Consider the following 115,054-nt stretch of genomic DNA (forward strand, 5'->3'; position numbering starts at 1 on the left):
CCCCGCCGACGACGTCGAGGCCGTCCTCGACGACCCCGAGGAGATGCACCTGCGGCTGCTCTACCGCGACGAGCGCCGCTACGCCGCCGGCCGCAACGTCGCCGTGCACGCCGACGCCGCCCCCGGCAGCCGCACCGCGCACCGCCTCACCACCACCTGGCTGCCCGTCCACGAGGTCCCCGCCACCGAAGCGCCCCAGGGCCCCGGCTCGCCCCTCGCCGCCGCCGAACTGTCCATGGACGCCCTCGCCGCCGCCACCCGCGACCAGCTCCGCACCGGCCTGCAACCCCTCGTCGACGGCTACGAGGAATGGCTCGACCTGCGCGCCGCGCAGATATCCGGCCTGCCCGAACCCCTGCGCCCCACCGCCGAGACCGCCATCGCCGAGGCCCGCCGCGCCGCCGCCCGCATCGCCGCCGGCATCGACCTGCTCTGCGACCCCGGCGCCCCCTGGCACGCCGAAGCGCTGACGGCGTTCCGGTTCGCCAACCGGACCATGGCGCTCCAGCGCCGCAATACCCAGCTCGTGCCGCTGCGCGAGCAGGGCGCCGGACACGCCGAGGGCGCCGCGCGGGTCGCCGCCCGCGGCGCCGCCGCGGCGAGCTGGCGGCCGTTCCAGCTCGCGTTCGTCCTGCTGAACCTGCCCGCCCTCACCGACCCCGGCCACCCCGAACGCGCCGCCGACCACGAAGCCCTCGTCGACCTGCTGTTCTTCCCCACCGGCGGCGGCAAGACCGAGGGCTACCTCGGCCTTATCGCCTACACCCTCGGCATCCGGCGCCTCCAGGGCGTCCTCGGCACCGGCGAGGACGCCCGCGACGGCACCGCCGGCACCGCCGTCCTCATGCGGTACACGCTGCGGCTCCTCACCGCCCAGCAGTTGCAGCGCGCCGCCGCCCTCGTCTGCGCCGCCGAGGTCCTGCGCCGCGAGGACCCCGCCACCTGGGGCGGCGAACCGTTCCGCATCGGCCTGTGGGTCGGCGCCGGCGTGTCGCCCAACTGGTTCGAGCAGGCCCGCGAGCAGATCGTCGAGGCCCGCGACTCCGGCCGCGGCCACCGCGCCAACGTCCTGCAGACCCTCGCCTGCCCCTGGTGCGCCGAACCCCTGGACGCCGCCCGCGACCTGCACATCGACGACGACCGGCGGCGCGTCCTGCTGTACTGCCCGCGCGGCGAGGGCACCGGCGCCTGCCCGTTCTCGCGCCGCGCCGCGCCCGGCGAGGGCCTGCCCATCCTCACCGTCGACGAGGAGATCTACCGGTACGCGCCGAGCCTGGTCATCGCCACCGTCGACAAGCTCGCCCAGCTGCCCTGGCAGGGCTTCGCCGGCATCCTGTTCGGCCGCGCCCGCAGCCGCTGCCCCCGCCACGGCCTGCGCCACGACGACCTCGACGAGCGCACCACCTGCGCCGGCCGGCACCACCGCAAGGGCGGCCTGCCCGCCGCCACCGCCGGCCCCGTCACCCGGCTGCGGCCCCCCGACCTGGTCATCCAGGACGAGCTGCACCTCATCTCCGGCGCCCTCGGCACCTCCGTCGCGCTGTTCGAGGCCGCCGTCGCCGAACTGCTGTCCTGGCCCCACGAGGGCACCCGCACCGGACCCAAGATCGTCGCGTCGACCGCGACGACCAAACGCGCCCGCCAGCAGGTCCGCGGCGTCTTCGGCCGCGGCCTGGCCGTCTTCCCGCCCCAGGTCATCGACGCCGGCGACACCTTCTTCTCCCGGCGCACACCCGTCGACGACCGCCACCCCGGCCGCCGCTACCTGGGAGTGTGCGCGCACGGCGTCCGCCTGAAGTCCGCCGAGATCCGCCTCGCCGAGATCCTGCTGCTCGCCGGGCAGACCCTCTTCGACGCCCACGGCGCCGCCGCCGACCCCTACATGACCCTCGTCGGCTACTTCAACGCCACCCGCGAGCTCGCCGGCATGCGCCGCTACCTCGACGACGACGTCACCACCCGCGTGCGCCGCCACGGCCGCGCCAAGGGCCTGTCGGACCGCATCGCCACCGCCGGCGGCATGCTCATCGTCCAGGAACTCACCTCCCGCATCTCCTCCGGCGACATCAGTGACGTCCTCAAGAGCCTGGAACGCTCCTTCGACCCCGACCTCGACACCGCCCGACGCCGTCGCGACGCCCCCGCCGAGCTCGCCCGCCACCGGCAGGCCGTGCGCGCCGCCAAGTCCGGCGAGCGGCCCCCGCCGCTCCACCCGATCGCCGACCGGTTCGGGCACCGCCGCCACGACCAGCGCGAACCCGTCGACGTCGTGCTCGCCACCTCCATGCTCCAGGTCGGCGTCGACGTCTCCCGCTTCGGCCTCATGGCGATGATCGGCCAGCCCAAGAACACCGCCGAGTACATCCAGGCGTCCTCGCGCGTCGGCCGCGACCCCGCCCGCCCCGGCCTCGTCGTCACCCTCTACAACTGGTCGCGCCCCCGCGACCTCGCCCACTACGAGGACTTCGAGCACTACCACGCCACCTTCTACCGGCAGGTCGAGGCCCTCTCGGTCACCCCCTACGCCCGCCGCGCCCTGGACCGCGGCGCCGCCGGCATGCTCGTCGCCGCCGTCCGCCAGTCCGCCGAGGACCGCTCCCGCAACCGCGACGCCTACGACGTCGACCTGTCCGCGCCGCCCGTGCGCGACATCGTCGCCCGGTTGCTGGACCGCGCCGAGGCCGTCGCCCACCGGCGCGGCCGCGACTACCTCCAGGAACGCGTCAAGGTCGTCTTCGACGAGTGGCAGGCCCGCAAGGACGGCGGCACCGCCCGCCTCGGCTACCGCGACGGCACCTGGAACCAGCAGACCCTCACCGGGCTGCTCGCCCCCGCCGGCAACGGGCGCTGGGGCGACCTCACCGTCGGCATGTCCATGCGCGAGACCGAGAACGAGATCAACCTGCTGCTCCCCGCCGGCGACTCCCTCTACCGGCCGCTCCACCACCAGCCCGACTGGTCGTTCGGACCGCCCGCCGACACCGACGACGAGCCCGCCGGCGACGAGCTCGGCGAGTCCGCCCTCGACGGCAAGGGAGCCTGACATGACCGGCACCGCCTTCCACCACCGCCGGGTCGGCAGCGTCCGCCCCAGCCACCTGATGTTCACCGGCGGCGTCGGCGCCCTCGTCGACCTGCCGAACTTCTCCGTCCTCGTCAAGGGCCTGGACGACTGGCGGCCCGACACCGTCCCCGGCGGCGTCGCGCCCATCGCCGAGCCCCGCCTCCTCGCCGCCGTCCAGGCGCGCCTCGGCCCCGGCGTGCAGAAACTGCTGCCCGCCCCCTGGCTGGAGGGCCTGGACGCCGACCCCAAGGGACCCGCCGCCCGCGTCGGCGTCCCCGTCGCGCCGTTCCCCAACTGGTTCCGCTGCACCTACTGCAACGAGCTCGGCGCCCTGGACTCGCGCGTGTTCGCCTTCCAGAACCCGCAGCCGCGCCGCCCCCACGAGGCCAAGTTCGTCCACGACAAATGCCGCAAGCGCGGGCAGCCGCCGCTCGCCGTCGCCGCCCGCTTCGTGCTGGCCTGCACCAACGGCCACCTCGACGAGTTCCCCTACGCGCACTTCGTGCACCGCGGCGGGCCCTGCCCCGAGGCCACCCACCCCCGGCTGCGCATGGACGACCGCGGCGGCAACCTCGGCGCCAACGTCGAGATCGCCTGCGTCAACTGCGGGCAGCACCGCAACATCCGCGACGCCCAGGGCAAGCGCGGCGAGCAGAACCTGCCGCGCTGCCGGGGCCGCCACCCCCACCTCGGCGAGTTCGACGTCAAGGGCTGCGCCCAGGCCCCCAAACTGCTGGTCGTCGGCGCCTCCAACCAGTGGTTCGCCCAGACCCTGTCGGCCCTCGCCGTCCCCAAGACCGACGCCGGCCTGCTCGACACCCTCGTCGAACGCCACTGGAAGGCGCTGTGGAACCTGTCCAGGGACACCTACGCCTGGGCCCGCGACAACGACGTGCCGGCCTTCGTCGACCTCAGACGCTGGAGCGATGAGGAGATCCACGAGGCGGTCGAGCGCCACCGCGCCGAGAACGACGACGGCGACGGCGGCTCCGCCCGCCCCAGCCCCCTGGACCTGCACACCGCCGAATGGCAGGTGTTCTCCGCCGCCCGCCTGCCCGACCCCAGCGAGGACTTCGTCCTCCGCCGCGACCTGGACGGCGTCCCCGCCGCCCTCACCGACGTGTTCACCGACGTCGTCCAGGCCGAACGGCTCCGCGAGGTGCGCGCCCTCACCGGCTTCACCCGCCTGGACGCCCCCGACCCCGAGGACCCCGACCTGGTCACCAACGTCCGCCTCGCCCGCTCCAGTCCCACCTGGGCCCCGGCGAGCGAGGTGCGCGGCGAGGGCATCTTCCTGCGGCTGCCCGAGGACGTCCTGCGGGACTGGGAGGAACGGGTCCACGCCTCCGCCTCCGACGCCCTGCCGCGCCACCGCGGCGCCTACGCCGCCCACCGCGCCAACCGCTTCTCCGACCGGATCGCCACCTCCGCCGACTTCGACGACATGGCGGGCTGGCCCGGCCTCCGCTTCCTCGCCCTGCACACCCTGTCGCACCTGCTCATCCGCACCATCGCCCTGGAGTGCGGCTACAGCTCCGCCAGCCTGTCGGAACGCATCTACAGCCCCACCCCCGAGGACCCCGAACGCGCCGGCATCCTCATCTACACGGCCGTGCCCGACGCCGACGGCACCCTCGGCGGCCTCGTGTCGCTCGCCGAACCCGCCGAGCTCGTCCGCCTCACCCGCCGGGCGCTCACCGGCGCCCTGCATTGCTCCTCCGACCCGCTGTGCGCCGACCGGCTGCCCAACCCCCCCGACGAGGACGTCCTGCACGGCGCCGCCTGCCACGCCTGCCTGTTCGTGTCCGAGACCACCTGCGAGCGCGGCAACAAGTTCCTCGACCGGCGCTTCGTCGTCCCGATCGGCGACCCCGACCTCGCCCTCTACCCGGAACTGCCGTGAGGGCCCCGCTGGAGCGGTTCGCCGCCGCCGCGGAGGGACCGGCCCTGCGGCTCGGCCCGTCCCGGCTGCGGACCCTCGCCGCCCGCATCGCCGGCCAGCGCACCTACGGGCTGCGCGACGCCGTCCCCGGCTTCACCGCCGACGTCGACGCCCTCCTCGCGGCGTCCGACCAGGAGGACCTCGAACCCCAGGCCGTCGCGGCCTACCTGCTCGGCGTCGCGGCCGCCCTCGCCCACCAGGGGGCCGCCGTGCGGGTCGAGTCGGTCTGGAGCGGCCCCACCAGCCACGCCGTGCCCGTCCGCGCCACCGTCCGGGCGCTCACCGAGCTGGTGGACCGCGCCCGCCGCGAACTGCTGCTGATGACCTACTCCGCCAAGCCCTACCCGCCGCTGCGGCAGGCCCTCGCCGCCGCGACCGGGCGCGGCGTCACCGTCCGGGCCGTCGTCGAGACGCTGCAGGGCGCCGGCAGCGCCCTGTCCGGAGACGAGCCCGCCGCCGCGTTCCAGGACACCGGCACCGAGCTGTGGCACTGGCCCGTCGACCGGCGCGCCGCCGCCAAGGACAAGATGCACGCCAAGATCGCGGTGGGGGACCGGCGGGAACTGCTGGTCAGCAGCGCCAACCTGACCCATTCCGGAATCGGCGGCAACCTGGAGGCCGGGCTGCTCGTCCGCGGCGGCAGCGCCCCCGAGCGCGCCGCCGAGCACTTCGACGCGCTGCGCGCCGAAGGCGTCCTGCGGCGCCTCTGATCCACCCGCGGAGGGGTTTCGGGCCGTTCGCGCGTTACGGGAGGAAGGGCGGGCGAACGGTGGTTGAATGCTGGAGGAAATCGGGGCCGGTCGCATTCTGACCGACGGAGGGGCGACGCCGTGACCATCATCGCCGACCGCTACGAGCTGGACCGCTACAAGCTCGGCCCCGGCGGCATGGGCATGGTGTACGGGGCGCTCGACCGCGTCCTCGCCCGCCGGGTGGCGGTCAAGCTCCTGCGGCCCCCCGCTGGCCCCGACGCCGAGACGGCCGTCAAACGGTTCCGGCGCGAGGCGCGGGCGGTCGCCGGCCTGAACCACCCCGGCGTCCCCGCCCTCTACGACATCGGCCGCCAGGACGGCGGGGAGTTCGCCGACTGCCCCTACCTGGTCATGGAGCTGGTCGGCGGCGCGCCCCTGTCCACCCTGCTGGACGAGCACGGGAGGCTGCCGGTCGGCTGGGCGGCGGCGCTCACCGCCCAGGCGTGCGCGGTGCTCGACCACGCGCACGGGAGCGGGCTCGTGCACCGCGACCTCAAACCGCAGAACATGATGGTGACGCCCGACGGGGCGCTGCGCGTCCTGGACTTCGGGCTGGCCGCCATCGTGGCGGGCGACGACTCCGGCCGGCTCACCGGCACCGGCCAGTACCCCGGCACCCTCGCCTACATCGCCCCCGAACGCTTCGACGCCGGCTGCGAACCCGACCCCGCCTGCGACCTGTACGCGCTCGGCGTCATCCTGTACGAGGCGCTGAGCGGCGCCAACCCGTTCGCCGCGAACGACATCCCGGCGGTGATCAGAGCGCAGCTGGAACGGGTCCCCCCGGCGATCGAGGACGTGCCCGGCGAGCTGGACCGCCTCGCGCGGGCGCTCCTGGAGAAGAAACCCGGCGACCGGCCCGGATCGGCCGCCGAGGTCTACCGGCTGCTCGTCCCGCACCTCGGGACGCTGTCGCCGCTCGCCCGCGACATCCGCGCCGGCGCGACACCGCAGCGCATGTACGCGGCGGTGCTCGCCCGGACGCCCGGCGCCGCTGCCGCCGGCGCTCCGGCCGGTGCGCCGCTCGCGGCCGCGGTGCCGCGGCAGGACGGTCCGCCCGCCGTGACCGAGGCCGTCAGCCTGGGCGACCTCGTCCGCGCCCGCCGCCACGCCGACCGGCTCGTGCGCGAGGCGCGCTACGACGAGGCGGCCCGCGCGCTCGGCAACCCCCTGCCCCCCGCCGCCGACACCTTCGGCGCCGACCACACCGCCGTGGTGGAACTGCGTGCGCATTTGGCCGACGCGCAGCTCCGGGCCGGCGAGTACGCCGCCGCGACCGAGACCTACGGGGCGCTGGCCGAGACCACCGCCCGGCGCGACGGGCCCGAGGACCCGCAGGCCCTCGCCCACCGGTTCCAGGAGGCCAACTGCCTCGCCCTGGCGGGCGACCGCGCCGAGGCGCTGGACCTGCTCCGCGGCCTGCTGGCCGACGAGACCCGCTGGTACGGCCGGACCGACGAGCGCGTGCGCGACCTGCGACGCAAGATCTTCCTGCTGGAGGCGGCGGCGACGGATCGCTGACCGCTTCCCTCGGTTGTGAATCTGATTGACACAAGTTCATGGCATTGACTCATGGAATGTCTTTCTTGTGTTACGTTGGCCCTCTTGTCGCGCCAGTACGGGAGGCCGTATGGGAGCAGCGCACCGCTGTGCCGGATGTGGCGAGGGTCCGGCGCCTTACCGAGCAGAGCTCGCCGAGGACCGCGCGGAGGCCGCCTGCGCGGCGGCCCTGGACCTCATCGAAGCCGCCGACCTGCGGAAGGTGCTGCGGCAGGCACCGCCGAAGATCCAGCGCCACTTGCTGTCCTACCTGCACCTGCGGGACTCCAAGAAGGTCACCGACCGGATCGCCGAACAGCTGCTGCGAGCCGTGCGCGGCGGCGACCCCCGGCGCCGCGCCGCGCTGGACGAGATGCTCGCCAGCCCCGTCCGGCACGCCCTGTCCAACGCCGAGGGCCGCACCGCGGCCGACTGCGCTGCCCTGCTGGAAGGACGCGCCCCCGACGTCCCCGCCGGGCAGGTCTCCTGGCTCCTGCACCCGTCCTTCTGGGACCAGCCGCTGCCGATCGTGCGCTGGCGCCTGGCCCGCGGGCTGCGCGACAGCCTCCCGCTGAGCGCGCTCGCGCTCGGCCTGCTCGTCGCCGACGCCGACGTCCTCGGCGACGCCGGCCAGGCCCTGCGCGAGGCATGGACCGCGCTCCGCGCCGACCACCCCGAACTGCCCCGCGACCCCGCCGGCATCGAGCAGGCGCTGGCCGGGCCGCTGGACGCCGTCGTCGTCACCCACGCCCACCTCGACCACTGCGGCTACGTGCCCGCCCTCGTCGCCCGGCGGCCCGGGCTCCGCGTCATCGCCACCCCCGAGACCGTCCGCCTCATGCCGGTGATGTGGGCCGACAGCGTCAAGGTGATGCGCGGCCGCGACCGCGACCGCACCCGCTGGGGCCTCGCCGAAGCCGGCGCGCTCTACGACCACGCCGACCTGGAGGACGCCGCGCGGAGCTGCGAGGAACTGCGCTTCGGCGCGGCCCGCCGGATCGGCGAGCTGACCGTCGAGCTGTTCCCCGCCGGGCACATCCTCGGCGCGGCCGGCGTCGTCGTGCACGCCGGCGGCGACCGCGCCGTCATCACCGGCGACATCTCCGGCTTCCGCCAGGAGAGCGTCGACGGCTACGCGCTGCCGGACGCCGCCCGCGGCGCCGGCCTGCTGGTCATGGAGAGCACCTGCTGCACCGAGGAGCACCGCGGCCGCGACGCGCGCGTCGGCGACCTCGTCCGCGCCGCGCGCGAGGTCTGCGACGGCGGCGGCCGGGTGCTCGTCCCCGCTTTCGCGCTCGGCCGCGCCCAGGAGATCGCCCTCATCCTGCGCCGCCACCTGCCGGGCGTCCCGGTCCGCATCGACGGCATGGCGCGCGAGCTCAGCGAGCTGTTCGAGGCATCGACCGCCGGCACCGACCACCCGCTGGAGATCTTCGGCGGCGGCGTCGCGCCCGCCAACCGGCCCGCCGACCTGGACTCCTTCCGCCGCAGCGTGGTCATCACCACCTCCGGCATGCTGACCGGCGGCCCCGCCGTCCAGTGGGCGCGGCGCATCCTGCCCGACCCCGGTAGCGCCCTGTTCGTCTCCGGCTACCAGGACGAGGAGTCGCCCGGACGCGCGCTGCTGCGGCTCGCCGGCGAAGGCGGCGGCGCCTTCACCCTCCCCGACCACGGCGGCGACGTCACCGTCCCCGTCCGGGCCAGGGTCGAGACCATGCGGCTGTCCGGGCACGCCGACCGGGCCGCCCTGCTGGACATCGCCGACGAGGTCGCCGCCCGCGAGATCATGCTCGTGCACGGCCTGCGCGGCCGGCAGCGGCGCTTCGGCGAGGTCCTGGAGATGCGCGGCCACGACGTCCGCGCGACCGGGGCCTGGCGGGCGGGCTGACGGCCCGCCCGCCAGGCCGCTACTCGGCGTCCTCCTCGCCCTCCAGCGGCAGTACGTACTCCTGCGCCTTGACCGCCAGGTGCAGCGGCAGCGGCAGGTGCAGCGCCTGCCGGTAGTCCGGCGGCTGCCGCAGATGGTGCGCCGCGAACGCCAGCGCCTCGGGGACGTCGCCGGCGTCCTCGTGGCAGCCGAGCACCGCCAGCTCCACCAGGTCGGGGTTCCAGCCGACCTTGTCGGTATCCCGCGTCATCCTGCCCGCGTTGGCGCCCATCGTCAGGGCGCGCGGGGCGAGCTTGTCGCCCTGCACCGCCGAGGACTTGAACTGCTCGGGCTTCGGCGTGGTGCTCCAGAACACCCGGTCGCCGCCACCCCGCCACAGGTGGGCGGCCAGCCCGTTCGGTCCGGCCGCGGAGTTCACCCCCCACCACTCGGCCGTCTCCCGGCCCGCCCTGGTGCGGACGCGGACGAGCCGCAGGTCCGGGTCCAGCCGGCGGGCCGGCGCGTGCCCGGTCTTCACCCGGTCCCGCTCCACCACGCCGTCCTGCAGCCACGTCCAGTGCGACCGGGCGTTCTGCGCCGAGGCCAGCAGAAGCGTCGGCGCGTCGCGCAGCGACCGCTGCATCTTCTGCAGCCAGGACTCGGTGGCGCGGCGCTGCTCGTCCATCGCCGTCCAGTACGACGGGCGCGGGGTGTCGTCCTCGTCGTCGGCGGGCGGCAGCTCGGCCTGCCCGGCCAGCTTCAGCAGCAGCCGCGGGTAGGGGATCCACCGGCCCGCCCCGGCGTCCCAGCCCTCGATCACGGCGGGACCCGCACCGTCCCCGCGCGGAGTCGCCCTGACTCCCACGGGGGCGTAGGCGGCCTGGCGGGTCCGGCTCTTGGCGCTCTTGCACACCATCCACACCGCCGCGTACCGCAGGCCGTCCGGCGCCCCGGCGGTCCGCGCCGGGACCGAGCGCGCGCCGAGCTGGCGCAGGCCGTCGTCCCACGCCATCAGAGCGCGCTCGGCGACGGCCTTCTCCTTGTCGGCGCCCTTGGTGCCCACCGGGACCTGGACGAACTGGGTCAGCAGCCCCGCGCGGGCGAATCCGAGCCGCAGCGCGAACTTGGGGTCGTGGTCGCGGGAGGCGAACCCGTCACGGTGACCGATCTCCACGACGGCCAGCGCCGGAACGCCGTCGGCCGCGATGTCGGGCACCGCCCCGCCGAGGAACTCGGCCGCCTCCTCGCGGCGCGCGCGAACCGCCGTCTGCAGCGCGGCCCGCGCCGCCCGCCCGCCCTCGGGCAGCGCCAGGTCGCCGGCGAGCGGGCCCGGCAGCGGGTACCGGCGCAGCCGCACCCGCACCTCCGGCGTCCGCCACACCAGCTCGTCGCTGCCACGCGCGGCCGGACCGGGGTCGCGCAGGCCGAGCAGTTCCATGAGCGCCGCCGACGCGGCGTCGCGCATCCGCTCGGTCTGCCAGTACAGGCGGACGTCCAACGCCTCGGCCCCGAGTTCGGCGACCGCCACGGCCGCCGCCGCGCGCGCACGCGCGGCACGGTCGGCCTTGGCCGCCTTCCCCGGCGGGCCGCTGTGGCCGAGACGGGTGCGGGCGAGCGGCGGAGCCGGCCGCAGCTCCGCCGGCAGGGCCTGCTCCGCCCAATCCACGAGCTGCGACCGCTGGTGCGACATCAGACCGGGCGCGACCCCGTGCCGCCCCATCGCGGTGCTGTGCACCACCGCGGCGCGCATGCCGTCGACCAGCCACCGCTCCGGCTCGGCGGCGATCTCGGCGGCCACCGGGAACCGGCCCGCCGCGTCGACGTCGTGCAGGATGCGGGCCGGGCCGCCGTCCGCCCAGTCCGGACCCCACCGCCCGGTCAGCGGATCGCGGCGCCGGGCGAGCCGCGCCACCGCGAACCGCTCGGCCTGCGGCGCCCCGGGCAGCCACGGCACGTCCGGCCGCAGCAGGACCGTGGCCTTGCGGCCGAACGGCAGGTGCAGGTGGCCCGACGCCGCACCGACGCGCGTCGCCCACCGGCGGATGCCGCAGTGCAGGTGGAAGCGCGGCAGCGGGTCGAACGGCACGGTGTGCAGGGTGATGTTCAGGTAGACCGAGAACCACCAGGTCCGGTCGCCCGACTCGTACGGAAGCGGCTGCGACACCAGCTCGGCGCCCTTGTCGGCGGTGGTGCGCGGCACTGCGCGGAAGCGCAGCGCGCCGCCGTCGTAGTCGAACGGCGGTAGCTCCAGGACGCGGCGGGCCAGCCAGTCGGGCGACAGCGTGAACTGGTGGTGGTGCGGCGCCGCCGTGCCGCCGGTCGAGCGGGGGCACGCCAGCAGCTCCGGCTCGGCCGGCACCCAGGCGGGCGGTTCGGCGTCCAGCCGCGCTCGGGCCTCCCGCAGGGCGGCACGGTAACCGGGATCGTCCGCCAGACCCGGGCGCAGGTCGCGCAGCCAGGCGTTGCGCAGCACCGCGAAGACCGGCGGCGGCAGCGCTGGCGTGCCCTCGGGGGCGTACAGCCACGCCACGGGTGCGCTCTCCTTGGCGCGCGGGCGCGCCATCACCCGCAGGTCGGGGGCGAAGGTCTGGAGGACCTGGTCCATGCGGCGGGTCGGCGCCGTCCGCCACGGCTCGGCGTCCGCCGGCCGGCCGTGGTTGCACAGGTCCAGGACGGCGTCCCGCCACTCCTCCGGGAACGGCAGCGCGTCGTAGCGCCGCACCACGGAGGCGTCGGGGGAGACCGGCAGCCAGGCGGCGGTCCTGATGGTCGGATAAGCGGCCACGGGGAGCTCCTAGAGTTCGGGGCCGCCGGTGAGGGCGGCCAGGGCGTTGTAGAGCGGCTCGTACAGCAGGCGCGCGACCGCCGGGTCGGCCGGATCGTCGAACGTCCGGCCGCCGGGGGCGGCGAAGTACGGGCCGAGGACGCGGTGCAGGGACTCCAGCAGCCCGTCGGTGACCGGCCCGCCGTCGCCGCGGCGGGCGGTCGCGGGCGCGAAGGCCGCGTCGACGAACACCACGCGGGCCGGCACGCCGCCGCGCACGAGCCGGCCGATGACCTGCCAGAGCGTGACGAGCTGGTCCCAGGCGAAGACGTCCTTCTCCCAGGCCGGCAGCCGCGAGTACACGTAGCGGCGCGACAGCAGCCGCCGCCACTCCTGCCGGGCCTCGCGGCGGAAGTCCAGTCCGGCGCGGTCCAGGCCGCCGGCGCGCGCGACCAGGTCGGTGAACGTGCGCGGTCCGGTGCGGTCGTCGCGCCGGGGACGGTCCCGCACGAAGCGCGCCGCCCAGTCGTTGACGGCGAACACCGCCAGCGACAGGTCGTCGGGCCTCGGGTGCGGGCGGACCAGGAACAGCGCGGTGCCGAACGCGGCCTCGCGCGCGGAGTTGAGGATGTTGTGGCCGCGCTCGACCGCCATCAGCGGCGCCACCAGCACCTCGGCGCTCGCATCCGCGGCGAACGAGGCCAGGTCCCCGCGCCGCAGAGGCGCCGCCCGGCCCGCCTGAGGCATCGGCGGGCGCGCCGCGTCGCCGCGCGCGTCGTCGGGGACGAGCACCCGGACGCGCCCGTGCCAGCGGTCGATGTCGTGCAGCACGCCGGCGGCCAGATCGGCCTCCTTGTAGCTGCCGACGAGCAGCAGGGCGCGCTTGCGCCCGTCGTCCCCGACACCGGCCAGTTCCCTGTCCAGCAGGCTCGCGGCGCCGCCCGGCCCCGGGCTGCCCAGGCGGTGCACCAGGGAGCGGGCCAGGCCGGGACGGACGTTCGGCGCCGCGCCCGACAGGCTGATGGGCCGGCCCTCGCCGTCGCGGACGAACAGCGTCGCGAACGTCGTGCGGGCCACCGCCTCCAGCGACGCGGCGGTCGGCTTGAGGACGGCGCCGACGGGGACGGGCAGGTGCGCGCGCGAAGAGCCGCCAGCCCAGCTCGTGCCCGACATCAGCACGACGTGCGGCCCGGCCCGCCCGGCGCCGGGGTCGGCGCCCAGCCGGTGCAGCGCCAGCAGGAGCTCGCGCCCCACGCCGGCGCACCGGAAGAACCGCAGCGTGCCGCTCTGCCGCCCGTCCTCGTCGCGGTCGCGGTCGTCGGTCAGGTACTGGAAGCCCAGCACGTTGCCCATCGGCGCCTCGGGGATGACCGGCGCGTAGTCCTGCGGCGGGCGCCGGGCCAGCTCGTTGCCCGTCACCTCCAGCCGCAGCGCCGCCTCCACCTGCGGCCACAGGTAGGTGAGGCGCTCCAAGCGGTGGTTCAGCGCCGACAGCACCAGCGTGAACTCCAGGTTGCGGCACGCCTCCTGCGCCCACACCTCGTCGGCGTCGGCGGCCGGGGTGTCCTTCACCAGGTCGCGCAGCAGCGCGCGCGTCCGCTTGCGCGTCGCCGACGACAGCAGCGTGTGCAGCAGGTCGCGGGTGAGGTCGACCAGCGCGCGGGTCAGCTCGTGGCGCGGCTCGCCGCCGCCGAGCGGATCGTCCCGGAAGTCGTCGAAGACCTGGGTCAGCTCGGCGCGCCGCCCGGTCGGCGGCGCGGCGGCGGACGGCGGCGCGGGCGCACCGTCGGGCACGTCGGGCACGTCGGGGTAGGTCTCGAACAGCGCCCGCTCGTCGGGGACGTGGTGCGGGTCGGGCCGGTCGGCGTCGGCGAACCACTCCGCCAGCAGCCTCTCCTGGAGCGTCCACGGGCTGAAGTAGTCCAGGTCGATCCAGCCGCGCAGCCCGCCGTCGGAGATCAGGATCCGGTACAGCTTGTCGGTGGCGGTGTTCACCGCGTTCAGGCAGGAGTTCCAGCGCTCGATCTCGGTGTCGGCCAGCGGCAGCCGCCCCGCCTGCGACAACTCCTCGATCTTGTGGGTGGCCAGTTCGTCCAGCCAGGAGTCCGGACCGGGCTGCACGAGCGTCGCCTTCGGCGCGAACACGTCGTCCAACCGCATCTGCACGGCGTCGGCCTCGTCCACGAAAACGATGTCGCTGCGGCGGCAGGCCAGCTCCAGGTACCGCACCCGCTCGTCGTTCAGGTGCGCGGGCACACCCGACTGGACCAGGCTGGCGGGATTGGCGACCCACACCAGCGCGTCCACCGCCGACCGCGCCGTGTGGTGCCGCGGGCACCGCTCCCACACCGGGCAGCCGTGCGCGGCCCCGGACGGCGCCGCGGGCACCGCCTCGTCGGGAACCGCCGGGCCCGGCGGCAGCAGCGACGCCGCGGCCGGGCGCGGCCGCTCGGGATACAGGGACACGCAGGGCGCGTCGGCGAACCGCAGCGGTCGCGCCGCCTCGGTCCCGCGCAGCGCGTCGAGGACGCAGACGGTGCCGAGCTCGTCGAAACCGGCGTCGTCGTGGTCGAGCAGGTTCTCCCGCCCGCGCGCGGCCAGCCTGCGGTGCAGCCGCTGAACGTGCGTCTCCCGCGTCGAGGCTCCGAGGACGGGGGCGACCGGGACGCCGAGCACCTTCAGCAGCGCGGTGAGCCGCAGTTGCTCGGCGACGTCGCCGACCACCAGCGTGGTCCTCAGCGGCTCGGGCCGGCGCGCGGCCCAGACCGCGACCAGCACCATCAGGGTGCTCTTGCCCGCACCGACCATGCCGACCATGTGCAGCAGGCCGTCCAGGGTGAGGGAGTCCCGGTCGGTGAACCCGGTGCCGGCGGCATCGCGAGGGGCGATGCGCAGCTCCGCCAGCCGGTCCTCCCAGAAACCGGGCGGGGCGCCCGGAACCGCGCGCTCGCGCGCGTCCATCCAGGCCGCCGTCTCGCGCAGCTCCGCCCGGGAGACGGTGAGCGGCACGCCGCGCGACGGCCCGCCCACCGCCAGGTCGTGGCCCTGCGGGCGGTCGAAGACCAGCTCGTCCGGAATCGACACCGACGTGGCGCGGCGCCGGTCCAGGAACGTGCTGCGGCCCGCCGGAGCGAGCTTCAGCCCGCGGGTGACGAACGGTGGCGGCGCGGCCAGCGCGTCGTCGTAGACGCCGAAGCGCCCGGCGGCCACGGCGGGGTCCAGCCGGACGGGCGCCCCGCCCGGCGGCACCGCGAAACCGCGCAGCCGCTCGGGGACCGCCCGGTAGGACTCCAGGTCCTCGTGCCAGGTGCGGCGTCGACGCTTGGTCCACAGCAGGTGCCGGGCGGCGGCCAGCGCCGTCTCGTCGGCCGCCGTCCGCGCGCCGCCCGCCGCCCGCGCGAACGGGAAACCGCTGAGCAGGGTGTAGGCGCCCTCGGCGGGCTCGCTCGGCAGCAGCCGGTGCAGCAGGTGCAGGGCCAGCTCCACCTGGCAGACGTCCACCGCCGCGAGGGCCGCGAGGTCGTCCGGCGTGTCCCGGCACGCCTTGCGCAGCGCGCCGCTCACCCGCCGGTGCCAGCTCTCCCGTTCACGCACGTCCGTCCCCTTCCGCCTTCGCCGCGCGCAGCCGGCGGGCCGCGCGCTCGCGGATCCGCACATCGGTCAGCAGGGGCGCCGCGCCCGCCCGCCGGTGGGCGTCGTACACCCGCAGGTAGTCGGGGCGGTCCGCGACGCGGTGCGCAGGCACCACCCAGAACGCCTCGTCGTAGGGCGGTTCGGGCGGCACCGGGCGCGCCGCGAGGCCCAGGAAGCGCGGGCTGGCCCAGTCCTTGACGTCCAGCGCCCACACCGCGCCGTCGGGGAAGGAGACATGCAGGTCGTAGCTGTCGAAGCCGGGCCACATCCGCACCGCCAGCCCGAGTGCCGTCAGCTCGCGGGCCAGCGCCGTCTCCGCGCGCCCCGGCCCGGTCACGAACTGGCGCAGCGGGCGGGCCAGCTGCACGGCCCCGCCGTCGTCGCCGGTCAGGACCCGGCCCTCGGGCGGCGGCCCGATCCGGCGGCAGTGGTCGCGCTCGCACCACCACTCGCCGTCCCGGACGGGCACCAGCAGCGTGCGGCAGCGCCCGCACGCCACCAGCGCGCCCTCGCGCCGCAGGCCGGCGGGGACCGGCAGGTAGATCTCCCTGATGAGCTCGCGGACCGGTTCCAGGGCGATGTCGTTGCCCACCTCGAAGAACTCGGCGGAGGTCAGGACGGGGCGGTCGACGAGCAGGGCGCGGAACGCGGTGTAGGCGTCCTCCTCGCCGTGCTCGCGGCACAGCCGGATCGCGGTCCCGACCACCTGGCGGTCGTACAGCTCGCCGGCGGCGTCGGCGGCGCGCATCGCCCACTCGTGGCACAGCTCAGTGGGCCGGCGGGAGTAGAAGTCCAGCAGGCGGTCGCCGGGGCCGGCGGCGTCCGGCGGCAGGTCGAGCAGCAGGTCCGACAGCGGCCGCTCCCAGCACCACCGCACGAGGTCGGCCATGCTGCGCGGCGGCCGCGCGCCGTGCAGCAGGTACAGCAGCGCCGTCCGGTCGAGGGCGCGCTGCGCCTCGGCGGGGTAGGGGAGGGAGAACGACTCCAGCGGTTCCAGGGCGGCCGCGCGGTCGAGGGCGATGAGGCCGTTGGCGAGCGTGTGCAGAAGGGCGGTGCCGTCGTGGGCCGGCGCGATGCGGGTCACGCGCCGGCCTCCGCACCGGCCCGCGCGGCCTGCCCGGACGGGCACCAGCGCAGTGTCTCGCAGCCCGCGCAGTGCCGGCCGGGCTCGGGGGCGAAGGCCGTGTCGGACGCCCAGCCGGCGGTGAGGCGGCCGACGACGTCCCGCGCCTCGTCCCGCGTCCGCTCGTCGAAGGGGTCGATGATCTCGCAGGCGGCGTCGTTCTCGTACAGGACCTCCAGCTCGACGCGCGAGCGGCGCGGGTCGCCGCCGGGCACCCCCGCGGCCATCAGCACCACGGCGAGGGCCAGCTGCGGGTACTGCTCCAGCAGTGACCGGCCCTCCCACAGGGGCCGCCCGGCGGTCTTGGTCTCCCGCCATACCCAGCCGCCCGCGTCGCTGTAGAGCAGGTCGGGGTCGGCGATGACGACGGCGTCCAAGTCCGCGTCGTAGGCGGTGAGCCGCGGCTGCACCCGCACCCGCTCGCCGGGGGCGAGACCGTCCAGCGGGCAGACGTCCCGGTGCCGGGCCAGCATGCGGGCGACCGCTCCGTCCGGCGCGTCCCCGTCCGGGACGTCCCCGCCCGCGCCGAACGCGTCCCGGCACGGGCCCCGGCCGGCGGCGTGCCGGCGGTTGAGCTCCTCGTCGACGGCCCGGCCCCGCCGGATCGCCTCACTCTCGGGCGCGATGTCCTTCAGGTGCAGGACGCGGGTCAGCCAGAAGCGGGCGCCGCACTGGGCGTGCACCCGCAGATCCGTGGCGGAGACGCTGCGGCGCCGGCGCGCCGGCGGCACGGAGGACGGCGCCGCGCCCGCGACGGCGAGCAGCCCGGGGCGCGGCGCGGGACCCTCGCAGCCGGGCAGGGCCTTGCAGGACACGCAGTCGGAGCCCGGCGCGAGCGCCTCGCCGGCCAGCAGCCCGGCGAGCGCCGGACGGACCTCCGCGGCGAAGCGCCGGGCGACCTCGCCCGAATCCCAGTCGGCCAGCACCTCGGCCCTGCCCTCGGTGCAGCCGAAGGCCACCACCCGCACCCGCTCGACCGGCGGCCGCGGCCCGCCGACCGGTTCGTAGCGGCCGTACCGCCGCTCGGACGCGACGCCGCGGGCGGCGACCGTGGCCACTGCGGCGATCTTGGCGGGGGGCAGGTCGTCGCGCACCGCGGTGAACGCCGGGAGCCACACCTCGCGGACGGTGCCGTCCGGTGAGGCGTACCGGCGCCCCCAGGCGGTCCGCTCGTAGCGCTCCGCGCCGCGCGCGTCCAGGGGGTTGGTGTTCACGACGACCCACTCGTCCCGCACCGGGAGCAGGCCGGGCAGGCCGACGGCCTCGCGGGCGCGCAGGAAGGCGGGCACGGCCTCCGCCGCCCACGCCAGGTGTCCCGGGTGGCAGCGGCCGGTGACCCGGGGATCGGCGAGCGCCCCGGCCGCGTCCATGAAGACGCCGTCCTCGATCAGGTCCAGGGCGCGCATCACCGGCTGGAGGGTGAAGTCCTCGAAGGGCGCGCGCGGAGAACGGCCGCGCGGCCACCGCAGCAGCGGGCGGGCGCGCAGCACCGAACCGCGCGGGCAGGCGCGGTCGTCCTGCCCGAGCATCGACGCGCTGACGCGGACGAGCGTGGGATCGCCGCCGACGTCGGGCGGGAGGGAAAGAGCCGGCACGGCCGCTCCTCGGGTCTCGGTGGAACTCCAGTGAAGCACACTGTGTACTGAGCAAACAGGTCTTATCCGCGATCTATCCGTGGGATGATGGTGCAGACGATAGCTCAGATACGCCAAAGAGTTGGGATGAACCGGTGAAGCAGGGCGAAAGGGTCGACGGGCGGTTCCGGCTGGTGGAGTGCCTGGGAAGCGGTGGCATGGGCAGCGCCTGGAAGGCCGACGACGCCGTGGCGGGGGGCCTCGTCGTGGTCAAGCTCAAGCACCCCGCGTACAGCACCGCCGGCGGCACCGAACGGCGCGAGCAAGAGTCACTGCGTCGGCGGTTCGAACGCGAAGTGCGGCTGCTGCGCGGCTTGGAGCACCCCCACATCCCGCGCTACGTCCACCACGGCGAGCACGCGGGCGAGCCCTACCTCGCCATGGAGTACGTCGAGGGCCGCACTCTGAGAAGGATGCAGGGCACGGTGAAGCTCGCCGAGGCCGCCGCCCTGCTGGTGCCGCTGGCCGAGGCCCTGCTGTGCCTGCACACCAGGGGCATCGTGCACCGCGACGTCAAGCCCTCCAACATCGTGGTGCGCGGCGACGGTCGGACCTTCCTCATCGACCTCGGCATCGCCTACCTGCTCGACCCGGAGGCGACCCGCTACACCGAGGACGGCCAGACCCCCGGCAGCCACGGCTACATGGCGCCCGAAGCGCTGCGCGGCGACCGCGCGGCCACGTCACCGGCCACCGACTGCTACGCCCTCGGCTGCGTCGCTTTCCTGCTGCTCACCGGGCGCCGCCCCTACGAGGGCGAGCCCGGCGGCCTGGAGTACCACCACCTGAACAGCCCGCCGCCGCGCCCGAGCTCCCTGCGGCCGACGCTGCCCGCCGACATCGACGGCGTCGTCCACCGGCTCCTCGCCAAGGCGCCAGAGGACCGCGCCGGCCTGGCCGAACTCCGCGCCGTCCTCGCCGCCTACCTCCCGCGGGCGGGCGACGACGCCCCGAGCCCGGCGCTGAACCCCGACCCGACGCTGTTCTACCGCGGCGGGAGCGCGGACGCCCCCGCCGGCGGCCGGACCGCCGGCCCCGGCCCGGCGGACGGCGGCCCCGACCTCGCGGAGCTGGCCGAACTGGCCCGCGGCGGCGACCTCATCGCGCTGGACGCGGCCCTGGACGCCGCCCGCGATTACCACGGCCTGCGGCCGCCGGAGATCGCGCGCGCCCAGCTCGCCGCCGCCGACCGGCACCACGCCGCCGCCGGGCACACCCGCACGGGATGCGGCTACCGGCACGCCGTCGAGCGGGCCCTGCGGTCCGCCGGCGGGAGCCTGCACCTGGAGGCCCTGATCGGCTCGGCCGAATGCCTGCTGGCCGCCGGGAGGCCCGGGGAGGCGCACGCCCTCCGGGAAGCGGCGGACCGCGCCCTGGGCGCCCGCCGCCCCGGTCGCGGCGAGCCGCTCGCCGAGCGCCTCCAGGCGCTCGCGGTGCTCCTGCGCGACCACGGCCCCCGGGCCTGAGGGGTCAGCGGACGCGCAGGAGCCCCTCGGCCAGGACGTCGCTCAGGGAGTCCCGCAGGGAGCGCCCCGTCGACCGCAGCCCGCGCAGCGCCGCCTCGAACTCCCGCAGATCGCGGAACGCCTCGCCGTAGCGGCGCTGCTGCTCCAGCGGCAGCCGCGGCACCTGCATGCGCCGCACGTCGATCCGCGACGACGACGAGGCGTGCCCGCCGGCGCGCCGCATGTTCGCCGGCGAGCGCAGGCAGCCGGCCAGGAACCAGGCGTCGAACCGGTCGGGATCGAAGCGGATCGCCAGGAGCTGCGGGCCGAGCAGGACGTCCTCGCCCTCCAGCACCCAGACGTCGAACGCACGCATCGCGGTGGCGACGACGACATCGCCGGCGGCGGCGATCGTTCCCTCCCCGCGCGGAGCGGTGGCGGCCGGACCGTCTTCGCCCCGGCCGGCGGCCGCCAGCACCCGCAGCGCGTCGCCGCCCGCCGGCGCGCCCCCCGTCCCGCCCGGCGTCCGGCCCGGCTCCAGGCCCACCAGGCCGGCGCGCTCCAGGTCGGCGAGCGGCACCGAGGCCGCGGCGCGGCCCGTCAGATCGAGGTCGGCGAGCCGGCGGCGGACCCGCGCCGCCTCGGCCAGCAGCGCGTCCACGCGCTGCCACTGGGCGGCCATCCCGGTGAAGTCGACCGTCGGCGCGCAGCGGGCCGGCGACAGATCCACATGCTCGTCCAGCAGGTCGATGACGGGGACCTCGACGCCGCCCGCCAGCGCCTGCTCGCGCAGCCCGTCCCAGTCGACCGCCGACCTGCCGCCCGACGCGCTCGTCCGGCAGCCGGCGGCGTCGACCAGCCGGACGTGCTCGGCCGGCCCGTCCTTGCCGAGCACCCACAGGTGCAGGCCCACACCGTGCGGCGGCGCCGCGCCCGGTGGCAGCGCGATGACCGCGCGCAGCGCGCCGGCGCGCAGCAGACCGGCCCGGATGCGGCGGCCGGCCCGTCGCGACGCGGCCGCCGGCGGCAGGACGAGGACGGCGGTGCCGCCCGGCGCGAGCGAGGCGTGCGCGTGCTGCACCCAGGCCAGCTCGGACTCGGTGCGCGGCGGCAGCCCGAACGTCCAGCGCGGGTCGGTCACCAGCTCGGCGTACCCCCAGTCGCGCTCGTTGGCGGGCAGGCTGCACAGCACCGCGTCGGCCTGCACGGTGACGCCGGACCGGAGCGAGTCGCCCGCCCGCACGTCCGCCGCGTACCCCGCCAGCGCCAGCCGCGCCGCGGCCAGCTCCGCCGGCACCGGGTCGATCTCCCGGCCGGCGAGCCGCGCCGCCGGCCACCGGCGGCCCGCGGCCAGGAGCAGCGTGCCGCTGCCGCAGGCCGGGTCCAGCACGCTCCGCACCGGCCCGGGCCCCACGAGCGCGGCCATGAGATCGGCCAGCGGCGCGGGCGTGGTGGCCACCTGCCGGACGTGCGCGGCGAGCCAGCGCTCCAGCAGGAAGGCGAACAGCTCGGGCGACCCCTCGCGCGCGCCGAGCGCCTCGGCCTCGCCGAGCAGGGCGCGCTCGCCCGGCGCCAGCTCCGGCGCCGGCCGGCCCGCGGCCCGCGCGCCGACGGCGGCGATCACCCGGCCCATCGCGTCCCGGTCGCCGAGCGCCTCGAACCTCGGCCACAGCCTTCCGCGCTCACCGGCCGCCGACGCCTGGAACTTGCCGTGCCGGACCAGCCACTCCTCGGCGTCGGCGAGGGAGAACTGGGGACTGGTGTCGGTGCCCCCGGTGGGGGAGGGGAAGTCGTCGAAACGGCGGCGCCAGTTGCTCACCGCCGCCCGGCCGACACCGGCGATACGGGCGATCTCGGCGAGCGTGACGGGCACGGCGCCACCGTCCATGCGAGCCTCCGACCTCTGCGGGGTCACGCCGCGCGACCGCGTGCATGCCCGTGTCCGATCCTGCCTGTTGACTCAGTTTACTCACGGGTAGTGGCGCTGCGGAGGCGAACCGCCGACGCGCCGCCGGACGCCCGGCGCACCGGGCGGTGTACCGTCGCCGGACGGGTGCGGGGCGGTGCGGGGCGGAAGGGGACACGGATGCGCGCGGGACTGCTGCTCGCCGGACGCTACGAGCTGGACGAGCCGGTAGGCCGGGGCGGGATGGGGCAGGTCTGGCGGGCCTACGACCAGTTCCTCGACCGCCGCGTGGCCGTCAAGTTCGTCTCCTTCCCCGGTGGCCGGTCCGACGAGGAGCTCATCAGGCGCTTCGAGCAGGAGGCGCGCAACACCGCCCGGCTGGAGCATCCGGGCGTGCCCGCCGTGCACGACCGCGGCGAGCACGACGACGAGCGGCTGGGGACCTGCTTCTACCTGGTCATGCAGTACGTCGACGGCACCACCGTCGAGCTGCTCCTCGACCAGGGGCCGCTGCCGGTCGGATGGGCCGCGCTCATCGCGGCGCAGGTGTGCGCCGTCCTCGCCGTCGCCCACGAGCGCTCCCTCGTGCACCGCGACCTGAAGCCCGCCAACCTGATCCTCGCGCCGGACGGATCGGTGAAGGTGCTGGACTTCGGCCTCGCCGTCGGCCTGCTGCCCACCGACGTGCGGCTCACCGCCACCGGCGTCGCCGGCCCCGGCACGCCCGGCTACACCGCCCCCGAGCAGCTCTACGGCAACCCCAGCCCGCAGAGCGACATGTACTCCCTCGGCTGCGTGCTGTACACCATGCTCACCGGCGAGCCGGTCTTCGGCGGCGACAACACCTACAGCGTCTACCGCGCGCACGAGGAGCAGGACCCCGAGCCGCCGTCGCACCGCAACCCCGAAGTACCGCCCGGCCTCGACGACCTGGTCCTGCGGCTGCTGGCCAAGGCCCCCGCCGACCGGCCCGCCGGGGCCGCCGCGGTACAGGAGCGGCTGGCGCCGTTCATCACGGGCCTGCACCCGCTCTACGACGTGGTCACGCAGGCGCCCGCGCCGTCCAGCCTGTACGGGGCCCTGGTCGGCGCCATCCGCCTGGACGGCCCGCCCGCGGCGGAGCCGGCTCCGGCGGCCGCGCACGCACGACCGGACGCCCCGCCCGCGGCGCCGGTGGCGCTGCCCACCGCACCGGAGATCCGGCGGGGCCGGACCGAGGCCGGCGCGCTGATGGAGGCGGGCCGCTACGGGCAGGCCGCCGACCTGCTGTCCAGGCTGGCCGGACCCGCCGCGCTCGCGCTCGGCGAGCTCGACGAGGAGGTCGTCGAGCTGCGTGCCGCGCTCGCCGAGGCGCTGTACCTCGGCGGCGACCACCGGCGCGCCGCACCGGCCCTGCGCACCGCCGTCGCCACGCTCGCCGAATGGCACGGCCCCGACGACGAGCTCGTCCTCCGCTACCGCGAGTGGGAGGCCGACTGCCTCGCCCTGCTGGGCGAGCCCGACCGCGCCCTGCGCCGGCTGGAGCCGCTCGCCCGGCACTACGCCGAGCGGGACCGCGCCGCCGACCGGCTCCGCCTGCTCGGCAAGATCGGCAGGTTGCGGATGGCCACCGGCCGCACCGCCGCGGGACGGGCGGCGCTCGCCGAGGCCGCCGCCGGCCTCGCCGCCCTGCACGGCGACGACCACCCGGCCGTCCAGGAGCTCCGCCCGCTGCTCTAGACGGCGGGCAGCAGTGTGCTCGGCGCTCCGTGGTAGGAGACGTACAGGTGGTCGCGCGCCCGCGTGCAGGCGACGAACAGCAGGCACCGCTCGCGCTGAAGGTCCTGCAGGTACGCGCGGGCGTCCTCGTCCTCGGGCGTGAGGACGTCACGCAGCGGCACCGTCCCGTCCATGGCGCCGATCACCGCGACGCAGCGGAACTCCATGCCCTTCATCGTGTGCATCGACCCGACCTGCACGCCCGCCGCGGCGCCGACCGATCCGGCCGGGACGCCGGCGTCGCGGAGCGCCTTGACCGCCTTGCGGGCCAGCCAGGTGTAGCGGGCGGCGACGCCGATCGCCCCCGGCTCCACGCCGGCGTCCACCCACCGCCGTACCTGCTCCACGAGCTCGTCCAGCTCCGCCCGTTCGTCGGCGCAGGCCCGCACCGCCGGGCGGCGGCCGTGCATGGGGGAGCGGTAGCCGTCGAGGGTGTCGGCCGAGTCGTCCATGCCCTGCGCGGGGTCGCGGCCGAGGATCGGCACCGCCCAGTTCAGGATCTCCTGCGTGGTCCGATAGTTGATCTTCAGTTTGCGGCTGCGGCCCCGCACCCCGATGCCGAGGCTGGTCAGCGACACGTGGCTGTCGTAGATCCGCTGGTGCGGGTCGCCGACGATGAACAGGTCGTCGGGGCCGTCGGGGACGATGCGCCGCAGCAGCCGCCACTGCGCGGTGTGCAGGTCCTGCGCCTCGTCCACGACCACATGGTCGTATTCGGGGCCGGCGAGCAGGTCCGCGGCCTCGTTGGCCAGCTGGTGGAAGGTGCGCTCGCCCCGCTCGCGCAGGCTCGCCTCCACCGCCGCGACCGCCTTCCACACCACCGACCGCTGCGCGGTGTTCAGCGGCACGCCCCGGCCCTGGCGGGTGCAGGCGAGGTACTCGGCCTCGCCGGCCAGGTGCTGGGCGAGCACGATCTGCTCCCACTCGCGGCGCAGGAACGCCGGCGAGAACGGCGTCCCCGCGGCGGCGTCGTCCCACAGCACGGTCAGCACGTCCGGCGAGACGATCTCCGGCTTGCGGTGCCGTCCGACGACGGCGTAGGCGAGGCTGTCCACCGTCCGCACGTCGATCCGCCCGCGCACGTCCGGATCGTCCACCAGCAGGTCGATCTGCTGCTGCAGAGCCCTGGCCAGGCTCTTGGTGAACGTCGTGAACAGCACCCGGGAACCGGGGCGGGAGGCCGCGAGGTGCCGGGCGCGGTGCAGCGCCGTCACCGTCTTGCCGGTGCCCGCGCCGCCGGTCACCTGCGCCGGGCCCGAATAGGACGGGCGGAGCGCCATCCGGCGCTGCACCGGGTGCAGGAACACCCGCCAGGTGGCGAAGGGGTGGGCGAGGACGTCGCGCAGCTCCTCGGGACCGTCGACGAACACGACCTTGTCGGGGGACCGCCGCATCGCGGCGACCAGGTCGCCCGGATCGATCTCGGCGGGCGCCGCCCGCTCGTCCTGGCAGGCCGCGACCTCGTTCCACGCCTGCTCGACCGGCAGGCCCTGCGCGAGGGCGAGCAGCGCGATGTACTGGGGTTCGGGCAGCAGCGACTCCAGCGCCTGCAAGTGCTCGTCGCTGGTCAGTAGCCGGACCAGCGGCACGATCTCGGCGTCGACGCCGAGCTGCCGCAGGTGCTTGTCGGGGACGTGCGCGAACAGCCGCTGCTCGACGTCCCGCGACATCTCGCGGAGCGCCGGCTCCAGCGTCTCCAGCGCCTCTTGGTCGCGGACCTCCAGCACGCCGATCGCCTGGTTGACGGTGAACCGGCGGCTGCGGGCGTAGTCGATCGCCGCGTCGTGGGAGAGCACCGCGAGCAGGCAGTACACGTCACCGCGCTCGGGGGCCAGGACGACGCCGCGCCGGTCCAGGTCGATCCGGATCGTGCGCACGTTCGGATCCCTGGCTCCGGCGATCTTCTCCAGGTGCAGCCCGGCGTGGGTCGCCTGCGCGAACTTGGCGAACGCCTCCTCCACGCCCCGGCGGACGCGGGGGTCGAGCCTGGCGTATTGCGGCATGAAGGAGCTGGCGATCGCCAATTGCGCCACAGCGGACCCTTTCCCTGCGTCCGGCCGTCGAGTGGATTCCATTCTAGGAGCGTTCACCGGCGGGGCCGGGCCGCTCCGCCCGGTGCGCCGCTCAGTAGGCGGCGCCCTCGTCGGCGAGCCGCTGCCGGGCGGTCCAGATCTCCGCCTCGGTGAACAGCGGCGCGAACCGCGGCTCCAGGACGTGGGCCTCCACCGTGAGGTCCAGCCGGCCCCGCTCCCGCAGCACCGCGAAGTCCGCGGAGACGCGCGGCGCGGCCAGCGCCCGCCGGGCCTCCGCGACGCTCGCCGGGCCGCTGGACATCTTCAGCAGCGCCACGGCGTTGTGCCCCGTCTCGGCCTTGACGCGGCTGTAGAGCAGGAACATGGCGTTGTGGAACTCGGCGGCGAGCGCCTCGTCGAACACGGCGCCGTCCGGCTCCGGCCGTGCGGCGTCCGCGGCCGGAACGGCCCCGTCCTCCGGCACCGCCCCGTCGCCGCCCTCCGGAGGTACGGCGGTGCCCACGCGCTCCATGAACCAGTCGAGGGTGCGCAGCAGCTCGGCCTCCCCGCCCCCGGCGAGGGCGGCGACCGGGAATCTCGGCCGCAGCACCAGCTTCGCCTCGGGGATGTCGACGCCGTCGATGCGGTTGAGGCGCTGCCGCAGTTCCTCGCGGAGCGCCGCCTCGTCGAACGGCGGCCGGACGCTGAGGTGCTGGAAGACCACCTCGACGACGGCGCTGCGCGGGTAGAACACGACCGGCCAGATCCAGCCCGGCTTGTCGGGGCGGTCCAGCCAGAGGAAGCAGCTCGTCTCGGACTTGGCGGTGCCGAAGTCGACGGAGCCGCCGCGCGCCGTCCAGTGCTCCAGGACGCGTTCGACGGTCTCGCCGATCAGCTCGCCGTGCGGTTCGAGCTGGTCGGCGAAGCGCTGGAGGAGCCGCTCGAACTCGCCGTCCGGGCCGTCCTCGCCGTCGCCGGAGCCGTCCTGGCCGGTGCCGAGGCCGATGAGGGCGGCGAGGCCGGCGGCGGACAGCCGCTGCTCGGGAGCGGCCCGGCCCGCCGCCGAGAACGCGACGCCCTCCTCCTCCAGCACCTCGCGCGCCGAGGCGATGCGCCCGTCGGGCCAGCGGAACGACGAGGAGATCTGCCCCTCGGAGGTCAGCACCCGGTGCGCGTTCTCCAGCTCGGGGCGGCCGGCCAGGTGGGTGCCGATGGCGGCCGCGTGCGAGCCGATCACCGCGGCCAGGTCCCCGTACGTCGTCCAGCGCCCGGCGGGCAGCTCGGCGAGCAGGCGGCGCAGCGTCTTCCACTCCTGGCGGTCGTCGGCCAGGTCCGCGCCGCCGGGCAGCGGCGCCGGCCAGAGCTCGACGCACCGGTCGGCGAGGGCCCGCCCGCGCGCCTGGATCTCGGCCTTGCCCCACGTGGGGGCGTCGGCGATCTCCCGGTTCAGGCGCAGCGCGCTCGCGTCGAAGATCTCCTGCTTGCGCTCGAAGGGGCGGTTGGACAGCGTGGAGTTGTCGGCGGTGAGCGTCAGGTTGCCGAGGACGTGCAGCACCGCGCGGTGCAGCTCGGCCGGACCGCCCTCGTCGGTCACCTCGGGGGCCAGCAGGTCCAGCCACTCCTGCGTCGGCGTCTGGGGCATGACGTGCTCGATGGTGAACTTGCCGGTGCCGAAGTCGACCGGCTCGCTCGCGCCCATGCCGCGTTCGAGCCGCTTGAGGACGAACACCCGCTGCGCCGCCCGGCCCGACCAGTAGAAGGGCTTGGTCGCGATCGCGGCGCGCAGCTGCTCGTCGGTGGCCCAGTAGCGGCGCGGCGCCGACAGGTAGCGGCGGACGGCCTCGTCGGCGGGGCGGTCCTCCTCCAGCTCGCGCGGCGCGCTGTTGAGGATGCGGTTGAGGTTGTTGGTGGGGATCTGGCAGATCATCCGCCGGACCAGGAAGCTCTCCACGTAGGTCAGGGCACGGGTGACCTGCCCGGCGTCGGCGCGGCCGTGGTCGAGCAGGTCGAACAGGTGCAGCGCGAGCGGGTAGGCGGTCTGCCCGCCCCACTCCTTGAGGCGTTCCAGCACCGCCCGCAGGGCGGGGTCGGGCTCGCGGGCGGGGTCGAGGATGCGCATCAGGAGCGAGCCGCGGCGGCGCAGCTCGGCGATCTCGGTCTCCAGAGCCTCCTCGCCCTGGCCGACCACCTCGTCCAGCCGCTGCTGCTGGGCCCGGTAGACCTCGCTCTGCTTGGCGCGGTGGTCACCGCGGATCACCAGGTCCAGCCAGGCGAGCAGCTCCAGGTTGGCCGGGCCGAGCTCGTCCTGCATCGGCAGCCAGATCTTCTCGTAGACCCGCTCGCCGCGCGTCGGCAGCAGCATGAAGACGTAGTTGCGCAGCAAATCGGTCTGGCTGAGGGAGACGCCGGTGTTGTTCAGCGACTCGAAGATCCGGTACACGTTGTCGGTCGCGTCGGCGGTGATCCCGACGACCGACAGCCGGCCGCGCAGCACCGCCTCGACGCGCTTGAGGACCTCGACGTCGCCCTTGGGGTCGGTGTCGAGCAGCGCGTTCTTGAAGTAGCGGTAGGCGGTCCCGATGGTGTCGTCGCCGCCGGCCCTGGCGTCGCCGTCGACGACCGCGGTGAAGGAGGAACGGTCCACCTGCGTGGGCAGCAGGCGGTAGTGCTCCGGGCCCTCCTTGTACTCGTTGACCAGGTACTGCTTGTGGATGCGCTCGGCCTCGCGTGGGGCGATCCCGCGCAACCGGTCGCGCAGCGCGCAGCAGGCCAGCATCAGGGTGGTCATCCGCTGCTGGCCGTCCACCACCAGCCAGCGCTGCATGTCGGCCGCCGACACCGTTCCGGGGGCGAGGACGACCGAGCCGATGAAGTGCGGCGTGCGCGTCTCGCCCGAGGCCAGGATGTCGGCCTGCTCCGTCACGTCCTCCCAGAGGCGGGCGCACTCCTTCTGCCCCCAGCTGTACGTGCGCTGGTAGAGCGGCACCTGGAACTGCTTCTCGCCCTCGATGAGCTTGAAGAACGTGACCTCGCTGGCTTGCATCCGACGCCTTTCGGAAACCCGGGGGCGGAGACCTTGATCGATTCTATGCGCAAGTCAGACGCCCCGGCATCGCTGTGGGTTGCGCGGCGATAGCGATTCGTTATCCACCGTGGCGGCGACCCTGCCGGCCGCAGGATGCGTTGGGAGCGCTCCCACGACGATCCCGCCGGTCAGCGGCTCGACAACGGCCTCCACATCGATCGCGGGGTTGTGCTGCTCTCGCGAGCGTCCTAGCCTCCTGCTGCACCGGGGCGGCGACCGCTCGTCCATGGCCGCCACGCTGGGAGGACAGGAATGGGAACGTTCCCGGAGGGGTTCGTTTGGGGGGCCGCCACGGCGGCGTACCAGATCGAGGGGGCTGCTGCCGAGGACGGGCGGACGCCGTCGATCTGGGACACCTACAGCCATACGCCGGGGCGGGTGCTGGACGGGGACACCGGGGACGTCGCGGCCGACCACTACCACCGGTGGCGCGAGGACGTCGCGACGATGGCGGAGCTCGGGCTCGGGGCCTACCGGTTCTCGCTGTCGTGGTCGCGGTTGCTGCCGGGCGGGCGGCCTAACCCGCGCGGGCTGGACTTCTACTCGCGGCTGGTCGATGCGCTGCTGGAGCGCGGCATCGCGCCCGTCGCGACGCTCTACCACTGGGATCTGCCGCAGGAGATCGAGGACGCGGGCGGGTGGCCCGTCCGGGAGACGGCCGAGCGGTTCGCCGAGTACGCGGCTTATGCGGGGCGGGTGCTGGGCGATCGGGTGCACACCTGGACGACGCTGAACGAGCCCTGGTGCAGCGCGTTCCTCGGGTACGGGTCGGGCGTGCACGCGCCGGGCCGCACCGATCCGGCGGACGCGCTCGCGGCGGCCCACCACCTGAACCTCGCGCACGGGCTCGGGGTGCGGGCGCTGCGCGCCGAGGCGCCCGGCGCGCGCTGCTCGATCACGCTCAACATGCACCACACGCGCGGCGACGCCGAGGCCGTGCGGAAGGTCGACGGCGTCGCCAACCGGATCTTCCTCGATCCGGTGCTCGGCCGCGGCTACCCCGAGGACGTGCGGGCCGACACCGCCGCGATCACCGGCTGGGGGTTCGTGCGGGACGGCGACGAGGCGGCGATCGCGGCGCCCCTCGACGTGCTCGGCGTCAACTACTACAGCCCGACGCTCGTGAAGCTCTGGGACGGGACGGGCCCGCGCGCGTCCGCCCACGGGCACGCCGGCAGCGCCGCGTCGCCGTTCCCCGGCTGCGAGGACGTGGACTTCCCGCCGCAGCCCGGCCCCTACACCGCCATGGGCTGGCCGGTGGACGCCACCGGCCTCACCGAGGTGCTCGTCCGCCTGCACCGCGACTACCCGGGCGTCCCGCTCATGGTCACCGAGAACGGCGCCGCCTACCCCGACCGGGTGGACGCCGGCGGGGCCGTCCACGACGCCGACCGCGTCGCCTACCTGCGCGACCACATCGAGGCGGTGGGCGCGGCGCTCGCGGCGGGCGCGGACGTCCGGGGCTACTTCGCCTGGTCGCTGATGGACAACTTCGAGTGGTCCTACGGCTACTCCAAGCGCTTCGGCCTCCTGCACGTCGACTACCCGACCGGCACGCGGACGTGGAAGGACAGCGCGCACTGGTACCGGGAGCGGATCGCCGCCGCCCGGCGGGGCTGACGGCCGGTCAGTCCAGGCGGAAGCCGAGGCGGCGGCCCTCGTCGCGCAGGCCGTCGCGGGCGCTCGGGTGGGCGGCGCGGTCGATGATCTGCTGGGCCTGGCCGGAGGCGTCATGGCCCCAGATCTCGGCGGCGCCCTGCTCGGTGACGATGTAGCTGTGCTGGAACGACGTCACCGGGCCGGCGAGGCGCGGGATCACCGTGGACACGTCGGCGCGCGGGTGCCAGGACGGCAGCGCGATGATGGCGTGGCCGCCGGGGGAGTGCAGGGCGCCGACGACGAAGTCGGTCTGGCCGCCGAACCCCGAGTAGATCGCCCCGCGCACCCGGCCGGCGTTGGCTTGCGCGAACAGGTCGACCTGGAGCGCGGAGTTGATCGACACCAGGCGGGGGCGGCGGGCGATCAGGCCCGGGTCGTTGGTCTTCTCGGTGCGCAGCATCCGGACGCGCTCGTTGCGGTCCATCCACGCGTACAGCTCCGCGCCGCCGAACGCGAACGACGCGGTGACGGGGACGGCGGGGTCGAGCGCCCCCGCCTTGTCCAGGGCGAGGACGCCGTCGCTGAACATCTCCGACCAGATCGCGAGGCCGCGCCGGTCCAGCAGCGCGGCGAGGACGGCGTCGGGGACCGCGCCGATGCCCATCTGCAGCGTCGCGCGCTCGGGGACGAGGCGCGCGACCCGCTCGCCGATCTCCCGCGACACCGCGCTCGCGGGACGGCGCGCGGGCTCGGGCAGCGGGTCGTCGGACTCGATCGCGTAGTCGACGTCCTCCAGCGCGAGGACGGCGTCGCCGTGGGTGTAGGGCATCCGCGGGTTGAGCTGGGCGATCACCAGGCCGCCGCGGGCGCGGGCCGCCTCGATCGCGGCGGGCAGGATGTTCACCTCGACGCCGAGCGACACGGTGCCCTGCGCGGGCATCGAGGTCTGCACGACGACGACGTCCGGCGGCAGCGTCTCCTTCAGCAGCAGCGGCACCAGCGACAGGCGGCACGGGAAGTAGCGCAGGTTCGACTTGCCGCGCATGCCCGCCCCGACGAACGGCGTCTCCAGGGCCACCCCGTCCCGGTCGGGCAGCTCCCCTTGGGCGTTCAGCATGAACAGCCGGTACTCGGTGACCGCCCCGTCCAGGATCCGCAGCAGCCGGGCGGGGGTGGCGAAGTTGCCGCCCGCCACCACCCGCGGGCGGCCGGGCAGCCCCGACAGGACGGCGGCCAGCTGCGACTCCGGGATCACGCGCATGAGGATCATGCTCTCATCGCGCCCGCCCGGATCAGCCGACGGCCGCCTCCTCGCGGCTCGCCCGCCACTCCAGGGCCTCCGGCCGCCGGAGCCGGTCAGTCCGGGTAAGGGTGCGGGCGCAGGGTCATGGACAGGAAGGTGCCGAAGGTGCCGCGGACGCGCCGCGCGGCGGCGGCGTCGAGGGCGGGGCGCTCGGTGAGGACGCGGTCGACCAGGCCGTCCAGGTTGCGGTCGGCGATCATGACCGAGCAGGTGTCGCAGGCGAGCCAGTCGTGCCGGGTCAGCTCGTCCAGCAGCGGGAACTCCTCCTCGGCCGGCAGGTCCGCGTGGACGCCGATGGCCGAGACGCCCGGCGGGTACACCCAGGCGGGCTCGGGCGCGTCGCAGAAGTCGCAGGCGGGCGGCAGCGGCGCCGGGACGCCGAGCGCGGGCTCCAGCAGGTGGTCCCACGGCTCGACGCGCAGATCGTGCCGGAGGCGCAGCTCCTCGGGGCGGCCCGCCTCGGCCGCCTTGATGGTGATCCCGCAGTGCGCGCAGAGCGGGCCGGTGTCGTCGGGCACGCGCCTCCGTCCGTCGTGTCGGGCCGGCCGGCGGCCGTCAGAACGCCATGTTGCCACCGGCCTCCTCCTCCCCGTCCCCGGTGCGTTCCATTTCGAGGTACTCGTCCTCCGGCCACAGGTCGGCGGCCAGGCCGGCGAGGTACTCCTCGTCCTCCTGGTCGAGCTCGGCGGTCATCGACTCGGGATGGCCGGCGGGTTCCGGCGGAGGTTCGGCCGGCGCCGCCGCGGCGGGCGCGGCGGCGCCGGCGGGCGCGGCGGGCATGGAGCGGCCCAGCCGGTGCAGGCAGGCGCTGAGCAGCGCGGTGAATGAAGCGAAGACCAGGATCGTGATCACACAACCCGTCCTTCCGCGGTCCGTGTCCGGGCGCAGGTGATCCCTTGCGTAAGGAGCAAAACGCTAGAACGCTACTAGACCGGATGATCACCGGGGAGGGCGACATGCCGCACGCTAGGGGGACTGATTTCGTGGAGTTTTACCGGACTTGGCATACGCGGTGATCGGCCGCCGCGAACGTGAACTCGCCGCCGCCCTCTGGGCACACCTGGTGATCGACGCGCCGCTCCGGCCGGCCGGCGCGATCGTCGCGCTCGGCAGCCACGACACCCGCGTCGCCGAGCGGGCGGCGCGGGTGTTCCTGGACGGGCTCGCGCCCCTGCTGGTGCTGACGGGCGGCCGCGGCAAGGTCACCGAGGACTGGCCCGAGACCGAGGCGCGCGTCTTCGCGCGCGTCGCCGCCGGGCTCGGCGTGCCGGAGTCGGCGATGGTGCTGGAGGAGACGGCGCGCAACACCGGGGAGAACATCACCGCGACGCGCCGCCTGCTCGGCGGCCGGATCCGCGGCGGCATCCTCGTCGCCAAGCCGTACATGACGCGCCGCGGCCTCGCGACGGCGCGCCGCCAGTGGCCGGAGGCGGAGTGGCAGGCGACCGGCCCGCCCATGGGGTTCGCCGAGTACCTGGACGGCTCGGCCGACCCGCGCGCCGCGATCGAGCTCATGGTCGGCGACCTGCAGCGCATGCGCGTCTACGCCGACCGCGGCTTCCAGGTCCCCGACCCCGTGCCGGACGAGGTCTGGGACGCGCACCTGGAGCTCGCGGCGCGCGGCTTCGACCGGCACGTGATCAGGGAGGAGGGCTAGGCGGGGACGGTCTCCTCGATCTCCTGCTCGGCCTCGGCCGCCGCCCCGCCCCCAGTCTCGGGGGCGGCGGGCTCGACGACGGTGCGCGAGCGCTCGGCCGTCCAGGCCAGGACGAGCGCCGCCGCGCCGGCGACCGCCCAGAGCGCGAGCACCGCCACGTTGCGGCCGAGGCCGTCCGAGCCGAAGTAGACCAGGCCGCGCGCGCCCTCGACGAACCCCGCGCCGTTCCAGAAGGAGTGCAGCGCCGCGAAGAAGCCCGGCTGCAGCTCGGGCTTGAAGATGCCGCCCGAGCTGGTGAAGTTCAGCATCACGAACAGCACCATCATGGCGAGCGTGGTGAAGCGCTTGAGGAAGGTGTGCAGCCCGATGCCGATCCACAGGATGCCGGTGCTGTAGAGCCAGGACATGGCCCACACGCCCGCCAGGCCGCGGTCGACCAGGTGGAACACCGGGCCGGCGAAGGCGGCGCCGAGCAGGCTGACGACGAGGCCGGTGCCGAGGCCGAGCAGCGCGCGCAGCCACATCGGCAGGACGGCGCCGAGCCCCCCGAGGACCGCGACCGAGGCGTAGGAGCCGATGCTGAGCGCGACCAGCAGGAAGAAGATGCCCTGCCCGGTCGGGTCGCCCTTCGACAGCGGCGCCACGTCGGTGACCTTCAGCGGGGCGTGCTGCGCGGACGCCGCCTCGGTGAACACCCGCTCGACGGCGGTCGCGGTGGTGTCCGAGCCGGCCTTGGCGACCATCAGCTCCGGCGCCGCGCCCGGCAGGTAGGCGCCGTAGACGCGCTGGTGCGCCAGGGCGTCGCGGGCGGCGTCGCGGGACGCCAGCGTCCGCACGTCGAGGGCGTCGCCGGCGCGGTCCTTCAGCGTCTGGGCGAGCACCCGCGTCTCGGGGCCGGTGCCGACGACGGCGACCTTGAGGCCGTGCGGGGCGGGGGCGTGGAAGGCCCCGAGGTAGGCCAGGCCCATGCCGAGGCACATGAGCAGCGGCATGGCCAGGTGGGCGAGCAGGTGGCGCAGGGCGCCGGGCGGGACGCTGCGGTGCTGCGGCGCGGCGGCGGACATCGGCCCTCCATTGTTGTAAAGTGCAACTGTCTGACGAAGTTGTACTATACAACCTTTCGGGAGAGGGGCGGGCATGCGCGACGAGGACGTCGAGACGATCAGGTGGGAGCTCACCGCGTTCTCGCGGCGGGCGCGGGCCCTCGCCGAGCGCCTGCACCCGGGCCTCTCGCTGGTCTCCTACAGCCTGCTCGGGCACCTGGCCGAGGAGGGCGGGTGCCGCGCGACCGACCTCGCGGCCTACTTCCTGCTGGACAAGTCGACGGTCAGCCGCCAGGTCGGGGACCTGGAGCGGATGGGATTGGTCGAGCGCCTGCCCGACCCGGCCAGCCAGCGCAACAAGATCCTGCGGCCGACCGAGGCCGGGCTGGCGACGCTGCGCACGGCCGGGGAGCGCCAGCGGGCCGCCTTCCGGGCCCGGCTGGACGACTGGTCGGACGCCGACCTCGCGGCCTTCGCGCGCTACCTGGTCCGCTACAACGTGGCGGACTGAGGCGGGCGGTACCGAGGCGGGCGGGCCGGGCGCCGGAACTCAGGCGGCCGGGCGGTGCGGCGGCACGGCGCGGCCGTCGGGCAGGATCTCGCCGGTGTCCTCGAACAGCACGACGCCGTTGCAGAGCAGGCTCCAGCCCTGCTCGGGGTGGGCCGCGACGCTGCGGGCGGCCTCGCGGTCGCCGCCGTCGGCGGCGGGGCAGGGCGGGACGTGGGTGCAGGACGGGGCCTGCGGGGCGGTGAGCACGGTGACCTCCAGGTGTCCCGTGATTTAGGACATAGGAAAGGGTGCACCGCGATGTCCGGAAACGGCAAGCCGATGGGGAATTCTTTACCTTGCTGACCTGCGGAAACGATCAGCCGGGGGGCCCGTCCCCGTCCGGGTCGACGTCCAGGCGGACCAGCTCGGTGCAGCCCGTGCAGCGCCACTCGCCCACCACCGCCTCCGGACCCGCCCCGTGGGTCCGGTAGGGCCGCTCCAGCGGGCTGCGCCGCATCCCGTGCCCGCAGGAGGAGTGCAGCAGCCGCCCGCAGCGCGGGCAGGGCCACACGTCCTCGCGGCGCAAGCGGCAGCGAGGGCAGAGCGGGGTGTCGCGCGGGTGCGGGCCGCCCTCCTCCAGCAGCCAGTCCCGTTCGAGGTCCAGGTACTCGTCGGCGGGCCAGTGATGGTCGGCCAGCCAGGCGAGGTACTCCTCCTCGCCCGGGGCGAGGACGGCGCTCAGGGACTCGGGGTGGGCGGGCGCGGCCGCGGCGGTGGCGGCGGCCGGCGCGGGGCCGGGCGGGCGGCGCCGGGCGGCGGCCAGCAGGGGGAGCAGGAGGCCGAGCAGCGCGATCGCGGCCACGCTCGTCGCCGGGGCCATCGCGGGTCCTCTCATGATCTGGTGGCGGGACGGGCGGATCATGAATGTGCTTCACAAAGCGCTGCGAACGCTACAAGAAAGGCTCTTAACGGAAAAGTCGATCACAGGGCGTCCGCCCTGCGGGAACGGCGGTGCCCGGGGACCGAAAACCGGGCCGGCCTGGACCGGATCACCCTCGAGCCGCCACAATCGGGACACGTTCCGTTCCGGGAGGTGACCATGGCCGGCACGGCGCCCGCCTCGCCGCTCGCCCTGCTCGGCGGCGGCCTGCGCGCCACGATCGGCGGCACCGTCCGCGCGGCCGCCACGGTGGGCGACGCGATCGTCGCGCTCCCGCGCCTCGCGGCGTCCCTGGAGCGCCTCGCGGGCGCCGCCGAGGCGCTGCCGCGCGTGGCCGCCGACCTGGAGCGCCTCGCCGCCGTCGCGCACAGCCTGGAGGAGCTCGCCGAAGCGCTCGGCGACCTGCGCGAGCTGAGCCGCGTCGTCCCGGTCCTGGAGGAGCTCGGGCAGACCGTCGGCCCGCTCCAGGAGACGGTGGACGGCCTGCGCCCCCTCGCCGACAGCGTCGTGCAGATGCGCGGCGCGATCGAGACGCTGAACGCGACCGTCAGCCCCTTGCAGGGCACCGCCGAGCGCCTCGGCCGGTTCGTGGACCGGCTCCCGCAGGGCCGCCGTCCCGCCCGCCGCCAGAGCGACGCGTAGCGGCGCCGGACCCGGCGCGTTGGGCGATCCTTCACACGCGCGCAACGGCCCCGCCACACGGGGATGGCGCAATGGTGGGCATGCCGCTGCGCGAGGAGACCCTGCCCTACGAGGAGTTCGTGGCCGCCTGCCGCGGCGCCCGCCTGTTCGAGGTGGCCGAGCGCCGCGTCGTCTACCTCGCCGAGCGCGCCGGCCGCCCGTGCGTCGCGGTCGGCACCGGCGACGGGTCGATCGCGCTGACGGTCTACGCCGACGAGCGCGAGCGCGCCGCCGCCCTCGCCGCCGGCGTCAGTCCTTCCGCCCCAGCACCGCCACCATCTGGGTGTGCAGCGGGTGCTCCAGCGGACCGCGCGGACCGTCCGGCCGCCACTCGGTCACGTGGGCCGCTCCCGGTTCCAGGACCGTGAGGCCCGCGCCCGTCAGGAAGCCCTCGATCTCGGCGGCCGGGCGGAAGTAGGAGCCGCCGAGCCCCGACTGCAGGATCTGCTTGGCCTCCTCCACCCGGGGGTCGTTGCCCGCGTCGTGCAGGTGCGTCAGCATCACGTAGGAGCCGGGGGCGAGGCGCTCCACCAGCCGCGCGACGACGCCCGCGGGGTCGCGGTCGTCGGGCACGTGGTGGATGATCGCCGCCAGCACCACGCCGAGCGGCCGGGCGGGGTCGATCAGCCGGTTCAGCGCCGGATCGTCGAAGATCTTCTCCGGCTCGTACAGGTCGCCCTGGATGAACGCGGCGACGCCGGTCTCGGTGAGCAGCGCCCGGCCGTGCGCGAGCACGATCGGGTCGTTGTCGACGTAGACGACGCGGGCGTCCTCGGCGGCGTCGCGCGCGTACTGGTGGACGTTGCTGGAGGTCGGCAGCCCCGACCCGATGTCCAGGAACTGGGTGATGCCGGCCTCGGCCGCGAGCCACGTCACCGCGCGCCCGATGGCGACCCGGTTGCCCTGGGCGACCACCGGCGCCTCGGGGACGAGCTGCATGACCATGTCGGCCACCTCGCGGTCGGCGGCGAAGTTGTCCTTGCCGCCGAGGAAGTAGTCGTAGACGCGGGCGAAGGTCGGGGTCGACGGGTCGACGCCGGGCGGCGCGGCTTCCGGGGTGTCCATAACGGGCAAAATAGTGCCTCGGGGCCTTGCGCGAAGGCGTTTCGCGTTGCTCGGCGGGGTGCGGTTCTCCGCAGGGCCGGCCTGCGGCGCGCGCCCGCCGCGGACGGCCGCGCGCACCATGTCGGCCCGGCGTCCCGGTTCCTAGCGTGGAACCCATGATCACAGCGATGACCGGGGCCGCCGAGTGGGCGACCGACCTGATGGACCGGCTCGGCGCCCCCGGCGCGGGCCTCGCCATCGCCCTGGAGAACCTGTTCCCGCCGCTGCCGAGCGAGCTGATCCTGCCGCTCGCCGGCTTCACCGCCGCGCAGGGGCGGATGAGCCTGGCCGCCGCCCTGGCCTGCACCACCCTCGGGTCGGTGCTCGGCGCCCTCGCCCTGTACGGGATCGGGGCGGCGGTCGGCCGCGACCGGGTGCGCCGCTGGGCGGACCGGCTGCCGCTGGTCAAGGTCGCCGACCTGGACCGCACCGAGGCGTGGTTCGCCCGCCACGGCGGCAAGGCGGTGTTCCTCGGCCGGATGGTGCCGATCTTCCGCAGCCTCGTGTCGGTCCCGGCCGGCGTGGAGCGGATGGCGATGGGCCGGTTCCTGCTCTATACCGCCGCGGGCAGCCTGATCTGGAACACCGCCTTCGTCGTCGCCGGGTACGTCCTCGGCGACAGCTGGCGGGCCGTGGAGGGCGTCGTCGGCGCGTACGCCAAGGTCGTCCTGGCGGTCGCGGGACTCGCCGCGGCGGCCTTCGTGGCGGTCCGGATCCTGCGGGCGAGAGAATTGCGGCGTGACCGCGTCGGCTAGATGGACCCGCCCGCTGCGCGCGGTGGCGGGCCTCGCGCTCGGGGCCGCCACCGCCGCGGCCGAGCTCGCGCTGCTCGCCGTCGCCGCGCCGCTGCTGGTCTACGCCCTCGCCTTCGCCCGCGGCGGCCACCGCGTCCCGGCGGCGCTCGCGCGCGCCGCCGGCCGGCTCACCGAGCTGGAGCGGCGCCGCCTCGCCGCGTTCCTGGACTACCGCGACACCACCCCCTACGGGCCGCTGAAGGCGATCGCCTACCTGACGCTGCGCGTCCCCGTCGGCCTCCTCGGCGGCGCCATCCTCGTCCTCGTCGGCTACGGCGCCGAGCTCGCGGTGCGGCTCGCGGCCGGCTGGTGGATCACCGGCGACCACCTGGACGGCATCCCGCCCGCCTGGTGGATCGTCGGCTACCTCACCGTGCTCGGCGCCGTCCTGCTGTTCCTGGCGGTGCAGGGCCTGCTCGGCGTCGCGCTGCTGGAGCGCCGCGTCGCCCGCGCCGTCCTCGGGCCGAGCCCGCTCGCCGAGTACGAGGCGCGCATCGCCCACCTCGCGACCAGCCGCGCCGAGGTCGTCGACGCCGTCGACGACGAGCGCCGCCGCATCGAGCGCGACCTGCACGACGGCGTCCAGCAGCGCCTCGTCGCCCTCGGCATGCTGATCGGCCGCGCCCGCCGCGCCGGCGACGGGGACCGCCGCCGCGACCTGCTCGCCCAGGCGCACGAGGAGTCCCAGCGCGCCCTCGCCGACCTCCGCGAGGTCGCCTGGCGCGTCTACCCCGCCGCGCTCGACGGCGAGGGCCTCCGCACCGCCCTGGAGACCGTCGCCGAGCGCTCCCCGCTGCCCGTCGAGATCGACTACGCCGTGCCGGGGCGGCCCCCGCACGCCGTCGAGACCGCCGCCTACTTCGTCGTCACCGAGGCCGTCACCAACGCCGCCAAGCACTCGGGGGCGACCCGGGTGCGCGTCGCCGTCGGCGGGGACGCCAGGATGGTGCGGGTGCGCATCGAGGACGACGGCGGCGGCGGGGCCGACCCCGCGGGCGGCGGCCTGGCCGGCCTGGCCCGGCGGGCGGCCGCGCTGGACGGCGTCCTCACCGTGGCGAGCCCGCCCGGCGGGCCGACCGTGATCGAGGCGGAGCTGCCGTGCGGGTGACGCTCGCCGAGGACTCCACCCTGCTGCGCGAGGGCCTCGTCCGGCTGCTCGCCGAGGAGGGCCACCGGGTCCTGGACGCGGTCGGCGACGGCGCGGCGCTGCTCGCCGCCGTCGAGCGCGAGCGGCCCGACGTCGCGGTGGTCGACGTGCGGATGCCGCCCACCCACACCGACGAGGGGCTGCGCGCGGCGCTGGAGGTCCGCCGCCGCTGGCCGGGCGTCGGCGTCCTGGTGCTGTCGCAGTACGTCGAGCGCCGCTACGCCACCGAGCTGATCACCGGCGCGGCGGGCGGCGTCGGCTACCTGCTGAAGGACCGCGTCGCGCAGGTCGACGAGTTCCTGGACGCGCTGGAGCGGGTCGGCGCGGGCGGCGCCGCGTTCGACCCCGAGGTCGTCCGGCGGCTCCTCGCCCGCGGCGCGCACGCCGACCCGCTCGCCCGCCTCACCCCGCGCGAGCGCGAGGTCCTCGACCAGATGGCGCAGGGACGCACCAACGACGCCGCCGCCGCGCAGCTGCACATCTCGCGGAGCGCGGTGGAGAAGCACGTCAACGCGATCTTCGACAAGCTCGACCTGTCGCACGCCGAGGGCTACAGCCGCCGCGTGCTCGCGGTGCTGCGCTACCTCGGCACCTGACGGGGGGCGCGGCGTGGCATCGTGGTCCCCGCAACGATCGGCGAGACGAGGGGGCACGGACATGGTGGGCAGCCTGGACTGGACGGCGGCGGGCGGCGCGGGGGACCTCCTCGCCCCGCCCGTGGCGGCGGCGGTCGGCGCCGTGGCGGACGCGCGCGCCGCCGAGATCGACCCGGGGCTGGCCGACACCGCCGCGTTCTGCGAGCACTACGGCGTGCCGATGGAGGCGAGCGCCAACTGCGTCGTCGTCGCGGCCAAGCGCGGCGGCGAGACCACCTACGCGGCCTGCATGGTCCTGGCGACCGATCGCGCCGACGTCAACGGCGTCGTCCGCAAGCACCTCGGCGCCCGCAAGGTCTCGTTCGCGCCCATGGACGACGCGACGAGCCGCACCGGCATGGAGTACGGCGGCATCACCCCGGTCGGGCTGCCCGCCGGCTGGCCGATCCTGGTGGACGAGGCCGTCGCGGCGGCGCCCGAGGTCGTCATCGGCAGCGGCCTGCGCCGGTCCAAGCTCCTCGTCCCCGGGAAGGCCCTCGCCGCCCTCCCCGGCGCCCAGGTCATCGCCCTCGCCCAACGCTGACCGCCCCGCCACCGCCCGCCCGTGACGCCCGGCCGGCTCGCCCGCGCGGCGTGGGGGGCGGGCGATCAGGGCCGGCGTGGCTGTTTCGGGAAGGGGTGCGGGATGGGTGAGGGCGGCGGGGCGGACGTGGCGGGGCTCATCGCGCGGGCGCTCGCCGGGGAGGACGGGCTGCGCGTCCGGCAGGACGGGGACGCCGTCGAGCTGCGTGACGGCGGGCTGCGCGTCCTGGCCGGGGCGCCCCTGCCGCAGGAGCGCGGGGCGGGCGTGCGGGTGCCGATCGGGGTCGGGCACGCGGCGTGGGCGGGCGCCCTGGCCTGGGACCAGGCGGTGGGGATCGCCGAGGGGGACCGGAGCCCCGTCGAGCGGGCCGTCGACGGGTGGCTGCGCCACGTGCTCCCGGTGTTCGCCGCCATGGCGCTGCCGGGCAGCGCGCCGGCCGCGGCGGTCCGGACCGAGCGGATCAGCGGCGGCGGCCGGGCCGTCGACGTTCATTACGGCCCGGTCGCGATACGGGATTTCGGTGGGATCGCGGCGGAGATGGGGAGGGCGGCCGCGGAACGTCCCCCGGCGGGGGAGGTCGTGCGCGAGCTTTTCACCGGTTACGCCCTGCCGGAACGTCCGGTCTGGCTGTCGTCCTTCCACGCGCGCGGCGGATCCGCGCCGGTCGCCGAGGTCGTCCTGCTCAACCGGGACACCGGTGCCGCCTTCGCGCACGCCGCCGACCACCTGCCCTGGGGCGGGCGGGGCTCGGTGCGGTCGTGGGCGCTGGTAGTGCCCACCGGCTGACCGGCGCGTTTTTTCGGCCGTTCTGTTATGAGAGATTCGGTTATGTCGTTGATCGCGGTCGCCGCGCCTGCGTGGAGCCGCCCGCTGCGGGTAGGAGCACCCCGTGATCGCCGCACCGGTGGCGCCTTGACGTCGCGGTGTCAAGCGGTGCGGAACCCACGGCGGGCCGCCCCGGCGGGCGCGGCGGCCGTCCAGGCAGGTCGGAGGAGACGGAACAGTGGTGTCGCGCGGGAGTGAGTTCGTGGTGGTGGCCAACCGGCTGCCGGTGGACCGGGTGGCCGGCGAGGACGGCGTCCCCTCGTGGCGGCGCAGCCCCGGCGGGCTGGTGAGCGCCATCGCGCCCGTCATGCGCCGCCGCGAGGGCACCTGGGTCGGCTGGTCGGGCGCCGCCGACGAGGAGCTGGAGCCCTTCGACGAGGACGGCATGCACCTGGTGCCGGTCCGCCAGAGCGCCGAGGACGTCCAGCTCTACTACGAGGGCTTCTCCAACGCCACGCTCTGGCCGCTCTACCACGACGTCATCGCGCCGCCGGTCTACGACCGCGCCATGTGGGACGCCTACGTGCGCGTCAACCAGCGCTTCGCCGACGCCGTCGCCAAGGTCGCCGGCAAGGGCGCCATCGTGTGGGTGCAGGACTACCAGCTCCAGCTCGTCCCGCAGATGCTGCGCGAGCTGCGCCCGGACCTGCGCATCGGGTTCTTCCTGCACATCCCGTTCCCGCCGACCGAGCTGTTCATGCAGCTCCCGTGGCGGCGCCGCATCCTGGAGGGGCTGCTCGGCGCCGACCTCGTCGGGTTCCAGCTCCCGGGCGCGGCCGCCAACTTCGTGCGGCTCTGCCGCCAGCTGCTCGACGCCAAGACCGTCAAGCAGGACGTCGTGCTGGACGACCGGACGGTCCGCGCCCGCGCGTTCCCGATCTCGGTGGACGTCGACGAGCTGCGCGAGCTCATCGCCCGGCCCGAGGTGCGGCGCCGGGCCGAGGAGATCCGCGAGGACCTCGGCGGCGGCACCGTCCTGCTCGGCGTGGACCGGCTCGACTACACCAAGGGCATCACCCAGCGCCTCCAGGCGTTCGGCGAGCTGTTCAGCGACGGCGGCCTGAAGCCGGGCGAGGCGGTGTTCGCCCAGATCGCGACGCCGAGCCGCGAGCGCGTCGAGCAGTACCAGATCCTGCGCGACCAGATCGAGCAGCAGGTGGGGCGGATCAACGGCGAGTACGGCGAGCTCGGCGCGCCGGTGATCCACTACCTGCACACCTCCTACGACCGCGAGGAACTCGCCGCGCTCTACCTCGCCGCGGACGTCATGGTGGTGACGCCGCTCCGGGACGGCATGAACCTGGTCGCCAAGGAGTACGTCGCCTGCCGCGAGGACCTGCACGGCGCCCTCGTCCTCAGCGAGTTCGCCGGCGCCGCGCCCGAGCTGCGGCGCGGCGCGTTCATGGTGAACCCCTACGACATCGACGGGCTGAAGGAGACCATGCTCGGCGCGATCCACGCCGACCGGGCCGACCAGGCCCGCCGGATGCGGGTCATGCGGAAGCGCGTCATCGAGCACGACGTGGACCGCTGGGCGCAGGAGTTCCTGTCGGCGCTGGAGCACACCCCCGAGCACGTGCCCGCCTGACCCCGGACGCGACGACGCCCCGGCCGCACGCGGCCGGGGCGTCGTCGCGTCCCGCGGTACCGCTCCCGGTCAGGCGAGGTCGAAGCTCGCCCAGACGGCCTTGCCGCCGCTGCCGAGCGGCGCGAAGCCCCAGGCGGCGGCGAGCGCGCCGATGACGAGCAGGCCGCGGCCGCCCTCGTCGAACTCCTCGGCCGCGGGGGAGACGGGCTCGGGCGTGCGGGCGCTCGGGTCGCTGACGGTCACCACCAGGCGGCGCGGGTGGGCGAGCAGCACCAGCTGGATCGGGCCGGACGCCGCGCCCTGCTGATCGCGCAGGCCGTGCCGGAGGGCGTTGGTGACGAGCTCGGAGACGACGGTGACGACGTCGTCGGCCGGGCCGTCGGCGTCCCAGCCGGCGAGCGTCGCGCGCGCGAAGTCGCGGGCGGACGCCGGCGCGGACCGGTCGGCGCGGAGGACCAGCCGCGCGGTGCGCGGCGCGCCCTGATGCGGCGCCGGCCAGAGCCCGCGGAGCCCCGCGTCGGGCGCGGGCTCCGCCGTCCGCTGCGCGTGCACGGGCAGGTCGAGATGCCGGTGCGGGCGCCCGCGGTCGGCGGTGACGACGTATGCCTGGTCAACGATCATTGTCAAACCCCAAGCGAGCGGGTGGGTCGTGCGCGGGCGTTCGCTATCTTGCTCTTCACGCCGTGCAGATGCAAGGCCGTCTGCAAGAACGAATGCACGTGCATCTCGTACCATGGCCCTGGGGGCGGGGCGAGATCGCGGCCTCCCGCGAGGGGGGCGTACACGCCTGGAGGGGGCAATGATGGACGGCGAAGAGCTGTCGTACGGCGGGCCCCGGGACACCGGCCCGCACGACCTGGTCTGGCAGAAGAGCCGCCGCAGCAACCCGAGCGGCAACTGCGTGGAGATGGCGGCGCTCCCGAGCGGGGACATCGCGGTCCGCAACTCGCGCTACCCGCAGGGCCCGATCCTCGTCTACACGCGGGCGGAGGTGGAGGCCTTCGTGGGCGGCGCGAAGGACGGTGACTTCGATCACATGCTGGTCTGAGCGACTTTTCAAAGATCGTTCCAACGCTGTCAACCCGCCCCGCCGGCGGCCCCCGCGGCACCGCCCGCAGCACGCGGGGCACCCGCGAACGCCGGGCCGCCCGGCGCGACCCGGAACGGAACGGCCGGCACCCCGTTCGCCCGCCGTCCCCGCCCCTCGCGCAGAGCGACCCGGCACCCGCCCGCTCGCCCGCCCCGCACCCCGGCCCCTGCCCCCGGTCCTCCTCCGAGCCCCGCGTCGTCCTCACCCGCCATGACCACCCGGTCGCCCAAAGTTGACTTGCGGCGTGTTGGGCACTTTCGATCTTCAAAGTGCCCAACACGCCGCATCTCAACGGTTGGTGACCGGATGGTCGCGGGAAAGGGGGAGGCCCCGGACACGGGGTGTCCGGGGCCTCGGTGGGGTGCTGGTGCAGGTCAGTGCATCATGACGGGGACGGAGTCCTCGCTGGCCGGGGTGGCGGTCTTGCGGCGGGGGAGCAGCAGGGCCGGCACGAAGGCGAAGGCCAGCAGGACCAGCGACCACCAGTAGGTGCTCTGGAACGCGTCGGCCATCTTGTCCATCACCTGCGCGAGGACGTTCGGCGGGATCGAGCCGGGGGCCGGGGCCTCCGAGCTCGCCGACGAGCCGAGGCCGCGGTTGGACAGCTCGGTGGCGAGCAGCACCGCGATGAAGGCGGTGCCGATCGAGCCGGCGACCTGCTGGATGATGTTCAGCGCGGTCGAGGCGCGCGGCACCTCGTCGTGCTGCAGGGTGGCCATCGCGGCCGACATCGTCGGCATCATGGTCATGCCCATGCCGAGGCCCATCACGAACAGCGCGCCGCCGAGCGCCCAGTAGGACGAGTCCGCGGTGATCTGCGTGGCGAACCCGGCGACGCCGAGCACCACCAGGGCGAGGCCGACGAGGACGACCTTGCCGGCGCCGATGCGGTCGGTGAGCTTGCCGCCGACCGGCATGGTCAGCATCGCGCCGAAGCCCTGCGGCGCGAGCAGCAGGCCGGAGGTGAACGCCGACTCGCCGCGCACCGTCTGGTAGTAGAGCGGCAGGACGAGCATCGCGCCGAAGAAGGCGCAGGCGAACAGCGCCAGGGTGCCGGACGCGGCGGCGACCGAGCGGCGGCGGAACAGCCGCAGGTCGATCAGCGGGTTGCGGTTGCCCTTGCGCAGCGCGTGCACGGCGAAGCCGATGACCAGCACCGCGCCGAGCACCGTGGTGACCAGCACGTTCGGGCGGCCGAAGTCCTGCTTCTCGGCGCCGGTGGCCAGGCCGTAGATGAGGCAGGCGAGGCCGGGCGACAGCAGCAGCAGGCCGAGCACGTCGAGGCGCTCGGCGGCGCGCGGCGCGTCCTTCTTCAGGATGCGCGCGGAGAGCACCAGCGCGAGGGCGCCGATCGGCACGTTGATGTAGAAGATCCAGCGCCAGGACACGTCGTCGACGAGCCAGCCGCCGAGGATCGGGCCCGCGATCGGGCCGAGCAGCATCGGGATGCCGACGATGCTCATCACCTGGCCGACCCGCTGCGGGCCGGCCGCCTGGGTCAGGATCGTCATGCCGGCCGGCATGATCATGCCGCCGCCGAGGCCCTGCAGCACCCGGAAGGCGATGAGCGACTTGTCGTCCCAGGCCATGCCGGCGAGCGCCGAGCCGAGCACGAACAGCGCGATCGACAGCATGTAGAGGCGCTTGGTGCCGAACCGGGCCGAGGCCCAGCCGGTGACCGGGATGACGGTGGCGAGCGCCAGGGTGTAGCCGGTGGCGACCCACTGGATGGTGGCGATCGGCGCGTCGAAGTCCTGGGAGAGGTGCTTCAGCGCGACGTTGACGACGGTCACGTCCAGGATGGACATGATCGCGCCGAGCACGACGACCATGGCCACCGCGATCACGCCGCGATCGAGCCCTTGGCCGGCCGGTGGCTCTGCGGGGCCGTCCGCGGTCGAGGGGGACGCGGGTGAGGTCACGAATCTGATCCAATCGTCGGGCCCGCGAGGTGCGCAGGCTGATGGCCTTTGGGGGGATGTGGGAGCACCGCTGCAAAATACTGCAGCGACTGACACTTTCGCGAACGGATTAACCCGCCCTGGATTCTCAGTATTCCGGGCGGGTCTGACATTTCTGCATCGGGGCGGGTGGCCCACCTGGGACGCCCCCCGCCCGAACGCGCCGCGGGGGCAAAGTGCTATGACGGATCTGACAGGCGATCCGGTCCGCCGGGTGAGGCTCCGCCCGGCCCGGGACGCGCGAAGGCCCCGGGGCGGCGGGAGGAGGATCCGCCGCCCCGGGGCCTGGTCCGGGGGTCGTGCGCGAGGACGTCAGGCGTCCACGAGCACCGGGGTGTAGTGCGCGGCGCCGTCGCCCTCGACGGCGTAGCTGGTCTCGCCGGTGACGCCGGCCGGCAGGTCGCCGGCGACGGTGACGCGGCGCAGCTCGCGGGGCAGGTCGCCGTAGTCGTCGGGCGCGTAGTGCTGGGTGATGCGGTTGTCGAACAGCACCAGGTCGCCGACGTTCCACTCCACCCGCAGGACGTTCTCCGGCCGGGTGACGTACGCCTGGAGCAGCCGCAGGATGTCGCGGGACTCGGTCCCCGACAGCCCGACGAGCTTCTGCGCGAACCCGCCGATGAACAGGCCGCGCTCGCCGGTGACCGGGTGGACCCGCACGACCGGGTGCGCGCTCTGGTAGCGCCGGGAGGTGAAGGTCTCGCGGTACTCGGCGGCCTTGCCGGTGTTGGTGCGCGGCAGCGCGTAGTCGTAGTCGTTGGTGTGCACCGCCCAGAGCCGGTCGGCGAGCTCGCGGAGCGGCTCGGGCAGGTCGGTGTAGGCGGTCGCGGCGTTGGAGATCAGGGTGTGGCCGCCGCGCGGCGGGACGGTGAGGGCGCGCAGCGTGCTGAGCGCGGGCGGCGTCACCACGAACGTGACGTCGGTGTGCCAGACGTTGGAGCGGATGCCCTCCTCGCCGGACACCGGCAGGATGTCGGGCTGGCCGTCGACCGACGGGACGGTCGGGTGCGCGCGCGTCAGCTCGCCGAACCGGCGGGCGAAGCGGAGCTGGCCCGCGTCGTCGAGGTGGGCGCCGCGGAACACCAGGGCCTTGTGGCGGTGCAGGGCGTCCAGGAGGGACTCGGTGGGGATCGCGTCCAGGTCGGCGCCGGACAGCTCGGCGCCGATGCGGCCGCCGATGCGGCGGATCTCGGTCATGGTCGGTCCTTCCTAGCGGCGGGTGGAGGGGTCGGCGAGCCGCAGCAGGAGCCGCAGCAGGCCGTCGAAGGCGAAGCCGAGCACCGCGATCTCGGCGATGCCGCTGAAGATCAGCGGGGTCTGCAGGTAGTTGCCGGCCTGCAGGATGAGGAACCCGACGCCGCCGGTCGCGGCGATCATCTCGGCGGCGATGATGCTGGTCCACGCGCCGCCCATGGCGATCCGCATGCCGGTGATGACGCCGGGCGCCGCGGCGCGCAGCCGCACCCGCAGCATGGTGCGGACGGGGGACGCGCCGAGGCTGCGGCTCGCGTTCAGCAGGTCGGCGGGGACGGCGTCCAGTGCGCCGAGGGTGGCGATGGTGACGACCGGCAGCACGCCGAACAGGATCAGCACGACCTTGGAGGTCTCGCCGATGCCGAACCAGACCACCAGCAGCGGGATGAACGCGATGGGCGGCAGCGGCCGGACCACGCCGATCAGCGGGTCGGCGAGCTCGCGGACGACCCGCGACCCGGCCATCGCCGAGCCGAGCAGGATCCCGCCGGCGCTGCCGATCGCGAACCCGGCGAGGATGCGCCCGGTGCTGATCAGCGCGTCCTCCACCAGCGTCTTGCCCTGCACCTCCGGGTAGGTGGTGGTGAGGTACTTGACGAGGGTGCGGGCGGTCTCGGTGACCGTCGGCAGCGTCACCGAGTCGCCGATGGCGCGCGCGGCGAGCTCCCAGATGACCAGGACGCCGGCGAGCGCGGCGGCGCCCATGCCGGCGCGCCGCCACGAGCGGGTCTTGCGGCGGCGCCGGGCCGGGACGGCCGCCGGGGCCTCCGCCTCGATCGTCGTCACGATTCCAGCACCTCCCGGATGCGCCGCTTGGCCTGCACGAACGCCAGCGTCTCGGTGTCGTCGTAGCTGCGCGGCCGGGGCAGGTCGATGTCGATGACGGCCTTGGTGCCGCCGGGCGGCCCCGACAGCACCGCGACGCGGTCGCCGAGCAGCGTCGCCTCCTCCACGTCGTGGGTGACGAACACGATGGTGGTGCGGTGCTCCTGCCAGAGCTCCAGCAGGAACCGCTGCATCGTCGCGCGGGTGATGGCGTCGAGCGCGCCGAACGGCTCGTCCATGAGCAGCACGCGCGGCCGGTTGATCAGGACGCGGGCGAACGCGGCGCGGTGCCGCATGCCGCCCGACAGCTCGTGCGGGTAGGCGTCGCGGGCGTCGGCGAGGCCGACGGTCTCCAGCAGCGCCGCCGCCTCCCGCTCGACCTCGGGGGTGTGCGCGCCGCGCGCCTTCGGCCCGTACAGCACGTTCTGCCAGGTCGTCAGCCAGGGGAACAGCGTCGGCGTCTGGAACAGCACGCCCCGGTCGGGGCCGGGCCCGCGGACGGGCTCGCCGCCGACGAGCACCTCGCCGGAGTCGGCGGGGGTGAACCCGGCCAGGATGTTCAGCAGCGTGGACTTGCCGCAGCCCGACGGGCCGAGCAGGCAGAGGAACTCGCCGGGCGCCACGTCCAGGCTGACGCCGTCGAGGGCGGTGCGCCCGGCGCGGCGCCGGCGGCGGAACGTCTTGGTGACGTCCCGCAGCCGGACGCCGGTCGGCTGCGCGGTGGCGGGGAGGGCGGTCACGGTGCTCACTTGCAGGCGCCCTTCTGCGCCTTGGCCCAGAACGACGGGTCGATCCGCGCGGCGATGTCGGCGTCGGACGGGACGGCCTTCGCGCGGCCCTGCGTGACCAGGAAGTCGGCGGTCAGCTTGAAGGTCTTGGCGAGCTGCCCGGTGCCGGACTTGCCGTCGGCGCCCTGCAGCCAGGAGGTCTCCTCGGCGGCGGGGATGTAGGGGTAGCCCTTGGTCGCCGGGATCGCGTCGGCGGGCTTCACGCCGAGGAACCGGGTCGCGTTGGTGATGTAGGTGTCGGCCTGCGCGCCCTTGGCGAGCGTCTGCGCCTTGGAGACCCGGCAGACGAGCTTCTGCACGGTGTCGGCGTTGTCGCGGGCGTAGGCGGAGGTGACGGCGAGCAGGTTCACCGCCGCGTACCCGAGCTTGGCGATCTCGGCGGCGCTCACCAGCACCTTCGCGTCGTGCTTCTTCAGGTCCAGCAGGAACGCCTGGCTGATGTAGACCGCGTCGATCTTCCCGGCCTTCCAGGCGGCGGCCTCGGCGGCCTCGCTGGCGAAGCTGGCGACCTGCACCTTGCCGGTGAGGTTCTGCGACTTCAGCCAGCCGCGGAGCTGGAAGTCCAGGGTGGAGCCGACGAGCACGCCGACCTTCTTCAGGTCGCCGGGGCCGGAGATCTTGCCGTTGACCGCGAGGCCGGACTCGTCCAGGCTCTCGGCGAACACCACCTTGACGTCGGTGCCGCTGGTGAAGGCGCCGACGAACGGCGGGTTGCCGACGCCGGACACGACGGGGAAGGCGCCGGCCCGCAGCTGGGCCATGCCGGCGACGCCGCTGTCGATCGGCCGCAGCTCGATCTTCGGCAGGCCGGCGTTCAGGTCGCCGTTGCCGGCGACGATGGCCTCGGGGCCGGCCACCGCGCCCTGGAAGTAGCCGATCTTCAGCGGGCCCGAGGCGGCGGCCCCGGAGGAGTGGTCGGCGCACCCGGCGAGCAGCAGCGGCAGGGCGGTGGCGGCGGCGAGGGCTCTCTTGAGCATGGGGGTTCGCTCCTTGGCGAGGGCACGGTGGGCCCTCGTGATCGTGCGGGGGTGGGGATGGACGCGCGGACGGGCGGGTGGACGGCGGGCGTCGCCGGGGCGGACGCCGGGGGTGCGTCAGCCGGAACAGCCGGTGCTGGTGACGCGGGCGAGGTCCACGTGGCGCCGGCGTACGAGCAGGTGTCGAACGCGCATGCCGGTATGACACCACGCCGGCCGCCTCAAATCAACTATTCCTACCGATTTGGTTCACTTTGTGAGCGGCGGCACCCCGGCCCGGTGGCCTGGAGGTCCTCGACTTACTATGTAAAGACCGGCGGCCCGGCGTGCGGGCCGCCGGCCGGGGCCGAGCGGGAGGGCGGGGGAGCGGGCGTCAGGAGGCGGGCAGGCCGAGGGCGCGGGCGATGAGCATCCGCTGCACCTCCGAGGTGCCCTCGCCGACCTCCAGGATCTTGGCGTCGCGGTAGAAGCGGCCGACGGCGTACTCGTTCATGAAGCCGTAGCCGCCGAAGATCTGGGTGGCGTCGCGGGCGTTGTCCATGGCGGCGTTGGAGGCGACGAGCTTGGCGATGGACGCCTCCTTCTTGAAGGGCTCGCCCGCCAGCATCCGCGCGGCGGCGGCGTAGTAGGCGACGCGGGCGGTGTGCGCGCGCACCTCCATGTCGGCGATCTTGAACTGGATCGCCTGGTAGCGGCCGATCTCGCGGCCGAAGGCGACGCGCTCGCGGACGTGGCGCAGGCACTCGTCGACGCAGCCCTGGGCGAGGCCGACCGAGAGGGCGGCGATGGCGATGCGGCCCTCGTCGAGGATGCGCAGGAACTGGGCGTAGCCGCGGCCGCGCTCGCCGAGCAGGTTGGCGGCGGGGACGCGCACGTCGTCGAAGGACAGCTCGCGGGTGTCGGAGGCCGACCAGCCGACCTTGGAGTACTTCTTCCCGACGGTGAAGCCGGGGGTGCCGTTGGGGACGACGATGGTGGAGATCTCGCGGTCGCCGGTGAGGGCGGTGACGGTGACGAAGCGGGTGATGTCGGTGCCGGAGTTGGTGATGAAGGACTTGGATCCGTTGAGGATCCAGGTGTCGCCGTCGAGGCGGGCGGTGGTGCGCATGCCGCCGGGGACGTCGGAGCCGCCGCCGGGCTCGGTGAGGCCGAACGCGGCGAGGCGCTCGCCGGCGACCAGGGACGGCAGCAGCTCGGCCTTCTGCGCGTCGGTGCCGAAGCGGAAGACGGGCATGGCGCCGAGGGAGACGCCGGCCTCCAGGGTGATGGCGACCGAGGAGTCGACGCGGGCGAGCTCCTCCAGGGCGAGGCAGAGGGTGAAGTAGTCGCCGCCCATGCCGCCGTGCTCCTCGGGGAAGGGCAGGCCGAACAGGCCCATCTTGCCCATCGCCGCGACGATCTCGTAGGGGAACTCGCCGCGCTCGTACAGGTCGCCGATGACGGGGGCGACGCTCTCGCGGGCGAACCGCTCGACGGTGGAGCGCAGCTCCTCCTGCTCCTCGGTGAGGCTGAAGTCGATCATGAGTTCTCCTTGGGAGACAGGGCCTGGACGACGCGGGAGGGGCTGGGGCGGCCGAGGCGGGCGGCCATCCACCGGCTGGTGGCGACGAGGGCGGGCAGGTCGGCGCCGGTCTCGACGCCGAGGCCGTCGAGCATCCAGACGAGGTCCTCGGTGGCGAGGTTGCCGGTGGCCGATTCGGCGTAGGGGCAGCCGCCGATGCCGCCGGTGGAGGCGTCGACGGTGGTGACGCCGGCGCGGAGGGCGGCGAGGGTGTTGGCGAGGGCCTGGCCGTAGGTGTCGTGGAAGTGCACGGCGAGGCTGCCGGCGTCGATGCCGGCGGCGGTGTGCGCCTCGATGAGGGCGGTGACCTGGCCGGGGGTGCCGACGCCGATGGTGTCGCCGATGGACAGCTGGGAGCAGCCGAGGTCCATGAGGCGGCGGGAGACCGACACGACCTGGTCGATGGGGACGTCGCCCTCCCAGGGGTCGCCGCAGGCCATCGACACGTAGGCGCGGACGGTGAGGCCCTCGGCGCGGGCGCGGGCGACGACGGGCGCGAACATGGCGATCGACTCGTCGACGGTGCGGTTGAGGTTGCGGCGGGCGAAGGTCTCGGTGGCGCTGCCGAAGATGGCGATGTCGGTGACGCCGTCGGCGAGGGCGCGGTCCAGGCCGCGCTCGTTGGGGACGAGGACGGGGTAGCGGACGCCGGGGACGCGGTCGACGGCGGCCAGCAGTTCGGAGGCGTCGGCGAGCTGCGGCACCCATTTCGGGTGGACGTAGCTGGTGGTCTCGATGGTGCGCAGGCCCGCGGCGGCGAGGCGGGCGACGAACTCGGCCTTGACCTCGACGGGGACGATCGCGTCCTCGTTCTGCAGGCCGTCGCGCGGCCCGACCTCGTAGATCTCGACCCGCGGCGGCAGGCCGTCCAGCGGTACCCGCATCACGCCTCCTCGATCACGGCCAGCACGGCGTCGAGCGCGACCTGCGCGCCGGCGCGTGCGGGCAGCCGGGTCACCACGCCCGCGACGGGCGCGGTGACGGTGTGCTCCATCTTCATGGCCTCGACGACGACGAGCGGCTGGCCCGCGGCGACCGCGTCGCCCTCGGCGGCCTTGACGGCGAGGACGGTGCCGGGCATCGGGGAGCGCAGGACGCCGTCGCCGGTCGCGGCGGCGCCGGCCTCGGCGGTGGCGCGGACGTGGTCGGTGAGCGCCCAGGTGGCGCCGTCGCGGCCGATCCACAGGGTGGCGCCGTCGCGGATCATGGCGAGGGGCAGGGTGCGGTCGCCGTAGGTGAGGGCGTCGCCGTGCAGGGCGGCGGGGACGGGCTCGGCGTCGCCGACGCGGACGCGGGCGCCGCCGGCGCGGCCCTGGACGCGGACCTCGACGGGCTCGCCGCCGGCCGGGGTGATGATCCAGGGCGTCCAGGCGGGGGCGCCGGGGCGCCAGCCGTCGGGGATCGCCCACGGGTCGGGGTCGCCGGTCTCCAGGGACCGCATGCGCTCCAGGGCGGCGGCGGCCAGGACGTGCTCGGGGACGGCGGCGCCGGCGGTGAGGGCTTTCAGGGACCGCTCGACGAGGCCGGTGTCCAGGCGCCCGGCGGCGACCTCGGGGTGCTTGAGCAGCGACCGCAGGAACGCCACGTTGGTGGGGACGCCGAGCAGGGTGTAGGAGGCGAGGGCGCGGTCGAGGCGGGCGAGGGCGGTGGCGCGGTCGCCGCCCCAGGCGATGACCTTGGCGAGCATCGGGTCGTAGGAGCCGCCGACGTCGGTGCCGGTCTCCAGGCCCGAGTCGACGCGGACGCCGTCGCCGGCGGGTTCGGTGAGGGCGAGGACGCGGCCGCCGGTGGGCAGGAACCCGCGGGCGGGGTCCTCGGCGTAGACGCGGGCCTCGACGGCGTGGCCGTGGAAGGCGACCGCGTCCTGGTCGAAGGGCAGCGGCTCGCCGCCGGCGACGCGGAGCTGGAGCTCGACCAGGTCCAGGTCGGGGCGGATGGCCATCTCGGTGACGGGGTGCTCGACCTGGAGGCGGGTGTTCATCTCCATGAAGAAGTACTCGCCGGGCCGGTCGGCGGAGACGATGTACTCGACCGTCCCGGCGCCGACGTAGCCGACGGCGCGGGCGGCGGCGACGGCGCTGGCGCCCATGCGGGCGCGGGCGGCGGCGTCCAGCAGCGGCGACGGCGCCTCCTCGACGATCTTCTGGTGGCGGCGCTGGAGGCTGCACTCGCGCTCGCCGAGGTGGACGGCGCCGCCGTGGGCGTCGGCGAACACCTGGATCTCGATGTGCCGGGGGTTCTCCACGAACCGCTCGGCGAGGAGGGTGTCGTCGCCGAAGGACGTGCGGGCCTCGCGGCGGGCCGAGGCGATGGCCTCGGGCAGCTCGGCGGCGTCGCGGACCAGGCGCATGCCCTTGCCGCCGCCGCCCGCCGAGGGCTTCAGCAGCACCGGCAGGCCGACCTCCAGGGCGGCGACGGCGAGCTGCTCGTCGGTGAGGCCCGGCTCGTCGCGGCCGGGGACGACGGGCACGCCGGCGGCGGCGACCGTCCGCTTGGCGCGGATCTTGTCGCCCATCGCGTCGATGGCGGCGGCGGGCGGGCCGACGAAGACGACGCCGGCGTCGGCGCAGGCGCGCGCGAAGGCGGTGTTCTCGGCCAGGAACCCGTAGCCGGGGTGGACGGCTCTCGCGCCGGTGGCGCGGGCGGCCGCGACGACGGCGCCGATGTCGAGGTAGGAGGGGACGCGGACGGCCTCGTCGGCGAGGCGGACGTGCAGGGCGCCGGCGTCGGCGTCGGTGTGCACGGCGATCGCGCGGACGCCGAGGCGGCGCAGGGTGCGGAACACCCGGACCGCGATCTCGCCGCGGTTGGCGACCAGGACGCTGTCGAACATTGCCACCCTCACATCCGGAAGACGCCGTAGCCGACCGGCTCCAGCGGTGCGTTCGCGGCGGCCGCCAGGCCGAGGCCGAGGACCCGGCGGGTGTCGCGCGGGTCGATGACGCCGTCGTCCCACAGGCGCGCGGTCGAGTAGTAGGGGTTGCCCTGCTCCTCGTACTGCTCGCGGATCGGCGCCTTGAACGCCTCCTCGTCCTCGGCGGACCAGGCGTCGCCGAGCTGGTCGCGGCGCACGGTGGCGAGGACGCTGGCGGCCTGCTCGCCGCCCATGACCGAGATGCGGGCGTTCGGCCACATCCACAGGAAGCGGGGCGCGTAGGCGCGGCCGCACATGGCGTAGTTGCCGGCGCCGAAGGAGCCGCCGATGACGACGGTGAACTTGGGGACGCGCGCGCACGACACGGCCGTCACCATCTTGGCGCCGTGCTTGGCGATGCCGCCGGCCTCGTACTCGCGGCCGACCATGAAGCCGGTGATGTTCTGCAGGAACACCAGCGGCACCGAGCGGCGGTCGCACAGCTCGATGAAGTGGGCGCCCTTCTGCGCCGACTCCCCGAACAGGATGCCGTTGTTGGCGACGATGCCGACGGGGTGGCCGTGGATGCGGGCGAAGCCGGTGACCAGCGTCGTCCCGTACTCCTTCTTGAACTCGCTGAACAGGCTGCCGTCGACGATGCGGGCGATGACCTCGCGCACGTCGTAGGGGGTGCGGGCGTCGGCCGGCACGACGCCGTACAGCTCGGCGGGGTCGGCGGCGGGCTCGGCGGGCGGGGCGAGGTCCCAGGGGCGTGGCTCGCGGGGGCCGAGGGTGGCGACGATGTCGCGGACGATCGCCAGGGCGTGGGCGTCGTTCTCGGCGAGGTGGTCGGTGACGCCGGAGGTCCGCGAGTGCAGCTCGCCGCCGCCGAGCTCCTCGGCGGTGACGACCTCGCCGGTGGCGGCCTTCACCAGCGGCGGGCCGCCGAGGAAGATGGTGCCCTGGCCGCGCACGATGACGGCCTCGTCGCTCATCGCCGGGACGTAGGCGCCGCCGGCGGTGCACGAGCCGAGGACGGCGGCGATCTGGGCGATGCCGCGGCCCGACAGGGTGGCCTGGTTGTAGAAGATGCGGCCGAAGTGCTCGCGGTCGGGGAACACCTCGTCCTGGCGGGGCAGGAACGCGCCGCCGGAGTCGACCAGGTACACGCACGGCAGCCGGTTCTGCAGGGCCACCTCCTGCGCGCGCAGGTGCTTCTTGACCGTCATCGGGTAGTAGGTGCCGCCCTTGACGGTGGCGTCGTTGGCGACGACGACGCACTCGCGGCCGGCGACGCGGCCGACGCCGGTGATGATGCCGGCGCCGGGGGCCTCGTCGCCGTACAGGCCGGTGGCGGCGAGGGGGGACAGCTCCAGGAACGGCGATCCGGGGTCGAGGAGGGTGTCCACGCGGTCGCGGGGGAGCAGCTTGCCGCGCGCCACGTGCCGCTCGCGGGACCTGGGCGGCCCGCCCTCGCCGGCCCGGTCGAGGCGTTCGCGCAGGTCGGCGGCGAGTTCCTCGTTGCGGGCGGCGTTGGCCTTGTAGGCCGCCGCGCCGGGGTCGGCGCGGGTGCCGAGTTCGACTCCGGTCATGGTCCCTTCCCCGTTAACGGTCGTTAACAACGCCGATGTTAACGCTCGTTAACAACGGGCGTCTACACTTCGGGCATGACCGACGTGGCGAGCGTGTCCCCCCGGCGCGCCGAGATCCTGCGCGCCGCCGCCGAGCTGTTCGCCCGGCACGGCTACCACGGGGTGTCGATCGGCGACCTCGGCCGCGCCGTCGGGCTGACCGGCCCGGCCCTCTACCGGCACTTCCGCGGCAAGGACGCCGTCCTCGCCGAGATGCTCGTCGACATCAGCGAGCGGCTGCGCGCCGAGGGCGTCCGCCGCGCCGCCGCCGACGACCCGCACGAGGCGCTGGACGCCCTGCTGGCCTGGCAGGTCGCTTTCGCGCTGGACCACCCCGCCCTCATCACCGTGCACGAGCGGGAGCTCGACAACGTCCCCGAGCCGCAGCGCCACCAGATCCGCCGCGTGCAGCGCGCCTACGTCGAGGAGTGGGTGCGGGTGCTGCGGCGCCTGCGCCCCTACGACTCCGACGCCCGTGTCCGCGCGGCCGTGCACGCCTGCTTCGGGCTGCTGAACTCCACCCCGCACAGCGCCGCCGAGCTGGACCGCGCCGCCATGGCCGCCCTGCTGCACGCCATGGGCCGCGCCGCCCTGACCTGCCCCTGACGGCGGCGGAACTCAGCAGGAGGCGGTGCGGCCGTCCAGGGACCGGTCGACGGCCTCGGCGAAGGACGCCGCGTCCACCCGGCCGCCGCCCGCCATCTTCGCCACGCAGCCCCGGAACGTCGCGCTGAAAGAGGCGTAGTGCACCGACTGGGGGCGCGGCTGGGCGCGGGCGAGCGCCTGCACGATCACCTGCCCGAGCCGGGTGAGCTGCGCCCGGTCGGGCAGGACCGTCTCCTCCTGCGCCGGCGTCCCGCCGCCGGACGGCCGGCACGCCTCCACCCGCACGTCGCCGGGGGAGACCCGGTCCGGCGGCCGCAGCCCGAGCGCGGAGTAGCGGGACGGCGCGAACCCGCCGCAGGCGAACAGGTCACGCTCGGCGCCCGCGCTCGTCAGGAAGTCGATGAGGGCGCGCGCCTCCGCCGGGTGCGGGGAGTCCTTGGCGATCGCCAGGTTCTGCCCGCCGAGCACGGTGCGCCCCGGCAGCGCCGACACCTGGAACGCCAGCCCCGCGCCGTCGCGCAGGCTCGGCGTGGCCGCCAGGGAGAAGAAGGCGTAGGGCCAGTTGCGCATCAGCCGCGGCGCGCCCGGCGCGCCGTTCTCGAACGCTTCGATGGACGCCTGCTCGTCGTCGCTCAGGGAACCGCGCAGCGTGGGCGAGGACCGTACACGCTCCGCGAGGCGCCGCACGGCGGGGAACACCGACGTGCGCAGCTCCCCGACGCTCGGCCGGCGGGATCCGGCGAAGCGCGGGTCGCCGTCGTTCCACACCGCCTCCAGGGCGTTGACGGTGAGGCCCTCGCGGTCGGCGAGCTGGGTGACCGTCGGCCCCGCCAGCAGCGCCGGCCAGTCCGCCGGCGCCGCCTGCCCCCGCTTGGCGTACAGCAGGCCCACGTCGAGGTTGAACGGCAGCGCGTACTGCGTGCCGTCGCGGCGGCCGGTCGCCAGGCCCGCGGGGATGAAGTCGGCGTCGGCGGCCTTCCCGAGGGGCCGCAGGTAGCCGAGCTCGGCGAACTGGGCCGTCCAGGTGTTGTCGGTGATCAGGACGTCGTAGGCGCAGCCGCGCGCCTCCAGCGCCGCCTTCATCTCGCTGTACTGCTCGTCGGCCGACGGCGAGACCTCCACCAGGCGGGCCTTCAGCCGCCCCGGGCGGTCGGCCGCCCCGCTGTTCCACTCGCTGATCAGCTGGAGCCGCCGGTCGTTCAGGCTGACGTCGGTGCCGCCGGCCACCAGCAGCTCGCCCCGGCCGCACAGGTCGGGGGCCGCGTCGCGGCCGCCGGGCAGCAGCCGCGGCACGAGGACGGCCAGCAGCATCGCCGCCGCGCCGACCGTCAGGAAGATCCAGTCGCGGCCGACCGGGTGCAGGCGCACGTTCACGATCCTCCACCGCCCGCCCGCAGCTGCTGCAGGAGCTGGGTGGCGTACTCCTGCGCGGTGGACCGCCGCTGCGGCGCGACCCCCGCGCGCGGCGGCGGCGCGGCCAGCGACCAGCACGCCGGCGCGCCGCCCCGTTTCAGGGCGGCGGCGAGCCGCCGCACCGGCGGGTCGCCGCACCCCGACGGCCCCGTCACCACGAACGTCACCCGCAGGTCGGGGTGGGCGGGCAGGAACGAGCGGCGCAGCCAGCCGATCTGGCCGTCCAGATCGGGGTTGCCGGCGGCGCTCTGTCCGTCGGTGACCACCAGCAGCTCCTGGCGGCCCGCCGCGACGTAGGTCTGCGCGATCGCCCTGGTGAGCGCCAGGTCGGCGCCGGTCGGCGTCACGCCCTGGAGCGCGTCGGCGACCCGCTTCTTCTGCTCGGGGGTGGTGTCGCCGGGCGGCACGCTCGTCAGGACCTTCGCGGGGTCGGCGCCGGCGCCGCTGAAGAACGTCAGCGCGATCCGGTCGGTGCCCTGGGTCTGGGCGGCCAGCTCCTGGAGGAACGACGTCGCCGCGGCCAGCCGGCTGCTCCCGCCCCCCGAGGCGTCGCCCATCGACTGCGACTGGTCGAGCGCCACCGTCAGCGACACCGGGCGGCGGGCCTGCCCGACGCGGTCCAGCGTCGCCCCCACCGCGGGCGCCTTCCCGCCGGCGACGGTGAGCGGCAGCGCGTCCTCGCCCGTGCCGAGCGCGGCGCGCAGCCGCGTCACCTCATGCCCGCCCTGGGTGTCGCCGGGCGCGACGCCGCTGCCGTCGCGCAGCCCTTGCGACAGCAGCGGATGCCCGTCCAGCCAGTCGCGCAGCGCCTTGACCGCCTCCTCGCGCGCCCCGTCGTCCTGGCCGGGCCAGCGGACCTGCACGAACGGGAAGTCCAGCACGGGCAGGTCGGCCGAGTACACCGGATACAGCACCCACGGGTCGTCCTGCGCGCGCGCGGCCCCGGCGGCGGGCGCGGCGCCGCACGGGGTGTCGCCGAGAGCGCGGCCGGTGTCGTAGTCGTACAGCGCCTGCTCGGGCACCGCGACCGCGATGCTCGGCGGGCTCTGCCCGCCGCCCGCCGCCGCCGTGCGCAGCCGGCAGAGCAGCGACGGCACGTCCGGTTCGGTGAAGGTGGGGTCGAACAGCTTCTCCTCGGCGCCCGCGTCCGACCGCTGCGAGGGCTTGGACGGGCCCGCCGCGACGTCGTAGACCGCCGCCGTCGCCGCCAGCGCCGCCGTCGAGGTCTCGGGCACCGGACGGGCGATGCGGGTGCGCACGCCCGCCAGCCCCGCCAGCACCTGCGGCAGCGGCTGCTGGTTCGGCAGCTTGACCGCGCTCGGCAGGCCGTCGTACTGCGGCTTGAACACCCCCAGCACCATCGGGGAGGTGCCGAGGGACACCGGCGCCGACCCCGGCGCGGACGCCGGCCCGAACCGCGGGGCGTCGCCGCCCGACCCGCCCTTGCCCGCGGCCGCGACATAGGCGTACTCGGCCGTGGAGGAGGGGATCCACACGTCCGGCTGCGGGCCGAACAGCTGCCGGTCCGACGCGGTCTCGGCGCTGCGCCACTGGGTGGTGAACCCGGTGTAGGCGGCGATCGGGCCCTTATCGGCGGAGATGTCCAGGGCGTAGCGGGCGCACCCGTGGCGCGCGCTGTCGCGGACGAACCCCCCGGCGGCCTCGCGCAGCCCGGTGAGCAGCTCGGGCGCCGCCAGCACGCGCAGCTGCAACGGCGGCGAGCACGGGCGGTGCGCCGTCCACACCGCCGCGACCCCCTGCACGGCCAGCAGCACGAGCGCGACGGCGCCCGCCCCGACCCCGCCCCACACCAGGGCCCCGCCGACGCGCTTGAGCGAGGCGACGACCGACCGCGCGGACACGCTGGTGGCCGGAAGGACCGCGCCGACCATCGTGACCAGCAGGAAGACCGCCGCGGCGACACCGGCCGCGATCCGCCAGGGGCCGCTGCTGAAGGGCGACAGCACGAGCGCGCCGAGCGCGCTGATGCAGAGCTCGACGACGAGCGTCCGCGACAGGCGCCGAGGGTCCTCCCCGGTCCGCCGGCCCCGCCCGCCGTCCTCCCGACCCTGCCCCTGACTCATCCAGGCCCTCACGTCGCGCCGGCGCCGACCGAACCCCCCTAGAAGTGATCTCCATCATACGGAGATCGCCTTGCCGTAACACCGGGGAAACCCGAACGCGGTCTTGACCCGGCGGTGGTGCGCGCGTCCCCTGGAGGGACGGTGGCAACCGGGAGGCGGGCATGGGCGTCCAGGGCAACGGGTTCTACGAGATCGCCGCGCGCGAGCCGGACCGGCCCGCGCTGCTCGGCGCGGGCGCGGGCGGCGGCGCGGTGTCCTACGGGACGCTGCACGCCGAGGTGAACCGGCTCTCCCACGCGCTGCGCGAGACGTTCGGGCTGCGGCCCGGCGACGCCGTCGCGACCCTCCTCGGCAACCGGCCCGAGTTCCTCACCGTGCTGTTCGCCGCCCTGCAGACCGGCCTGTACCTGGTGCCGGTGAGCCGCCACCTCGCCCCGCCCGAGATCGCCTACATCCTGGCCGACAGCGGCGCCCGCGCCGTCGTCACCGAGCGCGCCCACGCCGCGGTCACGGCCGCGTCGGTGCCCGGCCCGCACGTCCCGGTCCTGCACGTGGAGGACGGCTGGCCGGACGGTCCCGCGACCCCGCCCGCCGACCGCCGGGTGGGGTCGGTGATGCTCTACACCTCCGGCACGACCGGGCGGCCGAAGGGCGTGCGGCGGCCACTCCCGGCCATCCCGCCGGAGGTCCTCGCCGACGTGCTGCGCCGCGGCCTGGCCCGCGACCTCGACCTGGAACCCGGCGACGGCGTCCACCTGGCCGTCGGGCCGCTCTACCACTCGGCGCCGTGCGTGCACGCGATGACGGCGCTGAACCTCGGCCACGCGGTGGTCGTCGCGCCGCGCTTCGACGCCGCCGGGACGCTGGAGCTGATCGACCGCCACCGGGTCACCAACGCCTTCCTGGTCCCGACGATGTTCCACCGGATGCTGGCGCTGCCCGAGGACGTCCGCCGCTCCTTCGACGGCTCCTCGCTGGCGCGGGTGTACCACAGCGCCGCGCCCGTCCCGGTCGCCACCAAGCAGCGGATGATGGACTGGTGGGGGCCGGTCCTCTACGAGTACTACGGCTCCACCGAGAGCGGCGCCGTCGTCGTCGCCCGCCCGCACGAGTGGCTGGCGCGGCCCGGGACGGTCGGGCGCGCCGTCGACGGCGTCGAGATCAAGATCCTGGATCCGGAGGGCCGCGAGCTGCCGCCCGGCGAGACCGGCCTGATCTACGCGCGCGGGCAGGGCGGCTTCGAGTACCACCGCGACCCGGCCAAGACCGCCGCCGCCATGCGCGGCGACCTCTACACCCCCGGCGACCTCGGGCACCTGGACGCCGACGGCTGGCTCTACCTCAGCGACCGGCGCACCGACCTCATCATCTCCGGCGGCGTCAACGTCTACCCCGCCGAGATCGAGGCGGTGCTGCTCCAGCATCCGGCGGTCGCCGACGCCGTCGTCATCGGCGTCCCCGACGCCGAGTGGGGACAGCGGCCGATCGCGCTCGTGCAGCCGTCGCCGCAGGCCGCGCCCGGCGACGGCCTCGCCGGGGAGCTGCTGGCCTACTGCGCGCCGCGCCTGGCCCGGCTCAAGCACCCGCGCCGCGTGGAGTTCCGCGACGCGCTGCCGCGCACCCCGGCGGGCAAGCTGAGCCGCCACCGCGTCCGCGCCGAATACCTCGGCGAGAGCGTCTGACACTGGCCGGTACGGGATCGAACGCATCGCGGGCGCGCCGCGTACTACGGCGCATGACCGACGATGACGGTGAGGCCGCGGTGTGGCCGTGCGTCACCTGCGGGCGGCCAGTGGCGCAGCCCGTGCCCGGCTCGCGGACCGTGCGCTACTGCCAGGACGACGGCGGCGCCTGTGAGTCAGCGGGCCGCGAGCGCCTGGCCCGCGACCGCGATTCGCCCGGCCTCACCGGCCAGGTGGCGTGGGCCTGGGAGATGGTCGAGCGCCTGGAGCAGGCCGCGGGCCTGCTCGCCGGATCGCTGTCGGGGGAGCTCAGCGTCGCGGGCGTGGAGCGCCGCGTCGCCGAGACGCGCGCCGAGGCCGCCGCACAGGTCGCCGCCGCCCAGCAAGACCGCGAGGCCGTCCGCCGCGAGGCCGAGGCGGCGTGGGCCGAGGCGTCGTCGGCGCGCGCCCGCGTCACCGCCGCCGAGCACGACGCCTTCGCCTCCCGCCGGGAGGCCGAGGAGGCGGCCGCCGACCGCGACGCGCTGCGCGCCGAGTGCCAGGACGCCCGCCGCGCGCTGGAGGCCGAGTCGGCGTCCCGGCTCGCCGCCGAGAGCGACCGCGACCGCGTCGCCGGCCGCGAGCAGGAGCTGCTGTCGGCGCTGGAGGCCGCGCGCGGCGAGCTCGTCGCCCTGCACAGCCGCCTGTCGGAGGCCGAGACCCTGGTGGAGGGCCAGCGCGTCGAGGCCGCCGCCGCGCAGCGCACCGCCGAGGACCTGCGCGAGGCGGTCCGCGACGCCGAGTCGGCGCGCGGCCGCGCCGTCGCCGACCGCGACCAGATCCAGGCCCGCCTGCACGAGTGCGAGCAGCAGACCTGGACGCTCGGCCGCACCGTCGAGGAGCTGCGCGCCGCCGTCACCGCCCTCACCGCCGAGCGCGACGCCGCGCGCGGCGAGGCCGACCGGGCGCGCCGCCGCGTGGACGCCCTGACCCGCCCCTCGGCGACGATCTCCGACCGCGCGGTCGCCGCCGAGGAACCGCCGACCGGCCTGCACTCCCTGAACGGCGTGCGGCTCCCGCAGGCCGGCTGACCCCCGCGCTGCTCACCGCCCGGCACGGCGGGCGGCGAGCAGCGCGGTGTAGTCGCGGGCCCCGGCCAGCACCGCCGCGTGCACGGCGCGGGCGATCCGCGCGCCCCACACCGAGCGCGGCCCGGCGAACGCCTCGGCCGGGCCGGCGTCGGGCGCGGCGACGCAGATGGCGTCCGAGGCCGTCCCGGTCGCGGCGTATCCGGCCTCCAGCAGCGCCTGCGCCTTGGCCTCGGTGGCGGTGACGACGGCGTTGACCAGCGCGGCGTCGGCCAGCGCGACCGGCACCGCCACCGTGATGTTGATCGTGCCGGGCCGGTAGGGGGCGTCCAGCAGCATCGGCGCGAGCTCGGGATCGGCCGCACCCTCGGGCGCGGCGGCCCACGTCGGCACGCGCAGCCCGACGGTCGCGCTGACGTGGACGCCGCCGTCCGCGCCGCGGAAGGTCCGCTCGACCGCGGCGGCCGTCAGCATCCCGACGCCGGGGCCGCGCAGCCCGAGCGGCGCGGCGATCTCGCCGAGGTGGGCGAGCGGGTCGGTGCGCGCGTAGCCGCCGGGGACCTGGGCGTTCAGCACCCACCCGGCGGCGCCGATACCGCCGCCGAGCAGCGCCGAGGAGATCGTCCGCAGGCCGTCGCCGGCCCGCCACAGCGTCGCCGGCAGCCGGACGCCGTCCTCCTCGCGCCAGTGCGTCTCCAGGATCACGGGCGCTCCAGGGCCAGCACGGGACGGCCGTCGCGGCCGGGCACGACCGAGACCGTCGCGGTGAAGTGCGCGGCGACGGTCTCGCGGGTGAGGACCCGAGCGGGCGTCCCGGCGGCGGCGACGCGGCCCCCCGACAGCAGGACGAGCGCGTCGGCGTACTGCCCGGCCAGGGTGAGGTCGTGGATGGTGGTGAGGACCGTCAGGCCGTCGTCGACGCGCAGCCGGTCGATGAGCTCCATCACCTGCTGCTGGTGGCCGATGTCGAGCGCGGTCGTCGGCTCGTCCAGCAGCAGGACGGGCGCCTGCTGCGCCAGCGCGCGCGCGAGGACGACCCGCTGGCGCTCCCCGCCTGACAGACGGTCCAGGGCGCGCGCGGCGAAGGACGTCAGATCCAGCCGTTCCAGCACCTCGCGGGCGATCGCGCGGTCGGCAGCGCTCTCTCTGCCGAGATGGGGGATGTAGGGGGAGCGGCCGAGGAGCGTGTAGTCCAGGACCGTCATCCCCGGCGGAAGGCTGGGGGACTGCGGCGCGTAGGCGACCAGGCGCGCGCGCTGGCGCGGCTTGAGCGACCGCAGGTCCGCGCCCGCGACCCGCACCGTCCCGTTCCCGGGGCGCAGGCCGAGGACGGCGCGCAGCAGCGTGGACTTGCCCGCCCCGTTGGGGCCGATCACCGCCGTCCATGACCCGGCCGGCACCGCCAGCGACACCCCGTGCAGCACCCGGCGGCCGTCCAGCTCCACGTCCAGGCCCTCGACGGCGACGCTCACGTCCCCACCTCCCGCCGGAACGCGCGCAGCACCACCACGAAGAACGGGCCGCCGACGAACGCGGTGACGACGCCGAGCGGCAGCTCGCCGGGCGCCACGACCGTGCGCGCCGCGAGGTCGGCCAGCACCAGGAACGCCGCGCCGCCGAGCAGCGACAGCGGCAGCACGACCCGGTAGGAGCCGCCCGCCACGCGCCGCACCACGTGCGGCACCACGATCCCGACGAACCCGATCAGGCCGCTGATCGCGACGGCGCAGGCGGTCGCCAGCGACGCCGCGGCCAGCACCACCAGCCGCACCCGCGCCGCCGACAGGCCGAGCGCGCCCGCCTCCTCGTCACCGACCGCCAGCACGTCCAGCAGCCGCCCGTGCAGCAGCAGCACGACCGTGGACACCAGCGCGTAGGGGGCGACCATGGCGAGCTGCGTCCACCCGGCGGACGCGACGCCGCCGAGGATCCAGGCGTAGATGCGCTGCAACTCCTGCGTCTTGAGCTGCTGCACGAGCGTCTGCACGGCGCTGAGGAAGCTGGCGACGGCGACGCCCGCCAGCAGCAGCGTCGCCGACCCCGACGCGCCGCGCCCCGCGACGCTGCCGAGCAGGTACGCCAGCAGCACCCCGCCGACCGCGCCCGCGAACGCCGCGAGCGGCACCGCGTACGTCGCGCCGCCGGGCAGCACCACGATCGTGACGGTCGCCCCGACCCCGGCGCCGGCGGCCGCGCCGAGCAGGTACGGGTCGGCGAGCGGGTTGCGGAACACGCCCTGGTAGCCGGCGCCCGCCAGCGCCAGCAGGCCGCCGACGAGCGCGCCCGCCAGCACGCGCGGCAGCCGCAGCTCCCACAGCACGTTGCGGTCGACGGGCGCGAGACCCGAGTCCAGGTGCACGAACGGGATCCGGTCCGCCAGCTCTTTCAGCACCCCGCCCACCGGCACGTCGGCGGCGCCGACCAGCAGGCCGGCGAGGAGCGCGGCGGCCAGCACCGCCAGCGCCGCGGCCAGCGGGCCCGGACGCAGCCGGGCCCGCGCGGCGTCGCGGTCCTTGTTCATCGGCAGGGGGTCACCGCGCGTTCGCGGCCTTGGCGACGCCCGCGCCGATGGCCTGGACGAGCTGCGGCAGGCGCGGGCCCCAGCGCGAGGCGACGTCGTCGTCCAGCGCGACGACCTGGCCCTTCCTCACCGCCGTCAGCGACGACCAGCCGGGCCGCTCGGCCGCGGCCGCCGCGCTCTGCCCGCAGCACTTGGTGTCGGCGAGGAACACCAGGTCGGGGTCGGCCTTCAGCAGCGCCTCGCCCGACAGCTTCGGGTAGCCGCCGCCGGTCTTGTCGGCGGCGTCGGCGACGTTGCCGAGCCCGAACAGCCCGTAGACCTGCCCGATGAAGGTCTTGGAGGTGACGGTGTCCAGCTGCTCGTCCAGCTCGTGGAAGTAGGTGAGCCGCTCGCCGGCGGCGGGCTTGGCGGCGCCCGCGACGGCTTTCTGGATCGCGGTGCGCATGCCGGCGGTGACCTTGGCGGCGGCGTCCTCGTGCCCGGTGGCCTTGCCGAGGTCCAGGATCTCGTCGTACGCCTCGTCCAGCGTGGCGGCGGCCGGCTCCAGCAGCACCGGGATCCTCACCTTGCCGAGCGCGGCCACGATGCCGGACTGGTCGTTGGACAGCACCACCAGGTCCGGCTTGTACTTGATGATCGCCTCGGCGTTCGGGGTGAAGCCCGACAGCTTGGTGCGCGGCGCGTTCGCCGGGTAGGTCGAGTACTCGTCGGCGGCGACGACCTGCGCGCCGGCGCCGATCGCGAACAGCGACTCGGTGTGGGTGGGGGCGAGCGACACGATCCGCTTGGGGACGGCGGGCAGCGTCACCGTCCCGTTGGACGCCTGGACGCTGATCGGCTTCGCGCCGCCGTCCTTGCCGTCCTTGCCGTCGCCGGAATCGCCGCAGCCGGCGGCGAGGGCGAGGACGCCCGCCATCAGCGCCGCGCCGAGGGTGCGCACGGATCTCACCAGAATCCTCCAGGGCCGGGGAGGTCGCGATCCGTGGGAGACGGGTCGGCCTTCCGCGAGGTCGAAAGTCGTCGGCGCGGCGGGAGGCGACCTGGCTCGCCCTCCGGGGGAGGGCATCACAGTTGCGGGACAGCACCGGGATCTCACCGGATTTCGCTCCGTGGCGCGATGAACTGCAACGTTAGCAGCCGAACCGGGACGGTCCGGGCGCAGGTCAGGGCGGCGGGGTCAGGTCACGGCGCCGTCAGGTCACAGCAGCGTCTTCAGGAACGCCCGGGTGCGGGCGGCGTCCTCGCCGTTGCCGAACTCCGCGGCCGCGAAGTCGGTGACGCCGGCCTCCGCCAGATCGGCGATCCGCGCCCCGACGGCGTCCTCGTCCCCGACGATCGCGAGGTCGGCGGGCCCGTCGACGCCCTCGCGGTCCATCATCGCCCGGTAGGACGGGAGCTGCCCGTAGACGGCGAACAGCTCGGCGGCCCGCTCGCGCGCGGCGCCCGGGTCGCCGGTGACGCAGACCGGCAGCGCGCACACCACGCGCGGCGCCGGACGGCCCGCGTCCTGCGCCGCCCGCGTGATCGTCGGGACGATGTGGTCGCGGACCGTCACCGGGCCCGTCATCCACAGCACGGTCCCGTCGGCGCGCTCGGCGGCGAGCCGCAGCATCCGCGGTCCGAGCGCGGCGAGCAGCACCGGCACCCGCCCCTCGTTCGGCACCGACAGCCCGATCTGCGCCTTCACCGTCTCCCCGGCGAAGGTGACCGGGTCGCCGTCCAGCAGCGGCAGCAGCACCGACAGGTACTCGTCCAGGTGGCGGACCGGCCGGTCGAAGTCGTAGCCGAACATGTCCTCGATGACCACGCGGTGCGACAGGCCGACGCCGAGCGTCAGCCGGCCGGGCCCGGCGGCGAGCGCCACCGTCCGGGCCTGCTGCGCGAGCGCCGCCGGATGGCGCGGGAAGGTGGGGACGACGCCGGTGCCGATCTCGATGCCCGGCACCTGGGCGGCCGCGACGGCGAGGGCGGTGAGGGCGTCCATGCCGAAGATGTGCGACAGCCATGCCGACGTCAGGCCGTCGTCCGCGGCCGCCCGCAGGTCGCCGGTCAGCTTCAGGAGGGCGTCCTTGCCGCCGCGCTCGCTGAGGAACACTCCGATGCGCACTGCCGATCCTCTCGTCGGGCCCGTCGCCGCCACCCCGATCGTGTCACGACCGCTTCGGGCGCCGATGCGGCGGGTCATCCGGAATTCACCCAGGCGGCCTTGTCCGTTCCCGGAAGCGCCCGGCACCGTCGATCCGTGCCCGTCCCGCCGCCCTCCGCCGTCCGGCCCTACCGGGCCCGGCACCGCCCGTGGACGGTCCTCGCCGGGCATCTGGTGCTGGCGGCCTGGTCCGGCCTGCTCGCGCTGCTGCTGGTCGCGGCGGGGGAGCGGCGCGCGGGCGCGGCGTGCCTGCCGGTGCCGGCCGCCATCGTCCTGTCGGGCCTGGCGCGGTTCGCCCGGGGCTGGATCGCGCGCGGCCCCGCCTACCTGACGGTCTCCGGGGACGGCGTGACCGTCGGCGGCGCCCGCCTCGCCTGGGACGAGATCGGCGAGGTCGCGGTGTTCCGCTACGCCGTCCCCGCCGGGGACGGCCGCACCTGGCGGCCCGGCATGGCCGTCGTCCGGACCCGCCGGGCACCGCTCTGGCCGCTCGACGACCGGCCCTGCGACCCGCTGCAGTGGGGCCCGTCGCGTCCCGGCGTCCGGCCCCGCCCGCTGCTGCGGGCGCTGCGCCGGCACGCGCCCGCCCGCGTCGGCGTCATCGACTACGGGCGGCTGCCCCCTTGCTGACCTGCGGCGGTGGGATCATGGAGGGGTGACGACTCCGGAACCCCTCACCCTCTTCACCGCCGACGGCGTCCGGATCGACGCCGGCCACCTGCCTGGCGACCGCGCCCGCTGCTTCGTCGTCGTCCACGGCTTCACCTGCTCCTGGCGCCAGGACCGGCTCCGCGACATCGCCGCCGGGCTGCACCGCCACGGCGGCGTCATCGCCTTCGACCTGCGCGGCCACGGCCGCTCGTCGGGGCGCTCCACCGTCGGCGACCGCGAGGTGCTGGACGTCGCCGCCGCCGTCGCGGCCGCCCGGCGCCGCGGCTACGCCCGCGTCGTGGTGATCGGCTTCTCGCTCGGCGGCGCCGTCGCCGTCCGCCACGCCGCGCTGCACGGCGGCGCCGACGCCGTCGTGGCCGTCAGCGCCCCGGCCCGCTGGTACTACCGCGACACCGTGCCGATGCGCCGCGTCCACTGGGTCATCGAGCGCCGCGCCGGACGCCTCGCCGTCCGCCTGGCCCGCGGCACCCGCGTCGCCCCGCAGGGCTGGAACCCGGTGCCCGAGGCGCCGCACGAGGTCGTCGGCCGCATCGCCCCGGCGCCCCTGCTCATCGTGCACGGCGACGCCGACGCGTTCTTCCCCCTGGAGCACGCCGAGCAGCTCTACGGCGCGGCGTCCGAACCGCGCGAGCTGTGGGTGGAGAAGGACTTCGGGCACGCCGAGGTCGCCGTCACCCCCGACCTGCTGGCCCGCATCGGCACCTGGGCCGCCACCCACTGACCCACCGCCCCGAACCCCGCCCCGCCCGCCGACGAACGAGGGCGTCGCGATGAAGCCCCACCGCGCCGCTCGGTGACGTGGCTCGCCGGGCTCGGTGACGGCGCGCTGGGTGGACGGCGTGCTCGCCCCGTCCGGGCACCCCGAGCTGAACCCGCGCCCGCGACGCGAGGTCGCCGCCCGGCTCGCCGCGGTTCAGTCCTCGGGATCGATCCCCAGGTGGAAATCGCCGTCCTCGACCCGGGTGAAGTCCTCCTCCTCGTAGAAGCGCGCGTGGCAGAGCAGGCGGCCGGCCCGTCCCTCCAGCCAGCGCAGGAACTCGCCCACCTCGTCCAGATCCTCGGCGTGCACCTCCTGGCGGGCCGCGAGCGCCCACCCGGAACCGGGCCCCTCACCGTCCTCGACCAGCACCCGGTAGAGCGCCCCGCCGATCCGGTGAGCCGCCCCGTCGGCGCCCAGGACCGCCTCATCACCGCCGCCGCCCCCGCCGTCCAGCCCGAGACGCCGCCGCAGCTCCGCCAGATCCTCACCGGACAGGCTCGAAGGAAGGTTCGCCGAGACGAGGACCTCGTACACATCCGCCACGCTCGCACCCTAGCCAAGCCCGACGATCGGTTATCCACAGTTAACCGACCTCCTTCCGATCACCACTCCCGCCGGCCCACCATCGACTCATGACCACACCCACCTCGCCCGCCACGTCCCCGTCTCCCGAAGCCGCCGCCTCCCTCGTCGAGCGGGCCGCCGCGCTGGCCGGGCCGGGCCGTTCCGAGAACGTCGTCATCGGCCGTACCGCCGCCTGGATCTGGGGCCTCGACGTGCTGCCGTCCGGAGCGCGGCCCGAGACCTGCGACGTGGACCTGTTCGTGCCGGGCCCGGCGCCGCCGGCCGGCGACCTCCGCCCGGCCCGCGTCCCCGCGGAGCACATCACCGAGCGGTCGGGCGTCCGCGTCACCACCCTCGACCGGACGGCCCTCGACTGCGCCCGCTGGCTGCCCCGGCTGGAGGCGGTGGCCGCCCTCGACCAGTTCCTCCGCCGCGGCGTCCGGCTCGACGCCCTCAAGGCCATGGCCCGCACCCTCCCGGACTACCGCGACAGCAAGCGCCTGCGCGCCGCCCTGCGCGCCGCCGACCCCCGCGCCGAATCCCCCGGCGAGAGCTGGACCCGCACCCTGATCATCGACGCGGGCCTGCCCCGCCCCACCCCGCAGATCCCCGTCATGGGCCCGCTCGGCGAGCCCTTCTACATCGACCTGGGCTACGAGCCCTACCTCGTCGGCATCGAGTACGACGGCGAACGCCACCACGCCGGCCGCCGGGCCAGATCCCGCGACGAGGCCAGGCGCCGCTGGCTGAAGAAGGAGATGGAATGGGACGTCATCCCCGTCACCAAAGACCTGCTCACCCGCCCCGCCCCCTACCTGGAGGCCCTGCTGACCGCCCTCCTGCACCGCGGCTGGAATCCCACCGGCCGCGACATGGACCGCATCGCCACCAACCTCACCCGCCTCCACCGCCGCCGCCCCAACCCCACCCGCCGCCGCCCCCACCACTGACCGGCACTCCCCGCCCTGAGACGCCTCGCTGGTGTTCATCAAGACCCTGCTGGTGCAGTCCGCCCGGAAGGATCCCGCCTGGCGGCAGCGGCTCACCGATGCCGACCGGCGCGGCCTGTCGCCGCTGTTCCGGTCCGACGCCAGCCTCCACGGCACCATCGACATGGGCCGCCGCCTCGCCCTCGGGCGGGTGGCCTGACCAGGAGCGGAACACCGGGACGGCCGGTGGCCTCACGCATTGAGGCGGCGTTCCAAGGGTGTGCGGATGCTGGGTCTGCTTCGGGTGGGGCCGAGGAAGGCGGTGAGCCGCTGCACGGCGTCGTCGATGGCGTGCTGGGCGTCGCGGCCGGGGTCGGGGGCGAGGAGGCGGGTGGTGATGCGGCCGTCGGGGCGCTGGGCCCAGCCGCCGATGATGCGGCCGTTCCACCACAGGGTGGGGCCGATGTTGCCGTTGCGGTCGAACAGGTCGCCGGTGTGAGCGTGGTCGAGGTACCAGTCGCGGTGCCGCCAGCCCATGGCGGTGGGGTCGAGAGAGGGCAGCAGAGCGGCCCACGGCTCGAATTCGGGGGCCGGGTCGAGATGCTGTGGGAGGGCGTGGCCGGGCCCGTGGTCGAGGTCGACGTCCATGGCGCCGGTGGCGGCGATGGCGGTGCGGGTGTCGGTGAGGTTCCAGCCGGTCCACCACTGCACGTCGCGGGTGGTGGCGGGCCCGAAAGCGGCCAGGTAGCGGCCGGCGAGGGCGGCTCTGGCGTCCGCTTCGGGGAGTTCGGGACGGGGTTCGGCGAGAGTCCACCGGAACCGGCTGGACGTCCACGACCCCAGCGGCCGTCCGCGGCGGATACGGCCTTCGGCGGCCAGGAGGGTCAGGACCCGGTTGGTGATCCGTGCCCGGGTCTCGTAGCTCTTGCCGGGCGATCGGACGAGCCGGGTGCGCAGGGCGGGGACGAGACCGGCCAGCTGCGCGGCGGTCGCCTCGCCGAGGTCGGCCAGGACGGCGAGCACCTGCTGTTCGACGGCGGCCAGCCAGTCCTGGCCGTGGCCGAGCTGGGCGGAAAGGTCGCGGAGCAGCATGCGGCGCTCGCGGGCGGCGACGGGCCGTCCGATCGAGGCGTCCACGATCGGCGCCAGCCCTGCGGGGACCACGAACAGGGTGCGCCGCATGCACAGCATCCGCACCAGCGTGCGCTCGTCGTACAGGGCCCGCTCCAGATCCGCCGCCGACGGGTTCCGCTGACGGGCGGCAGCCGACAGGTAGACGGTCGCGGGGTCGGTGGCGTGCAGCCCGAGAACCCGCTCGGCGACCTGCTCGGGGCCGTCGACACGGGCCGAGGCCGCCAGGAGATGGGCGCGGCCGAGACGGGCCCGCCGCTGCACGTCGGTGATCTTCGGTCGTGCCGGACTCAAGGATCCCCGCCTCCCGAACGGTGGGCCGCCCCGCGGATGCTCGATCCGCGGGGCCGTGCCGGTGCCGGTGACAGGTGCCGCGCGGCCCTCATCCAGCCCGGCCGAGGCCGGTGAGGAAGGCGCGGATGTCGTCGGCGATCAGGTCGGGGACCTCCCATTCGGGGAAGTGGCCGCCCCGGGCGAGCTCGGTCCAGCGCGCGATCGGGCCTTGGCGTTCGGCCCACTCCCGCGGGGTGTGGAACAGGTCGGCGGGCGGCATCGCCATCGCGATCGGGGCCCGCATCGCCCCCCACTCACCGGGGGTGTGGGCGTTCTCGTAGTACAGCCGCATCGACGACCCGATCGTCTGGGTCACCCAGTACAAGGTGATGGTGGTGAGGAGCTCGTCCTTGGTGAACGCCTTCTCCACCTGTCCGCCGCAGTCGCTCCACGCCTGGTACTTCTCGGTGATCCAGGCCGCCAGCCCGGCCGGCGAGTCGTTCAACCCGACCGCCAGTGACTGGGGCTTGGTCGACTGGAGCTTGGCGTAGGCGTACTCGTTGTCCTGGAACGCCTTGGCGTCCTCCACCATCTTCTGCTCGGCCGCCGACAGATCCTCCGGCAGGTGGTCGAACGGGATGGAGGGGTTGGAGCCGCCCATGTGCAGGCCGATCACACCGTCGGGGTCCTTCATCGCCATCGCCATCGCCACTCCCAGACCGAGGTCGCTCGCGCGGACGGCGTAGGCGTCGTAGCCGAGGACGTCGTGCAGGAGCGTCACCAGCAGGCCGCCGATCTTCGACACGTTCATGCCCGGCTCGGTCGGCCGGTCGGAGAAGCCGAACCCGGGCAGCGACGGCACCACCACGTGGAAATCGGTGAGCAGCGGCAGGATCTTCAGCATCTGCACGAACGAGCCCGGCCAGCCGTGCAGCAGCACCAGCACGGTCGCGTCCGGACGGTCCGACCGCTGATGGATGAAGTGAATCCCGAGACCGTCGACATCGGCGCGGTAGTGATCGAGCTCGTTCAGCTCGCGTTCGCGGGCCCGCCAGTCGAACCGCTCCCCCCAGTAGGAGCACAACTCCTTCACGTACGCGGTGTCGGCCCCGTAACCCCAGCCGTCCGCCACAGCGTCGGTCCACCGCGTTCGCGCCAGGCGGGCCCGAAGATCCGCCAGCACTTCATCGCTCACCTCGACGGTGAACGGCACCCCGCCCTGCCCGGTCATGAGTCCCCCGATCGATCTCTGCGCCGCGCATGCCTTCGCCGGCCCCCGCGCCCGGCACGCAGCGACCCCGGCGAGGACACGGTCCCGACGAACCGCAGGTCAGTCCACACCGCAGGTCAGTCCACAGAGAGCATCCCCACGTGATCGACCGGGAAGCCCGCCTTGACCCGGTCCGGCAAGGACCGTTACCCGCCGATGTACGCCTGGCGAGCCGCCAGGCCCCTAGGGCTCCGGTTCACCCAGCCGTCACACGAGAACGCCAAGGGGTGCCGGAATCGGATGGCGGGTTCAGGTGAGGGTGCCGCTGGTCGGGGAACTGCGGGCAGAGCGACACCGTGTGGTGCTCGTCGGTATCCGCACATCGTGCAGGTCGGATGCGGCGATCGGCGTGGAGCGTGTCGCGGACGACCGCCTCCGGGTGTGCCTGCGTCGCGCGGACGGCGTCGCGGCCCGGACGGCGGGGCTCGCGGCGGCCGAAGCGGCGTGCTGCTCGTTCTTCGAGTTCACGTTGCGGATCGGCGGGGCGCTGGTACTGGAGGTGACGGTGCCGCGCCGGCACGCGGACGTCCTGGCGGCGCTCGCCGCCCGCGCCGAGGCGGCCGCCCGGTGAGCGGGCCGGTGCGCAGCGGGCAGGTCGCCGCGGCGGCCGGGGTGAACCCGCAGGCGCTGCGCTACTACGAGCGGCGCGGGCTGCTGCCCGAACCCGACCGCGGCCCCGGCGGGCACCGCCTGCACCCGCCCGGGACGGTCGCGGTGCTGCGGGCGGTCAAGACCGCGCAGCGCCTCGGGTTCACCCTGGACGAGATCGCCGGGCTGCTCGCCGCCGGCCACCGCGACGCCGGGCTGGCCCGGATGAAGCTGGCCGAGGTCGAGCGGCGCATCGACGGGCCGTTCGCGGCGAGGTGGTCGGTGACCCGGTCGAGGAGCTCGCGGCGCCGCGCCTCGCCGCGCGGCGATCCCGCCGAACGCCGGTAGGCGGGGCCGGGACGGGCGCGGGACCGTCCGCCGGGGCCGTCACGACGGCGGCCCGGCCGGGAGGACGTCGCGGGCCTCGCCGTCGGGGTCGAGGGAGGACAGCACGCTCTCCAGGCAGCCGCGCAGCTGGCGGACCTGCTCGCGGGTCAGCGGGTCGAACAGGTGCTCGCGGACCGCCTCGACGTGCCCCGGGGCGGCCTCGGCGAGGACGGCGAAGCCGGCGTCGGTGAGGACGGCGAGGGTGGTGCGGCGGTCGCCGGGGTGCTTGGCGCGCCGGACCCAGCCGGCCTCCTCCAGGCGGGCGACGGCGTGGGACAGGCGGCTCGCCGACGAGCGCACGACGCGGGCGAGGTCGCTCATCGTCAGGGTCCGGTCCGGGGCCTCCGACAGCATCGCCAGGATCATGTAGTACGCGTGCGGCAGGCCCGCCTCCTGCTGCAACCGGCGTTCCAGGGCCTCGGTCAGCAGCCGCGAGGTCCACAGGAACGCCCGCCAGGTCTGCTGCTCCTCGGCGTCCAGCCAGCGGGTCTCGTCCACGCCCGCAGCGTACCCGCGGCCCTTGAGCGTTCAAAACTTGAGCTTTCAAGTTCCGCCGCCTACAGTGACGATTGAACGTTCAATCGAAGGGGAGGCGGGCCATGTCCGCGATGCCGGTGCTCTACCTCAGCCACGGTGCGCCGCCGCTGGCCGACGACGAGGTCTGGACGGGCGAGCTCGCCGCCTGGTCGGCCGGGCTGCCGCGCCCGGCCTCGATCCTCATGGTCTCCGCGCACTGGGAGGAGGCGCCCGCCAGCATCGGCGCGACCGCCCCGGCGCCGCTGGTCTACGACTTCTGGGGCTTCCCGCAGCACTACTACCAGGTCCGCTACGACGCGCCCGGCGCACCGGAGCTGGCCGCGCAGATGCGCGGGCTCGTGCCCGGCCTGCACCAGGACGAGACGCGCGGCCTCGACCACGGCGCCTACGTCCCGCTCGTCGAGATGTACCCCGGCGCCGACGTCCCGGTGCTGCAGATGTCGCTGCCCACCCTGGACCCCGCGCGGTTGTTCGACCTCGGCCGCAGCCTCGCGCCGCTGCGCGACCAGGGCGTCCTCATCGTCGGCAGCGGCTTCACCACCCACAACCTGCGCGGCATGGCCGCCGGCCCCGACGCGCCGCCGCCCGCCTGGTCGGCCGAGTTCGACGACTGGGCCGACCGCGCGGTCCTTGGCCACGACGTGGACGCGCTGCTGGACTTCCGCGACAAGGCGCCCGCCGCGCGCCTCGCCCACCCGCGCACCGAGCACTTCGCGCCGCTGTTCGTCGCGCTCGGCGCGGCGGGCGAGGCCGACCGCCGGTCGGTCATCGACGGCTTCTGGTTCGGCCTGGCCAAGCGGTCCTTCCAGTTCGGCTGACCGGCACCGGCGCCGGCGTCAGGGCCGCAGCCGCCGCCGCAGCTCGGCCGACAGGTCGGCGGCCGCGTCGAGGAGCATCTCGGTGAACGCCCGGCCGCGCGGATCCTCGGGGGCGTCCGCGCGGCGGGCGGCGGCGAGCGGCCGCACCGCGAGCGGGTCGTCGATGCGGACCACCGCGACCGTCGGCGGCAGCGCCGGCACCGCGAGGCCCGGGACGACGGTGACGCCGAGCCCGGCCGCGGCGAGGCCGAGCTTGGCGACCCAGTCCCGGGCGGTGAACGCCACGCGCGGCTCCCACTCCCCGCCCGTCCAGGCGCCGAGCAGCGTCGTGCCCGGGTCGGTGCTGCCGGTGATCCACCGCTCGGCGCGCAGCTCGGCGGGGCGCACGGCGCCCGCGCCCGCCAGCGGGTGGTCCAGGGCGACGGCGACGAGCAGCGGGTCGTCCAGCAGCGGCGCGAGGGAGACGCCGGCGGGCGGGCGCGCCGGCGGCGGCACCACCGCGAGGTCCAGGCGGCCGCCGGCGAGGGCGGCCAGCAGCCGGATGGTCGGCCCCTCCCGCAGCGGCACCTCGGTGCCCGGCTCCCGCTCGGCGAGCGTCGCGATCGCGCGCGGGACGAGCGCCGCCATCGCCGTCGCGACCGCGCCGACGCGCAGCCGCCCCGGCGGCCGGCCGTCGAGGTCGGCGAGGCCCTGCCGGGCCGTCCGCAGCTCGCCGAGGACGGCCTCGGCGTGCCGGACGACCAGCCGCCCGGCCTCGGTGGCCCGCACGCCCCGCGCCTGCCGCTCGAACAGGGGACGCCCCGCCGCCTGCTCCATCAGCGCGATCTGCCGCGACACCGCCGACTGGGTGTAGCCGAGATGCTCGGCCGCCAGCGAGAACGACCCGAGCCGCGCCGCCTCCCGCACGACCCGCAGGCCGAGCACGGTGAACTCACTCATGGGCAACAGGGATAGCACCTCGGGGAGGGTGCGCTAGGGTCGGCGCCATGTTCCTTCCCCGTGCGTAGACACCGGAGCGACTCCGGCGTCCCCCCACGGCCTTCCCCCGAAGGAACCTCCCCATGTCCTATGCCGTCGTGCTGCGCGCGCCCGGCGCGCCCCGGCTCCTCTGCGCCGCCCTGATCGGGCGGCTGTCCTACGGCGTCGTCCCGCTCTCCCTCACCCTGGCGATCACCCGCAACGGCGGTTACGCGCTCGCGGGCGCCGCGCTGGCGGCGTTCGGGGCCGCGAGCTGCGCCCTCGCGCCCGCCCGCGGCCGGCTCATCGAGACGTTCGGCGCGCGGCGGGCGCTCGCGCCCATGGCCGCGCTCTACGCGGTCCTGCTGCTCGCGCTCGCCGCCCTCACCTGGCGGCCCGGCGCGCCGGTCGTCGTCGCGGCCGTGGCGGCGGGGGCCTGCACGCCGCCGCTCGGCCCCGTCACCCGGACGCTGTGGGGCCGGATGTTCGACGACCCCGTCCTGGTGCAGCGCGCCTACAGCCTCGACGGCGTCGCCGAGGAGCTGCTGCTCGTCACCGGGCCGCTGATCGCGGGCCTCCTCGCCGCCGTCACCGAGCCCGCCGCCGGCGTGGCGCTGAGCGCGGCGCTCGTCCTCGCCGGCACGCTCGGCATGGTCGCCGGGATGGACGCCCGGCCCGCCCCTGCGGCCGCGAGCGAGGACGCCGGTCCGATCGCGACGCCCGTCGCGCTCACGGCCGCGACGGGGCTCTGCCTCGGCGCGCTCGGCCTGCTGTTCGTGGCGTTCGCGGCCGCGCACGGGCGCCCCGCCGCGGCCGCCTGGATCGAGGCGGCGCTCGCCGCCGGCAGCGGCCTCGGCGGCCTCGCCTACGGCGCGGTCCGCTGGCGGTCCGGCCTCCGCTCGCGGCTGGCCGTCCTGACCGGCGCGCTCGGGCTGCTCGCGGCGGCCGCCGGGGCGTCGCCCGGCCTGCCCGTCCTCGCCGCCGTCGCCGCCGCGACCGGCGTCGTCATCGCGCCCGCGCTCACCACCGCGTACCTGATGGCGCCCGGCGTGCGCGCCGCGACGTGGGTGAACACCGCGTTCAACGCCGGGTCGGCGCTCGGCGCGGCGGGCGCCGGGGCGCTCATCGGGCGAGCGCCCCTGCCGGCGTGCTTCGCGCTGGCGGCGCTTCCGGCGCTCGCGGCGGGCGCCGCCGCAGCGTCCTGGCGGCGAGCAGCCCGACCGGCACCGGCGCCCAGAAGGTGACCAGCCGGAACAGCAGGACGGCCTGCAGCGCCGGGCCCGCCGCGACGCCGAGGCCGGCGAGGGCGGCGGTGAGGGCGGCCTCGGTGGAGCCGACGCCGCCCGGCACCGGCACCGCCGTGCCGGCCGCCGCGCCGATCAGGTAGGCGATGAGCAGCGCGCCGGGCGCGGCGCCCGCGCCCGGCACGGCGAGCGCGCTGAGCGCGAACGCGGTGCCCATGACGAGGGTCGTGGCCGCCGACGCCGCCATCATCAGCGCGAAGTCGCGGGGCCGCCGGCACAGGTCGCGCAGCCCCGCGACGGCCTGCCGCGCCGCCGCCGACCGGAGCGCCCGCCGCCCCCACACCGCCGCCGCCGCGAGCGCCAGGCCCGCGGCGGCGAGGACGGCCTCGACGGGGACGGCGCGGGCGGCGTCGCCCGCGTGGTCGCCGAGGACGCCGAGCAGCCGCCCGTCGCGGGACGCGGCGAGGACGGCGGCGGCGAGCAGCAGGTCGGCGGGCAGCCCCGCCACGTGCGCGGCGGCGACCGCGACGGCGGCGCGGGGGAGGGGCAGGCCCCGGCACACCAGGTAGCGGGTGTTGACGGCGGCGGCGCCGAGGCCGCCGGGCGTCACCCGGTTGGCGGCCGCGGCGGTGAACTGCGCGAGCGTCGCCTCGCGCAGCGGGAGCGGATGGCCGCTCGCGGCGCGCAGCGTCACCGCCGCGCAGAGGTAGTGCAGGACGGCGAGGAGGGCGAGGAGGGGGACCAGCTCCCAGCGGACGCGGCCGAGGGACGGCAGCGGGACGAAGACCAGGGCGGCGAGGGGCGCGAGCGCGAGCAGGGGCCACCACGCGGCGCGGCGCCGGGGCGGCCGGGCGGCGATCGTTTCCACACCCTTGTTGTCGGCCAGTCCGCTGAAGGTTATGCGACCTGCGGCTTTTCCTTGGGGAAACGGTGGCCTGCGATCGGGCGGCGGCCCGGCCGGACCGGCCCGCCGCCCGATCGCCCGGTCTCAGCGCTCCGGCTTGGTGTACACCGCGACGGCGCAGGCGCTGCCGAGGCCGATGTTGTGCTGGAGCGCGACGCGCGCGCCGTCCACCTGCCGCGCGCCGGCCTTGCCGCGCAGCTGCCAGGTCAGCTCGGCGCACTGCGCGATGCCGGTCGCGCCGAGCGGGTGGCCCTTGGAGATGAGACCGCCGGAGGGGTTCACGACCCACTTCCCGCCGTAGGTGGTGGCCTGGTCGTCGACGAGCTTGTGGCCCTCGCCGACGCCGGCCATGCCGAGCGCCTCGTAGGTGATGAGCTCGTTGGCGCTGAAGCAGTCGTGCAGCTCGATGACGTCGACGTCGTCGATGGCGACGCCCGCCTCGTCCATGGCCTTGGCGGCGGCGCGCTGCGAGCAGCCGAACCCGACGACCTGGATGGAGGAATGGCCCGCGAAGCTGTCGGGGGTGTCGGTCGCGATGTGGTGCCCGGCGATCTCCACGGCCTGGTCCCACAGGTCGTGCTCGTCGAGGAACCGCTCGCTCACCACCAGCGCGGCGGCGGCGCCGTCGCTGGTCGGCGAGCACTGCAGCTTGGTCAGCGGGTCGAAGATCATGGTGGCGTTGCGGACGTCGTCCAGCGAGTACTCGTCCTGGAACTGGGCGTAGGGGTTGTGCACCGAGTGCTTGTGGTTCTTCCACCCGATCCAGGCGAAGTGGTCCGGCGTCGAGCCGTACCTCTCCATGTGCTCGCGGCCCGCGTTGCCGAACATCTGCGGCATCGGCGCCTTGTCCATCTCCCACTCGCGGCCCGCGACCATCGAGTTCAGGTGGTGGTCGATGATGGTGACCTTGGACTTGCCGACGCCCGCGCCGAGCGAGCCCTTCTGCATCTTCTCCATGCCGAGCGCGAGCGCGCAGTCGGCGAGGCCGCCGCGCACCGCCTGGCGGGCCAGGAACAGTGCGCTGGACCCGGTCGCGCAGGCGTTGGCGACGGTCATCACCGGGATGCCGGTCATGCCGGTCTCGTAGAGGGCGCGCTGGCCCATCGACCCGTACATGGAGCCGGCGTAGGCCGCCTCGACCCTGTCGTAGGCGACGCCCGCGTCCTCCAGGGCCTTGCCGACGGCCTCCTTGGCCATGTCGGGGTACTCCCAGTCGCGGGAGCCGGGCTTCTCGAACTTGGTCATGCCCACGCCGACGACGAACGTGCGGTTGGCCATCAGGCTCGCCTCCTGTGCCGAATACGGTTCGGCACCACGATAGCCCGACGGCCAACCGAGCGCTCGCTTGGCTACCCGTCGAGTGCGGCCGCCAGCGCGGCGGCGAAGCCCGCCACGTGCTCCTCGGCGGTGTCGAACGCGCACATCCAGCGCACCTCGCCGGTCGCGGCGTCCCAGGTGGAGAAGGCGTAGCGCTCGCGCAGCCGCGCGGCGGCGCCCGGCGGGACGAGCGCGAACACCGCGTTGGACTCCACCGGGCGGCTCACCTTCACCCCCGGCAGGTCGCCGACCGCCTCGGCGAGGAGGCGCGCCATCGCGTTGGCGTGCCGGGCGTTGCGCAGCCACAGGTCGCCGTCGAGCAGCGCGGACAGCTGCGCCGACACGAACCGCATCTTGGACGCCAGCTGCGTGGTCGCCTTGCGCAGGTAGGGGACGCCGCGCGCGGCGCCGGGCGTCAGCACGACGACGGCCTCGCCCATCATCGCGCCGTTCTTGGTGCCGCCGAACGACAGCACGTCCACGCCGACGTCGGTGGTGACCGCCCGCAGCGGCACGTCGAGCGCCGCGGCGGCGTTGGCGAGCCGCGCGCCGTCCATGTGCAGCAGCATCCCGTGCCCGTGCGCCAGCTCGGCGAGCGCGGCCAGCTCGTCCGGCGTGTAGACGGTGCCGAGCTCGGTGACCTGGCTGATCGACACGATGCGCGGCTGGGCGAAGTGCGGGTCGCCGAAGCGGACCAGGTGCGGCGCGACGAGCTCGGGCGTCAGCTTGCCGTCCGGGGTGGCGACCGGCACCAGCTTCAGGCCCGCGCTCGCCTCGGGCGCGCCGGTCTCGTCCACGTTGATGTGCGCGGTCGCCGCGCACACTACCGAGCTCCACGGGTCGGCCATCGCGCGCAGCCCGAGGACGTTGGCGCCGGTGCCGTTGAACACCGGGTACGCCTCGGCGTCCGCCCCGAAGTGCCGCCGGACGGCGCCGGCGAGCCGCGCGGTGTACGGGTCGTCGCCGTAGGCGGGCACGTGGCCGGCGTTCGCGGCGGCGAGCGCCGCCATGATCTCGGGGTGGACGCCCGCGCAGTTGTCGCTGGCGAAGCTGGGGAGCCCGGTGTCGTGCGAGGTCAAGGCCGTGATCCTGTCCGTTGAGCCGATACGGTCCCGAGCGTAGCGAGAACCGGACGCAACGGACGGGGCGCCCGCGCCTACGGGGCCGAGGCGGGCTCCTGCGCGGCCTCGGCGAGCGGCTCGGCGGGCCGTGCCGGAACCCCGCGCAGCCCGGCGCGCAGCGCGTCGACGTCCTCGCCGAGGCGGGCCAGGTTGGCCTGCAGATCGCGCCAGAGCCCGGCCCGCTGCTCGATCTGGGCGAGCTGGGTGCGCAGGGAGCCGATCCGCCGCTCGGCCTCGTCCAGCCGCCCGGCGGTCTCGGCCGCGTCCTTGCCGTTGCGGATCACCCCGGCGGCGAGCGCCGCGACGTCGCGCTCGGCGTCGTCCATCCGCTCGTCCAGGCGCGGCAGCAGCCGCTCGTTCAGCTCCCGGACGAGCGCCTCGACGTTCTGCCGGACGCGGCGCAGCCCCGCGTCCTGCCCGTGCAGCGCCTCCTCCAGGCGCCGCACCCGCTCCCCGTAGGCGCCGAGCAGCCGTTCGAGCTCGGCCACGCGTTCGCGGTCCCCGCCCAGCCCCACCAGGAGGTCGACGCCGCCGCGCACCTGGCGCTCGGCTTCGGCGACGATCCGGCGGACCAGGGCTGCGAACGGGACCATGACGCTCCTCGGGGGGACGGTGCGGCGGAAGTGCCTCCCTGAATTTTAGGCGAACGGCATCAAAACGGGTCAGGTTCCGCGCGTGACGTTCGCCGGGACGGGCGGCGCGCAGAGGCACAGCCCGTGCCGGGTGATGAGGCGGGCGCGCGCGGCGGTGTAGTCGGCGACGCTCAGCGCCGGACGGACACGTCGGCAGGTCAGGCACAGCATGGCGGTCACTCCCCCTGGTCTTCCGCCCCGGCCCCCGCCGGGCGCGCCCCCTCCCCGCGGCGCGCGGATCGGCGGCGACCGCCAGGCTAGCCGCCGCAGGGTTGCATGCACGTTGCCGCCGGGCCACGGCCGCGCGCCGTCCCGGTGCGACGGCAGACCGGATCCCCCGAATCGGTTGCGCGCCCCGGCGGCCCGCCTGATGCTCGGAACGCGGCCGCGCCGGCCGGCGACGCCGAGGAGGAGGCCCATGCCCGAGCAGGCCCCGGTGCAGCCCCACACCTGCGCCGACCCCGTACGGCTGCGGGGCGCGCTCGCCGGCGCGCACGAGCGCGGGTACCCCGCGCCCGAGCGGGACGGCACCGTGCGCGGCGCGATCCGCGACTCCTGGCACCGCAGCCGGCGGGGCGGCGACCTGGACGCGCTGGCGGCGGCGCCGCTCGTCCTCGGCGCCGACGCCCTCGCCGCCGCCCGCCGCGCCCACCCGCTGGCGGGCGAGCTGCCCGTGCTGCGCGGCCTGCTCGGCGACGTCGCCGGCGACGGCGCCACGGTGATGGTCGTGACCGACGGCGCCGGCCACGTCCTGTGGAGCGAGGGCTCCGCGCGGGCCCGCGGCGCCGCCGAGGGCATCGGCCTCGCCGAGGGCACCTGCTGGTCGGAGACCGTCGTCGGCACCAACGGCATCGGCACCCCGCTCGCCGCGCGCCGCCCCGAGTACGTCTACGCCGCCGAGCACGCCGCCGGGTTCCTGCACCGCTGGTCCTGCGCGGGCGCCCCCGTCACCGACCCCGACACCGGGACCGTCGTCGGCTGCCTGGACGTCAGCGGCGTCTCCGAAAAGCTCCACCCGGCCGCCGTCCGGCTCGTCCAGGCCGCGGCCCGGCTCGCCGAGGCGCGCCTGGAGGTGCGCCTGCAGCGCGAGGACGAGCGGCTGCGCGAGCGCTACGCCCGGCACCTGGCGGGCGGCACCGGGCTGCTGGTCACCCCGACCGGCCGCGTCGTGCTCGCCGAGCCCGCCCGCTGGCGCGGCCACCGGCTGAGCGCGCCCGCGCCGGGCCGCCGCATCACCCTGCCGGGCGGCCTCACCGCCGTCGCCGAGCCGCTCGGCGAGGTGTTCCTGCTGCGCCCCGGCACCGCCCCCGGCGTGCCCCGGCACCGGCTCACCCTCCGCCTGCTCGGGGACGGCCCGCCCGCCGCGCTGCTGGACGGGCGGCGCGTCCCGCTGTCGGGCCGGCGCGCGGAGATCCTCACCCTGCTCGCCCTGCACCCCGAGGGCCTGAGCGCCGGACGCCTGGCCTCGCACCTGTACGGCGACGAGGGCAGCCCGATCACCGTCCGCGCCGAGATCCACCGGCTGCGCGCCCACCTCGGCGAGCTGCTGCGCGCCCGGCCCTACCGGCTGGACTGCGACGTCGACGCCGACCTGCTCGCGGTCCGGCGCCGCCTCGACGACGGCGACGTCCGCGGCGCCGCCGCGCTCTGCGCCGGCGAGCTGCTGCCCCTGTCGGACGCCCCCGGCATCCGCGCCGAGCGCGACGAGCTGAACGTGCGGCTGCGCCGCCGCGTCCTGGACGACGGCGGCACCGAGACGCTGTGGGCGTTCGCGCAGAACGGGATCGGCGACGCCGACGCCGAGGTGCTGGCCCGCCTCGCGGGCGGCCTGCCCGCCGGCGACCCGCGCCGCGCCGCCGTCGCGGCCCGCGCGGCGCGCCTGGACGACCCCGGGGACGCGCTCTAGGGTCAGCGCGCGGACGCGCCGGTGAGGAACGAGGTGTCGTTGTAGGCGACCGGCTGGAGCCGCCCGTCGGCGCGGCGCCACCGGCTGAGCGAGCAGTTGGCGACCGGCGTCTTCTCGACCGCCATGACCTGCTCCTCGGTGAGCTCCTCGACCAGGTAGCGGGTCATCACCACGATCGCGTCGTGCGTCACGACGAGGACGCGCCCGGACTGCTCGTGGTAGAGGCTGCGCAGGCGGAGCGCGAGGTCGGCCCACGACTCCCCGCCCGGCGCCCGGTAGTAGAACTTGCCGAGCCGCCGCTTGCGCTCGGCCTCCTCGGGGAACCGGCGCCGGATACCGTGCCAGGTCAGTCCCTCCAGCACCCCCTGATCGCGGTCGCGGAGCCGCTCGTCCACCCGCACCCGCGGCGCGTAGGGGAGCTGGTCGAGGGCGATGCGGGCGGTGTCGCGGGTGCGCACGTACGGCGAGACGAGGACGAGGGCCGGCCGCTCGTCCTCCGGCAGCGCGGCGAGGCGGCGGCCGAGCAGCGCGGCCTGCTCGCGCCCGGCGTCCGACAGCGGGATGTCGGCGTCGCGCTGGGCGATGCCGTTCTCCTCGCGCTCGGCCTCGTGGGCCGCGATCGAGGCGACGTTGCCGGTGCTCTCACCGTGCCGGGTCAGGTTCAGCCATTCGAGCGCGTTCACGGCGTACATGCTGCCACGGCCGGGCCGTCGCGCCGCGACCGCGGGTCCGTCCTCTACGCGGCGTAGTAGTACCCTCGGAGCCCTATGACGAACGTGCTGGCCACCGCGATCATCGTGGTGGCGCTGCTGGCCGCGGCCTTCAGCGGGATCACCGCGCTGCGCGACCGCCCGATGGGCTGGGGCGACATCGCCGGCGCCGGCGCCGTCGAGGCGCTGCTCGCCGTCCAGCTCGCCGTCGGGTCGGTGAAGCTCGCCCACGGCGAGGGCCCCGCGCACCCCGCGACGTTCGTCGGGTACCTGGTCGCGATCCTGCTGATCCCGCCGGCCGGCGTGCTGTGGGGGCTGCTGGAGCGCAGCCGGTGGGGCCCGACGGTGATCGTGGTCGCCGGCCTGGCCGTCGCCGTCATGATCGTGCGGATGAACCAGTTGTGGAGCGGGAGTGCCTGAGTCCAGCGAGACCGAGCGGGCCGGGGAGCCGGCCGGAGCGCGCGGCGGTGCCACCGGCGGCGGGCCGGGGCGGCTGCTCGTCGCCGTCTACGGGATCTTCGCGCTGGCGGCGACGGCGCGCGCCGGCGTCCAGATCGCCACGAAGTTCGCCGACGCGCCCCTCGCCTACACCCTGTCGGCGATCGCGGCGCTGATCTACATCCTGGCGACGGTGGCGCTCGCCCGCGGCGGCCGCACCTCGCGGCGGGTCGCGGTGGCGGCCTGCTCGGTCGAGCTGGCCGGCGTCCTGATCGTCGGCACCTACAGCCTGCTGGACCCCGGCGCCTTCCCCGAGCCGACGGTCTGGTCGGGCTACGGCGCCGGGTACGGGTGCGTGCCGCTGGTGCTGCCCGTCATCGGCCTCTGGTGGCTGCGCCGCACCGCCCGGCGAGAGGTCCGGGCGGCGGGCGGTGCGGCGCGCGTCTGATCCGCGCGGGACGCGGCGGCCGGCTCAGGCGGCCTCCATGGTGCGCCCGCTGATCGGCAGCATGTGCACGCCGGCGCGGGCGATCTCCTCGACCTGCTCGGCGGTGAGCTCGGCCGTCGGGTGCGCGCCGATCCAGCGGACCAGCCGGAGCGGCGTGGCGAACACGATGCCGTCGGCGAGGAACGGCGAGCGGGCGAGCCGGCCGCCGTGCACGGCGAGCACCGGCGTGACCTCGACCTCCCGGCCGGTGCGCTCCGACAGCAGCCGGGCGGTGGTCCCGGCCGCCTCGCGCAGGCCCTTCACCAGAGCGGTCTTGGTGCGGCCGTCGATGAACAGGCGGCCGCCGTGCGGGGCGATCTCGGCCTCGGGGTGCCACGCCTCGTTGTGCACCAGCCAGACGCCGCCGGGCCCGACGAGGATCTGGTCGGCGACGCCGTGGCCGGGGACGGTACGGGCGTGCAGCGTGCGGAAGCCGCGCCGCTCCAGGGTCCAGCGGAGCAGCTTGTTCATGCGCTGGTCGCCGCGCAGCCCGAGCCGCCAGGTGCGCGACAGGTTCCAGCCGTGCCAGTGGAAGTAGGTGTCGAGAGCGGCCACGACAACGGCGCCCACGATGCCGAATACCGGACCGGCCAGCAGCCAGAGCAGAATAAGAGAACTTACAGTGAAAATTGCACGGCGACGGAGCCGGGTCTGCCGACCGCGCTGCCAGAGTTCGGCGTAGACGGCCTGCTCGGTGCCGCCCGTGAACGCCGCCCTGTCCCTGAGATAGATGGATCCGCCGATCATCTCCCGACCTCCTGCACCTGCGGTGACGAGCCGAATGTGGTCCTACCCGCGCCATTGCGGTGCACATCTACCGGTGAGTGAAGTGAAACGCAAAAGCAAGCCATGGCGCAAGACGCGACGTTATGCCGGGGATATGCTGGGACATCTTTCGAGTGTCGTTGACCTGCCCTTGAACAGCATTCGGTCGTCTTTCGTGAAATGACCGATGCAACTATCGCCGCAAGGGTCGGAGACTTCTGGCGGTGGCGGGCGCCACATTACCGGCGCCCGCTGGGCCGGCCGCGGCCGGGTGCCGGTCACCGCGGGCCGGCACGGGCGGCAGACTGGGGCGGTGCACCCCGACGACACCGGCCCCGGCGCGTCCCGCGCCGAGGCGGCCGCCGCCCTGCCCGTCCGGCGCGCCGTCCCGGCCCTCGCGGCCGCGCTGGAGGCGCGCGGCGCCGCCGTCCTCGCGGCGCCGCCCGGCACCGGCAAGACCACCTACGTGCCGCTCGCGCTCGCCGGCCTCGCCCCCGACCGCCCGCCCGCAGGGGGCGACGACGGCGGCCGGGTGGTCGTGCTGGAGCCGCGCCGCCTCGCCGCCCGCGCCGCCGCCCGCCGGATGGCGTGGCTGCTCGGCGAGCGCGTGGGCGGCCGCGTCGGGGTGACGGTGCGCGGCGAGCACCGGCCCGGATCGCGGGTCGAGGTCGTCACGACCGGGGTACTGCTCCAGCGCCTCCAGGACGAGCCGGAGCTGCCCGGCGTCGGCACCGTCGTCCTGGACGAGTGCCACGAGCGGCACCTGGACGCCGACACCGCCCTCGCCTTCCTGCTGGACGTGCGCGCCGCGCTCCGCCCCGACCTGCGCCTCGTCGCCGCCTCCGCCACCGCCGACACCGCCCCTTGGGCGCGGCTGCTGGACGCCGACGTCGTCGAGACCGAGGCGGCCCTGCACCCCGTCGACGTCGTCTGGGCGCCGCCGGAGCGGCCCCTGCCGCCCCCGCACGGCACGCGCGCCGACCCCGCCCTGCTCGACCACGTCGCCGCGACCGTCCGCCGCGCCCTCACCGAGCACGCCGGCGACGTGCTCTGCTTCCTGCCGGGCGTCGGCGAGATCGCGCGCGTCGCCGGGCGCCTGGCGGGGCCGTTCGACGTCCTCCAGGTGCACGGGCAGGCGCCCGCCGCCGTCCAGGACGCGGTGCTGGCGCCGGGGGAGCGGCGCCGCGTCGTGCTGGCGACCTCGGTCGCCGAGTCCAGCCTCACCGTCCCGGGCGTGCGGATCGTGGTGGACTCCGGCCTGGCCCGCGAGCCCCGCACCGACCACGCGCGCGGGCTCGGCGCGCTCACCACCGTCCGCGCCTCCCGCGCCGCCGCCGACCAGCGCGCCGGCCGCGCCGGCCGCGAGGCGCCCGGCATCGTCTACCGCTGCTGGAGCGCCGCCGAGCACGACCGCCTGCCCGCCCGGCCCCGCCCGGAGATCGAGCTGGCCGACCTGACCGGCTTCGCGCTCCAGGCGGCCTGCTGGGGCGACCCGTCGGCCGCCTCGCTCGCGCTGCCCGACCCGCCGCCGCCCGCCGCGCTCCAGGCCGCGCGGGCGACGCTGCGGGCGCTCGGCGCGACCGACGCCGAGGGCCGCGCCACCGACCGCGGCCGCAGGCTCGGCGGCATCGGCGTCCACCCGCGCCTCGCCCGCGCGCTGCTGGACGGCGCGCGGGAGGTCGGCGCCCGCCCGGCCGCCGAGGTCGTCGCGCTGCTGTCGGAGCCGCCGCCGCGCGGCGCGGGCGACGACCTGACGGCCGTCTGGCGGGCGCTGCGCCGCGGCGGCCGTCCCGCCGGCGCGCACGCCGCGCGCTGGCGCGACGAGGCCCGCCGCCTGGAGAGGGCCGTCCCCGCCGGCCGCGCGGCGGGCGGCGCGGACGACCACGTCGCGGGCCTGGTCGTCGCGCTCGCCTTCCCCGAGCGCGTCGCGCGCGCCCGCCGCGGCGCCTACCTGATGGCGTCGGGCACCGGCGCAGCCCTCGCCGATGGCTCGGCGCTCGCCGCCGCCCGCCCCGAGTGGATCGCGGTCGCGGTCGCCGACCGGCCGTCCGGCGCGGCGTCGGCACGGGCCGCGCTCGCCGTCGTCATCGACGAGGAGGTCGCCCGCCGCGCCGCCGCGCCCCTGCTGGCGGCGGGGGAGGAGGTCGCCTGGCGGGACGGCGACGTCGTCGCGCGCCGCGTCGAGCGGCTCGGCGCGATCGAGCTGGACGCCCGCCCGCTGCGCGACCCCGGCCCCGCCCGCGTCGCGGCCGCCCTCGCCGACGGGCTGCGCGCCGAGGGCCTCGCCCTGCTCGACTGGACCCCCGCCGCCGTCGCCCTGCGTGAGCGGCTCGCGTTCTGCCGCGCCGCGCTCGGCGACCCCTGGCCCGCCGTGGACGACGCCGCCCTGCTGGGCCGCGCCGCCGAATGGATCGCCGCCGCCCCGAAGGCCCGCCGCCGCGCCGACCTGCGGCGCATCGACGTGACCGCCGCGCTGCGCGGGCTGCTGCCCTGGGAGTGCGCGGCCCGCCTGGACGAGCTGGCACCCGAGCGGATCACCGTCCCGTCCGGCTCGTCGATCAGGGTCGACTACTCCGGCGAGCGGCCCGTCCTCGCCGTCAAGCTCCAGGAGCTGTTCGGCTGGGACGCGGCCCCACGCCTCGCCGGCGGCCGCGTCCCGCTCGTCGTGCACCTGCTGTCACCGGCCGGGCGGCCCGCCGCCGTCACCGCCGACCTCGCCTCGTTCTGGCGGGAGGGCTACCGCTCGGTCCGCGCCGAGCTGCGCGGCCGCTACCCCCGCCACCCCTGGCCCGAGGACCCCGCCCAGGCGACCCCCACCCGCCGCGTCAAACCCCGCGGCTAAGGGAGGGCGGCGGCGCGGTGGCGGGCGATCGCCAGGGCCGGGTGGACGGCGTCGGGGAAGGTGCGGCCGGGGGCGAGGGCGGTGCGGAGGCGGGGGCCGACGGCCTTCGGGTCGTAGGGCTGCACGACGCACAGCTCGGCCTGCATGGCCTGCCGGGCGGCGCTCATCAGGGCCGGGACGTCGCCGACGACGACGAGCTCGGTCGGCTCGTCGCCGTAGCCGAGCCGGGCGGCGAGGGCGTGCGGGGAGCGGCCGTCCGGATAGCGGAACTCGCAGATCAGGCGGTCGCCGTCGAGCGGGCCCTCCTGGATCAGCCAGACGAGGCCGGCGGTGACGGCGCCGAGGTCGCCCGCCCAGGCGGGCAGCGCGGCGTCCATCTCGTCGGCGGCGCCGGCCGCGACGCGGCGCACCTCGTCCGGGCCGATCGCGGCGAGGCCCCTCAGGAACAGGCGCGCGCCGGGCGTCCCGGCGGCGCGCAGCGTGGAGACCAGGTCGCCGAGCGCCGCCCGGTGGCCCTCGGCGTGCGGCGCCGACGCCTCCAGGGTGCCGAGCTGCGCCGACAGCCACACCTCGGCCTGCAGGGCGCCGGGCAGGCCCGGCAGTTCCCCGGCGGCCCGCGCGTAGGCGTCGTAGACCTCCCGCAGGGCGGGGAGCAGCAGGCGCGGGGCCGGGGAACGGGTGCTCATCGGCCCAGCGTATCGGGCGGCCGCCGCCCGGCGATCAGGTGCGCAGGGTGAGCAGCGTCCGGTCGCTCGTCGCCGACCGCACCTCGAACCGGGTGATCTCGGCGGGCTTCAGCGCCGTCCCGCCCTGGAGCGTCAGCGGGGCGGGCGCGCCCGGCTGCCCGTACCCGGCGGCGGGCACCGACCACCCGGCGACCGGGTGCGCGCGGCCCTGGGTGTCCACGGCGACCAGGCGGCACTCCTGCGGCCCGCGGACGCGGCTCAGCCGCAGGCCGATCTGGCTGCCCCACGCCTTGCCCTGCACCGCGACGGTGCCGGTCACGCCCGTCCCCGCGTCGGTGGCCGTCATCGCGGCGCCCGAGGCGAGCAGCGCGGCCGTCCCGTCGCTCGGGCTGCTCGCGGCGGGCGGCGGCGCGCCCTCGTGGCGGGCGCCGAGGGTGAGGCCCGTGACGGCGGCGCCCGCCAGCAGCGCGACGCCGGCGGCGGCTCCGGCCAGGACGTACGGCAGCCGCGCCCGCCGGGCGCGGGCGGCGCGCCGGTGCAGCCCGCCGGCCAGCACGGCCGGGTCGGGCGGCGGCGGGCCGGGGTCCTCGACCGGCGCCATGCCCCGGCGCGCCATCCCCTCCAGCGCCCCGGCGAGGCCGCGCAGCCCGGCCAGCTCGCCGCGGCAGGGCGGGCAGGACGCCAGGTGGCGGTCGAAGGCGCGCCGGTCGGCGTCCTCCAGCAGGCCGAGCGCGTAGGCGGCGACGTCGGTGTGCAGGACGGCGGCCGTCACGGCGTCACCCCCCGCTCCTCCAGGGCGACGCGGAGCGCGCGCAGCGCGTAGTACACCCGCGACTTGACGGTGCCGACGGGGATGCCGAGCTCGCGGGCCGCCTCGTTGACCGAGCGGTCGCGGAAGAACGTCGCGTCCAGGATCTGGCGGTGCGCGGGCGTCAGGGCGAGCAGCGCCTCCGACACCACCACCGAGCGCAGCATGTCCTCCATCCCGTCGGGCGCCCGCAGGTTCTCCAGCGGGCCCTCGCCCGCCTCCTGCGGGCGGGCGCTCTTGCGCCGCTGGTCGTCGATGACGATGCGGCGCGCGACGGTGGCGAGCCAGGGGAGCAGCGAGGCGGCGTTCTCGTCGAGCCGGTGCGCGCTCCGCCAGGCCCGGATCATGGTCTCCTGCACCACGTCCTCGGCCCAGTGCCGGTCGCCGCCGGTGAGGCGGAGCACGAACGACAGCAGCGGCCGGCCGTACACCCGGTACAGCTCCGTCACGATCACCTGGTCGTCGACGGCGTCGGTCGCGCCGCGGAACCAGCTCCACGGCCCGGCGACCGGGCGGGGGGCGGGCGCGGTGGGGGATCTGTGGGCCATCGTGGACTCCCGGACAGGTGTCATGTCGGGAGGTGGTACGCGGCTCCCGCGCCGGGGGGTTCAGGCCGGCGCGCGATCCGAAATCGAGGTGACTAGTTCGCTAGGAACTCCTTACCTTTGGGTCTGTCGAGCCTGGTGTCGCGTCTCACAGTGAACCGGGCACGATGGAAGGTGAGGAGGTCATGAAGGGTTTCCGATCCGCACGACCGGCATCGAAGGGCAACACTCACTCCGGCGGTGGAGCGAATGAGGGCAGCGGGCCCGACTTGCTCACGGATGCGAGAGGCGATCGGGGATGAACGGGACCCACCTGGTCTACCGGCTTCTCATGGCGGTGGACATCCAGGCGTACAGCAGGCGCGACCTGCGGGAGCAACTGCTGGCCCAGAGCCAGCTGCACGAGGCGCTGAACCGGGCCGCGGCGGCGATCGGTCTCGACCGCGCCCGCTGGTCCAGCCAGGTCGGCGGCGACGGCGAGCTCGCCACGCTGCCCGAGGAGGTCGACCCGGCGGACGTCGCCGGCGACTTCGTCATCGCGCTCGCCGGAGCGCTGCACACGGCCAACGGCGAGCGCGGCGGCGAGCCCCGGCTCCGCGTCCGCGCCGCGCTGCACCACGGCACCATGACCGCCGGCCCGTTCGGCCCGGCGGGCGACGCGCCGATCGTCGTCCAGCGGCTGGTCGACGCGCAGGCGGTGCGCCGCACCCTCGGCCCGAAGGACGAGCGCGACCTCGCCTACGTCGTGTCGGACTCGCTGTTCGACGACGTCATCCGCACCGGGCTCTGCTCGCTGCCGCCCGAGGCGTTCCAGCCCGTCCGGGTGCACGCCAAGGGCAAGGACTTCCACGGCTACGTCCATGTCGGCACCGGTCCGGCGGGCGGCTTCCCCGCCCCCGCGCTGCGCCAGGAGGCGTGACGGAAGAACGCGGGCGGGGCGGGGGTTGTCCCCTGGCGACGGCACGACCGACGGAGAGGGACGCGATGACCGACGCGCGACTGGCGGAGCTGGTGGGAAGCCGCGACCTCGGGGTGCTCGCCACCCTGAAACGGGACGGCAGGCCGCAGCTGTCCACCATCAACTACCACTACGCCGACGGCCTGGTCCGGGTGTCGATCACCGCGGACCGCGCCAAGTACCGCAACCTGCTGCGCGACCCGCGCGCGAGCCTGCACGTCCAGGCGCCCGACGGCTGGTCCTGGGCCGTCGCCGAGGGCGTCGCCGACCTGACGCCGCCCGCCGCCGACCCGCACGACCCGACCGTCGAGGAGCTCGTCGCCGTCTACCGCGCGATCCGCGGCGAGCACCCCGACTGGGACGACTACCGGCGCGCCATGGTCGCCGACCGCCGCGTCGTCCTCCGCCTCCCCGTGGACCGGCTCTACGGGCAGCCGCCGCGCGACTGAACCGTCCCCCCACCACGGCGGACGATCCTTCACCCCGGGTGCAGGACTCGTATCCGCGCGGGTATCGGCGGCCTTTGTCGGCCCCGCGTTCCGTGCCACGCTGGCAGCGGCCCCGGCACGGTGCGCGGGGCCGCCGGGAGGTCGCCTGATGTGCGAAGTCTGCGAACCGCCGCCCGCCGTGGCGGACGCCCTGGACCGGTACCGGCGCCTCCTCGCCGAGCACGGCACCGCCTGGGGCGAGGACCCGATCCCGCTGGTCCGGCAGATCGAGACCAGCGCCTACCTGATGGACGAGCACGCGTTCTGGATCACCTGCCTCCGCCAGGTGGCGGAGCGCCGTCCCGGCATCGGCGCGGACGAGATCGACGCGCGGATCGCCGGCCTCGACCTCGACGAGGTGATCCGCGACGCGCTCGCCGGGGAGGTCCACGACAACCTCGCCGCGCTCCGCGTCGGCCCCGGCGGCGCGCGGCTGGAGGCCCGGCGCCTCGCCGTCACCGGCGACGCCCCGCTCCGCACCATGCTGCTGCTGGACTCCGCCCGCGACCACCCGGTCACCGTCGAGGTGGACGGCACCGCCCACGCCCTCGGGCCGCGCGGCGCCCGCATCGTCCCGGTCACCCAGGGCAGCCGCGTCGTCCTCGACGGCATCGCCATCGACCTCGGCGGCCTCGCCCGCCGCGTCCCGGCCGCCCGCATCCGCGTGCGCGCGGGCGTCCCGTGCCGGTGGAGCGTCACCGGCAGGGAGGGCCAGGGCTGGTACCCCGACGGCGCCCCGCACCGCGTCGACGCGTACCGCCGCCCCTACTTCCACGGCGACGACCTGGTGCTGGAGGTGCCCGCCGAGCCCCTCACCGTCCGGGTCACCCGCGGCATGGAGCACACCGTCGCGTCCTGCCAGATCATGCCGCGCGAGGGCGGCGAGACCCTCGTCGAGCTCGCGCCCGAACGGCTCTACGACGCCGCCGCCGAGGGCTGGTACGGCGGCGACATGCACGTCCACATGAACTGGACGGGCGACTCGGTCGGCACGCCCGCGCAGGCCGCCGCCGTCCAGCACGGCGAGGACCTGCACGTGCTGAACCTGGTCGCCGGCAACGTCGCCTCCGACCTGGTCTACGACCGCGAGGCCCTCGCGCACTGGGCGGGCCGCGACCTGCCCTGGTCCGACGAGACGCACCTCGCCCGCGTCGGCGTCGAGTACCGCAACGACCTGCTCGGCCACTTCTACGCCTTCGGCGTCGAGGCGCCGCCCGCCCGCTTCCACACCGGCTTCCTCGGCGCGGCCGACTGGCCCCCGAACGCCGAGGGCGCCCGCGAGCTGCGCGCGCTCGGCGGCCTCCTCGGCTACAGCCACCCCTTCCACCTGCCGATGGCCGAGGACGACCCGCCGGGCGCCGCGCTCACCGCGGGCCGCAACTGCTCGGCCCGCGAGATCGTCGCCGATGCCGCGCTCGGCCTGGTCGACACCCTGGACGTGCTGAACCACTCCTCGATCGAGGCGACCGCCGCCGTCTACCGGCGCCTCCTCGGCGCCGGCGTCCGCCTCGCCGCGACCGCCGGCACCGACGCGATGCTGTCGTTCCAGCGGCGCGGCAACCAGTCGAGCCCGCCCGGCTGGGAGCGCGTCTACGCCAAGGTCGACGGCCCGCTCACCGCCGCGTCCTTCGCCGGCGCGGTCCGCGCCGGCCGCACCTTCGCCACCACGGGCCCCTGGCTGGAGCTGGCGGTCGACGGCCGGGGCCCCGGCGCGACCCTCGACCTCGCCCCCGGCGACACGATCACCGCCACCGCCCGCACGACCGGCACCGGCCCCCTCACCCTCCAGATCCGCACAGCGGACGGCGTCGTAGCCGAAACCAGGTCAGGCGAGGCGACAGCCGAACTGACCATCACCGACCCCACCTACCTGGTGGCCGTGGCCTCCGGCCCGCCCGACGCCCACTCCATGCACCGCACCGGCGCCTACGCCCACACCAGCCCCGTCTACGCCGACGTCCAGGGCCGCCACGTGGCCCGCGAGCAGGACGTCCGCTGGTGCCTGGACTACCTCGACGGCCTGGAGGACCTGATCCGCCGCCACGCCCGCCTGGACTCCGACGCCCAGCTCCAAGACCACCTGACCCTCCTCGCCCAGGCCCGCGCCGTCTACCGCACCCGCCTATGACCCCCGGGTCACCCCTCGTTGAGTTGCGGCGTGTTGGCCTCTTGAAACGTTTCAAGAGGCCAACACGCCGCAACTCAACGAACGGCGACCGCCTGGTCACCCGGCGGCCGCACCCCGCGCGGGGACCGTCCGACGCACGGGGACCGCGCCACGCGCGCGAATGCGCTACCTGACCGGTGGGGGGCTCGCCTCCGGCGTCGCCCCCCACCGGTCAGATCGCGAAGCGATGTCGCATTCGCCCCAGGCCAGGTCAGGTGCGAGCCGCTAGGCGAGTGCCTGGGCCTGGAATGAAATAAGTAAGTCCAGCCCGAGAGCACCCCGCAGTTCCCTCGGGCTGGACGTTCGTGGGGCCCTCATTCGAGGTCGGGGCCGTAGACCTCCCAGAGTTCGCCGGCGAAGAACCGGCCGAACCGGATGATCGCCCGGGCGCCGCGCGGTCCGGTGGTGCGGAACGTGGTGAGCTGGCGGGCGAAGTCGTTGAGCTGGATGTGGAGGGCGCCCGCGCCGGTGACGGTGGCACCGGCGGCCTCCTGGCCGGCGGTGACGTGGCCGTCGAGGACGCGGGCGTGCAGGGTCGAGGTGTCGGGCCAGATCCGGGTGGGCGGGCCGTGGCGGACGTCCTTCTCGCCGGCGAGGGTGCGGGGGCGGCCGTCGGCGCCGGTGAAGAAGAGGCGGTAGCGCATGGCGCGGCGGTCGTCGCCGCCGTCGGGGACGAACAGGTTGAACCAGCCCTGCTCGACCATCCGGCGGCCGCCGAACGCGGCGGCCTCGATCCAGCCTTCGGCGGTGGCGGTGTGGCCGGGGTCGTCCAGGAAGCGGTCGATGTCGTCGGCGGTGATGGTGAGCTCGAACGCGACGTCCTCGGCGCCGGCGCCGCGCGCGCCCGCGCGGGGGTCGGTGGCGCCGGGGGTGAGGCTGCCCGACATGCGCTCGGTGAACGCCAGCGAGGTCGGGCGCGCGCCGGGGGCGGGCGCCGGGGCGGGCGGCGGGCCCTTGGCGGCGGCCTCCAGCAGGCGATCGGCCTGCCGGTCGGCGAACGCGGCGATGGTGAGGGAGGGGTTGGCGCCGACGGGGCCCGGCATCACCGATCCGTCGGCGATGTAGAGGCCGGGGTAGCCGAAGACCTCGCCGTAGGCGTCGCAGACGCCGCGTTCGGCGCGGTCGGCCATCGGGGCGCCGCCGAGGGGGTGGACGGTGACGACGCGCTTGCGGAACCAGATGGGGTTGTCGGCGTACTGGGCGCCGAGCACGTCGGCCATCCGCTTCATCGTGGCGCGGAGCCGCTCGAAGTGGGCGCGGCTCGTCTCGGGGGTCCACGCGGCCTGGAGCCGGCCCCTGCGCAGCTCCAGGCGCCCGTCGGCGGTGTCGCGGCCCATGCCGAGCAGCGGCAGCGAGCTGAGGGTGAACGAGCCGTCGCCGATCAGCTCGGCGAGTTCGGCCGACAGGTTGGTGTCGGGCGCGAGGGTGAAGAAGTCGCGGGCGCGGTCGAGCATGAACCGCGCGAGGTTGGTGACGGTGTCGCGGACGTCGAGCATCTGCACGGGCCATTCGGCGAACGCCGGGTAGCCCCCGTCCTGGATGTAGGCGCCGCGCGTGCCGGGCGGGCCGCCGGGGGCGCCGTCGAGCTCGTCGGGGAGGCGGATGGTGCTGGTGATGACGGGTCCGCGCCCGGCGTCGAGCGGGCGGACGCCGCCGCTGTCGGTGGCCTTGAGCAGGAACGTCAGCAGGTCGCCGTTGCCGCAGAAGCGGGTGCCGAGCGCTTTGGACAGGCCCGGGAACGCCGCGGCCGAGCGCAGCAGCAGGAACGTGGTGCCGTAGGTGCCGGCGCCGAGGACGAGCCGGTCGCAGGAGATGGTGCGCCGCGCGGGCGGCGGGGCGTCCTCGGCGGTGGCGTGGTGGACGTAGTCGACCTCGTAGCCGCCGCCGGGGCGCGGCCGGATCGCCTTCACCTCGTGCAGGGTCCGCAGGTCGGCGCCGTAGGCGGCGGCGGCCGACAGGTAGGTGTGGTCCAGGCTGTTCTTGGAGCCGTCGTTGCAGCCGATGTCGCACTGGCCGCACATCGCGCAGGTGCGGCGCTCGACGCCGTGCAGGCTCGGGTGGCGGGTCTCCACGATCGGCAGGCCGACGGCGGGCGCGGCGCCCGGCCGCGGCGCGAAGGAGACGGCGAGGTTCGGCAGCTTCCAGTCGAGGCCGAGTTCGGCGGCCGCGTCCTGCATGGCGTGCGTCTTCGGGGTGTTGTCGAAGGGCGCCTGATCGAAGGGGTAGGGGGTGGCGCCGAGCATCCGCTCGACGGCGTCGTAGTGCGGGTCGAGGTCGGCGCGGCCGACGGGCCAGCACTCGAAGCCGCCGCCGGGCATCTCCTGCTCCTGCACGAACCAGTGCTCGTCCTTGCGCAGCAGCACGTTGGCGTAGATCAGCGAACCGCCGCCGAGGCCGCTCGACACGATCGAGTCGCAGCCCTGGAAGCGCCACACGTCGAACATGCCGTACAGCTTCTCGTCGGGATCCCAGAAAGCGCGGCCCATCTGGGCGGGCGTGCGGGGGAAGGACCCGGGCGGGTAGGGCTGCCCGCGTTCCAGGAGCACCACCGACTTCCCGGCCTCGGCGAGCCGGAACGCGGCGACCGATCCGCCGAATCCCGAGCCGATGACCACGGCGTCGACGTGTTCCATGTGCGGTGCTGCTCCTTGCGTGCGTGCGTGCGTGCGTGCGGACGGTGCGTGCGTGCGGACGGTGGGTGGAAGGCGGGGGCGGGTCAGCCGCCGTGCCGCTTGAGGAAGTCGACGATGTGCGGGAAGACGTCCAGGTGGGCGTCCTTGCCGATCAGCGGGTCCAGGTGGCCGTAGCCGGGCAGGGTCCGCAGCTCGTGCCGGCCGGGCGCCGCCCGCTCCAGGATCCCGTGCAGGTAGATGTTGGAGTCGGTGAAGACCTTGTTGTTCTCGGGGGCGAGCAGCAGCAGGGGCGTCTCGACCTCGGCGGCCCGCTCCAGGTAGTCGCGCGGCAGGGCGGCGTACCGCTCGTCGCCCGGCGCGAACTTCACCGCGCGCCCGGCCTGCACCATCTTGCGGACGTGCCGGTAGTAGTGCAGCCCCGAGGCGCCGCAGATGTCGGCGACGCGCTCGTGGGTGACGGGCAGCAGGTTGCGGTGCTCGTACATGGCGGGCTTGCCCGCGCCCCACTGGAAGCTCTGCAGGTGGCAGGCGGGCACGTCGCACTCGCGGTGGAACAGCGAGACGGCCTTGGACAGCATCCAGCCGCGGGTGAAGGCGGGCGCGTCGGCGAAGCGCGGGTCGATGTAGGGCAGGCCGACCACGTACTCCAGGAACGCGGTGCCGAGGCCGAGCTTCAGCTTGGCGAACGACGGCACCCGCGGCGTCAGCGAGACGCTGTTGCAGGTGAGGCTGGTGATGCCGGCGACCTGCCCGGCGAACAGGCTCATGGAGAACGACACCGCGCCGAGGCAGTGGGCGATGACGTGCAGCCGGCGGTCGCCGATGTGGGAGCGCAGCGTGCGGATCGCGGCGGGGAAGTCGTAGAGCGCGATGTCGTCGAGGCTGTAGCGGTGGCTCTCGGTGTCGTAGGGGAACCGGCCGCTCATCCGGAAGTCCAGCGCCCACACGTCGGTGTGGCCGCTGTCCAGCAGGTGGGTGGCGAGGTTGCGGTGCTCGGGCATGATGAACACGTCGCTGGCGGACGTGAGGCCGTGCACGAGCAGGACCACGTCGTCGCTCTCGCCCCGGGTGAAGCGGGTGAGCTCCAGCCCGAGCCCGTCCTCGGTGGCGAACGGGTGCACCGTGATGTCGGCGTCGGGCACACCCGCGTGGGTGAACCGTGCGATCTTGTTTCCCATACCCAGCCCCGTGTCGGTGATGGCCCCGCAACGATGATGCCGCCCCGACTTACGGGAGGCATCGTGGTAAACCCTGACATGTACCGCCGGGTGGGGGAAGGCCGCCGGATCGTGCGCGCGCCGCCCGGCCGGGGCGCGTTCCGCTCAGTCGCGGCCGTTGCGGTTGAGCGCTCCGACCACGCCGACGCGCGAGGTGACGCCGAGCTTGGCGAAGATGTGCGACAGGTGCGTCTCGACCGTCCGGACGCTGACGAACAGCCGCTCGGCGATCTGCGCGTTGGTGCAGCCCTCGGCGACGAGCGCGGCGACCTCGTTCTCGCGCTTGGACAGGCCGTTCGGGCCGCTGCCGCGCCCGCCGGCGGCCGGGACGCGGACGCCGAGCCGGCGCTGCTCGCGGACCGCCTGGCCGTGCAGGGCGCGGGCGCCGCACGCCTCGAACAGCTCGACGGCGTCGCGCAGCCGGGCGAGGCCGGCCGGCTTGTCGCCGGCCTCGGCGTGCGCGGTGCCGGCGCGCAGCAGCGCCCGCCCGGCGTTGACGCGCTGCCCGGCGGCGGTGAACGCCGCCGCGGCCTCGTCGGCGGCCGCCGCGGCGGCGGCCGGGTCGGTGACGCTGAGCGCGTGCGCGCGGGCGAGCGGCGCGAGGGCGTTGTTGGCGGGCAGCTCGGGCAGCACCATCGCGGCGGCCCGGTCGGCCCAGGCGGCGGCCTCGCCGGGGCGGCCGCGCCCGGCCTCGACGGCGGCGAGCGCCTCGCACGCGGCGAGCAGGGTGTTCTGGTCCAGGACGGGCGCCTCGAAGCGGCCGCAGGCGACCATCATCGCCTCGTGCCCCTCGTCGGTGCGGCCGAGCGCGAGGAGCGCGACGGCCTGCGCGTAGCGGGCCATCGACCCCCACCACTCGCCGACGCCGGCGCCGGTGCGGACGGCCTCGTCGGCGGCCTTCAGCGCGGTCTCCTCGTCGCCGGACCAGCAGGCGACGAGGCTCTGCTGGGTGAGGGCGAACACCAGCTGCTGGTGGGAGGTGAGCAGCCGGGCCTCGCCGACGGCCTCCTCGGCGGCGGCGGTCGCCTCGGCGAGCCGGCCGAGGGTGCCGAGCGCGCGGGTGAGGCCGGCCATCAGGTTGGTGACGATGTACTGCTGGCCGGTGTCGCGGGCGACCCGCGCCGCCCGCTCGAACCGCTCGGCGGCGCCGTCGTAGCGGCCCATGAAGGTGTCGGCCCAGCAGAGCCAGGAGATGGCGTCCATCCAGTCGGCGAGGTGCCCGTCGGGCGCGGCGTCCACCAGCCGGTCGGCGACGTCGGCGTAGGCGACGGCGTCGGCGATGCGGCCGGCGGCGTAGGCGGGCATCGGGCGCAGCGCGGCGACGGCGACCTCCAGGCTCGGCTCCCAGCCCTCGGAGGTGTCGGGCATGAGGTCCAGGACGGCCTGCGCGGCGCGGAACTCGATCCGCATCATGCGCTCGGCGATGAGCCGCATCCGCAGCGGGATCGCCGACGGCGACCGCGGGTCGGGGAAGCGGCGCAGCTCGCCGAGCAGCAGCGCGCGGGCCTCGGCGGGCCGGTCGAGCTGGCGTTCCATCAGGGCGGCGAAGCGCGCGGCGCGGCCGCGCCGGTAGTAGTCGTCGGGCGGCAGCAGCCGCAGCAGGCGGCGCGCGGTCTCGCGGCCCTCGACGAGGTGGCCGCCGACGGACTGGACCTGGGCGAGCTCCAGCATCAGGTCGAGGCGGGACGGCACCTCCGCGCCGCCGGTGTCGCCGGCGCCCGCCGGGGCGTTCTCGGGCATGAGGCCGAGCGCGACCTCCAGCCAGTGCGCGGCGGTCGTCGGCGCCTGCCCGGCGTAGGCGCGGGCGGCCGCGACGAGCGTGGCGACCGCGTCGCGGTCGCCGACCCGGGCCGAGCGCTCGACGTGGCGGGCGCGGGTCGCGGCGGGCGCGCCGACCTCGGCGAGGTGGGCGGCGATCCGGGCGTGGGCGCCGAACCGCCAGCCCGCGGCGGCCGAGGCGTAGACGGCGTGCCGGACCAGCGGGTGGCGGAACCGGAACCGGCTGCCGTCGGGGCGCACCAGGTCGCGGGCGACCAGCTCGTCCAGCGCGCGCAGGGTCTCGGCCTCGCCGACCTCGGCGGCGACCGAGGCGGGCAGCGGCGCGAACTCGTCGGCGGTGACGGCGGCGCCCTGCGCGACGAGCAGCGCCCGCGGCGACAGGCCGCTCAGCTCGACCTGCAGCGCGGCGTGCACCGCGGGCGGCAGGTCGCCGGCCGCGTCGCCGCCGGTGACGGGCTCGGAGGTGCGCGCGAGCGCCTCCAGGTAGAAGGGGTTGCCGCCGCTCGCCTCGTACAGCTCGCGGCAGCGGGCGTCGCCGACGCCGGGGCCGAGCAGCTCCGCGACGTCGTCGCGGCTGAGCGGGCCGACGTCGACCCGCCGCCCGCAGCCGCCGTGCACCGACGACTCGACGAGGGCGGCGAGGCGCGGGGACGCCTGCGCGGGCCGGTAGCCGACGGCGATCAGCACGCGGGCGCGCGGCGGGTGCCGGACCAGGTGGTCGAGCAGTTCCAGGGTGGCGTCGTCGGCCCAGTGCAGGTCGTCCAGGATCAGGACGAGGCCGGACGCGGCCGCCAGCTCCTCCAGCAGGTGCCGGACGGTGCGGAACAGCCGGTAGCGCGCGACCGGGGTGCCCGGCCCGGCGGGGTCGGCGGCGGCCGGGGCGCCGGTGGACAGGGCGGGGAACACGCTGGCGAGCAGGGCGGCGGACGCCGCGCTCAGCTCCGGCGGGTCCACCTCCAGGTGGTAGTCCAGCGCCTCCACCACGGCGCCGAACGGCATCTCCTGCTCGAACTCGGCGGCGCGGCCGGTCAGGGCGGTGAGCTTGCGCGCCGCGGCGCCGGCGGCCAGCTCGGCGAGCAGCCGCGACTTGCCGGCGCCCGGCTCGCCCACCAGGGCGAGGAAGCGGAAGGCCCCGGCGGCGGTGTCGTCGAGGGCGGCGTCGAGCGCGGGCAGGACGTCGCGCCGTCCGACGAGCGGCGGGACGCCGGGCGGGCCGCCGTACGCCGCCGCCCCGGCGTGCCGCTGGTCCGCACGACCCTGCATGTCCGCACCCCAACTGTGACAGGCGGTCGATACGCCATAGACGGCTCTTTTCCGCCGCGATCGGTGAGAATCGCGGGGGATCCACCATAGCGAGCCCGCCGCCGCCACCGCGGGCGACGCGCCCATTTTTGGATGGTTCGTCCAACGCGGGGCAGGGCGTCCCTTCCGGTCGTCCCCCTAGCCATCAACCGTCCGGCGGCGCCGGGTGTCAACCGCTGGAGGGCAACCGTGCCGGTGCCGACACCTTTCCGTCCGTGTCCGGCGCGTCGCCCCGCGTCCGCGGCACCGCCACGACCAGCGCCGACGCCGCCGGGACCAGGGTGACGTTGCGCAGGCGCCGCCGCTCGTCCGCCGGGTGCGCGGCGCGGAGGTCGACGGCGCGCAGGATCTCGGCGATGACGACGCGCAGCTCCAGCATCGCGAGCTGCGCGCCGGCGCAGTAGCGGCGGCCGCCGCCGAACGGGATCCAGGACCGCCGGGCCAGGTCGGAGCCCGCGCCGAGGAAGCGCTCGGGGCGGAGGACATCGGGGTCGGGGAACGCCTCGGGATCGCTCAGCACCAGCGGCAGGGACGCCGACAGGTACCAGCCCGCGGGGACGTCGTAGCCGCCGATGCGGGCGGGCGCGTCGAGCAGCCGCGGCGCGCCGAGCACGATCGGGCGGGCGCGCAGCGCCTCCTTGACGGTGGCCTCCAGGTACGCGCCGCCGCTCCCGTTCCCGTCGACGTCGGCGCGGAGCAGCGCCAGCGTTTCGGGGTGGCGGACCAGCCGCTCGAACGCCCAGGCCAGCGCCGTCGCGGTCGTCTCGTGCCCGGCCTGCAGCAGCCCCATCAGCTCGTCGCGCAGCTCCTCGTCGTCCAGCGGCTCGCCGCGCTCGTCGCGGGCGGCGACGATCGCGGACAGGACGTCGCCGGCGCCGGGGTCGGGCGCGGCGCGGCGGCGGGCGATCTCGTCGTACAGGATCGCGTCCACCGCGTCGCGGACGCGCGCGAACCGGGTGGTCGGCAGCGCCGGGACGCGCAGCAGGGCGGGGGAGGACAGGGCCCGGTCGCGCAGGCGGGGCGGCATCCGCAGCAGCGCCGCCGACCCGCCGAGCGCGACCAGCTCCGGCAGCAGGGCGCGCAGGCGGCGGAGGCGCCCGGCGTCGCGCACCCCGAACACCAGCCGCACGATCACCTCCAGGGTGACGCGCTCGACCCGGTCGCGCAGCGCGAACGGCTCGCCGGCCGGCCACGTCGCGATCTCGGCGGCGGCGATCCCGGCGATCCGCTCGCCCCAGGCCCGCACGGCGTTGCCGTGCAGCGCCGGGTTGACGAGGCGGCGGTGCCGCCACCAGGGCTCGCGGTCCAGGGTGAGCAGCGAGCGCTCGCCGACGAGCGGCCCGAGGAACGCGCGCCGGATCTCCCCGGCGCGCGCGGCGGCCCCGTCGGTGGCGAACACCTCCTCGGCGAGGGCGGCGGTCGCGACGACGACCTCGGGCGGCAGCCCGGGGTAGCGGACCTGGAAGACCGGCCCGTACCGGCGGCGGCCCGCCTCGTAGAACCCGACCGGGTCGCGGACGAGCCGGGCCACCTGGAGGGCGGCGGGCAGGCGGACGGCGGGCGGGAGGGGCATGGCGGCTGGGCTCCTCGGTGCGGGGTTCGGCGCGGGGTCTCCCGCGCCTCCAGGTTCGCCGCCGATCGGCCCGGCCCGCATCGTGGCAAACACCGACCCCCTGCGTCCGCGGGTCGGTGACCTCGGGTTCTTTGCCGCGTCCGGGAGGTTTCGGGGGCCGGGCCAGGGCATGATCGGTCTGTTCGCCAACGCACGAAGTCCACTAACGCATCAAGGAGGAACGGTGGGCACTCCCGACGTCACGCTCAACAATGGGATCACCATGCCGCAGCTCGGCTTCGGGGTCTGGCAGGTCGAGGACGACGAGGCCGAGCGCGCGGTCACCACCGCTTTGCAGGCCGGGTACCGCAGCATCGACACCGCGGCCATCTACGGCAACGAGGAGGGCGTCGGCCGCGCCATCGCCGCCTCGGACCTGGCCCGCGACGAGCTGTTCGTCACGACCAAGCTGTGGAACACCGACCAGGGCTACGACGCGACGCTGCGCGCCTTCGACACCAGCATGGACAAGCTCGGCCTGGAGCGGCTCGACCTGTACCTGATCCACTGGTCGATGCCGGAGCGCGGCCTGTACAAGGACACCTGGAAGGCGTTCGAGAAGCTCTACGCCGACGGCCGCGTCCGCGCGATCGGCGTCTCCAACTTCACCCTGGAGGCGCTGACCGAGGTGCTGGACGCGTTCGACACCGTCCCGGCCGTCAACCAGATCGAGCTGCACCCCGACTTCCAGCAGAACGGGCTGCGCGAGTTCCACGCCGAGCACGGCATCCGCACCGAGGCGTGGAGCCCGCTCGGCCAGGGCAAGGGGCTGCTGAACGACCCGACGCTCGCGGCCGTCGCCAAGGCGCACGGCAAGACCCCGGCGCAGGTCGCGCTGCGCTGGCACGTCCAGATCGGCAACATCGTGATCCCGAAGTCGGTGACGCCGTCCCGGATCGCCGAGAACATCGACGTGTTCGACTTCGAGCTCACGCCCGACGACATGGCGGCGATCGGCGACATGGACAAGGGCAAGCGGATCGGCCCCGACCCGGCCACCTTCGACCTGATGTGACGTCCCGCGCGGCGGCGGTCCGGCTCGGCCGGGCCGCCGCCGGCGCGCGTTCAGTCGAGGGCGAACTCGGCGCGGTAGGCGTCCGGCGCGACGGGCGCGTCCGCCTGCTTGGCGGGCGTCAGGCCGACGAGGCGGAGCCGGTGCCCGTGCACCGCGATCTCCTGCGCGAACCGCGCGCTGGTGTGCAGCTCGCCGGGGGCGTCGGTGCCGCCTGCGGACACCTTCACCCGGACGGTCGCGTCGCCCTCCCAGACGCACTGGACGCCCTCGGGGCAGCGGCTGTCGGCGGGCACGCCCTCGAAGGTGACGGTGACGTCGCCGCCGTCCGGGGCGGCGCTGCCGCCCGGCGCGAGCGTGAAGGACCCGCCGCCGCCCGGCGTTCCGGACGCTTCCGGCGCGGTGCCGGCGCCCGACGGCCGGCACGCCATGATCAGGATCGGGACCGCCAGCGCCGCCGGGACCAGCCCGATCCGTGCCAAGGTTCGCATATCCCCAGGGTAACCGAGCGGTCACCGGGCGCTCGCGGTGCCCGTGGTACGCGCGGCGCCCGGCCCGGTGCGCCGGCGGCGAGGAGAGCGAGAGGGCTGAAGGTAAGATGAGAAGGAAGCCCGCCTCATGGCCTCGCCGTGCCGCACGCTAGCACTCACTCGGGGATCAGGTCACGCAGGTTCTCCGGCGTGACGACCCGCGACCCGGCGGCGAGCCCGTCCGGCCGCTCCAGCCCGATGAACGTCACCGGGTGGGCCGGCGGCGGCCCGCCGTCCCAGACGGTCGTGCTCTCGGCCGCCATCAGCCCCGCCAGGTAGCGGACGGTCAGGTACTCGCGCTCCATCACCGACCGCACGAGGTCGGAGGTGGTGGCCATGTTGTTCTCCACCGCGTTGAAACGGACGCCGCGCAGGTGCAGGTGCATCCACTTGGCCCGCCAGCCGCCGTCCGCGCCGTCGTGGACGAACGCGAGCGGCAGCGCCACCCGGCCCGCCCCGCGCAGGTCGGACTTCAACCGGACCGTGCGCGGCTCGAACGGCCGCCCCTGCTGCTCGGCCTCGCGCAGCATGAACCCGAAGAACGACTCGGCGACCTCCTCGAAGCCCTCCCCGGAGAACACGTTGACCTGCGGGATGACGAAGCGGTGCGTCACCTGCGCCAGGTTCAGCTCGATGAACTCCGACGCGCCCTGCGGCGCCGCGGTGATGTCGCCCGAGTGCCGCCCGGCCACCGACCGCAGGTTGGTGTACGACAGCCACGCGGGATTGCGGTAGGTGCGGTCGAGCATCAGCGCCGACAGGTCGAAGTCGGTGGTGTGCTCGTTCTCGCGCCAGTAGATGAAGAAGCGCAGCAGCGCGCCGTCGACGGGAGTCAGCGAGCCGCGCGGCAGCACCCCGAGGCCGCCCGGCGTGCCCTTGCCGGTGAGCGGCAGCGCGACGTCCAGCACGGCGGGGTCCAGCAGCAGGTGCCCGGGGGCGGGCAGGCGGCCCGCGATCTCGGCGTCCAGCAGGGCGGCGAGGCGGTCCAGCACGGCGTACGGCAGCCTCCGGCGCGTGTCGGGCAGCACCTTGCCGTACCCGAGCCGGTTGGCGAACACGCGCGTCCGGGTGGCGGCGGCGCGGTTGGCGGCGTGCTCGCGCACCGACAGCAGCACCCGGCCCGAGACGCGGCCCGCCGCGCGCTCGGCCGCGTCCAGGACGGCGTCGCGCTCGGCGGTCGTGAGGGCGTCGCGGAGCAGCCGGTCCAGCGAGCGGAACAGCAGGCCGGGCGCGGCGGCGAGCAGCCCGGCGGCGCCCACGACGTCGCGGCCGGCCATCCGGCGCTCCAGGCGGCCGGCGAACGACGGCGCGTCCCGCTCGCCGCGCGCGACCTCGAACACCTGCGCGGCGTGCGGGTAGCGCGGGTACTCGTGCGGGTGCAGCCGCTCGCCGAGGCGCTTCCAGCGCTCGCGGTACGCGCCGACGTCGCCGAGCTTGGCGGGGCTCGCGGCCACGACGCCGTCCAGCGCCGCCAGCAGCGCGCGCCGGAACGGGCGGCGCAGCGGCAGGAAGCGGGTCGGGGCGAGCAGCGTGACGTCACCGCCCGACAGCGCGCAGGCGAGGCGCAGCACGTCGGTGACGGTGTCCACCCTCGGCTCCAGGCCGCCGTGGACGCGCACGTGGTTGATGACGGCGAGGTTCTCCCGGACGGGCACGTCCACCGGGTGCGGCCCGCCCGCGAAGTGCGCGGCGAGCTCGGCCAGGGCGTCCGCGGCGTCCTCGCCGAGCGGCGTCGTGGACGCGGCGAGCGCCAGGTAGAGGGCGTGCGCCTCGTCCTCCACGGTGCCGCCGGCGTGCAGGACGGTGACGCGGTCGCCCGCGCCCTCGATCAGCTCCTCGTGGGCGTCGAGCATCTGCTCGTAGCTGTGCTGGTAGCGGCCGTAGCCGGGCAGGGTGAGCAGGTCGAGCACGCCGTCCGACAGCACCGCGCCGGGGCGGCCGTCCACCAGCGCCTGCGCCAGCAGGCCCGCCCAGAACTCCAGCGTGCCCGGCACGTTGCGCGGGAAGTCGCGGAAGTAGACGTTGTGGCGGACGTGGTCGCCGGCCAGCTCCCGCACGACCGGCAGGACGCCCTGCGCCAGGTCCAGGACCGCGCCCTGCGACAGCCCCGACAGGCGCCGCATCAGCTCGCCCGACAGCTTGAAGCCGGCCGTCAGCAGCACGGCGTCGAGCTGCCGCGCGGCGACAGCCCCGGTGCCGCCCGCGCCCTCGGGCAGCGGGACGCGGCGGGTGTGCTCGACGACGAGCCGGACGAGGTCGCTGCTCATCGCTGAATCGTGGCAGAACGGGTCAGGCCGGGCTAACGGATTAGCCCGGACCGGTCAGCCGCGCCAGCGGGCCAGCACGCGGTCGACGTCGGCGCGGATGGCGGCGCGCGCCTCCCGGCGCGGCGTCCCGCCCATGAGCAGCGCGTCGTAGCGGGTGTCCAGGTGCCGGACGGAGGCGATCACGGCGAGGGTGACGGCCTCGGGGTCCAGGTCGCGGCCCGCCGCGGTGCGCCCGACGCGGCCGCTGCCGCGCACCGCGGCGTGCGCGGCGATCCCGGCGGCGCGCTCGGGCGGGCAGCCGGGGAACAGCCGGCCGATCGCGGCGGCCATCGCGTCCCGCAGCTCGACGTCGGCGGCGGCGCGGCGCTCCTGGTCGCGCTCGCGGCGGCGGGCCCGCGCGTCGCCGTCGGCCAGGCACTGCTCCTCGGCGCGGGCGAGCGCGGCCTCCTCGACCAGCAGGCCGCGCCGCTCGTAGCGCTTGCGGCGCCGGTTGAGCTGCACGACCAGCGCCGACAGGCCGCTCTCCTTCTTCGCGCGGCGGGTGAGCGCGGCGTCCCCGGACGGCAGGAACGCCAGGTGGTCGAGGTCGGCGCAGGCCAGGCAGAGCGGGGCGCCGTCCTCGACGAGCTGGAAGCGGCCGGTGCCGCGGCAGGACGCGCAGTGCCAGCCGTCGCGCTCGGGGACGAGCACCTCCAGGTCGGGCGCCTTGGCCTGCTTGGCGGCCAGGCGCTCGCGCTGGGCGCCGGTCAGGTCGGCGCGGACCCAGTGGACGCGGCAGGCCCGTTCGAGGGCCTCGCCGCCGTCGCGGGTGAAGCGGAGCGGGCGCCGGTCGCGGGTGGCGGCCAGGTAGGCCGCCTCGCTCGGCTCCAGGCCCTGCCCGCGCGCCCAGGCGCCGAGCGCGCGCAGCGCGGCGTCGACGCGGTCGGGGCGGACGCCGAGGGCGTCCTCCAGGTGCGGGACGCGGCCCTGGCGCCACTCGTCGACCTGCGCGGACCGCAGCCAGCGCAGCCCGACGAACAGGTCGACCGCCGACACCTGGCGGGACCGCTTCAGGATGGGACCGGCGGCCTCGGCCACCCGGCGGCCGAGCCGGGTCTCGTGCACCTCGCTCACGTTCCCGCACCCTAGCGGCCCGCCGGCGCCCTCTCGCCATGACCGCCCGGTCGCCAAAAGTCGAGATGCGGCGTGTTGGGCACTTTTGATCTTCAAAGTGCCCAACACGCCGCATCTCGACGGGGAGTGGCCGGGGGGTCGCGGGCGGGGCGGCCGGTGCGGGGGTGGTGTTTGACGGGAATGTCCTGATCGTGTAATCGTTTACACGGTCCTGATGTAAACGATTACATCGGCGGGTCCCGGACGGGGAGGTGCCATGGCGAGCGTGAAGGACGTCGCCCGCGCCGCGGGGGTGTCGGTCGCCACCGTGTCGCGGGTGCTGAACGACAGCGCCGCCGTCTCGGCGCCGGCCCGCGCGCGGGTCCTCGCCGCCGTCGCCGATCTCGGCTACCGGCCGAACGCCGTCGCCCGCTCGCTCCGCACCGACGCGACCCGCACCATCGGCCTGGTCATCGGCGACATCCTGAACCCGTTCTTCACCGAGCTCGCCCGTGCCGTGGAGGACGAGGCGCGCGCCGCGGGCTACTCGGTCGTCATCGGCAACGCCGACGAGCGGCCCGACCGCCAGGACCACTACGTCGCCACGCTGCTGGAGCAGCGCGTCGACGGCCTGCTGCTCTGCCCGACCGCCGAGATCACCCCGCTGGTGCGCGACATGGTCGAGCGCGGCGCCCCGCTGGTCTTCCTGGACCGCACGCTGCCCGGCCTGGACGTCCCGTCGGCGCGGGTCGACGGCACCGCCGCCGTCCACGACCTCGTCGCGCACCTGCACGGCCTCGGGCACCGCCGGCTCGCGTTCGTGTCCGGCCCGGCGACGCTGTCCACCGGCCGCGAGCGCACCGCGGCGTTCACCGCCGCGCTCGCCGCGCACGGCCTGCGCGTCCGCCCCGAGTACCTGGCGGCGGGCGACTTCCAGGCGGCGAGCGGACGCGCGGCCACCGCGCGGCTGCTGGCGCTGCCCGAACCCCCCGAAGTGATCGTCGCGGGGGACAACCTGATGGCCCTCGGCGCGCTGGACGAGATCCGCGCCCGGGGCCTCGCCGTCCCCGGGGACGTCGGCCTCGCGGCCTACGACGACGTCCCCTGGTTCGCCCACCTCAGCCCGCCCGTCACCGCCGTCGCCCAGCCCGTCCAGGACCTCGGCCGCCGCGCCGTGCGCGCCCTGGCGGACCGGATGGCGGGGCGGCCGGTGGAGCAGGTGGTGCTGGCGGCCCGGCTGGTGGTGCGCCGCTCGTGCGGCGAGGCCGCGCCCGGGCCGGCGCGCAAGGAAGGGAGCGGTCGCCCGTGAGCGACAGGAGAGTGACCGGCGAGATCCTGCGGGTCCGGGGCCTGCGCAAGGCCTTCCCCGGGGTCGTCGCGCTGGACGGGGTCGACTTCGACCTGCGGCCCGGCGAGGTGCACGTGCTGCTCGGCGAGAACGGCGCCGGCAAGAGCACGCTGATCAAGACGCTGTCGGGCGCGCACCGCCCCGACGCCGGGACGATCGAGGTGGACGGCGAGCCGGTGGAGATCCGCTCCGCCGAGGACGCCGCCCGGCTCGGCATCGCCACCATCTACCAGGAGTTCAACCTGGTGCCCGAGCTCACCGTCGCCGAGAACCTGTTCCTCGGCCGGCCGCCGCGCCGGTTCGGGCTGGTGGACCGGCGGCGGATGGACGCCGACGCGGCCGCCCTGCTGGAGCGGGTCGGCGTCGACGCCCGGCCGGGCCAGCGGATGGGCGACCTCGGCATCGCCCGCGCCCAGATGGTCGAGATCGCCCGCGCGCTGTCGCTGGACGCCCGCGTCCTGATCATGGACGAGCCGACGGCGGTCCTCACCACCGGCGAGGTCGACCGGCTCTTCGAGATCGTGGCGGGGCTGCGCGACCAGGGCGTCGCGGTCGTGTTCATCACCCACCACCTGGAGGAGATCCCCCGCATCGGGGACCGGGTCACGGTGCTGCGCGACGGCGCGTCGGTGGGGGAGGTGCCCGCCGGCACGCCCGAGGACGAGCTCGTCCGCCTCATGGTCGGCCGCTCCATCGAGCAGCAGTACCCGCGCGAGCGCACCGAGCCGGGCGACGTCCTGCTGGACGTCCGCGACCTCGGCCGCGCCGGCGTCTTCGACGGCGTCTCCTTCCAGGTGCGGGCGGGCGAGGTCGTCGGCCTCGCGGGCCTGGTCGGCGCGGGCCGCACCGAGGTCGCGCGGGCGGTGTTCGGCGCCGACCCCTACGACACCGGCACCGTCACCGTCGCCGGGACGCGGCTGCGCGGCGGGGACGTCGCCGCCGCGCTGGGCGCCGGGCTCGGCCTGGTCCCCGAGGACCGCAAGGGCCAGGGCCTCGTCCTCGGCGCCGACGTCCGCGAGAACCTCGGCCTGGTCACCCTCGGCCGCGCCACCCGCGCGGGCCTGGTCGACCGCAAGGGGCAGGAGGAGCGCGCCGCCGGCATGGCCGAGCGGCTGAACGTGCGGATGAGCGGCCTCCGGCAGGAGGCCGGGACGCTGTCGGGCGGCAACCAGCAGAAGGTCGTCATCGGCAAGTGGCTCCTCGCCGGCGCCCGGGTGCTCGTCCTGGACGAGCCGACGCGCGGCGTCGACGTCGGCGCCAAGGTCGAGATCTACCGGCTCGTCAACGACCTCACCGCCTCCGGGCACGCCGTCCTCATGATCTCCAGCGACCTCCCCGAGGTCCTCGGCATGAGCGACCGCGTCCTCGTGATGGCGCGGGGGCGCCTCGCCGGCGAGCTGGCCGCCGGCGAGGCCACGCAGGACTCGGTGATGGCCCTCGCCGTCACCGGCGGATCGGACGCGGTGAAGGGATCGTGATGTCCGCAGACACGCTGCGCGGGCAGCGCAGGGACGGGAACCGCAACCGGGAGCTCGCCTCCCGGCTGCTCGGGGAGAACGGCGCGCTCGTCGGCCTGGTCGTGCTGGTGGTCGTGCTGGCCCTGCTGTCGGCCGACTTCCTCACCGTGACGAACCTGCTGAACGTCGGCGTGCAGGCGGCGGTCACCGCCGTCCTCGCCTTCGGCGTCACCTTCGTCATCGTGACCGGCGGCATCGACCTGTCGGTCGGCGCCGTCGCCGCCCTGTCGGCCGTCGTCCTCGCCTGGACGGCCACCGACCACGGGCTGCCGTGGCCGCTCGCGCTGGTCCTGGCGGTCCTGGTCGGCCTCGCCGCCGGGCTCGTCAACGGCGCCCTCATCACCTACGGCAAGCTCCCGCCGTTCATCGCGACGCTGGCGATGCTCGGCGTCGCCCGCGGCCTCGCGCTCGTCGTGTCCGACGGGTCGCCGATCGCGCTGCCGGGCGCCGTCACCCACCTCGGCGACACGATCGGCGAGTACCTGCCGGTCCCGGTCATCGTCATGGTCGCGATGGGGCTGCTGACCGCGCTCGTGCTGAACCGCACCTACAGCGGCCGCGCCATGTTCGCCATCGGCGGCAACGAGGAGGCGGCGCGCCTGTCGGGCATCAAGGTGTCGCGGCAGAAGCTCGTCACCTACGGCCTGTCGGGCGCGTTCGCGGCCGTCGCGGGCATCGTCCTCGCCAGCCGCCTCGCCTCCGCGCAGCCGCAGGCCGCCAACGGCTACGAGCTGGACGCGATCGCCGCCGTCGTCATCGGCGGCGCGAGCCTGGCGGGCGGCAAGGGCAAGGCGTTCGGGACGCTGGTCGGCGCGCTCATCCTCGCGGTGCTGCGCAACGGCCTGAACCTGCTGTCGGTGTCGGCGTTCTGGCAGCAGGTCGTGATCGGCGTCGTCATCGCGCTCGCGGTGCTGCTGGACACCGTCCGGCGGCGCGGCGCCCGCGTCCGCCCGGCCGCGTTCTGGACGGGCGGCGCGGCCGTGCTCGCCGCGGTCGTGGCGATCGCCGTCGCCGTCGCGGCGACCGGCGGCCGCTCGGGCGGCTCGTCCGGCGGGGGAGCCGCGGGCGGCGTCAAGATCGGACTGTCGGTGTCGACGCTGAACAACCCGTTCTTCGTGGAGTTCCGCGACGGCGCGCAGGCCGAGGCCAAGAAGCTCGGCGTCGCGCTGACCGTCAGCGACGCCCAGAACGACGCCTCCCAGCAGGTCAACCAGGTGCAGAACTTCACCAGCGCCGGCGACGAGGCGATCATCATCAACCCGGTGGACTCCGACGCCGCCGCGCCCGCCGTGCAGGCCGCCAACCGCGCCGACATCCCTGTCGTCGCCGCCGACCGCACCGTCAACAAGGCCAAGGTGGCGCAGCTCGTCGCCTCCGACAACGTCGCGGGCGGCAAGGACGCGGCGCGGGCGCTGGCGAAGCAGCTCGGCGGCAAGGGCAAGATCGTCGTCATCCAGGGGCAGGCCGGCACGTCGGCGTCCCGCGAGCGCGGCCAGGGCTTCGAGCAGGGCCTCAAGGAGTTCCCGGGCATCCAGGTGCTCGCCCGCCAGCCCGCCGACTTCGACCGCACCAAGGGCCTGGACGTCATGACGAACCTGCTCCAGTCCCACCCCGACCTGCAAGGCGTGTTCGCCGAGAACGACGAGATGGCGCTCGGCGCCGTCAAGGCCCTCGGCGGCAAGGCCGGCACGCAGGTCAAGGTCGTCGGCTTCGACGGCACCCCGGAGGGGCTCGACGCGGTGAAGAAGGGCACGATGAACGCGACGGTCGCCCAGCAGCCCCGGCTGCTCGGCCAGATGGCGGTGCGGAGCGCCGTCAAGGCCGCCCAGGGCGGGACGCTTCCGGCGACCAGCGCGGTGCCGGTGAAGGTGGAGGAGCACCAGTGACGGACGGAGCCGGGCACGAGGTCGTCGTCGTGGGATCGGTCAACGCGGACCTGGTGGTCGGCGTGGACCGGCGCCCGGGACCGGGCGAGACGGTGCTCGGCTCCGACCTCGCCACCCACCCGGGCGGCAAGGGCGCCAACCAGGCCGTCGCCGCGGCCCGCCTCGGGGGCCGGACCGCGATCCTCGGCCGCATCGGCGACGACGGCCACGGGGAGCTGCTGCGCGCCGCGCTCGGCGCCGCCCGGGTGGACCTGGCGCACCTCCTCCTGACGCCCGGCCCGTCCGGCGTCGCGCTCATCACCGTCGACCCCGGCGGCGACAACAGCATCATCGTGTCGCCGGGCGCCAACGCCCACCTGACTCCCGAGGACGTCGCGAACGCCCGCGACCTGATCGCGGGCGCCGCGGTGGTGTCGTTCCAGCTCGAAGTGCCGCAGCCGGCCGTCCTCGCCGCCGCCCGCGCGGCGGCGGACGCGGGCGCGCGCGTCGTGCTGAACCTCTCGCCCGCCGCCGAGGTCCCCGCCGAGCTGCTCGCGCTCTGCGACCCGCTCGTCGTCAACGAGCACGAGGCCGCGTTCCTGCTGGGGGAGCGGGGCGAGCCGGAGGCGATGGCGCGGGCGCTGCTCGCGCGCGGCCCGCGCTCGGTCGTCGTCACCCTCGGCGCCGACGGCGCGCTCACGGCCGACGCGGCGGGCGTCACGGCCGTCCCGTCGCCGCGCGTCGAGGCCGTCGACACCACCGGCGCGGGCGACGCCTTCACCGCCGCGCTCTGCCTGCGCCTCGCCCGCGGCGACGGCCTGGCGGCGGCCGCCCGCCACGCCGCGCGCGTCGGCGCCGCCGCCGTCCGCAAGGCCGGCGCCCAGACCTCCTACCCCAAGGCGGGCGACGACCTGCCGTCCTGATCCCGGCCCGGCCGGTTCCGGCCGCGTGATCGGATCGCGACCCGCGCCCGGCAGGGTTGGCGATCATGAGTGCGGGCATGGTGCTGGCGGGCCGCTACCGCCTGGAGGCCCTGGTCGGCCGGGGCGGCATGGGGCAGGTGTGGCGGGCCCGCGACGAGCAGCTCGCCCGGCCCGTCGCGGTGAAGGTGATGGCCGTCCCGCCGGCCCTGGACGAGGCCGAGCGGGCGCGCCTGGAGGCCCGCTTCCGCCGCGAGGCGCAGGTGGCCGCGCGGCTCCAGCACCCGGGCATCGCCGTCGTCCACGACTTCGGCCGCCAGGCGCCCGGGGACGGCGGCGGCCTGTACCTGGTCATGGAGCTGCTGCCCGGCCGCGACCTGGCCCGCGTCCTCACCGACCACCCGGCCGGGCTGCCCTGGCGCCGCGCCGCCGCCATCGGCGCCCAGGTCGCCGACGCGCTGGACGCCGCGCACGCCGAGCGCGTCGTGCACCGCGACGTCAAGCCGTCCAACGTGGTCGTGGACGACCGCGACCGCGCCAAGCTGGTCGACTTCGGCATCGCCGGCTACGCCGACGCCCTGACCCGGCTGACCGGCGACCACATGCTCGGCACCCCCGCCTACATGGCGCCCGAGCAGTTCGACTCCGCCGACGTGGACGCCCGCGCCGACCTGTACTCCCTCGGCGTCCTGCTCTACACCGTCCTCGCGGGCGTGCGGCCGTTCGACGCCGGCTCCCTGCACCGCCTCGTCAAGGCCGTCCTGATGGACGAGGCCCGCCCGCTGCGCGAGCACCGCCCCGACGTCCCCGCCGGCCTGGAGCGGCTCGTCGCCGAGCTCATGGCCAAGGCGCCCGCCGACCGGCCCGACGGCGCCGCCGGTGTCGCCCGGCGCCTGACGGGCCTGCTCGCCGACCCGGGCGCCCTCACTCGGCCGGACCACGCGCGGACCGACCAGTCCGCCGCGCTGCGCGAGACCCGCGAGCGGATGGCCACGGCGGCGCGGCGGCTCCTGGACGAGCGCAGGCGGGCCGCCGGACAGCGCGCGGCGGAACGCAGAGCCGCCGACACGGTCACGGCCAAGATCGTCACGCCCAGGACCGCCACGGTCAAGACCGTCGAGCGGCCGGACGGAAAGGCGGCGGCCGAGTCCGGGTTCTTCGACAGGCCGGGGAACTGGGCGCTCGCGCTCGCCGGGATCGCGGCGGCCGCCGTGGTCCTCAACCCCGGCGGGAAGGTCATCGACCGCGGCGACTTCGCCGCCGTCCCCGCCTGCGCGCAGTTCCGGTCGGCGGGGCTCGCGGGGGCGACGCCCACCGGCTCGGCCGGGTCGTGCTCGTGGACCTACACGAGCGCCTCGGAGAGCTGGAGCGTCAGCCTGATGGCGGAGCGCCACGACCGCAGCCTGTGGCGGTCGGGGCCCAAGATGGCGCGCGCGAGGCTGGACGCGGTCCGCAAGGCCGCCGCAGCGCAGGCGCCCGCCTCCCTCACCGGCCTGGGCGACCAGGCGTTCTACACCGACAGCGCCGCGGGCAGGCTGAACGTGGACTTCCGTGTCAGCAACCTGGACGTGTTCATGTACTTCACCCGGACCAGGCCGAGCGGACTGGCGGCCCGCTGGCTCTGGGGTCGCGGCATCGCCGACGACGTCGCCGCGGGGTTGCAGGGCCGGGCCCTGACGCCGGGCTAGCCCGCCGCCGTGCCGCGCAGCGCCAGCAGGGCGT

95 protein-coding genes and 1 riboswitch (1 of these 96 cut by a window edge) are annotated in these 115,054 nt (G+C 75.6%); of the genes, 41 read left to right on the plus strand and 54 right to left on the minus strand.

All coding sequences use genetic code 11. The features are described from left to right. The 5 genes from drmA to K1Y72_RS24490 all read left to right on the plus strand — a co-directional run. Window positions 1–3,043 (plus strand): DISARM system helicase DrmA (gene drmA, locus K1Y72_RS24470; RefSeq protein ID WP_220168802.1); only part of this gene is annotated, 3,043 nt, incomplete at its 5' end. A gap of 1 nt (window position 3,044) precedes the next feature. Further along, on the plus strand, window positions 3,045–4,967 hold the full coding sequence (gene drmB / locus K1Y72_RS24475) for an MrfA Zn-binding domain-containing protein (protein WP_220168803.1): 1,923 nt from the start codon (window positions 3,045–3,047) through the stop codon (window positions 4,965–4,967). Then, the gene (gene drmC, locus K1Y72_RS24480; protein ID WP_220168804.1) at window positions 4,964–5,716 is read left to right on the plus strand and encodes a DISARM system phospholipase D-like protein DrmC; all 753 of its coding nucleotides are present in this window, start codon (window positions 4,964–4,966) and stop codon (window positions 5,714–5,716) included. The genes drmB and drmC overlap by 4 nt, the downstream gene beginning before the upstream one ends. A gap of 120 nt (window positions 5,717–5,836) precedes the next feature. Continuing rightward, a complete protein-coding gene (locus tag K1Y72_RS24485; RefSeq protein WP_220168805.1) occupies window positions 5,837–7,279 on the plus strand; it encodes a serine/threonine-protein kinase in 1,443 nt (480 codons plus the stop codon). Between the two features lie 109 nt (window positions 7,280–7,388). Next, window positions 7,389–9,185, plus strand: coding sequence for an MBL fold metallo-hydrolase (locus tag K1Y72_RS24490; protein ID WP_220168806.1), 1,797 nt, complete (start codon window positions 7,389–7,391; stop codon window positions 9,183–9,185). A gap of 19 nt (window positions 9,186–9,204) precedes the next feature. On the opposite strand, the gene K1Y72_RS24495 is transcribed toward K1Y72_RS24490, so the two are convergent. The 4 genes from K1Y72_RS24495 to K1Y72_RS24510 are packed head-to-tail and all read right to left on the minus strand — an operon-like array spanning window position 9,205 to window position 18,279. Further along, on the minus strand, window positions 9,205–11,949 hold the full coding sequence (locus tag K1Y72_RS24495; RefSeq protein WP_220168807.1) for a pPIWI_RE module domain-containing protein: 2,745 nt from the start codon (window positions 11,947–11,949) through the stop codon (window positions 9,205–9,207). A gap of 9 nt (window positions 11,950–11,958) precedes the next feature. Next, entirely contained in the window at window positions 11,959–15,522 is a 3,564-nt protein-coding gene (locus K1Y72_RS24500; RefSeq protein WP_220168808.1) for a pPIWI_RE_Z domain-containing protein, read from the minus strand. Further along, entirely contained in the window at window positions 15,515–16,645 is a 1,131-nt protein-coding gene (locus K1Y72_RS24505; RefSeq protein ID WP_220168809.1) for a pPIWI_RE_Y domain-containing protein, read from the minus strand. The genes K1Y72_RS24500 and K1Y72_RS24505 overlap by 8 nt, the downstream gene beginning before the upstream one ends. Next, window positions 16,642–18,279: a PD-(D/E)XK nuclease family protein gene (locus K1Y72_RS24510; protein ID WP_220168810.1), complete on the minus strand. Its 1,638-nt coding sequence runs from the start codon at window positions 18,277–18,279 to the stop codon at window positions 16,642–16,644. The genes K1Y72_RS24505 and K1Y72_RS24510 overlap by 4 nt, the downstream gene beginning before the upstream one ends. 134 nt (window positions 18,280–18,413) lie before the next feature. On the opposite strand from K1Y72_RS24510, the gene K1Y72_RS24515 reads away from it, so the two are divergent. After that, complete coding sequence (locus tag K1Y72_RS24515; RefSeq protein ID WP_220168811.1) at window positions 18,414–19,784, plus strand: serine/threonine-protein kinase; 1,371 nt, start codon at window positions 18,414–18,416, stop codon at window positions 19,782–19,784. A gap of 4 nt (window positions 19,785–19,788) precedes the next feature. Here the strand turns inward: K1Y72_RS24515 and K1Y72_RS24520 are convergent, their stop codons facing one another. After that, window positions 19,789–21,651 (minus strand): N-6 DNA methylase, encoded by a 1,863-nt coding sequence (locus tag K1Y72_RS24520; RefSeq protein ID WP_220168812.1) that lies wholly within the window; start codon window positions 21,649–21,651, stop codon window positions 19,789–19,791. 198 nt (window positions 21,652–21,849) lie between these two features. Between K1Y72_RS24520 and K1Y72_RS24525 the strand changes: the two genes are divergently transcribed. Continuing rightward, window positions 21,850–23,388, plus strand: a complete 1,539-nt coding sequence (locus K1Y72_RS24525; protein WP_220168813.1) for a serine/threonine-protein kinase — start codon at window positions 21,850–21,852, stop codon at window positions 23,386–23,388. Here K1Y72_RS24525 and K1Y72_RS24530 read toward each other — a convergent pair. Together K1Y72_RS24530 and K1Y72_RS24535 are read right to left on the minus strand one after the other, a co-directional pair. Next, the gene (locus K1Y72_RS24530) at window positions 23,385–25,460 is read right to left on the minus strand and encodes a UvrD-helicase domain-containing protein (protein ID WP_220168814.1); all 2,076 of its coding nucleotides are present in this window, start codon (window positions 25,458–25,460) and stop codon (window positions 23,385–23,387) included. The two genes, K1Y72_RS24525 and K1Y72_RS24530, sit on opposite strands and share 4 nt — an antisense overlap. A 91-nt stretch (window positions 25,461–25,551) precedes the next feature. Then, window positions 25,552–28,482: a GmrSD restriction endonuclease domain-containing protein gene (locus K1Y72_RS24535; RefSeq protein WP_258573598.1), complete on the minus strand. Its 2,931-nt coding sequence runs from the start codon at window positions 28,480–28,482 to the stop codon at window positions 25,552–25,554. A 294-nt stretch (window positions 28,483–28,776) separates the two neighbouring features. On the opposite strand from K1Y72_RS24535, the gene K1Y72_RS24540 reads away from it, so the two are divergent. Beyond that, a complete protein-coding gene (locus tag K1Y72_RS24540; RefSeq protein WP_220168815.1) occupies window positions 28,777–30,144 on the plus strand; it encodes a GH1 family beta-glucosidase in 1,368 nt (455 codons plus the stop codon). A gap of 7 nt (window positions 30,145–30,151) precedes the next feature. Here the strand turns inward: K1Y72_RS24540 and K1Y72_RS24545 are convergent, their stop codons facing one another. The 3 genes from K1Y72_RS24545 to K1Y72_RS24555 all read right to left on the minus strand — a co-directional run bounded on the left by K1Y72_RS24545 (window position 30,152) and on the right by K1Y72_RS24555 (window position 32,278). Then, complete coding sequence (locus K1Y72_RS24545) at window positions 30,152–31,384, minus strand: acetyl-CoA hydrolase/transferase family protein (RefSeq protein ID WP_220168816.1); 1,233 nt, start codon at window positions 31,382–31,384, stop codon at window positions 30,152–30,154. Between the two features lie 95 nt (window positions 31,385–31,479). Beyond that, window positions 31,480–31,944, minus strand: coding sequence for a hypothetical protein (locus K1Y72_RS24550; protein ID WP_220168817.1), 465 nt, complete (start codon window positions 31,942–31,944; stop codon window positions 31,480–31,482). 37 nt (window positions 31,945–31,981) lie between these two features. Next, window positions 31,982–32,278 carry a hypothetical protein gene (locus K1Y72_RS24555; protein ID WP_220168818.1) on the minus strand — a complete coding sequence of 99 codons (297 nt, stop codon included), beginning with the start codon at window positions 32,276–32,278 and terminating at the stop codon, window positions 31,982–31,984. Between the two features lie 148 nt (window positions 32,279–32,426). On the opposite strand from K1Y72_RS24555, the gene K1Y72_RS24560 reads away from it, so the two are divergent. Then, entirely contained in the window at window positions 32,427–33,083 is a 657-nt protein-coding gene (locus tag K1Y72_RS24560; RefSeq protein WP_220168819.1) for a YdcF family protein, read from the plus strand. On the opposite strand, the gene K1Y72_RS24565 is transcribed toward K1Y72_RS24560, so the two are convergent. Then, window positions 33,080–34,147, minus strand: coding sequence for an ABC-2 transporter permease (locus K1Y72_RS24565; RefSeq protein WP_220168820.1), 1,068 nt, complete (start codon window positions 34,145–34,147; stop codon window positions 33,080–33,082). The genes K1Y72_RS24560 and K1Y72_RS24565 overlap by 4 nt on opposite strands. A 73-nt stretch (window positions 34,148–34,220) precedes the next feature. Between K1Y72_RS24565 and K1Y72_RS24570 the strand changes: the two genes are divergently transcribed. Then, entirely contained in the window at window positions 34,221–34,637 is a 417-nt protein-coding gene (locus K1Y72_RS24570; protein WP_220168821.1) for a MarR family winged helix-turn-helix transcriptional regulator, read from the plus strand. 39 nt (window positions 34,638–34,676) lie between these two features. Here K1Y72_RS24570 and K1Y72_RS24575 read toward each other — a convergent pair whose 3' ends face one another. Together K1Y72_RS24575 and K1Y72_RS24580 are read right to left on the minus strand one after the other, a co-directional pair. Continuing rightward, window positions 34,677–34,883 (minus strand): DUF5999 family protein, encoded by a 207-nt coding sequence (locus K1Y72_RS24575; RefSeq protein ID WP_220168822.1) that lies wholly within the window; start codon window positions 34,881–34,883, stop codon window positions 34,677–34,679. Between the two features lie 109 nt (window positions 34,884–34,992). After that, complete coding sequence (locus K1Y72_RS24580) at window positions 34,993–35,496, minus strand: hypothetical protein (RefSeq protein WP_220168823.1); 504 nt, start codon at window positions 35,494–35,496, stop codon at window positions 34,993–34,995. 219 nt (window positions 35,497–35,715) lie between these two features. Here K1Y72_RS24580 and K1Y72_RS24585 point away from each other — a divergent pair, with 219 nt between their 5' ends. Continuing rightward, entirely contained in the window at window positions 35,716–36,198 is a 483-nt protein-coding gene (locus tag K1Y72_RS24585; protein ID WP_220168824.1) for a hypothetical protein, read from the plus strand. Between the two features lie 288 nt (window positions 36,199–36,486). Here the strand turns inward: K1Y72_RS24585 and K1Y72_RS24590 are convergent, their stop codons facing one another. After that, on the minus strand, window positions 36,487–37,302 hold the full coding sequence (locus K1Y72_RS24590) for an SAM-dependent methyltransferase (RefSeq protein ID WP_220168825.1): 816 nt from the start codon (window positions 37,300–37,302) through the stop codon (window positions 36,487–36,489). Window positions 37,303–37,457: 155 nt separating this feature from the next. Here K1Y72_RS24590 and K1Y72_RS24595 point away from each other — a divergent pair, with 155 nt between their 5' ends. The 6 genes from K1Y72_RS24595 to K1Y72_RS24620 all read left to right on the plus strand — a co-directional run bounded on the left by K1Y72_RS24595 (window position 37,458) and on the right by K1Y72_RS24620 (window position 42,874). Next, window positions 37,458–38,096 (plus strand): DedA family protein, encoded by a 639-nt coding sequence (locus K1Y72_RS24595; protein WP_258573605.1) that lies wholly within the window; start codon window positions 37,458–37,460, stop codon window positions 38,094–38,096. Next, entirely contained in the window at window positions 38,080–39,243 is a 1,164-nt protein-coding gene (locus K1Y72_RS24600) for a histidine kinase (RefSeq protein WP_308287208.1), read from the plus strand. The genes K1Y72_RS24595 and K1Y72_RS24600 overlap by 17 nt, the downstream gene beginning before the upstream one ends. Continuing rightward, window positions 39,234–39,878, plus strand: a complete 645-nt coding sequence (locus K1Y72_RS24605; protein ID WP_220168826.1) for a response regulator — start codon at window positions 39,234–39,236, stop codon at window positions 39,876–39,878. Before K1Y72_RS24600 ends, K1Y72_RS24605 begins: the two co-directional genes overlap by 10 nt. Window positions 39,879–39,939: 61 nt before the next feature. Beyond that, window positions 39,940–40,461, plus strand: a complete 522-nt coding sequence (locus tag K1Y72_RS24610; protein WP_220168827.1) for a YbaK/EbsC family protein — start codon at window positions 39,940–39,942, stop codon at window positions 40,459–40,461. Window positions 40,462–40,563: 102 nt separating this feature from the next. Further along, a complete protein-coding gene (locus K1Y72_RS24615; RefSeq protein WP_220168828.1) occupies window positions 40,564–41,247 on the plus strand; it encodes a DUF6348 family protein in 684 nt (227 codons plus the stop codon). A 220-nt stretch (window positions 41,248–41,467) separates the two neighbouring features. Then, window positions 41,468–42,874 (plus strand): alpha,alpha-trehalose-phosphate synthase (UDP-forming), encoded by a 1,407-nt coding sequence (locus tag K1Y72_RS24620; RefSeq protein ID WP_220168829.1) that lies wholly within the window; start codon window positions 41,468–41,470, stop codon window positions 42,872–42,874. A gap of 69 nt (window positions 42,875–42,943) precedes the next feature. On the opposite strand, the gene K1Y72_RS24625 is transcribed toward K1Y72_RS24620, so the two are convergent. Further along, on the minus strand, window positions 42,944–43,495 hold the full coding sequence (locus K1Y72_RS24625) for an ATP-binding protein (RefSeq protein ID WP_220168830.1): 552 nt from the start codon (window positions 43,493–43,495) through the stop codon (window positions 42,944–42,946). Window positions 43,496–43,673: 178 nt separating this feature from the next. Between K1Y72_RS24625 and K1Y72_RS24630 the strand changes: the two genes are divergently transcribed. Beyond that, window positions 43,674–43,922 (plus strand): DUF397 domain-containing protein, encoded by a 249-nt coding sequence (locus tag K1Y72_RS24630; RefSeq protein ID WP_220168831.1) that lies wholly within the window; start codon window positions 43,674–43,676, stop codon window positions 43,920–43,922. A 416-nt stretch (window positions 43,923–44,338) separates the two neighbouring features. On the opposite strand, the gene K1Y72_RS24635 is transcribed toward K1Y72_RS24630, so the two are convergent. The 9 genes from K1Y72_RS24635 to K1Y72_RS24675 form a co-directional block, all read right to left on the minus strand. Further along, a complete protein-coding gene (locus tag K1Y72_RS24635) occupies window positions 44,339–45,811 on the minus strand; it encodes a DHA2 family efflux MFS transporter permease subunit (protein ID WP_372452987.1) in 1,473 nt (490 codons plus the stop codon). Between the two features lie 426 nt (window positions 45,812–46,237). Then, complete coding sequence (locus tag K1Y72_RS24640) at window positions 46,238–47,122, minus strand: TauD/TfdA dioxygenase family protein (RefSeq protein WP_220168833.1); 885 nt, start codon at window positions 47,120–47,122, stop codon at window positions 46,238–46,240. Window positions 47,123–47,134: 12 nt separating this feature from the next. Further along, the gene (locus tag K1Y72_RS24645) at window positions 47,135–47,965 is read right to left on the minus strand and encodes an ABC transporter permease (RefSeq protein WP_308287209.1); all 831 of its coding nucleotides are present in this window, start codon (window positions 47,963–47,965) and stop codon (window positions 47,135–47,137) included. Beyond that, the gene (locus tag K1Y72_RS24650; protein WP_220168834.1) at window positions 47,962–48,753 is read right to left on the minus strand and encodes an ABC transporter ATP-binding protein; all 792 of its coding nucleotides are present in this window, start codon (window positions 48,751–48,753) and stop codon (window positions 47,962–47,964) included. The genes K1Y72_RS24645 and K1Y72_RS24650 overlap by 4 nt, the downstream gene beginning before the upstream one ends. Continuing rightward, on the minus strand, window positions 48,750–49,769 hold the full coding sequence (locus K1Y72_RS24655; RefSeq protein ID WP_220168835.1) for a type 2 periplasmic-binding domain-containing protein: 1,020 nt from the start codon (window positions 49,767–49,769) through the stop codon (window positions 48,750–48,752). The genes K1Y72_RS24650 and K1Y72_RS24655 overlap by 4 nt, the downstream gene beginning before the upstream one ends. A 373-nt stretch (window positions 49,770–50,142) precedes the next feature. Continuing rightward, the gene (locus tag K1Y72_RS24660; RefSeq protein ID WP_220168836.1) at window positions 50,143–51,291 is read right to left on the minus strand and encodes an acyl-CoA dehydrogenase family protein; all 1,149 of its coding nucleotides are present in this window, start codon (window positions 51,289–51,291) and stop codon (window positions 50,143–50,145) included. Continuing rightward, a complete protein-coding gene (locus K1Y72_RS24665) occupies window positions 51,288–52,214 on the minus strand; it encodes a hydroxymethylglutaryl-CoA lyase (protein WP_220168837.1) in 927 nt (308 codons plus the stop codon). Before K1Y72_RS24665 ends, K1Y72_RS24660 begins: the two co-directional genes overlap by 4 nt. Further along, a complete protein-coding gene (locus K1Y72_RS24670; RefSeq protein WP_220168838.1) occupies window positions 52,214–54,163 on the minus strand; it encodes an acetyl/propionyl/methylcrotonyl-CoA carboxylase subunit alpha in 1,950 nt (649 codons plus the stop codon). Before K1Y72_RS24670 ends, K1Y72_RS24665 begins: the two co-directional genes overlap by 1 nt. A gap of 8 nt (window positions 54,164–54,171) precedes the next feature. Beyond that, window positions 54,172–55,776 (minus strand): carboxyl transferase domain-containing protein, encoded by a 1,605-nt coding sequence (locus K1Y72_RS24675; RefSeq protein WP_220168839.1) that lies wholly within the window; start codon window positions 55,774–55,776, stop codon window positions 54,172–54,174. A gap of 75 nt (window positions 55,777–55,851) precedes the next feature. Between K1Y72_RS24675 and K1Y72_RS24680 the strand changes: the two genes are divergently transcribed. Further along, window positions 55,852–56,421 (plus strand): SACE_7040 family transcriptional regulator, encoded by a 570-nt coding sequence (locus K1Y72_RS24680; RefSeq protein WP_220168840.1) that lies wholly within the window; start codon window positions 55,852–55,854, stop codon window positions 56,419–56,421. A 12-nt stretch (window positions 56,422–56,433) separates the two neighbouring features. Here K1Y72_RS24680 and K1Y72_RS24685 read toward each other — a convergent pair whose 3' ends face one another. Together K1Y72_RS24685 and K1Y72_RS24690 are read right to left on the minus strand one after the other, a co-directional pair. Further along, window positions 56,434–57,789 (minus strand): extracellular solute-binding protein, encoded by a 1,356-nt coding sequence (locus K1Y72_RS24685; RefSeq protein ID WP_220168841.1) that lies wholly within the window; start codon window positions 57,787–57,789, stop codon window positions 56,434–56,436. Between the two features lie 2 nt (window positions 57,790–57,791). Further along, on the minus strand, window positions 57,792–59,918 hold the full coding sequence (locus K1Y72_RS24690) for a vWA domain-containing protein (protein WP_220168842.1): 2,127 nt from the start codon (window positions 59,916–59,918) through the stop codon (window positions 57,792–57,794). Window positions 59,919–60,079: 161 nt separating this feature from the next. On the opposite strand from K1Y72_RS24690, the gene K1Y72_RS24695 reads away from it, so the two are divergent. Both K1Y72_RS24695 and K1Y72_RS24700 read left to right on the plus strand, forming a co-directional pair. Continuing rightward, complete coding sequence (locus K1Y72_RS24695) at window positions 60,080–61,600, plus strand: AMP-binding protein (RefSeq protein ID WP_220168843.1); 1,521 nt, start codon at window positions 60,080–60,082, stop codon at window positions 61,598–61,600. A gap of 53 nt (window positions 61,601–61,653) precedes the next feature. Continuing rightward, on the plus strand, window positions 61,654–62,670 hold the full coding sequence (locus tag K1Y72_RS24700; protein ID WP_220168844.1) for a hypothetical protein: 1,017 nt from the start codon (window positions 61,654–61,656) through the stop codon (window positions 62,668–62,670). A gap of 12 nt (window positions 62,671–62,682) precedes the next feature. On the opposite strand, the gene K1Y72_RS36555 is transcribed toward K1Y72_RS24700, so the two are convergent. From K1Y72_RS36555 to K1Y72_RS24720, 5 genes are all read right to left on the minus strand, one after another. Further along, entirely contained in the window at window positions 62,683–63,372 is a 690-nt protein-coding gene (locus K1Y72_RS36555; protein WP_372452989.1) for an adenosylcobinamide amidohydrolase, read from the minus strand. Next, window positions 63,369–64,139, minus strand: coding sequence for an ABC transporter ATP-binding protein (locus tag K1Y72_RS36560; RefSeq protein WP_308287210.1), 771 nt, complete (start codon window positions 64,137–64,139; stop codon window positions 63,369–63,371). Before K1Y72_RS36560 ends, K1Y72_RS36555 begins: the two co-directional genes overlap by 4 nt. Continuing rightward, entirely contained in the window at window positions 64,136–65,188 is a 1,053-nt protein-coding gene (locus K1Y72_RS24710; RefSeq protein WP_220168845.1) for a FecCD family ABC transporter permease, read from the minus strand. The genes K1Y72_RS36560 and K1Y72_RS24710 overlap by 4 nt, the downstream gene beginning before the upstream one ends. A 10-nt stretch (window positions 65,189–65,198) precedes the next feature. Beyond that, the gene (locus K1Y72_RS24715) at window positions 65,199–66,137 is read right to left on the minus strand and encodes an ABC transporter substrate-binding protein (protein ID WP_220168846.1); all 939 of its coding nucleotides are present in this window, start codon (window positions 66,135–66,137) and stop codon (window positions 65,199–65,201) included. 90 nt (window positions 66,138–66,227) lie between these two features. Beyond that, a riboswitch (cobalamin riboswitch) is annotated at window positions 66,228–66,288 on the minus strand. 98 nt (window positions 66,289–66,386) lie between these two features. Then, entirely contained in the window at window positions 66,387–67,295 is a 909-nt protein-coding gene (locus tag K1Y72_RS24720) for an LLM class F420-dependent oxidoreductase (RefSeq protein ID WP_220168847.1), read from the minus strand. A gap of 135 nt (window positions 67,296–67,430) precedes the next feature. On the opposite strand from K1Y72_RS24720, the gene K1Y72_RS24725 reads away from it, so the two are divergent. Beyond that, on the plus strand, window positions 67,431–67,964 hold the full coding sequence (locus K1Y72_RS24725) for a hypothetical protein (RefSeq protein WP_220168848.1): 534 nt from the start codon (window positions 67,431–67,433) through the stop codon (window positions 67,962–67,964). Between the two features lie 25 nt (window positions 67,965–67,989). After that, window positions 67,990–68,727 carry an alpha/beta hydrolase gene (locus K1Y72_RS24730; RefSeq protein ID WP_220168849.1) on the plus strand — a complete coding sequence of 246 codons (738 nt, stop codon included), beginning with the start codon at window positions 67,990–67,992 and terminating at the stop codon, window positions 68,725–68,727. Between the two features lie 192 nt (window positions 68,728–68,919). On the opposite strand, the gene K1Y72_RS24735 is transcribed toward K1Y72_RS24730, so the two are convergent. Then, on the minus strand, window positions 68,920–69,309 hold the full coding sequence (locus K1Y72_RS24735) for a hypothetical protein (protein ID WP_220168850.1): 390 nt from the start codon (window positions 69,307–69,309) through the stop codon (window positions 68,920–68,922). A gap of 89 nt (window positions 69,310–69,398) precedes the next feature. Here K1Y72_RS24735 and K1Y72_RS24740 point away from each other — a divergent pair, with 89 nt between their 5' ends. After that, a complete protein-coding gene (locus K1Y72_RS24740) occupies window positions 69,399–70,280 on the plus strand; it encodes a type IV toxin-antitoxin system AbiEi family antitoxin (RefSeq protein ID WP_220168851.1) in 882 nt (293 codons plus the stop codon). A gap of 31 nt (window positions 70,281–70,311) precedes the next feature. Beyond that, window positions 70,312–70,479, plus strand: coding sequence for a hypothetical protein (locus tag K1Y72_RS24745; RefSeq protein ID WP_220168852.1), 168 nt, complete (start codon window positions 70,312–70,314; stop codon window positions 70,477–70,479). Window positions 70,480–70,511: 32 nt separating this feature from the next. Here K1Y72_RS24745 and K1Y72_RS24750 read toward each other — a convergent pair whose 3' ends face one another. Continuing rightward, on the minus strand, window positions 70,512–71,684 hold the full coding sequence (locus K1Y72_RS24750; protein ID WP_220168853.1) for a winged helix DNA-binding domain-containing protein: 1,173 nt from the start codon (window positions 71,682–71,684) through the stop codon (window positions 70,512–70,514). Window positions 71,685–71,772: 88 nt separating this feature from the next. Next, window positions 71,773–72,894 (minus strand): epoxide hydrolase family protein, encoded by a 1,122-nt coding sequence (locus tag K1Y72_RS24755; RefSeq protein ID WP_220168854.1) that lies wholly within the window; start codon window positions 72,892–72,894, stop codon window positions 71,773–71,775. A gap of 388 nt (window positions 72,895–73,282) precedes the next feature. On the opposite strand from K1Y72_RS24755, the gene K1Y72_RS37320 reads away from it, so the two are divergent. Together K1Y72_RS37320 and K1Y72_RS37325 are read left to right on the plus strand one after the other, a co-directional pair. Then, window positions 73,283–73,504: a hypothetical protein gene (locus K1Y72_RS37320; protein WP_220168855.1), complete on the plus strand. Its 222-nt coding sequence runs from the start codon at window positions 73,283–73,285 to the stop codon at window positions 73,502–73,504. After that, on the plus strand, window positions 73,501–73,869 hold the full coding sequence (locus K1Y72_RS37325) for a MerR family transcriptional regulator (RefSeq protein ID WP_308287211.1): 369 nt from the start codon (window positions 73,501–73,503) through the stop codon (window positions 73,867–73,869). Before K1Y72_RS37320 ends, K1Y72_RS37325 begins: the two co-directional genes overlap by 4 nt. Window positions 73,870–73,908: 39 nt before the next feature. Here K1Y72_RS37325 and K1Y72_RS24770 read toward each other — a convergent pair whose 3' ends face one another. Next, window positions 73,909–74,406, minus strand: a complete 498-nt coding sequence (locus K1Y72_RS24770) for a MarR family winged helix-turn-helix transcriptional regulator (protein ID WP_220168856.1) — start codon at window positions 74,404–74,406, stop codon at window positions 73,909–73,911. Window positions 74,407–74,507: 101 nt separating this feature from the next. Between K1Y72_RS24770 and K1Y72_RS24775 the strand changes: the two genes are divergently transcribed. Next, window positions 74,508–75,263: a dioxygenase family protein gene (locus K1Y72_RS24775; protein WP_308287212.1), complete on the plus strand. Its 756-nt coding sequence runs from the start codon at window positions 74,508–74,510 to the stop codon at window positions 75,261–75,263. Window positions 75,264–75,281: 18 nt separating this feature from the next. Here K1Y72_RS24775 and K1Y72_RS24780 read toward each other — a convergent pair whose 3' ends face one another. The 6 genes from K1Y72_RS24780 to K1Y72_RS24805 all read right to left on the minus strand — a co-directional run bounded on the left by K1Y72_RS24780 (window position 75,282) and on the right by K1Y72_RS24805 (window position 81,609). Then, complete coding sequence (locus K1Y72_RS24780; protein ID WP_220168857.1) at window positions 75,282–76,202, minus strand: LysR family transcriptional regulator; 921 nt, start codon at window positions 76,200–76,202, stop codon at window positions 75,282–75,284. A 1,140-nt stretch (window positions 76,203–77,342) separates the two neighbouring features. Further along, the gene (locus tag K1Y72_RS24785; protein WP_220168858.1) at window positions 77,343–78,332 is read right to left on the minus strand and encodes a lysylphosphatidylglycerol synthase transmembrane domain-containing protein; all 990 of its coding nucleotides are present in this window, start codon (window positions 78,330–78,332) and stop codon (window positions 77,343–77,345) included. 120 nt (window positions 78,333–78,452) lie between these two features. Beyond that, on the minus strand, window positions 78,453–79,646 hold the full coding sequence (locus K1Y72_RS24790; RefSeq protein ID WP_220168859.1) for a thiolase C-terminal domain-containing protein: 1,194 nt from the start codon (window positions 79,644–79,646) through the stop codon (window positions 78,453–78,455). A 71-nt stretch (window positions 79,647–79,717) separates the two neighbouring features. Then, window positions 79,718–80,764, minus strand: a complete 1,047-nt coding sequence (locus K1Y72_RS24795) for a threonine aldolase family protein (RefSeq protein WP_258573619.1) — start codon at window positions 80,762–80,764, stop codon at window positions 79,718–79,720. Between the two features lie 77 nt (window positions 80,765–80,841). Beyond that, window positions 80,842–81,399: a hypothetical protein gene (locus K1Y72_RS24800; protein ID WP_220168860.1), complete on the minus strand. Its 558-nt coding sequence runs from the start codon at window positions 81,397–81,399 to the stop codon at window positions 80,842–80,844. Between the two features lie 69 nt (window positions 81,400–81,468). Continuing rightward, window positions 81,469–81,609 carry a hypothetical protein gene (locus K1Y72_RS24805; RefSeq protein WP_220168861.1) on the minus strand — a complete coding sequence of 47 codons (141 nt, stop codon included), beginning with the start codon at window positions 81,607–81,609 and terminating at the stop codon, window positions 81,469–81,471. Window positions 81,610–81,856: 247 nt separating this feature from the next. On the opposite strand from K1Y72_RS24805, the gene K1Y72_RS24810 reads away from it, so the two are divergent. Continuing rightward, window positions 81,857–83,344, plus strand: a complete 1,488-nt coding sequence (locus tag K1Y72_RS24810; RefSeq protein WP_220168862.1) for a helix-turn-helix domain-containing protein — start codon at window positions 81,857–81,859, stop codon at window positions 83,342–83,344. 2 nt (window positions 83,345–83,346) lie between these two features. On the opposite strand, the gene K1Y72_RS24815 is transcribed toward K1Y72_RS24810, so the two are convergent. After that, complete coding sequence (locus tag K1Y72_RS24815) at window positions 83,347–84,036, minus strand: histidine phosphatase family protein (protein WP_220168863.1); 690 nt, start codon at window positions 84,034–84,036, stop codon at window positions 83,347–83,349. 75 nt (window positions 84,037–84,111) lie between these two features. Between K1Y72_RS24815 and K1Y72_RS24820 the strand changes: the two genes are divergently transcribed. Then, the gene (locus K1Y72_RS24820) at window positions 84,112–84,474 is read left to right on the plus strand and encodes a hypothetical protein (protein WP_220168864.1); all 363 of its coding nucleotides are present in this window, start codon (window positions 84,112–84,114) and stop codon (window positions 84,472–84,474) included. After that, window positions 84,467–84,940, plus strand: a complete 474-nt coding sequence (locus K1Y72_RS24825) for a hypothetical protein (RefSeq protein ID WP_372452990.1) — start codon at window positions 84,467–84,469, stop codon at window positions 84,938–84,940. The genes K1Y72_RS24820 and K1Y72_RS24825 overlap by 8 nt, the downstream gene beginning before the upstream one ends. Before the next feature lie 24 nt (window positions 84,941–84,964). Here the strand turns inward: K1Y72_RS24825 and K1Y72_RS24830 are convergent, their stop codons facing one another. After that, complete coding sequence (locus K1Y72_RS24830) at window positions 84,965–85,534, minus strand: NERD domain-containing protein (RefSeq protein ID WP_308287213.1); 570 nt, start codon at window positions 85,532–85,534, stop codon at window positions 84,965–84,967. Between the two features lie 523 nt (window positions 85,535–86,057). Between K1Y72_RS24830 and hrpB the strand changes: the two genes are divergently transcribed. Then, window positions 86,058–88,586, plus strand: a complete 2,529-nt coding sequence (hrpB, locus tag K1Y72_RS24835; RefSeq protein ID WP_308287214.1) for an ATP-dependent helicase HrpB — start codon at window positions 86,058–86,060, stop codon at window positions 88,584–88,586. Here the strand turns inward: hrpB and K1Y72_RS24840 are convergent. Genes K1Y72_RS24840 through K1Y72_RS24850 form a run of 3 tightly spaced genes read right to left on the minus strand, consistent with a single transcriptional unit; the run spans window position 88,583 to window position 90,628 of the window. Beyond that, window positions 88,583–89,272, minus strand: a complete 690-nt coding sequence (locus tag K1Y72_RS24840) for a hypothetical protein (protein ID WP_220168866.1) — start codon at window positions 89,270–89,272, stop codon at window positions 88,583–88,585. The genes hrpB and K1Y72_RS24840 overlap by 4 nt on opposite strands. Before the next feature lie 34 nt (window positions 89,273–89,306). Next, window positions 89,307–90,044 carry an anti-sigma factor family protein gene (locus tag K1Y72_RS24845; RefSeq protein WP_220168867.1) on the minus strand — a complete coding sequence of 246 codons (738 nt, stop codon included), beginning with the start codon at window positions 90,042–90,044 and terminating at the stop codon, window positions 89,307–89,309. Further along, window positions 90,041–90,628, minus strand: coding sequence for a sigma-70 family RNA polymerase sigma factor (locus K1Y72_RS24850; RefSeq protein WP_258573623.1), 588 nt, complete (start codon window positions 90,626–90,628; stop codon window positions 90,041–90,043). The genes K1Y72_RS24845 and K1Y72_RS24850 overlap by 4 nt, the downstream gene beginning before the upstream one ends. Before the next feature lie 295 nt (window positions 90,629–90,923). Here K1Y72_RS24850 and K1Y72_RS24855 point away from each other — a divergent pair, with 295 nt between their 5' ends. The 3 genes from K1Y72_RS24855 to K1Y72_RS24865 all read left to right on the plus strand — a co-directional run bounded on the left by K1Y72_RS24855 (window position 90,924) and on the right by K1Y72_RS24865 (window position 94,199). After that, window positions 90,924–91,544: a nucleotidyl cyclase domain-containing protein gene (locus K1Y72_RS24855; protein WP_220168868.1), complete on the plus strand. Its 621-nt coding sequence runs from the start codon at window positions 90,924–90,926 to the stop codon at window positions 91,542–91,544. Window positions 91,545–91,609: 65 nt separating this feature from the next. Next, on the plus strand, window positions 91,610–92,032 hold the full coding sequence (locus K1Y72_RS24860) for a PPOX class F420-dependent oxidoreductase (RefSeq protein WP_220168869.1): 423 nt from the start codon (window positions 91,610–91,612) through the stop codon (window positions 92,030–92,032). A gap of 148 nt (window positions 92,033–92,180) precedes the next feature. Next, a complete protein-coding gene (locus K1Y72_RS24865; protein ID WP_220168870.1) occupies window positions 92,181–94,199 on the plus strand; it encodes a CehA/McbA family metallohydrolase in 2,019 nt (672 codons plus the stop codon). 353 nt (window positions 94,200–94,552) lie between these two features. Here K1Y72_RS24865 and K1Y72_RS24870 read toward each other — a convergent pair whose 3' ends face one another. The 4 genes from K1Y72_RS24870 to K1Y72_RS24885 all read right to left on the minus strand — a co-directional run bounded on the left by K1Y72_RS24870 (window position 94,553) and on the right by K1Y72_RS24885 (window position 102,742). After that, on the minus strand, window positions 94,553–96,871 hold the full coding sequence (locus tag K1Y72_RS24870) for a GMC oxidoreductase (RefSeq protein WP_220168871.1): 2,319 nt from the start codon (window positions 96,869–96,871) through the stop codon (window positions 94,553–94,555). Window positions 96,872–96,954: 83 nt separating this feature from the next. Then, the gene (locus K1Y72_RS24875) at window positions 96,955–98,049 is read right to left on the minus strand and encodes an alpha/beta hydrolase (RefSeq protein WP_220168872.1); all 1,095 of its coding nucleotides are present in this window, start codon (window positions 98,047–98,049) and stop codon (window positions 96,955–96,957) included. 144 nt (window positions 98,050–98,193) lie between these two features. Beyond that, window positions 98,194–101,130, minus strand: a complete 2,937-nt coding sequence (locus tag K1Y72_RS24880; RefSeq protein WP_220168873.1) for a helix-turn-helix transcriptional regulator — start codon at window positions 101,128–101,130, stop codon at window positions 98,194–98,196. Between the two features lie 208 nt (window positions 101,131–101,338). Beyond that, entirely contained in the window at window positions 101,339–102,742 is a 1,404-nt protein-coding gene (locus K1Y72_RS24885) for a cytochrome P450 (protein ID WP_220168874.1), read from the minus strand. A 262-nt stretch (window positions 102,743–103,004) separates the two neighbouring features. Here K1Y72_RS24885 and K1Y72_RS24890 point away from each other — a divergent pair, with 262 nt between their 5' ends. Continuing rightward, complete coding sequence (locus K1Y72_RS24890; RefSeq protein ID WP_258573652.1) at window positions 103,005–103,796, plus strand: aldo/keto reductase; 792 nt, start codon at window positions 103,005–103,007, stop codon at window positions 103,794–103,796. Window positions 103,797–103,846: 50 nt separating this feature from the next. Here the strand turns inward: K1Y72_RS24890 and K1Y72_RS24895 are convergent, their stop codons facing one another. From K1Y72_RS24895 to K1Y72_RS24905, 3 genes are all read right to left on the minus strand, one after another. Further along, entirely contained in the window at window positions 103,847–104,284 is a 438-nt protein-coding gene (locus tag K1Y72_RS24895; protein ID WP_220168875.1) for a hypothetical protein, read from the minus strand. Window positions 104,285–104,439: 155 nt separating this feature from the next. Further along, the gene (locus K1Y72_RS24900; protein WP_220168876.1) at window positions 104,440–106,590 is read right to left on the minus strand and encodes a TerD family protein; all 2,151 of its coding nucleotides are present in this window, start codon (window positions 106,588–106,590) and stop codon (window positions 104,440–104,442) included. Between the two features lie 54 nt (window positions 106,591–106,644). Continuing rightward, entirely contained in the window at window positions 106,645–107,703 is a 1,059-nt protein-coding gene (locus K1Y72_RS24905) for a DUF2293 domain-containing protein (RefSeq protein WP_220168877.1), read from the minus strand. Between the two features lie 256 nt (window positions 107,704–107,959). Between K1Y72_RS24905 and K1Y72_RS24910 the strand changes: the two genes are divergently transcribed. The 5 genes from K1Y72_RS24910 to K1Y72_RS24930 all read left to right on the plus strand — a co-directional run bounded on the left by K1Y72_RS24910 (window position 107,960) and on the right by K1Y72_RS24930 (window position 115,020). Then, window positions 107,960–108,991, plus strand: a complete 1,032-nt coding sequence (locus tag K1Y72_RS24910) for a LacI family DNA-binding transcriptional regulator (RefSeq protein ID WP_220168878.1) — start codon at window positions 107,960–107,962, stop codon at window positions 108,989–108,991. Further along, entirely contained in the window at window positions 108,988–110,508 is a 1,521-nt protein-coding gene (locus tag K1Y72_RS24915) for a sugar ABC transporter ATP-binding protein (RefSeq protein WP_308287215.1), read from the plus strand. Before K1Y72_RS24910 ends, K1Y72_RS24915 begins: the two co-directional genes overlap by 4 nt. Next, the gene (locus K1Y72_RS24920; RefSeq protein WP_220168879.1) at window positions 110,508–112,433 is read left to right on the plus strand and encodes an ABC transporter permease/substrate-binding protein; all 1,926 of its coding nucleotides are present in this window, start codon (window positions 110,508–110,510) and stop codon (window positions 112,431–112,433) included. The genes K1Y72_RS24915 and K1Y72_RS24920 overlap by 1 nt, the downstream gene beginning before the upstream one ends. Beyond that, window positions 112,430–113,335 carry a ribokinase gene (locus K1Y72_RS24925; protein WP_220168880.1) on the plus strand — a complete coding sequence of 302 codons (906 nt, stop codon included), beginning with the start codon at window positions 112,430–112,432 and terminating at the stop codon, window positions 113,333–113,335. The genes K1Y72_RS24920 and K1Y72_RS24925 overlap by 4 nt, the downstream gene beginning before the upstream one ends. A 65-nt stretch (window positions 113,336–113,400) precedes the next feature. After that, window positions 113,401–115,020 carry a serine/threonine-protein kinase gene (locus K1Y72_RS24930; protein WP_220168881.1) on the plus strand — a complete coding sequence of 540 codons (1,620 nt, stop codon included), beginning with the start codon at window positions 113,401–113,403 and terminating at the stop codon, window positions 115,018–115,020. Here K1Y72_RS24930 and K1Y72_RS24935 read toward each other — a convergent pair. After that, a protein-coding gene (locus K1Y72_RS24935; protein ID WP_220168882.1) for a PH domain-containing protein crosses the window boundary here: on the minus strand, window positions 115,017–115,054 show its 3' end. Its footprint extends 394 nt past the window's final position; 38 of the gene's 432 nt are visible here — the last part of the coding sequence; its start codon lies off the right edge, out of view; the stop codon is at window positions 115,017–115,019. The genes K1Y72_RS24930 and K1Y72_RS24935 overlap by 4 nt on opposite strands.

This window comes from Actinomadura parmotrematis (assembly GCF_019458805.1).
Lineage (GTDB): Bacteria > Actinomycetota > Actinomycetes > Streptosporangiales > Streptosporangiaceae > Spirillospora > Spirillospora parmotrematis.

Coding starts and splice junctions, on each gene's coding strand:
- drmB (WP_220168803.1), top strand. CDS start 3,045: ATGACCGGCACCGCCTTCCACCACCGCCGGGTCGGCAGCGTCCGCCCC.
- K1Y72_RS24490 (WP_220168806.1), top strand. CDS start 7,389: ATGGGAGCAGCGCACCGCTGTGCCGGATGTGGCGAGGGTCCGGCGCCT.
- K1Y72_RS24520 (WP_220168812.1), bottom strand. CDS start 21,651: ATGGACGGTGGCGCCGTGCCCGTCACGCTCGCCGAGATCGCCCGTATC.
- K1Y72_RS24525 (WP_220168813.1), top strand. CDS start 21,850: ATGCGCGCGGGACTGCTGCTCGCCGGACGCTACGAGCTGGACGAGCCG.
- K1Y72_RS24535 (WP_258573598.1), bottom strand. CDS start 28,482: ATGCAAGCCAGCGAGGTCACGTTCTTCAAGCTCATCGAGGGCGAGAAG.
- K1Y72_RS24540 (WP_220168815.1), top strand. CDS start 28,777: ATGGGAACGTTCCCGGAGGGGTTCGTTTGGGGGGCCGCCACGGCGGCG.
- K1Y72_RS24545 (WP_220168816.1), bottom strand. CDS start 31,384: ATGCGCGTGATCCCGGAGTCGCAGCTGGCCGCCGTCCTGTCGGGGCTG.
- K1Y72_RS24565 (WP_220168820.1), bottom strand. CDS start 34,147: ATGTCCGCCGCCGCGCCGCAGCACCGCAGCGTCCCGCCCGGCGCCCTG.
- K1Y72_RS24570 (WP_220168821.1), top strand. CDS start 34,221: ATGCGCGACGAGGACGTCGAGACGATCAGGTGGGAGCTCACCGCGTTC.
- K1Y72_RS24580 (WP_220168823.1), bottom strand. CDS start 35,496: ATGGCCCCGGCGACGAGCGTGGCCGCGATCGCGCTGCTCGGCCTCCTG.
- K1Y72_RS24585 (WP_220168824.1), top strand. CDS start 35,716: ATGGCCGGCACGGCGCCCGCCTCGCCGCTCGCCCTGCTCGGCGGCGGC.
- K1Y72_RS24590 (WP_220168825.1), bottom strand. CDS start 37,302: ATGGACACCCCGGAAGCCGCGCCGCCCGGCGTCGACCCGTCGACCCCG.
- K1Y72_RS24595 (WP_258573605.1), top strand. CDS start 37,458: ATGATCACAGCGATGACCGGGGCCGCCGAGTGGGCGACCGACCTGATG.
- K1Y72_RS24610 (WP_220168827.1), top strand. CDS start 39,940: ATGGTGGGCAGCCTGGACTGGACGGCGGCGGGCGGCGCGGGGGACCTC.
- K1Y72_RS24615 (WP_220168828.1), top strand. CDS start 40,564: ATGGGTGAGGGCGGCGGGGCGGACGTGGCGGGGCTCATCGCGCGGGCG.
- K1Y72_RS24625 (WP_220168830.1), bottom strand. CDS start 43,495: ATGATCGTTGACCAGGCATACGTCGTCACCGCCGACCGCGGGCGCCCG.
- K1Y72_RS24630 (WP_220168831.1), top strand. CDS start 43,674: ATGATGGACGGCGAAGAGCTGTCGTACGGCGGGCCCCGGGACACCGGC.
- K1Y72_RS24640 (WP_220168833.1), bottom strand. CDS start 47,122: ATGACCGAGATCCGCCGCATCGGCGGCCGCATCGGCGCCGAGCTGTCC.
- K1Y72_RS24655 (WP_220168835.1), bottom strand. CDS start 49,769: ATGCTCAAGAGAGCCCTCGCCGCCGCCACCGCCCTGCCGCTGCTGCTC.
- K1Y72_RS24660 (WP_220168836.1), bottom strand. CDS start 51,291: ATGATCGACTTCAGCCTCACCGAGGAGCAGGAGGAGCTGCGCTCCACC.
- K1Y72_RS24665 (WP_220168837.1), bottom strand. CDS start 52,214: ATGCGGGTACCGCTGGACGGCCTGCCGCCGCGGGTCGAGATCTACGAG.
- K1Y72_RS24670 (WP_220168838.1), bottom strand. CDS start 54,163: ATGTTCGACAGCGTCCTGGTCGCCAACCGCGGCGAGATCGCGGTCCGG.
- K1Y72_RS24675 (WP_220168839.1), bottom strand. CDS start 55,776: ATGACCGGAGTCGAACTCGGCACCCGCGCCGACCCCGGCGCGGCGGCC.
- K1Y72_RS24680 (WP_220168840.1), top strand. CDS start 55,852: ATGACCGACGTGGCGAGCGTGTCCCCCCGGCGCGCCGAGATCCTGCGC.
- K1Y72_RS24690 (WP_220168842.1), bottom strand. CDS start 59,918: ATGAGTCAGGGGCAGGGTCGGGAGGACGGCGGGCGGGGCCGGCGGACC.
- K1Y72_RS24695 (WP_220168843.1), top strand. CDS start 60,080: ATGGGCGTCCAGGGCAACGGGTTCTACGAGATCGCCGCGCGCGAGCCG.
- K1Y72_RS24700 (WP_220168844.1), top strand. CDS start 61,654: ATGACCGACGATGACGGTGAGGCCGCGGTGTGGCCGTGCGTCACCTGC.
- K1Y72_RS24710 (WP_220168845.1), bottom strand. CDS start 65,188: ATGAACAAGGACCGCGACGCCGCGCGGGCCCGGCTGCGTCCGGGCCCG.
- K1Y72_RS24740 (WP_220168851.1), top strand. CDS start 69,399: ATGACCACACCCACCTCGCCCGCCACGTCCCCGTCTCCCGAAGCCGCC.
- K1Y72_RS24755 (WP_220168854.1), bottom strand. CDS start 72,894: ATGACCGGGCAGGGCGGGGTGCCGTTCACCGTCGAGGTGAGCGATGAA.
- K1Y72_RS24775 (WP_308287212.1), top strand. CDS start 74,508: ATGTCCGCGATGCCGGTGCTCTACCTCAGCCACGGTGCGCCGCCGCTG.
- K1Y72_RS24780 (WP_220168857.1), bottom strand. CDS start 76,202: ATGAGTGAGTTCACCGTGCTCGGCCTGCGGGTCGTGCGGGAGGCGGCG.
- K1Y72_RS24790 (WP_220168859.1), bottom strand. CDS start 79,646: ATGGCCAACCGCACGTTCGTCGTCGGCGTGGGCATGACCAAGTTCGAG.
- K1Y72_RS24800 (WP_220168860.1), bottom strand. CDS start 81,399: ATGGTCCCGTTCGCAGCCCTGGTCCGCCGGATCGTCGCCGAAGCCGAG.
- K1Y72_RS24805 (WP_220168861.1), bottom strand. CDS start 81,609: ATGCTGTGCCTGACCTGCCGACGTGTCCGTCCGGCGCTGAGCGTCGCC.
- K1Y72_RS24810 (WP_220168862.1), top strand. CDS start 81,857: ATGCCCGAGCAGGCCCCGGTGCAGCCCCACACCTGCGCCGACCCCGTA.
- K1Y72_RS24815 (WP_220168863.1), bottom strand. CDS start 84,036: ATGTACGCCGTGAACGCGCTCGAATGGCTGAACCTGACCCGGCACGGT.
- K1Y72_RS24820 (WP_220168864.1), top strand. CDS start 84,112: ATGACGAACGTGCTGGCCACCGCGATCATCGTGGTGGCGCTGCTGGCC.
- K1Y72_RS24840 (WP_220168866.1), bottom strand. CDS start 89,272: ATGAGCACCCGTTCCCCGGCCCCGCGCCTGCTGCTCCCCGCCCTGCGG.
- K1Y72_RS24850 (WP_258573623.1), bottom strand. CDS start 90,628: ATGGCCCACAGATCCCCCACCGCGCCCGCCCCCCGCCCGGTCGCCGGG.
- K1Y72_RS24855 (WP_220168868.1), top strand. CDS start 90,924: ATGAACGGGACCCACCTGGTCTACCGGCTTCTCATGGCGGTGGACATC.
- K1Y72_RS24860 (WP_220168869.1), top strand. CDS start 91,610: ATGACCGACGCGCGACTGGCGGAGCTGGTGGGAAGCCGCGACCTCGGG.
- K1Y72_RS24865 (WP_220168870.1), top strand. CDS start 92,181: ATGTGCGAAGTCTGCGAACCGCCGCCCGCCGTGGCGGACGCCCTGGAC.
- K1Y72_RS24870 (WP_220168871.1), bottom strand. CDS start 96,871: ATGGAACACGTCGACGCCGTGGTCATCGGCTCGGGATTCGGCGGATCG.
- K1Y72_RS24875 (WP_220168872.1), bottom strand. CDS start 98,049: ATGGGAAACAAGATCGCACGGTTCACCCACGCGGGTGTGCCCGACGCC.
- K1Y72_RS24880 (WP_220168873.1), bottom strand. CDS start 101,130: ATGCAGGGTCGTGCGGACCAGCGGCACGCCGGGGCGGCGGCGTACGGC.
- K1Y72_RS24885 (WP_220168874.1), bottom strand. CDS start 102,742: ATGCCCCTCCCGCCCGCCGTCCGCCTGCCCGCCGCCCTCCAGGTGGCC.
- K1Y72_RS24890 (WP_258573652.1), top strand. CDS start 103,005: ATGCCGCAGCTCGGCTTCGGGGTCTGGCAGGTCGAGGACGACGAGGCC.
- K1Y72_RS24895 (WP_220168875.1), bottom strand. CDS start 104,284: ATGCGAACCTTGGCACGGATCGGGCTGGTCCCGGCGGCGCTGGCGGTC.
- K1Y72_RS24900 (WP_220168876.1), bottom strand. CDS start 106,590: ATGAGCAGCGACCTCGTCCGGCTCGTCGTCGAGCACACCCGCCGCGTC.
- K1Y72_RS24910 (WP_220168878.1), top strand. CDS start 107,960: ATGGCGAGCGTGAAGGACGTCGCCCGCGCCGCGGGGGTGTCGGTCGCC.
- K1Y72_RS24920 (WP_220168879.1), top strand. CDS start 110,508: ATGTCCGCAGACACGCTGCGCGGGCAGCGCAGGGACGGGAACCGCAAC.
- K1Y72_RS24930 (WP_220168881.1), top strand. CDS start 113,401: ATGAGTGCGGGCATGGTGCTGGCGGGCCGCTACCGCCTGGAGGCCCTG.